The sequence below is a fragment of the Modestobacter marinus genome (assembly GCF_011758655.1).
In the GTDB taxonomy this organism is placed as follows: domain Bacteria; phylum Actinomycetota; class Actinomycetes; order Mycobacteriales; family Geodermatophilaceae; genus Modestobacter; species Modestobacter marinus.
This window is the reverse complement of sequence record NZ_JAAMPA010000001.1, coordinates 2,960,991-3,075,781: the sequence shown is the minus strand read 5'-3', so window position 1 is coordinate 3,075,781 and position 114,791 is coordinate 2,960,991. Positions and strand designations below refer to the sequence as shown.

The 114,791-nt window shown below is 75.1% G+C and carries 105 protein-coding genes, 1 pseudogene and 1 riboswitch (2 of these 107 cut by a window edge); of the genes and pseudogenes, 54 read left to right on the top strand and 52 right to left on the bottom strand.

Annotation, left to right across the window (positions count from 1 at the left end; all coding sequences use genetic code 11):
* On the top strand, positions 1–614 hold the 3' portion of the coding sequence (locus FB380_RS14475; protein ID WP_229681888.1) for a potassium channel family protein. 64 nt of this gene lie to the left of the window's left edge; only the last 614 of its 678 coding nucleotides appear in the window; the start codon falls outside the window, past its left edge; its stop codon occupies positions 612–614.
* Positions 614–1,282 carry a potassium channel family protein gene (locus FB380_RS14470; RefSeq protein ID WP_166755642.1) on the top strand — a complete coding sequence of 223 codons (669 nt, stop codon included), beginning with the start codon at positions 614–616 and terminating at the stop codon, positions 1,280–1,282. Before FB380_RS14475 ends, FB380_RS14470 begins: the two co-directional genes overlap by 1 nt.
* Positions 1,283–1,304: 22 nt before the next feature.
* Here FB380_RS14470 and FB380_RS14465 read toward each other — a convergent pair whose 3' ends face one another.
* From FB380_RS14465 to FB380_RS14435, 7 genes are all read right to left on the bottom strand, one after another.
* Entirely contained in the window at positions 1,305–2,111 is an 807-nt protein-coding gene (locus FB380_RS14465) for a DUF3159 domain-containing protein (RefSeq protein ID WP_229681887.1), read from the bottom strand.
* A 39-nt stretch (positions 2,112–2,150) separates the two neighbouring features.
* Entirely contained in the window at positions 2,151–2,552 is a 402-nt protein-coding gene (locus FB380_RS14460) for an OB-fold nucleic acid binding domain-containing protein (protein ID WP_166755641.1), read from the bottom strand.
* Complete coding sequence (locus tag FB380_RS14455; RefSeq protein ID WP_166755640.1) at positions 2,549–3,346, bottom strand: alpha/beta hydrolase family protein; 798 nt, start codon at positions 3,344–3,346, stop codon at positions 2,549–2,551. The genes FB380_RS14460 and FB380_RS14455 overlap by 4 nt, the downstream gene beginning before the upstream one ends.
* Complete coding sequence (locus FB380_RS14450) at positions 3,343–4,254, bottom strand: DUF3710 domain-containing protein (RefSeq protein WP_166755639.1); 912 nt, start codon at positions 4,252–4,254, stop codon at positions 3,343–3,345. The genes FB380_RS14455 and FB380_RS14450 overlap by 4 nt, the downstream gene beginning before the upstream one ends.
* A gap of 2 nt (positions 4,255–4,256) precedes the next feature.
* Entirely contained in the window at positions 4,257–4,784 is a 528-nt protein-coding gene (gene dut, locus FB380_RS14445) for a dUTP diphosphatase (RefSeq protein ID WP_188959522.1), read from the bottom strand.
* Positions 4,785–4,835: 51 nt separating this feature from the next.
* Positions 4,836–5,765 carry a hypothetical protein gene (locus tag FB380_RS14440; RefSeq protein ID WP_166755638.1) on the bottom strand — a complete coding sequence of 310 codons (930 nt, stop codon included), beginning with the start codon at positions 5,763–5,765 and terminating at the stop codon, positions 4,836–4,838.
* A 91-nt stretch (positions 5,766–5,856) separates the two neighbouring features.
* Positions 5,857–6,159 carry a DUF4193 domain-containing protein gene (locus tag FB380_RS14435; RefSeq protein WP_036336978.1) on the bottom strand — a complete coding sequence of 101 codons (303 nt, stop codon included), beginning with the start codon at positions 6,157–6,159 and terminating at the stop codon, positions 5,857–5,859.
* Positions 6,160–6,500: 341 nt separating this feature from the next.
* On the opposite strand from FB380_RS14435, the gene FB380_RS14430 reads away from it, so the two are divergent.
* On the top strand, positions 6,501–7,547 hold the full coding sequence (locus tag FB380_RS14430) for a phosphotransferase family protein (RefSeq protein ID WP_166755637.1): 1,047 nt from the start codon (positions 6,501–6,503) through the stop codon (positions 7,545–7,547).
* 58 nt (positions 7,548–7,605) lie between these two features.
* Positions 7,606–8,154, top strand: a complete 549-nt coding sequence (locus FB380_RS14425) for a LytR C-terminal domain-containing protein (protein WP_229681886.1) — start codon at positions 7,606–7,608, stop codon at positions 8,152–8,154.
* 22 nt (positions 8,155–8,176) lie between these two features.
* Here FB380_RS14425 and FB380_RS14420 read toward each other — a convergent pair whose 3' ends face one another.
* Entirely contained in the window at positions 8,177–9,004 is an 828-nt protein-coding gene (locus FB380_RS14420) for an inositol monophosphatase family protein (protein ID WP_166755636.1), read from the bottom strand.
* Positions 9,005–9,066: 62 nt separating this feature from the next.
* On the opposite strand from FB380_RS14420, the gene ppgK reads away from it, so the two are divergent.
* The 5 genes from ppgK (at position 9,067) to FB380_RS14395 (ending at position 15,954) form a co-directional block, all read left to right on the top strand.
* On the top strand, positions 9,067–9,810 hold the full coding sequence (gene ppgK / locus FB380_RS14415; RefSeq protein WP_166755635.1) for a polyphosphate--glucose phosphotransferase: 744 nt from the start codon (positions 9,067–9,069) through the stop codon (positions 9,808–9,810).
* A gap of 330 nt (positions 9,811–10,140) precedes the next feature.
* Entirely contained in the window at positions 10,141–11,487 is a 1,347-nt protein-coding gene (locus tag FB380_RS14410) for an RNA polymerase sigma factor (protein ID WP_166755634.1), read from the top strand.
* 480 nt (positions 11,488–11,967) lie between these two features.
* A complete protein-coding gene (locus FB380_RS14405) occupies positions 11,968–12,192 on the top strand; it encodes a DUF7455 domain-containing protein (protein ID WP_208382862.1) in 225 nt (74 codons plus the stop codon).
* Positions 12,193–12,338: 146 nt separating this feature from the next.
* Positions 12,339–14,801, top strand: coding sequence for a VanW family protein (locus FB380_RS14400; RefSeq protein WP_208382861.1), 2,463 nt, complete (start codon positions 12,339–12,341; stop codon positions 14,799–14,801).
* A 67-nt stretch (positions 14,802–14,868) separates the two neighbouring features.
* The gene (locus FB380_RS14395; RefSeq protein ID WP_166755633.1) at positions 14,869–15,954 is read left to right on the top strand and encodes a YihY/virulence factor BrkB family protein; all 1,086 of its coding nucleotides are present in this window, start codon (positions 14,869–14,871) and stop codon (positions 15,952–15,954) included.
* A 66-nt stretch (positions 15,955–16,020) separates the two neighbouring features.
* On the opposite strand, the gene FB380_RS14390 is transcribed toward FB380_RS14395, so the two are convergent.
* A complete protein-coding gene (locus FB380_RS14390) occupies positions 16,021–16,248 on the bottom strand; it encodes a DUF3039 domain-containing protein (RefSeq protein ID WP_166755632.1) in 228 nt (75 codons plus the stop codon).
* A 67-nt stretch (positions 16,249–16,315) separates the two neighbouring features.
* Here FB380_RS14390 and FB380_RS14385 point away from each other — a divergent pair, with 67 nt between their 5' ends.
* Together FB380_RS14385 and FB380_RS14380 are read left to right on the top strand one after the other, a co-directional pair.
* Positions 16,316–17,254 carry a pseudouridine-5'-phosphate glycosidase gene (locus FB380_RS14385; protein ID WP_166755631.1) on the top strand — a complete coding sequence of 313 codons (939 nt, stop codon included), beginning with the start codon at positions 16,316–16,318 and terminating at the stop codon, positions 17,252–17,254.
* Between the two features lie 8 nt (positions 17,255–17,262).
* On the top strand, positions 17,263–18,147 hold the full coding sequence (locus FB380_RS14380; protein WP_166755630.1) for a carbohydrate kinase family protein: 885 nt from the start codon (positions 17,263–17,265) through the stop codon (positions 18,145–18,147).
* A gap of 1 nt (position 18,148) precedes the next feature.
* Here FB380_RS14380 and FB380_RS14375 read toward each other — a convergent pair whose 3' ends face one another.
* The 4 genes from FB380_RS14375 to FB380_RS14360 form a co-directional block, all read right to left on the bottom strand.
* Complete coding sequence (locus FB380_RS14375; RefSeq protein WP_166755629.1) at positions 18,149–18,484, bottom strand: DUF3099 domain-containing protein; 336 nt, start codon at positions 18,482–18,484, stop codon at positions 18,149–18,151.
* A gap of 162 nt (positions 18,485–18,646) precedes the next feature.
* Complete coding sequence (locus tag FB380_RS14370) at positions 18,647–19,255, bottom strand: HhH-GPD-type base excision DNA repair protein (protein ID WP_166755628.1); 609 nt, start codon at positions 19,253–19,255, stop codon at positions 18,647–18,649.
* A gap of 230 nt (positions 19,256–19,485) precedes the next feature.
* Positions 19,486–19,677 (bottom strand): SRPBCC family protein, encoded by a 192-nt coding sequence (locus tag FB380_RS14365; RefSeq protein WP_188959521.1) that lies wholly within the window; start codon positions 19,675–19,677, stop codon positions 19,486–19,488.
* 46 nt (positions 19,678–19,723) lie between these two features.
* Entirely contained in the window at positions 19,724–20,455 is a 732-nt protein-coding gene (locus FB380_RS14360; protein WP_166755627.1) for a Crp/Fnr family transcriptional regulator, read from the bottom strand.
* A 190-nt stretch (positions 20,456–20,645) separates the two neighbouring features.
* On the opposite strand from FB380_RS14360, the gene FB380_RS14355 reads away from it, so the two are divergent.
* Positions 20,646–21,110, top strand: coding sequence for a hypothetical protein (locus tag FB380_RS14355; protein ID WP_229681885.1), 465 nt, complete (start codon positions 20,646–20,648; stop codon positions 21,108–21,110).
* Between the two features lie 364 nt (positions 21,111–21,474).
* Positions 21,475–23,508, top strand: coding sequence for a SpoIIE family protein phosphatase (locus tag FB380_RS14350; protein WP_166755626.1), 2,034 nt, complete (start codon positions 21,475–21,477; stop codon positions 23,506–23,508).
* Between the two features lie 39 nt (positions 23,509–23,547).
* On the opposite strand, the gene FB380_RS14345 is transcribed toward FB380_RS14350, so the two are convergent.
* Positions 23,548–24,126, bottom strand: coding sequence for a hypothetical protein (locus FB380_RS14345; RefSeq protein WP_166755625.1), 579 nt, complete (start codon positions 24,124–24,126; stop codon positions 23,548–23,550).
* Positions 24,127–24,300: 174 nt separating this feature from the next.
* Here FB380_RS14345 and FB380_RS14340 point away from each other — a divergent pair, with 174 nt between their 5' ends.
* The 4 genes from FB380_RS14340 to FB380_RS14325 all read left to right on the top strand — a co-directional run bounded on the left by FB380_RS14340 (position 24,301) and on the right by FB380_RS14325 (position 28,632).
* Positions 24,301–25,002, top strand: coding sequence for a TetR/AcrR family transcriptional regulator (locus FB380_RS14340; RefSeq protein ID WP_229681884.1), 702 nt, complete (start codon positions 24,301–24,303; stop codon positions 25,000–25,002).
* Positions 25,003–25,110: 108 nt separating this feature from the next.
* Complete coding sequence (locus FB380_RS14335) at positions 25,111–25,584, top strand: Fur family transcriptional regulator (RefSeq protein ID WP_166755623.1); 474 nt, start codon at positions 25,111–25,113, stop codon at positions 25,582–25,584.
* Complete coding sequence (gene katG / locus FB380_RS14330) at positions 25,581–27,800, top strand: catalase/peroxidase HPI (protein WP_166755622.1); 2,220 nt, start codon at positions 25,581–25,583, stop codon at positions 27,798–27,800. Before FB380_RS14335 ends, katG begins: the two co-directional genes overlap by 4 nt.
* Positions 27,801–28,002: 202 nt before the next feature.
* Positions 28,003–28,632 (top strand): DUF305 domain-containing protein, encoded by a 630-nt coding sequence (locus tag FB380_RS14325; RefSeq protein WP_166755621.1) that lies wholly within the window; start codon positions 28,003–28,005, stop codon positions 28,630–28,632.
* 15 nt (positions 28,633–28,647) lie between these two features.
* Here FB380_RS14325 and FB380_RS14320 read toward each other — a convergent pair whose 3' ends face one another.
* From FB380_RS14320 to FB380_RS14310, 3 genes are all read right to left on the bottom strand, one after another.
* Entirely contained in the window at positions 28,648–29,412 is a 765-nt protein-coding gene (locus tag FB380_RS14320) for a hypothetical protein (RefSeq protein WP_166755620.1), read from the bottom strand.
* A 187-nt stretch (positions 29,413–29,599) separates the two neighbouring features.
* Positions 29,600–30,760 (bottom strand): polysaccharide deacetylase family protein, encoded by a 1,161-nt coding sequence (locus tag FB380_RS14315; RefSeq protein WP_166755619.1) that lies wholly within the window; start codon positions 30,758–30,760, stop codon positions 29,600–29,602.
* A 154-nt stretch (positions 30,761–30,914) separates the two neighbouring features.
* The gene (locus tag FB380_RS14310) at positions 30,915–31,862 is read right to left on the bottom strand and encodes a DUF808 domain-containing protein (protein WP_166755618.1); all 948 of its coding nucleotides are present in this window, start codon (positions 31,860–31,862) and stop codon (positions 30,915–30,917) included.
* Positions 31,863–32,041: 179 nt separating this feature from the next.
* On the opposite strand from FB380_RS14310, the gene dtd reads away from it, so the two are divergent.
* Both dtd and sigB read left to right on the top strand, forming a co-directional pair.
* Complete coding sequence (gene dtd / locus FB380_RS14305) at positions 32,042–32,473, top strand: D-aminoacyl-tRNA deacylase (protein ID WP_166755617.1); 432 nt, start codon at positions 32,042–32,044, stop codon at positions 32,471–32,473.
* A gap of 259 nt (positions 32,474–32,732) precedes the next feature.
* On the top strand, positions 32,733–33,716 hold the full coding sequence (gene sigB, locus FB380_RS14300) for an RNA polymerase sigma factor SigB (RefSeq protein ID WP_166755616.1): 984 nt from the start codon (positions 32,733–32,735) through the stop codon (positions 33,714–33,716).
* 127 nt (positions 33,717–33,843) lie between these two features.
* On the opposite strand, the gene FB380_RS14295 is transcribed toward sigB, so the two are convergent.
* On the bottom strand, positions 33,844–36,540 hold the full coding sequence (locus tag FB380_RS14295) for a bifunctional acetate--CoA ligase family protein/GNAT family N-acetyltransferase (RefSeq protein ID WP_166755615.1): 2,697 nt from the start codon (positions 36,538–36,540) through the stop codon (positions 33,844–33,846).
* A gap of 66 nt (positions 36,541–36,606) precedes the next feature.
* On the bottom strand, positions 36,607–37,791 hold the full coding sequence (locus tag FB380_RS14290; protein ID WP_166755614.1) for an acetoin utilization protein AcuC: 1,185 nt from the start codon (positions 37,789–37,791) through the stop codon (positions 36,607–36,609).
* A 191-nt stretch (positions 37,792–37,982) separates the two neighbouring features.
* On the opposite strand from FB380_RS14290, the gene FB380_RS14285 reads away from it, so the two are divergent.
* A complete protein-coding gene (locus FB380_RS14285; RefSeq protein ID WP_166755613.1) occupies positions 37,983–38,702 on the top strand; it encodes an iron-dependent transcriptional repressor DtxR in 720 nt (239 codons plus the stop codon).
* 180 nt (positions 38,703–38,882) lie between these two features.
* Positions 38,883–41,000: a S9 family peptidase gene (locus FB380_RS26010; RefSeq protein ID WP_166755612.1), complete on the top strand. Its 2,118-nt coding sequence runs from the start codon at positions 38,883–38,885 to the stop codon at positions 40,998–41,000.
* A gap of 22 nt (positions 41,001–41,022) precedes the next feature.
* Here FB380_RS26010 and FB380_RS14275 read toward each other — a convergent pair whose 3' ends face one another.
* Both FB380_RS14275 and FB380_RS14270 read right to left on the bottom strand, forming a co-directional pair.
* Positions 41,023–42,120: a DUF4192 domain-containing protein gene (locus tag FB380_RS14275; RefSeq protein WP_166755611.1), complete on the bottom strand. Its 1,098-nt coding sequence runs from the start codon at positions 42,118–42,120 to the stop codon at positions 41,023–41,025.
* Between the two features lie 140 nt (positions 42,121–42,260).
* Positions 42,261–42,554: a Dabb family protein gene (locus FB380_RS14270; RefSeq protein WP_166755610.1), complete on the bottom strand. Its 294-nt coding sequence runs from the start codon at positions 42,552–42,554 to the stop codon at positions 42,261–42,263.
* Positions 42,555–42,618: 64 nt separating this feature from the next.
* Between FB380_RS14270 and FB380_RS14265 the strand changes: the two genes are divergently transcribed.
* Genes FB380_RS14265 through FB380_RS14245 form a run of 5 tightly spaced genes read left to right on the top strand, consistent with a single transcriptional unit; the run spans position 42,619 to position 47,515 of the window.
* Positions 42,619–43,893, top strand: a complete 1,275-nt coding sequence (locus FB380_RS14265; RefSeq protein ID WP_208382858.1) for a glycosyltransferase family 4 protein — start codon at positions 42,619–42,621, stop codon at positions 43,891–43,893.
* Positions 43,887–44,651, top strand: coding sequence for a class I SAM-dependent methyltransferase (locus FB380_RS14260; protein WP_166755609.1), 765 nt, complete (start codon positions 43,887–43,889; stop codon positions 44,649–44,651). The genes FB380_RS14265 and FB380_RS14260 overlap by 7 nt, the downstream gene beginning before the upstream one ends.
* Positions 44,644–45,705 (top strand): prenyltransferase/squalene oxidase repeat-containing protein, encoded by a 1,062-nt coding sequence (locus FB380_RS14255; RefSeq protein ID WP_166755608.1) that lies wholly within the window; start codon positions 44,644–44,646, stop codon positions 45,703–45,705. Before FB380_RS14260 ends, FB380_RS14255 begins: the two co-directional genes overlap by 8 nt.
* A 29-nt stretch (positions 45,706–45,734) precedes the next feature.
* Entirely contained in the window at positions 45,735–46,592 is an 858-nt protein-coding gene (locus FB380_RS25515) for a glycosyltransferase family 2 protein (protein WP_268237710.1), read from the top strand.
* Positions 46,589–47,515: a glycosyltransferase family 2 protein gene (locus FB380_RS14245; RefSeq protein ID WP_166755607.1), complete on the top strand. Its 927-nt coding sequence runs from the start codon at positions 46,589–46,591 to the stop codon at positions 47,513–47,515. The genes FB380_RS25515 and FB380_RS14245 overlap by 4 nt, the downstream gene beginning before the upstream one ends.
* A gap of 28 nt (positions 47,516–47,543) precedes the next feature.
* Here the strand turns inward: FB380_RS14245 and FB380_RS14240 are convergent, their stop codons facing one another.
* Positions 47,544–48,140, bottom strand: a complete 597-nt coding sequence (locus FB380_RS14240) for a TPM domain-containing protein (protein ID WP_166755606.1) — start codon at positions 48,138–48,140, stop codon at positions 47,544–47,546.
* Between the two features lie 242 nt (positions 48,141–48,382).
* Positions 48,383–49,111, bottom strand: a complete 729-nt coding sequence (locus FB380_RS14235) for a 4'-phosphopantetheinyl transferase family protein (RefSeq protein ID WP_166755605.1) — start codon at positions 49,109–49,111, stop codon at positions 48,383–48,385.
* 306 nt (positions 49,112–49,417) lie between these two features.
* Here FB380_RS14235 and FB380_RS14230 point away from each other — a divergent pair, with 306 nt between their 5' ends.
* The 3 genes from FB380_RS14230 to FB380_RS14220 are packed head-to-tail and all read left to right on the top strand — an operon-like array spanning position 49,418 to position 55,625.
* Positions 49,418–53,569, top strand: coding sequence for a Pls/PosA family non-ribosomal peptide synthetase (locus FB380_RS14230; RefSeq protein WP_208382856.1), 4,152 nt, complete (start codon positions 49,418–49,420; stop codon positions 53,567–53,569).
* Between the two features lie 2 nt (positions 53,570–53,571).
* A complete protein-coding gene (locus tag FB380_RS14225; protein ID WP_166755604.1) occupies positions 53,572–54,906 on the top strand; it encodes a heparan-alpha-glucosaminide N-acetyltransferase domain-containing protein in 1,335 nt (444 codons plus the stop codon).
* 2 nt (positions 54,907–54,908) lie between these two features.
* On the top strand, positions 54,909–55,625 hold the full coding sequence (locus FB380_RS14220; protein ID WP_208382855.1) for a BPL-N domain-containing protein: 717 nt from the start codon (positions 54,909–54,911) through the stop codon (positions 55,623–55,625).
* Positions 55,626–55,723: 98 nt separating this feature from the next.
* On the opposite strand, the gene FB380_RS14215 is transcribed toward FB380_RS14220, so the two are convergent.
* Positions 55,724–56,725: a hypothetical protein gene (locus FB380_RS14215; RefSeq protein WP_166753295.1), complete on the bottom strand. Its 1,002-nt coding sequence runs from the start codon at positions 56,723–56,725 to the stop codon at positions 55,724–55,726.
* 430 nt (positions 56,726–57,155) lie between these two features.
* Here FB380_RS14215 and FB380_RS14210 point away from each other — a divergent pair, with 430 nt between their 5' ends.
* The gene (locus FB380_RS14210) at positions 57,156–58,592 is read left to right on the top strand and encodes a M1 family metallopeptidase (protein WP_166755603.1); all 1,437 of its coding nucleotides are present in this window, start codon (positions 57,156–57,158) and stop codon (positions 58,590–58,592) included.
* Positions 58,593–58,605: 13 nt separating this feature from the next.
* Here FB380_RS14210 and FB380_RS14205 read toward each other — a convergent pair whose 3' ends face one another.
* The 4 genes from FB380_RS14205 to FB380_RS14190 form a co-directional block, all read right to left on the bottom strand.
* The gene (locus tag FB380_RS14205; protein WP_229681882.1) at positions 58,606–58,956 is read right to left on the bottom strand and encodes a TraR/DksA family transcriptional regulator; all 351 of its coding nucleotides are present in this window, start codon (positions 58,954–58,956) and stop codon (positions 58,606–58,608) included.
* 34 nt (positions 58,957–58,990) lie between these two features.
* Positions 58,991–59,614: a class I SAM-dependent methyltransferase gene (locus FB380_RS14200; protein WP_166755602.1), complete on the bottom strand. Its 624-nt coding sequence runs from the start codon at positions 59,612–59,614 to the stop codon at positions 58,991–58,993.
* Entirely contained in the window at positions 59,611–60,897 is a 1,287-nt protein-coding gene (locus tag FB380_RS14195) for a YibE/F family protein (RefSeq protein ID WP_166755601.1), read from the bottom strand. The genes FB380_RS14200 and FB380_RS14195 overlap by 4 nt, the downstream gene beginning before the upstream one ends.
* Positions 60,898–60,998: 101 nt before the next feature.
* A complete protein-coding gene (locus FB380_RS14190) occupies positions 60,999–62,123 on the bottom strand; it encodes an amidohydrolase family protein (protein WP_166755600.1) in 1,125 nt (374 codons plus the stop codon).
* Positions 62,124–62,208: 85 nt separating this feature from the next.
* On the opposite strand from FB380_RS14190, the gene FB380_RS14185 reads away from it, so the two are divergent.
* On the top strand, positions 62,209–63,096 hold the full coding sequence (locus FB380_RS14185) for an oxidoreductase (RefSeq protein WP_166755599.1): 888 nt from the start codon (positions 62,209–62,211) through the stop codon (positions 63,094–63,096).
* On the opposite strand, the gene FB380_RS14180 is transcribed toward FB380_RS14185, so the two are convergent.
* Positions 63,059–64,186: an MFS transporter gene (locus FB380_RS14180; RefSeq protein ID WP_229681881.1), complete on the bottom strand. Its 1,128-nt coding sequence runs from the start codon at positions 64,184–64,186 to the stop codon at positions 63,059–63,061. The genes FB380_RS14185 and FB380_RS14180 overlap by 38 nt on opposite strands.
* A 72-nt stretch (positions 64,187–64,258) precedes the next feature.
* Here FB380_RS14180 and FB380_RS14175 point away from each other — a divergent pair, with 72 nt between their 5' ends.
* The 5 genes from FB380_RS14175 to FB380_RS14155 all read left to right on the top strand — a co-directional run bounded on the left by FB380_RS14175 (position 64,259) and on the right by FB380_RS14155 (position 68,485).
* A complete protein-coding gene (locus FB380_RS14175) occupies positions 64,259–64,864 on the top strand; it encodes a TetR/AcrR family transcriptional regulator (protein WP_166755597.1) in 606 nt (201 codons plus the stop codon).
* A gap of 127 nt (positions 64,865–64,991) precedes the next feature.
* Positions 64,992–65,969 carry a YihY/virulence factor BrkB family protein gene (locus FB380_RS14170; protein WP_229681880.1) on the top strand — a complete coding sequence of 326 codons (978 nt, stop codon included), beginning with the start codon at positions 64,992–64,994 and terminating at the stop codon, positions 65,967–65,969.
* A 29-nt stretch (positions 65,970–65,998) separates the two neighbouring features.
* Positions 65,999–67,393, top strand: a complete 1,395-nt coding sequence (locus FB380_RS14165) for a type I glutamate--ammonia ligase (protein ID WP_166755595.1) — start codon at positions 65,999–66,001, stop codon at positions 67,391–67,393.
* Between the two features lie 188 nt (positions 67,394–67,581).
* On the top strand, positions 67,582–68,064 hold the full coding sequence (locus tag FB380_RS14160) for an Hsp20/alpha crystallin family protein (RefSeq protein WP_229681879.1): 483 nt from the start codon (positions 67,582–67,584) through the stop codon (positions 68,062–68,064).
* A 76-nt stretch (positions 68,065–68,140) separates the two neighbouring features.
* Positions 68,141–68,485, top strand: a complete 345-nt coding sequence (locus tag FB380_RS14155) for a helix-turn-helix domain-containing protein (protein ID WP_166755593.1) — start codon at positions 68,141–68,143, stop codon at positions 68,483–68,485.
* 10 nt (positions 68,486–68,495) lie between these two features.
* Here the strand turns inward: FB380_RS14155 and FB380_RS14150 are convergent, their stop codons facing one another.
* The 3 genes from FB380_RS14150 to FB380_RS14140 are packed head-to-tail and all read right to left on the bottom strand — an operon-like array spanning position 68,496 to position 70,828.
* The gene (locus tag FB380_RS14150; protein ID WP_166755592.1) at positions 68,496–69,434 is read right to left on the bottom strand and encodes a quinone oxidoreductase family protein; all 939 of its coding nucleotides are present in this window, start codon (positions 69,432–69,434) and stop codon (positions 68,496–68,498) included.
* Positions 69,435–69,476: 42 nt separating this feature from the next.
* Complete coding sequence (locus tag FB380_RS14145) at positions 69,477–70,412, bottom strand: M56 family metallopeptidase (protein ID WP_166755591.1); 936 nt, start codon at positions 70,410–70,412, stop codon at positions 69,477–69,479.
* A gap of 2 nt (positions 70,413–70,414) precedes the next feature.
* Positions 70,415–70,828, bottom strand: coding sequence for a BlaI/MecI/CopY family transcriptional regulator (locus tag FB380_RS14140; protein ID WP_166755590.1), 414 nt, complete (start codon positions 70,826–70,828; stop codon positions 70,415–70,417).
* Positions 70,829–70,964: 136 nt separating this feature from the next.
* Here FB380_RS14140 and FB380_RS14135 point away from each other — a divergent pair, with 136 nt between their 5' ends.
* Genes FB380_RS14135 through cydC form a run of 3 tightly spaced genes read left to right on the top strand, consistent with a single transcriptional unit; the run spans position 70,965 to position 77,039 of the window.
* Positions 70,965–72,530: a cytochrome ubiquinol oxidase subunit I gene (locus tag FB380_RS14135; protein WP_166755589.1), complete on the top strand. Its 1,566-nt coding sequence runs from the start codon at positions 70,965–70,967 to the stop codon at positions 72,528–72,530.
* 28 nt (positions 72,531–72,558) lie between these two features.
* On the top strand, positions 72,559–73,584 hold the full coding sequence (gene cydB / locus FB380_RS14130) for a cytochrome d ubiquinol oxidase subunit II (RefSeq protein ID WP_166755588.1): 1,026 nt from the start codon (positions 72,559–72,561) through the stop codon (positions 73,582–73,584).
* Entirely contained in the window at positions 73,581–77,039 is a 3,459-nt protein-coding gene (cydC, locus tag FB380_RS14125) for a thiol reductant ABC exporter subunit CydC (RefSeq protein ID WP_229681878.1), read from the top strand. The genes cydB and cydC overlap by 4 nt, the downstream gene beginning before the upstream one ends.
* Before the next feature lie 6 nt (positions 77,040–77,045).
* On the opposite strand, the gene FB380_RS14120 is transcribed toward cydC, so the two are convergent.
* A complete protein-coding gene (locus tag FB380_RS14120; protein WP_229681877.1) occupies positions 77,046–77,699 on the bottom strand; it encodes a hypothetical protein in 654 nt (217 codons plus the stop codon).
* Positions 77,700–77,736: 37 nt separating this feature from the next.
* Here FB380_RS14120 and FB380_RS14115 point away from each other — a divergent pair, with 37 nt between their 5' ends.
* Positions 77,737–78,021, top strand: a complete 285-nt coding sequence (locus tag FB380_RS14115) for a hypothetical protein (protein ID WP_166753294.1) — start codon at positions 77,737–77,739, stop codon at positions 78,019–78,021.
* Positions 78,022–78,427: 406 nt separating this feature from the next.
* On the opposite strand, the gene eutC is transcribed toward FB380_RS14115, so the two are convergent.
* The 4 genes from eutC to FB380_RS14095 form a co-directional block, all read right to left on the bottom strand.
* Positions 78,428–79,201, bottom strand: a complete 774-nt coding sequence (gene eutC, locus FB380_RS14110) for an ethanolamine ammonia-lyase subunit EutC (RefSeq protein WP_268237718.1) — start codon at positions 79,199–79,201, stop codon at positions 78,428–78,430.
* Between the two features lie 38 nt (positions 79,202–79,239).
* The gene (locus tag FB380_RS14105) at positions 79,240–80,652 is read right to left on the bottom strand and encodes an ethanolamine ammonia-lyase subunit EutB (RefSeq protein WP_166755586.1); all 1,413 of its coding nucleotides are present in this window, start codon (positions 80,650–80,652) and stop codon (positions 79,240–79,242) included.
* Positions 80,649–82,112 (bottom strand): ethanolamine permease, encoded by a 1,464-nt coding sequence (eat, locus tag FB380_RS14100; RefSeq protein WP_166755585.1) that lies wholly within the window; start codon positions 82,110–82,112, stop codon positions 80,649–80,651. The genes FB380_RS14105 and eat overlap by 4 nt, the downstream gene beginning before the upstream one ends.
* 100 nt (positions 82,113–82,212) lie before the next feature.
* On the bottom strand, positions 82,213–83,637 hold the full coding sequence (locus FB380_RS14095) for an MFS transporter (protein WP_166755584.1): 1,425 nt from the start codon (positions 83,635–83,637) through the stop codon (positions 82,213–82,215).
* A gap of 217 nt (positions 83,638–83,854) precedes the next feature.
* Between FB380_RS14095 and FB380_RS14090 the strand changes: the two genes are divergently transcribed.
* The gene (locus FB380_RS14090) at positions 83,855–84,814 is read left to right on the top strand and encodes a hypothetical protein (protein WP_166755583.1); all 960 of its coding nucleotides are present in this window, start codon (positions 83,855–83,857) and stop codon (positions 84,812–84,814) included.
* Between the two features lie 4 nt (positions 84,815–84,818).
* On the opposite strand, the gene FB380_RS14085 is transcribed toward FB380_RS14090, so the two are convergent.
* From FB380_RS14085 to FB380_RS14050, 8 genes and pseudogenes are all read right to left on the bottom strand, one after another.
* Complete coding sequence (locus FB380_RS14085; RefSeq protein WP_166755582.1) at positions 84,819–85,421, bottom strand: TIGR03086 family metal-binding protein; 603 nt, start codon at positions 85,419–85,421, stop codon at positions 84,819–84,821.
* Positions 85,422–85,453: 32 nt separating this feature from the next.
* Positions 85,454–85,873 carry a hypothetical protein gene (locus FB380_RS14080; protein WP_166755581.1) on the bottom strand — a complete coding sequence of 140 codons (420 nt, stop codon included), beginning with the start codon at positions 85,871–85,873 and terminating at the stop codon, positions 85,454–85,456.
* Positions 85,870–86,016, bottom strand: coding sequence for a hypothetical protein (locus FB380_RS14075; RefSeq protein WP_166755580.1), 147 nt, complete (start codon positions 86,014–86,016; stop codon positions 85,870–85,872). Before FB380_RS14075 ends, FB380_RS14080 begins: the two co-directional genes overlap by 4 nt.
* A gap of 20 nt (positions 86,017–86,036) precedes the next feature.
* Positions 86,037–87,038 carry a siderophore-interacting protein gene (locus FB380_RS14070; protein WP_166755579.1) on the bottom strand — a complete coding sequence of 334 codons (1,002 nt, stop codon included), beginning with the start codon at positions 87,036–87,038 and terminating at the stop codon, positions 86,037–86,039.
* A gap of 112 nt (positions 87,039–87,150) precedes the next feature.
* Positions 87,151–87,273 (bottom strand): annotated as a pseudogene (locus FB380_RS14065) (hypothetical protein); the annotation flags it as partial.
* Between the two features lie 103 nt (positions 87,274–87,376).
* Positions 87,377–90,838 (bottom strand): TM0106 family RecB-like putative nuclease, encoded by a 3,462-nt coding sequence (locus FB380_RS14060; protein ID WP_166755577.1) that lies wholly within the window; start codon positions 90,836–90,838, stop codon positions 87,377–87,379.
* Between the two features lie 291 nt (positions 90,839–91,129).
* The gene (phaZ, locus tag FB380_RS14055; RefSeq protein WP_166755576.1) at positions 91,130–91,951 is read right to left on the bottom strand and encodes a poly(3-hydroxyalkanoate) depolymerase; all 822 of its coding nucleotides are present in this window, start codon (positions 91,949–91,951) and stop codon (positions 91,130–91,132) included.
* Positions 91,948–93,714 carry a PHA/PHB synthase family protein gene (locus FB380_RS14050; protein ID WP_229681875.1) on the bottom strand — a complete coding sequence of 589 codons (1,767 nt, stop codon included), beginning with the start codon at positions 93,712–93,714 and terminating at the stop codon, positions 91,948–91,950. Before FB380_RS14050 ends, phaZ begins: the two co-directional genes overlap by 4 nt.
* Positions 93,715–94,091: 377 nt before the next feature.
* Here FB380_RS14050 and FB380_RS14045 point away from each other — a divergent pair, with 377 nt between their 5' ends.
* Entirely contained in the window at positions 94,092–95,102 is a 1,011-nt protein-coding gene (locus FB380_RS14045) for a LacI family DNA-binding transcriptional regulator (RefSeq protein WP_166755575.1), read from the top strand.
* A 43-nt stretch (positions 95,103–95,145) separates the two neighbouring features.
* On the opposite strand, the gene FB380_RS14040 is transcribed toward FB380_RS14045, so the two are convergent.
* The 3 genes from FB380_RS14040 to FB380_RS14030 form a co-directional block, all read right to left on the bottom strand.
* Positions 95,146–96,159 carry an iron-siderophore ABC transporter substrate-binding protein gene (locus FB380_RS14040; protein WP_166755574.1) on the bottom strand — a complete coding sequence of 338 codons (1,014 nt, stop codon included), beginning with the start codon at positions 96,157–96,159 and terminating at the stop codon, positions 95,146–95,148.
* Between the two features lie 79 nt (positions 96,160–96,238).
* Positions 96,239–97,456 carry an acetyl-CoA C-acetyltransferase gene (locus tag FB380_RS14035; protein WP_166755573.1) on the bottom strand — a complete coding sequence of 406 codons (1,218 nt, stop codon included), beginning with the start codon at positions 97,454–97,456 and terminating at the stop codon, positions 96,239–96,241.
* Positions 97,457–97,580: 124 nt separating this feature from the next.
* On the bottom strand, positions 97,581–98,366 hold the full coding sequence (locus FB380_RS14030) for an SDR family NAD(P)-dependent oxidoreductase (protein ID WP_166755572.1): 786 nt from the start codon (positions 98,364–98,366) through the stop codon (positions 97,581–97,583).
* Between the two features lie 164 nt (positions 98,367–98,530).
* Here FB380_RS14030 and FB380_RS14025 point away from each other — a divergent pair, with 164 nt between their 5' ends.
* The 3 genes from FB380_RS14025 (at position 98,531) to FB380_RS14015 (ending at position 101,168) form a co-directional block, all read left to right on the top strand.
* Positions 98,531–98,755, top strand: a complete 225-nt coding sequence (locus FB380_RS14025) for a hypothetical protein (RefSeq protein ID WP_166755571.1) — start codon at positions 98,531–98,533, stop codon at positions 98,753–98,755.
* Between the two features lie 4 nt (positions 98,756–98,759).
* Positions 98,760–98,869: riboswitch (TPP riboswitch) on the top strand.
* A complete protein-coding gene (locus tag FB380_RS14020) occupies positions 98,860–99,870 on the top strand; it encodes an alcohol dehydrogenase catalytic domain-containing protein (protein ID WP_166755570.1) in 1,011 nt (336 codons plus the stop codon). (Overlaps the previous riboswitch by 10 nt.)
* A gap of 44 nt (positions 99,871–99,914) precedes the next feature.
* Complete coding sequence (locus FB380_RS14015; RefSeq protein WP_166755569.1) at positions 99,915–101,168, top strand: MFS transporter; 1,254 nt, start codon at positions 99,915–99,917, stop codon at positions 101,166–101,168.
* Positions 101,169–101,177: 9 nt separating this feature from the next.
* Here the strand turns inward: FB380_RS14015 and FB380_RS14010 are convergent, their stop codons facing one another.
* Positions 101,178–101,870, bottom strand: coding sequence for a maleylpyruvate isomerase N-terminal domain-containing protein (locus FB380_RS14010; RefSeq protein ID WP_166755568.1), 693 nt, complete (start codon positions 101,868–101,870; stop codon positions 101,178–101,180).
* Positions 101,871–102,059: 189 nt separating this feature from the next.
* On the opposite strand from FB380_RS14010, the gene FB380_RS14005 reads away from it, so the two are divergent.
* From FB380_RS14005 to FB380_RS13995, 3 genes are read left to right on the top strand one after another with little or no spacing between them, the layout of a single operon-like run.
* Positions 102,060–103,721: an NAD(P)/FAD-dependent oxidoreductase gene (locus FB380_RS14005; protein ID WP_166755567.1), complete on the top strand. Its 1,662-nt coding sequence runs from the start codon at positions 102,060–102,062 to the stop codon at positions 103,719–103,721.
* Position 103,722: 1 nt separating this feature from the next.
* Complete coding sequence (locus FB380_RS14000) at positions 103,723–105,156, top strand: ATP-binding protein (RefSeq protein ID WP_166755566.1); 1,434 nt, start codon at positions 103,723–103,725, stop codon at positions 105,154–105,156.
* A 6-nt stretch (positions 105,157–105,162) separates the two neighbouring features.
* On the top strand, positions 105,163–105,477 hold the full coding sequence (locus tag FB380_RS13995; protein WP_229681874.1) for a UBP-type zinc finger domain-containing protein: 315 nt from the start codon (positions 105,163–105,165) through the stop codon (positions 105,475–105,477).
* A 76-nt stretch (positions 105,478–105,553) separates the two neighbouring features.
* Here the strand turns inward: FB380_RS13995 and larA are convergent, their stop codons facing one another.
* Complete coding sequence (larA, locus tag FB380_RS13990; protein ID WP_166755565.1) at positions 105,554–106,825, bottom strand: nickel-dependent lactate racemase; 1,272 nt, start codon at positions 106,823–106,825, stop codon at positions 105,554–105,556.
* Positions 106,826–106,921: 96 nt separating this feature from the next.
* On the opposite strand from larA, the gene FB380_RS13985 reads away from it, so the two are divergent.
* Positions 106,922–107,293: a PaaI family thioesterase gene (locus FB380_RS13985; RefSeq protein ID WP_166755563.1), complete on the top strand. Its 372-nt coding sequence runs from the start codon at positions 106,922–106,924 to the stop codon at positions 107,291–107,293.
* 110 nt (positions 107,294–107,403) lie between these two features.
* On the opposite strand, the gene FB380_RS13980 is transcribed toward FB380_RS13985, so the two are convergent.
* Positions 107,404–107,862 (bottom strand): hypothetical protein, encoded by a 459-nt coding sequence (locus FB380_RS13980; protein WP_166755562.1) that lies wholly within the window; start codon positions 107,860–107,862, stop codon positions 107,404–107,406.
* Positions 107,863–108,010: 148 nt separating this feature from the next.
* The gene (locus tag FB380_RS13975; protein WP_166755560.1) at positions 108,011–109,006 is read right to left on the bottom strand and encodes a DUF8129 domain-containing protein; all 996 of its coding nucleotides are present in this window, start codon (positions 109,004–109,006) and stop codon (positions 108,011–108,013) included.
* Positions 109,007–109,208: 202 nt separating this feature from the next.
* On the opposite strand from FB380_RS13975, the gene FB380_RS13970 reads away from it, so the two are divergent.
* From FB380_RS13970 to FB380_RS13950, 5 genes are all read left to right on the top strand, one after another.
* Entirely contained in the window at positions 109,209–110,027 is an 819-nt protein-coding gene (locus tag FB380_RS13970; RefSeq protein ID WP_166755559.1) for a TetR/AcrR family transcriptional regulator, read from the top strand.
* 149 nt (positions 110,028–110,176) lie between these two features.
* On the top strand, positions 110,177–110,971 hold the full coding sequence (locus FB380_RS13965; RefSeq protein WP_166755557.1) for a DUF2382 domain-containing protein: 795 nt from the start codon (positions 110,177–110,179) through the stop codon (positions 110,969–110,971).
* Between the two features lie 171 nt (positions 110,972–111,142).
* Entirely contained in the window at positions 111,143–111,814 is a 672-nt protein-coding gene (locus tag FB380_RS13960) for a hypothetical protein (protein ID WP_229681873.1), read from the top strand.
* A 214-nt stretch (positions 111,815–112,028) separates the two neighbouring features.
* Positions 112,029–112,268, top strand: coding sequence for a hypothetical protein (locus tag FB380_RS13955; RefSeq protein ID WP_166755556.1), 240 nt, complete (start codon positions 112,029–112,031; stop codon positions 112,266–112,268).
* A gap of 136 nt (positions 112,269–112,404) precedes the next feature.
* On the top strand, positions 112,405–114,791 hold the 5' portion of the coding sequence (locus tag FB380_RS13950; protein WP_166755555.1) for a DUF3320 domain-containing protein. It continues 3,703 nt past the right edge of the window; 2,387 of the gene's 6,090 nt are visible here — the first part of the coding sequence; its start codon is at positions 112,405–112,407; its stop codon lies beyond the right edge, outside the window.

Here is a 114,791-nt window from a genome sequence, read left to right as displayed (position 1 = left end):
TCGAGACGATCGGTCACAGCGTCGCGGTGATCGACCAGGACCCCGAGGCCTTCCGCCGGCTCGGCCCGGAGTTCGGCGGCCGCCAGGTCACCGGGCTGGGCTTCGACCGGCAGACCCTGCTGGACGCCGGCATCGACTCCGCCGGCGCCTTCGCCGCGGTCAGCAGCGGCGACAACTCCAACATCATCGCCGCCCGGGTCGCCCGGGAGACCTTCGGTGTCGAGCACGTCGTCGCCCGGATCTACGACTCCAAGCGGGCCGAGGTCTACGAGCGGATGGGCATCCCCAGCGTCGCCACCGTCCCGTGGACGGTCAGCCGGCTGATGCGTGAGCTGCTCTCGGTGAAGGTGACCGAGATCTGGCGGGAGCCCACCGGCACGGTGCTGCTGATGCGGATCACCGTCACCGACGGCTGGGTCGGCCGGCCGCTGGCCGAGCTGGAGACCGCCTCCGGGGCGCGGGCGGCCTGGCTGGTGCGCTTCGGCGAGGCCCAGCTGCCCACCCCGAGCACCGTGCTGCAGACCGGCGACCACCTCGTCGTCGCCGCCACCGACGAGCTGACCGACCGGGTGCACCAGACCGTCGAGCAGGGTCCCGCAGGAGGGCAGCACTGATGCGCGTCGCCATCGTGGGGGCCGGTGCGGTCGGCCGGTCCATCGCCACCGAGCTGCTGGGCAACGGCCACGCCGTGATGCTCATCGAGCGGAACGGCTCCCGGGTCAAGCCGCGGGCCGTGCCCGGCGCCGAGTGGGTCCAGGCCGACGCCTGCGAGGTCTCCTCCCTGGAGGAGGCCCAGCTGGCCACCTGCGACGTGGTCATCGCCGCCACCGGCGACGACAAGGCCAACCTGGTGGTCTCGCTGCTGGCCAAGACCGAGTTCGCCGTCGCCCGGGTGGTGGCCCGGGTCAAGGACCCGCGCAACGAGTGGCTCTACACCGAGGCCTGGGGCGTGGACGTCGCCGTCTCGACCCCGCGGGTGCTCGCCGCCCTGGTGGAGGAGGCGGTCACCGTGGGCGACGTCGTCCGGCTGATGAGCTTCCGCAAGGGCGCGGCGAACCTGGTCGAGATCACCCTGGCCGAGGACACCCCGTGGGTGGGCCGGCCGGTGCGCGAGGTCCCGCTGCCCCGGGAGACCGTGCTGACCACCATCCTGCGCGGCGACCGGGTGATCAGCCCCGACCCCGACGAGCCGCTCGAGGCCGGCGACGAGCTGCTGTTCGTCACCCACGGCGACATCGAGGAGCAGCTCCAGGCGGTCATGTGCCCCGACGGCAGCTGCTGAGCGCCGAGCCGGCGAGGATCCGTCAGGAGGCGGGGGGCTGCTCCGCCGAACGGTGCCGGTGCAGCCGGGCCACCACCCACAGGGTGACCACCAGCTCGGCCGCCGTGAGCGGCAGGCCCAGCACCAGCGAGGACGTCGCCAGCAGCTCGACCTCGTCGCGCAGGTAGAAGACTCCCTGGACGACGGCCCGGAGAGCGAACACCGCGGCCCACAGCACGGTCAGCCAGCCGTAGGCCCGCAGCATCCGCGGGTCCTCGCGCCAGTGCTGCTCCGGTTCCGGGTCCGGTGCCCGCTCGCCGGCGGCGACCGGCACCGTGGCGCCGCCCTCGACCGGTACCGCGGCGGCGCCCTCCATCGGCACCGTTGCGGCCGGGTCCCGCCGCACGCGGTCGCGCAGCGACGGCAGCCGGTGGGTGGACAGGGCCCCCAGGTGGCTGGGCGCCAGGAACTCGGCGATCACGCCGACCAGGGGACGGCGGAAGGGGATCGAGGCCAGCAGGATCAGGGCGATCCCGGCGTTGCGCACGATGCCCAGCACGAAGAAGTCCCGGGCCTGCCCGGAGTACGCGGCGATCGCCACGGCGACGCCGACGGCGAACAGCCCGCTGACGGCCTGCTGGAGGCTCTCGCGCCGGAGCAGCCGCAGCAGGAACACCAGGACGGCGGAGGCGAGGGCCGCCCAGATGCCGACGGTCAGCCCGCCCACCGAGTTGGCCACGATGAACGCGATCGTGGGCAGCGAGGCGTCGACCATGCCGCGCCAGCCACCCAGCTGGTCCAGCACCAGGTGGCGGTCGAACGTCGTCCCCCCGCTCCCGGGCTCGCTCACCGCCGGGTCCCTCCGGTCATGCGCGCATCGACGACCGGGTCACCCGGCGCTCAGCTCGTACCAGGGGTTGTAGATGACCTGCCGGCCCTCGAAGGCCGCGAACCGCCCGCGCGCGGTGAGCCGGCGGCCGGGTTCGATGCCGGGGATGCGGCGGCGGCCCAGCCAGACCAGCGTGACCGACCCGGATCCGTCGAAGAGCTCGGCCTCCAGGGTGGGCACGGTCTCGCGCGGGGTGTAGACGACGGACTTCAGCCGGCCGGTGACCGTCACGACCTCGCCCTTGCGGCAGGAGCTGACCGCCGAGCAGCCGGCGGACGCCACCCCCGAGCGGAGTTCCTGGGCGTCGACGGCCCGGTCGTCGGCGGTGAGCTTCTGGAGCTTGCGGGACAGCCAGCCCCGCGCGCCGGGCTCCGTGGAGGCCCCGGTCCTGGTCTCGGTCACGATCCCAGGGTAGTGCGGTCGGCGGCCGCTGTCCGACGGTCTGCCAGCCATTCCACGGTGCGTCGCCAGGCCTCGCCGGAGACGTCGATCACCACCATGTGGTCACCGGGGACGACCGCCACCTCGACGGTGTCCCCCGCCGCGGTCGCGGCGGCGGCGAACCGCCGGCTCTGGTCCAGCGGCACGGTCGTGTCCTCCTCCCCGTGCACGCAGAGGACCGGCACCCCGGTCGGCAGCAGCCGCACCGGGTCGGCCGCGGCGTACCGGTCGGGCAGCTCTGCCGGCGTGCCGCCGAGGAAGCCGACCGTCGCCCCGTCCCCGAGGTCGGCGGTGACCGCCGCAGCCAGGTCCAGCACGCCGGCCTGGGCGACGACCGCACCGACCGGCACCCGCGGGTCCGCCCCCGGCGCCCCGGCGGGCAGCCGGCCGCGACCGGCGGTCCACGCCGCGAGGTGCCCGCCCGCGGAGTGGCCCACGACGGTCACGTCCCCGAGGTCCAGGCGCGCCGCGCCCGGGACGTCGGGGAGGGCGTCGACCGCCGCGGCGACGTCCTGCAGCGTGGTGGGCCAGCCGCCACCGGCACCGACCCGGCGGTACTCGACGGCGACCGCGGCCCACCCGCGCGCGGCGAGGTCGGCGGCCAGCGGGCGGGCGAGCTCGATGCCGTAGCGGGCCCGCCAGAAGCCACCGTGCAGGACCACCACCACCGGCGCCGGGCCGTCGCCGGCCGGCAGTGACACCTCCAGGAACTGGTCGGGCCCGGAGCCGTAGTCGTGCCGGACGGGCTCGCTCACCGGTCGGTCGGCGGCTCGGTGGGCGCCTCGGGGGGTGAGGCGGCGGGAGGGCCGCTGGTCGGTCCCGCCGGCGGCGTGACCGGGGACGCGGGCGGCGGCGGGACCGGGGACGCAGGCGGGGGCGTGACGGACGGGGCCGGCGGCGTGACGGACGGGGCGCCCGGCGGCGCAGCAGCCGGCGGGGTGGCCTGCGGCGGCGCGGTACGGCGGGCAGCCGGTCGCGCGCCCTGCCCCGCGGCCTGCCGGCGGGCGACCTGCTGGGCTGCCTGCGGGGGCAGCGTCAGGGGCAGCTGCTCGCGGACCGGCATCGGCTGCGGCCCCCGGACGACGACGACCGAGCGGAACGCCTCCTCCAGCGGTGCTGCCGCCTCCGGCGTCGCGGCCGCGGAGCCGGAGATCATCCCGCGGAGGAACCACCGGGGACCGTCGACGCCCAGGAAGCGGGCGGCGCGGCGCATCGCCTTCGGTGCCCCCGTCTCCCCCGGCTGCCGGGGCGCCGCGACCAGCACGGACCCGGCCAGCTCGGGGCCGAACGGCCCGTCCACCTCGGTGAGCCGGCCGCCCTGCCCGCTCGCGCCGCGGGCCAGTTCGGCGCGCACCTCGTCCCAGAGGCCACCGGCCCGCGGGGCGGCGAACACCGACAGCTGCAGCAGGGAGTCACCGGTGCGGAGGCTGGCCCCGACGACCTGCTGCTGGGCGTTGACGTCCACGCGCAGCTCCATGCCCGGCACGGCCGGCACCCGCAGCGCCCCCAGGTCGACGCGCGGCCGGCCGTCCTGCGGGGCGTCGGCCTCGTCCCACGGCCCGCTGGTCGCGGTCTCCTCCCGCTCCCGCACCTGCGGTTCCGGGGGCACGCCCCGCTCCCGCAGGCTGCGGTCGATCCGGTTGCGTCGACGTCCGAACGGCATCGTCAGGCCCGTCCTTCCAGGGATGAGGGGGTCAGGTCGGCGGTCAGCGCAGCTGCACCGCCGGTGGAGCCGTGCCCGCCGCTGCCGCGCTCGCTGCCGGGCAGCTCGGGGACCGGCACGAAGCGGGCCCGCACCACCGGCTGCACCACCAGCTGGGCCACCCGGTCGCCGGCGGCGAGGCGCAGCGTGGTGGTGGGGTCGAGGTTGACCAGGTTGACCTTGATCTCGCCCCGGTAGCCCGCGTCGATCGTGCCCGGCGCGTTGACCAGGCTGAGCCCGAGCCGGTGCGCCAGGCCCGAGCGGGGGTGCACGAAGCCGGCGAACCCCTCGGGGATCGCGACGGCGACCCCGGTGCCCACCAGCGCCCGCTGGTGCGGCGCCAGCACCACGTCCTCGGCCAGGCACAGGTCGGCTCCGGCGTCACCGGGCAGGGCGTACGCCGGCAGGACGGCGGCGGCCCCCAGGACGACGGGCACGTCGACCGGGGTGACCACGTCGGCCGGGGGCTGCTCGGGCGGGGGAACGGGCACGGCGGCGAGGCTAGCCGCGCCGCCCGCTGCCCGTGCGGGCCGACCCGGCGCTCAGGCGCCCGGAGCGGACGGCGGCAGCCCCAGGTCGGCGCGCAGTCGATCGGCCAGCGCGGCCGTGGCCTTGCGGTTGGCGCGGGCGGCCAGGGTCGCGCCGACCAGCAGGGGCGCCACCGACGTCGTGCTCCGGGCCAGGCGGCGGGTGATCCGACGCCGCAGCGCCGCCGTCCCGGCCGTGCTCAGCGCGGCGAACATGCCGCCGGACGACGTGCTCCCGACGGCGCGCTGGGTGCTCCAGCTGGACAGGTAGGCCCCGGCCCGGGTCCGGGCGTCGCCCGGCGCCGGCCGGCCGGCCAGCTCGTGCAGCTCCCCGACCAGCACCACCTCGACGGCGGCCACCAGCACGGTCTGCGCACCGAGCTCCAGGGGGACGGCGACCAGGGACGGTGTCGCGAACCACTGCGCCGCCGCCAGACCTCCGGTCGCGGCACCGACCCCGCCGGTGAGCCGGGCCGCCCGGGCGACGAGGGCGTCGGCGATCTCCGCGTCGGAGGCCCCGGGATGAGCCCGCCGCAGCCGGGCGCCGTCCCGGATCGGGAGCCGGGGGGCGGCCGCGTCCAGGAGGTCGCTCAGCAGACCGGACGGGGCCGCGGCCCCGCGGGTCGCGCCACCGCGGGCGCCACTGCCCGCGGTGCTCTCGCGGCCCGAGCCGGCCCGGGCGTCCCGGGCCGCGGCGGTGACCGCGGAGACGACGTCGGCGAGCACGCCGGTCGCCGCCCGCGCCCCGGCAGCCGTCCGGCTCGATCCGCTGCCGCCCCGTCCGCTGCCGCCCGTGCCGGGCTCGTCCCGGCCGAGCAGCCCGGCCACGGCGTCGGCGAGAGCCCGCGCCGCCGCGCCGAGACCGCTGTCGGCGCCGACGACCTCACCCTCGACGGGCGTACCGCCCACGGGGCGCGGCGGTGGGACGTCACGCGGCTGGCTCATCGGTTCCCCTTCGACGCTGACGTGCTGGTACGGCCCCCGTGCAGGGGCCCGCCGCGAGCTGGCGAGCGGTGGGGGGCACGGGGGTCCTTCTTCAGGCCGCGCAGTCGCGGCAGACCGGCTGCCCGTTGCGGGTGGCGGCCAGCCGGCTGCGGTGGTGCACCAGGAAGCAGCGGGAGCAGGTGAACTCGTCCTCCTGCTTGGGCAGCACGCGGACGGTGAGCTCCTCGTTGGACAGGTCCGCCCCGGGGAGCTCGAGGGCCTCGTTGAAGTCGGTCTCGTCGACGTCCACCGAGGAGGACTGCGCCTCGGCCCGACGGGCCTTCAGCTCCTCCAGGGAGTCCTCGCCGAGCTCATCGGCCTCGTTGCGCCGGGGGGCGTCGTAGTCCTGGGCCATGGTGTGCCCCTCACTCTCTGTTCGTCGCGGGCCCTCGGCCCGCTCGTCTGCCGTCGGCGGCAGGCGCCGACGGCGGTGGTGCCGGCCGCCAGGAGCGGCCGGAGGTGTCGCGCCGGTCGAGGGGCCGCCTGGCCCCTGTCCCGGGTCGCTCGGTGGTGCACCGGAACGGGTCCGGGTCGGCCGGTGGGCGAGCACGCCTCCCCGTCCGTCCCGGCGTCCTGCACTCCAGCCAGCCGCCCAACGCCGTCCGGCCCCGGTTTGTGCCCGACTCCCGGAGACCGACACATCGGGCGCCCGGGAGGCCGACCGAGCCGCGGAGCGCCAGAGGCTACCCTGCCGCCGTGGGGACTCCAGTGGGTGCTGATCCGGGGGTCGTCGGGCCCTACCTGGCGACTGCTCTCGGGCACGAGAAGTGGCGTTCGGTCCGGGTCGAGCTGATCGCCGCGGGCATGTCGAACCTCACCTACGTGGTCACGCCGGAGGGCGGTCCCGAGGACGACGCGGTGATCCTGCGCCGGCCGCCGACGGGTGCGGTGCTGGCCACCGCCCACGACATGGTGCGCGAGCACCGGGTGATCTCCGCGCTGGCCGGCACCCCGGTCCCGGTGCCCCGCACGCTGCACCTGTGCACCGACACCGCGGTGCTCGGCGCTCCGTTCTACGTGATGGAACGGGTGGTCGGCGTGCACGTGGTCAGCGAGCTGCCGCCCGGGTACGCCGACGGGCCGGACCAGCGCCGTGCGGTCGCCGACGGCCTGATGGACACCCTCGCCGCGCTGCACGCCGTCGACCCCGACGCGGTCGGGCTGGGCGACTTCGGCCGGCCCGAGGGGTTCCTGGAACGGCAGGTGCGCCGCTGGACCAAGCAGTGGGACGCCACCCGCGACACCGACCGGCCGGCGCTGGACGCGCTGGCCGCCCGGCTGGCCGAGACGGTGCCCGCCACCCGGCGCACGGGCATCACGCACGGCGACTACCGGCTGGACAACTGCCTGCTCGACCCGCAGACGCCCGGCCGGGTGCGCGCCGTCCTGGACTGGGAGATGTCCACGCTGGGCGACCCGCTCACCGACCTGGGGATGCTCTTCGTCTACTGGCCGCAGGCCGGTGAGGACCGCGCCGTCTCGGTCTCCCAGGTCACCACGCTGCCCGGTTTCCCGACCCGGCTGGAGCTGGCCGAGCGGTACGCCGCGAGCAGCGGCGCCGACGTGTCGGACCTGAACTGGTACGTGGGCTTCGCCTACTTCAAGTTCGCCGCGATCGTCGCCGGCATCGTGGCCCGGTCGGCGGCCGGCGCGATGGCCGGCAAGGACACCACCGGCTACGCCGACAAGATCGACCCGTGTGTGGAGCTCGGACGCGCCGCACTCGAGGACGGTGCGCTGTAGCCGCTCCGGACGCCGCTAGGGTCGACCGGGTGTACGTGCCGGCCGCTGTGAGGACCCCGTGACCGAGCTCGCCGACGACACCGACGAGCGCCGCCCCGACGCCCGGCGCCGCAACCGCCGGCCGGTGCCCGCCCTGGTGTTCCTGCTGGTGCTCGCCCTCGCCGCCATGGGCGTGTGGTGGAACGTGCTCAGTGACGAGCGGGCCCGGGAGGAGGCGGCCGAGGCCGTCTGCAGCAGCGCCAGCGACGTGCCCACCGAGCTCGACCCGGCCACCGTGTCCATCCGGGTGTACAACGCCACCGACACCCCCGGCCTGGCCGGTGAGGTCACCACGACCCTGGAGAGCCGCGGGTTCGTCGTGACCGAGACCGCCAACGACCCCAGCACCGCCGAGGTGACCGGGGTCGGGGAGCTGCGGTTCGCAGGCCCGGGACGGGAGGCCGCCGACTTCCTGCGGCTGTACCTGCCCGGCGCCACCGACCGGGTGGACACCCGGTCCACCGGCGTCGTCGACCTCGTGATCGGGCCGGACTTCGCCGGCCTGGCCACCGAGGAGGAGGTCGCTGCCGCGCTCGTCGCCGCGGCGAGCGCCGAAGCCGACTGCTGACCCGCCGCCGGGCGGCCGCCGGTCAGCCGGCGGCGTGCAGCCGGTCCAGCAGGGCGATCAGCGGCTCGGCGACCGACGCGGCCGAGGCGACCGCCATCGGCTCGGCGAACGGGCGGCCGCCCGTCCCGGTGACGACCAGCCCCGCCTCCGCGGCGATCAGTGCACCGGCCGCGTGGTCCCAGGGCTTGAGGTCCAGCTCGTAGTAGGCGTCCACCCGGCCCGCCGCAGCGGCGCACAGGTCCAGCGAGGCGCATCCCCAGCGGCGGATGTCCCGGACCTCGGGGAGCAGCTGCGCCACGACCGCGCCCTGGGCGCGGCGCTGCTCCACCCGGTACCCGAAGCCGGTCGCCACCAGGGTCTGCTCCAGCGAGGCCGGCGCGCTGCCGTGCAGCTGCATCGCCGCCGCCCCCGGGGCGGTGAGCCAGGCACCCCGGCCGCGGACGGCGGTGAACAGCTCGCCGGTGCCGGCGTTGAGCACCACCCCGACCTCGGTGCGGCCGTCGACCTCGCCGGCGATGGAGACGGCGAAGGCGGGCAGGCCGTAGAGGAAGTTCACGGTGCCGTCGATCGGGTCGACCACCCACCGCACGCCGCTGGTGCCCGTGCGGGACGCCCCCTCCTCCCCCAGCACCCCGTCGTCCGGCCGGGCCTCCAGCAGCCGGCGGACGATCAGCTCCTCGCTGGCGGTGTCCACGGCGGTCACCACGTCGACAGGGCTGGACTTGGTGTCGACCTGCTCCGCGGCGCGGCTGCGCCCCGCCCCGACGAGGACCGCCGCCTCCTCGGCGGTGGCCCGGGCCAGCTCCAGCAGCTCGGTGGACAGGTCGGGCACGGGGGCGCCGGAGGTCATCACGGAGAGCGATCCTGCCCGACCTGTGACCCGTCCGCGGCAGGGGTCGCTAGCCTGCCCCCGTGCAGGGCTTCGGAGTGGACATCGGTGGCAGCGGCATCAAGGGCTGTGTGGTCGACCTGGACAAGGGCGAGCTGGTCGGGGAACGGGTGCGCATCCCGACCCCGCAGCCGGCCCTGCCCGACCCGGTCTACGGCGTCGTGGCCGACATCGTCGGGCAGTTCGGCTGGGAGGGACGCATCGGCGTCACCTACCCGGGGGTGATGAAGCACGGGGTGGCCTTCACCGCCGCCAACATGGACAAGACCTGGATCGGCACCGACATGGCCGCCGGGCTCGAGGCGGTCATCCCCGGCACCGTCCAGACGCTCAACGACGCCGACGCCGCCGGCATCGCCGAGATGGCCTACGGCGCCGGCCGTGGCGAGCGCGGTCTGGTGCTGATGCTCACCTTCGGCACCGGCATCGGCAGTGCTCTGTTCATCGACGGCACGCTCGTCCCCAACACCGAGTTCGGCCACATCGAGGTCGACGGCCAGGACGGCGAGAAGCGTGCGTCGGCGTCGGCCCGGGAGCGCGAGGACCTCAGCTACCCGCAGTGGGCCAAGCGCGTGGACCGGTACCTGGACACGCTGGAGGCCAGCCTGTGGCCCGACCTGATCATCGTCGGCGGCGGGGTGAGCAAGAAGGCGGACAAGTGGGTGCCGCTGCTGTCCACCCGGACCCGGGTGGTCGCCGCCGAGCTGCTCAACGACGCCGGGATCGTCGGCGCGGCGCTCGCGGCCGAGCAGCACATCGGCCAGTGACGCCGGGCTGACCTCGCACGGTCCCCTTCCCTGACCGGGACGGGGACCGTGCTGGTCACCGCGCCGTGCGCGATGCGGACCCGGGGAGTCACGCGCGGGGAGAACCAGTGGACCGCTGCGTGCCCGTCGTTACAATGACAAGGCCCCACCGCGACGCTCCCAGCCAACAGGTCATCCCCATTCCCGGCCCGGCGAAACCCCCGCACGGCAGTGCGTCTCGTCCGGTCCGTCGATGGGCCCCTGCCACGCCGAGGCGTCGTGCGGGCCGCTGCCCGCAGGCCACCGCGGCCCTCCAGGAACGCACTGCAGTAACACGGGAAGGAACCCCGAGTGCCCGCCGACCAGCCAGGACCGGACGCGACCACGCTGAGCAGCCAGAGTCGCAGCAGGACGGTCGCCGCCCGTGCCAGCGCCCCCGCGTCGACCACCGCACCGGTGACCACGGCGGCCAAGAAGGCCCCGGCCAAGCGGGCCCCCGCGAAGAAGGCCGCGTCGCGCAAGCCGACGATCACCCCCTCCCCCGGCACCGGTGAGGGCACCGTCCTCACCGCCGTCGCCTCCGACGCGGCGACCGTCGCCGTCGTCGACGCCGGCGCCGAGGGCCTCAAGCTCGACGAGACCGTGGTCACCGGCAAGGACGGCGTCGCCGTCGCCGAGACCGACGAGAAGGACGCCGAGGCCAGCGGCGACTTCGAGTGGGACGAGGAGGAGGAGTCCGAGGCGCTGCGGCAGGCCCGCAAGGACGCCGAGCTCACCGCCTCGGCCGACTCGGTCCGCGCCTACCTCAAGCAGATCGGCAAGGTCGCCCTCCTCACCGCCGAGGAGGAGGTCGACCTCGCCAAGCGGATCGAGGCCGGGCTCTACGGCTCCGAGCGGCTGCGCCAGGTCGAGGAGGAGGGCCAGAAGCTCTCCCCGCAGATGCGCCGGGACCTCAACTGGATCGTCCGGGACGGCGAGCGCGCCAAGAACCACCTGCTGGAGGCCAACCTCCGCCTGGTGGTCTCCCTGGCCAAGCGCTACACCGGCCGCGGCATGGCGTTCCTGGACCTGATCCAGGAGGGCAACCTCGGGCTGATCCGCGCGGTCGAGAAGTTCGACTACACCAAGGGCTACAAGTTCTCCACGTACGCCACCTGGTGGATCCGGCAGGCCATCACCCGCGCCATGGCCGACCAGGCCCGCACCATCCGCATCCCGGTGCACATGGTCGAGGTCATCAACAAGCTCGGCCGCATCCAGCGCGAGCTGCTCCAGGACCTGGGCCGCGAGCCCACCCCGGAGGAGCTGGCCAAGGAGATGGACATCACCCCGGAGAAGGTGCTGGAGATCCAGCAGTACGCGCGGGAGCCGATCAGCCTGGACCAGACCATCGGCGACGAGGGCGACAGCCAGCTCGGTGACTTCATCGAGGACTCCGAGGCCGTGGTGGCCGTGGACGCGGTGAGCTTCACGCTGATGCAGGACCAGCTGACCAGCGTGCTGCAGACGCTGTCGGAGCGGGAGGCCGGCGTCGTCCGGCTGCGGTTCGGGCTGACCGACGGCCAGCCGCGCACGCTGGACGAGATCGGCCAGGTCTACGGGGTCACCCGGGAGCGGATCCGGCAGATCGAGTCCAAGACGATGTCCAAGCTGCGCCACCCCAGCCGCTCCCAGGTCCTGCGCGACTACCTCGACTGAGGGGACACCCCCTCCTCCTCATCCCTCGCAGGCTCGGGACGAGCCTCTGGAGGGGGCCGGGCGGAGCCCTCACGCGGGCCCTGCAGGCGGACCGAGAGCCACTGCGGCCGGTGACCCGAGAGGTCACCGGCCGCTGGCGTGTCCGGCTCCGGAGCGGGTCGACCGCTCCCATCGGGTGACGCTGAGGTGTCCGACGGCACGCATCGGGTAGACGGCGTAGCGTGGGCGTCGTCAGAACAGCAGCGGACCCACACACCGCCAGCCGGTGACAGCACCACCCAGCACGTGCACCACCCGGACCCAGTTCCGAACCAGTGACGTCCCCTGCTGACCCGTTCCACCGCACCTCGAGTGTCACGACCGCATCTCATTCGGCGAGTTCGTGCACGACGGGCGCAGGATCGGGAACACGAGGGGCCATCCTGGCGCTGTGCAGGAGGCCGATCCGCAGTCGCGGGTCCGTGCGGTAGAGAGCGAGTGATGAGCCAGATGACCCAGACGCTGACGACGACCCCGCCCACCGAAGACCTCGTCGTTCCCTTCCACTGCGACCGTTGCGGTGCTCTGGCCAAGGTGCGCGTGGTCCTCCCGAACGGGAGCGACCTCGCCTTCTGCGGACACCACGCACGTGAGTACGAGGACAAGCTGCGCGACATCGCGGCGGACATCATCGAGACCGACGGCGAGGCGCGCCTCTCCCACTGAGTGGGGCAACTATCGTCGCGCCAGCGATGAAGCCCTCACCCGACGAAGCCGCCGACAGCCCGGACCCGCACCGCGGGACCGGGGGGTCGGCGGCTTCGTCGTCGCCGGGACCGGCCACCGGTCCCCCTCGATCCGGAGTTCGACCGATGCCGCAGGAAACCCGCGGGGTCTCCGACACCGTGCGCCTGCAACCCGACGGCACCGTCGGCAGCAGCCGCCCGGCGCCGCCCGCACCGCCGGCCCCGCCCACGGCGGGGCCCGCCCAGGCCGACCCGTCGGCCGCAGCCGAGCCACCGGCCCCCACCGCCACCACGGACGGCGCCGACCCCGAGCAGGCCGCGAGCGTCGACCAGCCCACGGACACCCCGCCGACCGGTGACGCCCAGGAGACCCAGCAGACCGGGGACGTCCAGCGACCGGCCGACGGCGGACAGCCGGTGGACACCCCGCAGGCCGGGGACACCCAGGTGATCGGCCCTCCGGTCGAGGGAGACCGGTCGCCCGCACCCGAGCAGTCGCCGGCCACCGGAGCACCCGCCCCCGTCGCCGAGACGGTCTCGGCCGACTCCCCGACGGCGTCGAGCACCCAGGTGATCGGGTCTCCCGTGGAGACCACCGCCGAGGACACCGCCGTGGTGACCCGCGTCGACACCCCGGGCCCGGCACCCGACCGCGCACCCGGCGGCGGGGCCCACCCGAGCTCCACCGACGGCGTCTCCTCCCCCACCGGCCCGAGCGGCCCGGGCGGTCCGCCGCCGGTGGACCCGGCCGACGGCGGCACGGGCAGCGGCGGCGAGGGCGACAGCGGGCCCCTGTGGCGCCGACGCAGCGTGCTGGTGCCTGCGGCGGTCCTGCTCGCCCTCGGCGTCCTCTACGGCGCCGACCTGGCCCTCGCCGGCGGTGACGTCCCCCGCGGGACCGTCGTCGGCGGCGTCGACGTGGGCGGCCTCTCCACCGCCGCCGCCGCCCAGCGGCTGGAGGGCGACCTGGCCCCGAAGGTCGCCGCCGACCACCCCGTGGTGGCCGACGACGTGACGGGCGTGCTGCACCCGGCGAGCGCCGGGATCACCCTCGACGTGCCGGCCACCGTCGACGCTGTCGACGACCAGCCCCTCAACCCGTGGACCCGGCTCACCACGCTGTTCAGCGACCGGGACGTCGACGCCGTGCTGACCGCCGACGAGACGGCGCTCGGCGCGCAGCTGGACCAGCTCGCCGCCACCGTGGACCGTGCGCCCGTCGACGCGACGATCACCCTCGACGGCACCGAACCGTCGCTCGTGGAGCCGGTCGACGGCCGGTCCCTGGACCGGGAGGGCGCGGCCGAGGCGATCACCGCGACGCTGGCCGCCGGCGGCGCGGTCGACCAGCCCATCGAGCTCCCGGTCGACGTGACCGAGGTGCAGGTGGAGGCCGAGGAGGCCGCGCGGGTGCTGGAGGAGACGGTGACCCCGGCCCTCTCGGCCCCGGTCACCGTGGTCGGCCCCGACGGTGCGGAGTCCGTGGAGATCCCGGTCACCGCGATCGCCGCGTCCCTGACGTTCACCCCCCAGGACGACGGCACCCTCGCCGTCGCCGTCGACCCGGCGGCACTGCAGACCCAGATGGACGAGGCCTTCGGGGTCTTCGGCTCCCCCGCCCAGGACGCCCGGTTCGAGGTCTCCGGCGACACGATCGCCGTCGTCCCGTCGGTGGACGGCCAGGGCATCAACCCGACCCAGCTCGCCGACCAGCTGCTCCCGGTGCTCACGGAACCGGCGCCGCGCACGGTCACCGGCGTCCTCGGCCCGGTGCCGGCGTCCCTCACGACCGAGCAGGCGCAGGCGCTGGGGATCACCGAGAAGGTCAGCTCCTTCACCACCCAGTTCACCAACCAGGCCAGTGGCACGAACATCCGCGTGGTGGCGGAGGAGGTCGACGGGGCCCTCGTCCGGCCGGGCGAGACCTTCAGCCTCAACGGGTACACCGGGCCACGCGGCACGGCGCAGGGCTACGTCCCGGCGGCGGTGATCAGCGGCGGTGAGCTGTCGCAGGCCGTGGGCGGCGGGATCAGCCAGTTCGCGACCACCATGTTCAACGCGGTGTTCTTCGCAGGGCTGGAGGACGTCTACCACAAGCCGCACAGCTTCTACATCAGCCGCTATCCGGCGGGACGCGAGGCCACGGTCTACGAGGGTCAGATCGACCTCGAGTGGCGCAACGACACCGACACCGGGATCTACGTGCAGACCGAGTGGACCCCCAGCTCCCTCACGGTCACCTTCTGGGGCACGAAGTACTACGACATCGAGTCGATCAGCAGCGAGCGCCGCAACATCCGGGAGCCCGCCGTCCAGGAGAAGGTGGACGAGGGGAACTGCACGCCCCAGTCGGGGGCGCGCGGCTTCGACATCACCGTGACCCGGGTGTTCCGGGACCTCGAGACCGACGCCGAGCTGCGGCGCGAGGACTTCGACACCCGCTACGCGGCCGAGGCGATCATCCAGTGCGTGGCGCCGCCCGAGCCGCCCGCCGACCCGGCTGCCGTCGACCCGGCGACCGGCGGGACGACGCCGACCAGCCCGCCGGCCACCCCGCCGGCCACCCCGACGCCCGCCCCGGCCGGCTGACACCGGGAGCGGGCGCCGAAACGGGCACCGGGGCACTCCGGGCACCCGGGCCGTGCACACTGGACCCGTGGCCTCCGTCGTCCCCCGCAGCTCAGCGGCGCACGCCGGTGACCTGGGCGGCGACACCGCCGAGACCGCACCGCCGACCGACCAGCCCACGCGACAGGGCTCCGGGCGGGCCGAGGAGCCACCCCGGCGGGGGCTGGTCGCCCGGCTGCCGACGGCCGTGCGGGTGCCGCCGCAGGTGCTCGGCCGCACGTTGGCCAAGGCCTGGAACGACCGCATCCTGGGGTTGTCGGCGGAGGCGGCCTTCTGGCAGATCCTCTCCGTGCCCCCGCTGCTCATCGGGCTGCTGGGCTCCCTGGGCTACCTCAGCTCGTGGATCGGCCAGGGCTCGGTGGCCCAGATCGAGGCCGAGCTGCTCGCCGCCTCCAACGAGGCGCTGACCCCCCGGGTCGTCGAGCAGCTGGTCGAACCGACGCTGAACGACATCCTCGGTTCCGGCCGGCTGGAGATCGTGAGCATCGGTTTCGTGATCTCGCTGTGGGCCGGGTCCTCGGCCACGGCGACGTTCCTCAACACCGTCGTCATCGCCTACGACCAGCGGGACGTGCGGGGCCCGATCAGGACCCGGCTCATGGCGCTGTGGCTGTTCATCGTCGGGCTGGTGCTGGCCGTGCTGACGTTGCCGCTGCTGGTGCTGGGGCGCGGGACGCTGGTCTCGCTGCTGCCCACCGACTGGCAGGGCACCGCGTCACTGCTGGTCAACGCCGTCTACTGGCCGCTGGTGGTCATCGCCCTGGTCCTGGGGCTGACGAGCTTCTACCACGTCATCCTGCCGCGACGGCTCCCGTGGCACCGGCACCTGCTCGGCGGGCTGTTCGCCGTCGTCTTCTTCATCGGCGCCGCGGTGGTGCTGCGCAGCTACGTGGCCGACATCCTCACCGTGGCGCTGCCCTACGGTGCGCTGGCCGCGCCGATCGCCGCGCTGCTGTTCTGCTTCCTGCTCGGGATGTCGCTGCTGCTGGGCGCGGAGCTCAACGCCACCATCGAGGCGCGGTGGCCGGCCCCGCGCCGCCGGCACGACGAGCGCCGGCAGCGCCGGCGGGCGGCGAAGATCGAGCTCGAGGCCCAGAAGCTGGGCCTGCGTTGAGGTCGTCGGCCGTCGGCCCCGTCCAGAGGCTCGTGCCGAGCTCGCGAGGCAAGAGGACGGGGTCCTTCACTTCTTGAGCTGGTTGTAGACCTCCTTGCAGGCCGGGCACACCGGGCTGCCGGGCTTGGGCGACTTGGTCACCGGGAACACCTCGCCGCACAGCGCCTCGACCATCGTCCCCATGACCGCGCTCTCGGCGATCTTGTTCTTCTTGACGTAGTGGAAGACCTCGTTGGCGTTGCCGGTGTCGGACTCGCGGACGTCCGGACGCTCGAGGATGTCGCTGCTGCTCACGGTCTGCTCCCTCGATCAGGGGTTCGGGCCGGGATCGGTCCGTACGGGGTGCCCCCATGATGGCAGGGTGACGCCGAGCCCCCACTCCCCCAGCCCGTCCACGGCCGTCCTCTCCCCCGAGGTCGCCGACGCGCTCGCCGGGGGGCGGCCGGTGGTCGCACTGGAGAGCACCTTGCTGGCGCACGGCCTCCCGCGGCCGGAGAACCGCACCGCAGCCGACCAGGTCGAGGACGCCGTCCGCGCCGGGGGCGCGGTGCCGGCCACCGTCGCCGTGCTGGACGGCGTGCCGCACGTGGGCCTGACCGCGGCGGAGGTCGACCGGGTGTGCGCCGACCCGGACCTCGCCAAGCTCGGGGTCCGCGACCTGCCGATCGCCGCGGCGCTGGGGCGCAGCGGGGCCACCACGGTCTCCAGCACGGCCCTGCTCGCCGCCCGGGCCGGGATCGGCGTCTTCGCCACCGGCGGCCTGGGCGGGGTGCACCGGCACGCCGGCGACACCTTCGACGAGTCCGCCGACCTGACCGCGCTGTCGCGCACCTCGCTGGTCGTGGTCTGCGCCGGCGTGAAGTCGATCCTCGACGTCCCGGCGACCCTGGAACGGCTGGAGTCCCTGTCGGTCACCGTCGTCGGCTACCGCACGCACCGGTTCCCCGGCTTCTACGTCGCCGACTCGGGCTCCCCCGTCGACTGGTCGGTGGCGTCCGCGGCCGAGGCGGCCCGGGTGTTCGCCGCGCGGCGCGAGCTCGCGCCCGGGGCGGTCGTCGTGGCCAACCCGCTCCCGGCGGACCAGCAGCTGGACCCCGGGCTGCACGACCGGGTCATCGCCGACGCCCTCGCCGCGGCCGACGCCGCCGGGGCACGCGGCAAGGACGTCACCCCGTTCGTCCTCGGGCACCTGCACGAGGCCAGCGGCGGCGCGACCCTCGCGGTCAACGTGCGGCTGGTGCTGCGCAACGCCGAGCTGGCCGGGCGGATCGCGGCCGAGCTCGCCGCGCTCCCCTGCTGAGCGCGGCCGTGCCGGCGCCCCGGGTCGTGGTCGTCGGCGACGCCTGCACCGACGTCGTCGTCCTGCTGGCGGGTGCGCCGGCACCGGGGTCGGACCGGCCGGCGTCGATCACCACCCGGGGCGGTGGCGCCGGGGCCAACGTGGCCGCGCACCTGGCGGCGCTGGGGACCCCGGTCCAGCTCGTCGGCTGCGTGGGCGCGGACGTCGCCGGTGAGGCGCTGCGCCGGGAGCTGGCGGCCGCGGGCGTGACCCTGGCGCTGCGCACGGTGGACACGGCGCCGACCGGGACGATCGTCAGCCTGGTCGAGCCCGGCGGGGAGCGCAGCATGCTGGCCGACCGCGGCGCCAACCTGGCGCTGCGGCCCGCCGACGTACCGGCGCCGCCGGCCGGCGGGCACCTCCACCTGTCCGGCTACACGCTGCTGGACCCCGGCTCGCGCGCCGCCGGGCTGGCCGCCCTGGCGGCGGCACACCGGGCCGGCTGCACCGTCTCGGTCGACCCGGCCTCGACCGGCCCGCTGGCCGCCCACGGGGTCGACCGGTGGTCAGCCGACACCGCGGCGTCGACGCTGCTGCTGCCGAACGCCGACGAGGCCCGCCTGCTCACCGGGTGCACCGACGTCGAGGCAGCCGCGCGGGAGCTGGCCGCCCGGTACCCGGTCGCCGTGGTCAGTCTCGGCGCCGACGGCGCGCTGTGGGCCGCCGGGGACCTCCTGGTGCACCGGCCGGCGCACCCGGCCACGGTGGTGGACACCACCGGCGCGGGCGACGCCTTCACCGCGGGGGTGCTGGCGGCCTGGACGGCGGCGGACGGACACCCCGACCCGGGGATCGCCCTGGAGTCCGGCCTGGCGCGGGCCGCCACCGTGGTGGGACGGCCCGGCGCCCGCTGACTCACATGTCGATGACGCGGGCCTTGCTGCTGCCGGACTCCAGGATCCGGTCCGGTGCCGGCGGGCGGTACCGGTTCATGTCGATCTTCTTCCGCGGCGGCCGGTCGTTGGCCATGACGACGGCGACCCACGGGAGCACGGTGCCGAGGACGGCGAAGACCGCCATCAACCAGATGGAGTAGGTGTAGGTCATCGCGGCCAGGACGAGGCTGACACCACGGATCGCCATGGTGATCGCGTAGCGCTTCTTGCGTGCGGCGTGCTGGTCGACCTGGCTGGGCTCGGCCTCGGTGATGAGGACCGGCTCGGTGCGGCTGCTGGACTGGCTGGAGGCCACGGACGCCCTTCCCTGGACCGGCCGGGGGAAGGGCGGCGGTGGTCGGCTGGATCGCGCGCTGCTGGGTCTTGCGACCGGCCCCCGGAGCCCCCGGCTCCTGGCCTCCATGGTGCCACTCGATCGTGCGCGATGCAGCGATCCGGCGGGCTTTCCTGCGGTGCGTCAGTCGGTGCCGGCCCGCGCGGCGCGGGCCTCCTTGGCGGCCTGCTTGGCGGCCTGCTTGGTGCTGCGCACCTCGGCCAGGGACGCCGGGTCGGTGATGTCGGCGACCGACCGGCGGGACCCCTCCTGGCCGTAGTCGCCGGCCGCCTCGCGCCAGCCGGGCGGGGTCACGCCGCACTGCTTGCCGAGCAGGGCCAGGAAGATCGCCGCCTTCTGGGCGCCGAACCCGGGCAGCTCCCGGAGCCGGCGGAGCAGGGTGGCGCCGTCGGGGACGTCGGCCCAGACGGCGTCGGCCCGGCCGTCGTAGCGCTCGACCAGCGCGCGGGCGAGCTCCTGGGTGCGGCCGGCCATCGACCCGGGGTAGCGGTGCACCGCCGGCGGGCCGGCGAAGTGCCGCTGCAGCACCTCGGGGTCGCACTCGGCCAGCTGCACCGCCGACAGCGTCTCCACGCCCAGCCGGTCGGCCAGCAGCCGTGGCCCGGCGAAGGCGCGCTCCATCGGGAACTGCTGGTCCAGCAGCATGCCGATCAGCAGGGCGAGCGGATCGCGGCTGAGCAGCTCGTCGGCAGCGTCGTCCTGGGCGATGCGGAGGGTCGGCACACGGGACATCGTGCCGCAGCACGAGCCGGGCGCGATCGCCCTCCGACCCGGAGGTGCCTCGCCGGGTGTCCCGCGAGTGGGTCGCCGTCCCCACCGTCGGGCGGGACCTGTGGCAGCAGGTCCCCGCGGCGGCGGTGGACGTCGCTCGGCTGCAGGCCGCCCCGTGGCTCAGCGCGCCCGGAGCTGCTCGGTGAGCCGAGCCAGGTCCTTGGTCATCGCGCCCTTCATCGCCCTCGCCATCACCGGCGCCGCCCGAGGAAGCGCGCCTCGAACTCCATGCGGGAACCCACGGCGACCGGAGGCGGGGTCTGCCAGTGCACCGACACGATGTCGGCGTACCACTGCGGCGCGTTCCCCGGACCACCGGCGTAGGACGCCACCACCTCCCGCGGGTACGGGATCAGCGCCTCCACCGCCACGTCGACGTCCACGGCACGAGCATGCCCCCTCGCTCCCGATGCAGGACCGGCTCCCGCCTCACCATCCGCCCTGGTCGGCAGCCATCCGCAACCGGTGGCGGTCGAGGACGACCACCGCGCCACGGCGCAGCCGCACCACACCGGCGTCCCGGAGATCGCCCAGCAGCTTCGTGGTCGTGACCCGGGTCGTGCCGACGAGGTCGGCGAGCTGCTCGTGGGTCAGCCGGATCTCCGCACCGCGGCTCGACAGCAGGCCGGTCTCCGGGGCGGACTCGACGAGGTGGCACAGGACGGCCGCGATCCGCTGCGGCACCGGCTTGAGCACGGCATCGGCCAGTCGCTGCTCGACCTCGGCCAGCCGCCGACCGAGACCGCAGATGACGCGCCCGGCGATGCGCCCGTCGGCCAGCAGCAACGAGCGCACGTCGTGCTCGCTCATCAGGCACAGCACGCTCGGCTCCAGCGCTTCGGCGAACCCGTCACCCATGCGCTGGCCCACGAGCTCCATCTCCCCGAACAGCGCGCCCTGTCCGAGGACGGCGAGGGTCAGCCGGCGCCCCTCCCGCGACAGCCGGTAGATGCACACGCTCCCCGCCTTGACGATGAAGAGCACCGGCTGCGACTCGTGCGGCGACCACAGCAGGGTCCCGGCGGGCACGGTGCGCATGGGTGCAGCGGCGGCCAGGTCTGCCATCTCCTGCTCGGACAGGTCCCGCAGGACCTCGGTCTCGGAGAGGCAGAACACCGGAGCCGACGGCACCCGGGCCCGGTCCGCCGCTCCTGCGGTCATGGCGCTCCCTCCGCGGGCCGGGCGAGCTCGACGGACGTCCGGCCGACGTCCTCGACCCCCTGCACCACCCACTCTGGCAGGAGAGAGCACCCCGCTGTGTGTCCTGGGACACAGAAGGCAACCCCCCGGCTCCCTACCGTCCCGGAGGGAGGAGCGGGCCGCAGGGGCCCGCGACGGAAGGAGGCCGACGATGACGAGCGGAACGGGAGTGGCAGCGACCCCGGCGTGGACCGGTCAGGTGCTCGTCCGCCGGGCTGCCGTCGGGGTGACCGGCGGGCTGGTCGGCGGGGTCGTGTTCGGTCTCATGATGCAGGCCTGGGGCATGATCCCGATGGTCGCCCAGCTGGTGGAGAGCAGCTCGACGACCGTGGGCTGGGTGGTGCACCTGCTGATCTCGGCCTTCTTCGGCGCGGTTCTGGCCGTTGCCCTGGGGCACGTGGTGCGAGGGCTGCTCCCCGGCACGCTGCTGGGCGTCGGCTACGGCGCCGTGCTCTGGGTCATCGGCCCCCTCGTGCTGATGCCCGCCCGGCTGGGCATGCCGCTGTTCACGATCGACGACATGACGCTGCAGAGCCTGGTCGGTCACCTGGTGTTCGGCCTCCTCCTCGGCGTGGTGTCGGCCGCGCTGCTCCGCTCCCGCGCCGCGCGGCCGTAGGCGACGCCCCGGCCGGCCGATGCGACCAGGGACCGGCCGGGGCGTCGGCGCCCCCCGCAAGGGGGCGCCGACGCCGCTGCGGGTCCACGTCGACGACGGATGCGGCAGCTGCCTCCGGGCCCGCCCGACCGCAGCGCGCCCACGAGCCGTGACCGGTCATGCCGGACACGGCACGAGGCGAACGGCGTCTCCAGGAGTCCGGACCAGGTCGAGTCCGTGATCCCCAGCGGCGAGCCTGCGCCTCCTGGGGCTCGCTGCCGCGATCGACGGACGTCCGGCCCTGTGCCATCCGGGCGGGATCTGACAGGGTCGTGCGGAGGGGTCCCGTTGATCAGGCGGGGTCCTCGTCATGGCGGAGGCCCCGATGAGACGCCTGCCGGTGCCCTGGCGGCTGGTCCTGGCCGTCGCGGCCGGCTACGCCGCCGGGTCGCTCGTCTCCTTCGCGCTCTTCGCGTCGCCTGCGCCGGGACCGGTGCTGTTCCTGCCGGCCGGGGTCACCTTCGCCGCGCTGGTCCTCAGCGAACCGCGGCGATGGCCGTGGGTGCTGGCCACGGCGGCGCTCGTGGAGGTGGTCATCGACCGGAGCCAGGGCATCGGTCCCGTGGCGGCGTGGGGGTTCGCCCTGGCCAACACAGCCGAGCCGCTCGTGGGAGCCGGCCTGCTGCGCCGGTTCGCCCCGCACCCCGACCTGAGCCGCCGCCGGGATCTCGGCGCCTTCCTGCTCTGCGGCGTGGTGGCCGGACCACTGGTGGGTGCCACGATCGGGTCGCTGACCATCCGGCTCGCACAGGGCCCCGCCGTGTCGGACGTCCTCCTCCCGTTCTGGGCGGGGGACGGGCTCGGTGTGCTGACCGTGGGCGGCGCCGTGCTGACCTGGCGGCTCGATCGGGGTCGGCCCGGCGCGCCTGGCCCCGCCGGGCGGGCAGCGCTCCTGCTGCTGACCGCCGGGGTGACGGCCACCGCCTTCTGGCCGGTCGGCATCGCGACGGCCTACCTGACGCTGCCCTTGCTGGTCTGGCTCGCCGTCCGGTACGGCGTCGCCGTCGTCACCGAGGCAGGGGTGGTCGTCGCGGTCGTCGCCAACGTGCTGACCGTTGCCGGGCGCGGTCCGTGGGCCCCGCTCGCCGACACGCCCCGGTTGGAGGCCGCCGTCCTGCAGCTGTTCCTCGCCGTGGCCGTGCTCACCGCCTGGCTGCTGGCCGTGGAGATCACCGAGCGGGAACGGGCCCGCTCGGTCTCCCTGCGGGAGACCGAGGCGCGGCGCCGGGTGGAGGCACTGCAGGACGTGACCGCCGGGCTGGCGACCGCCCCGACCAGCGACGCCATCGCCGAGGTGCTGGCCCGTTCGGGGATCTGCCTGCTCGCCGAGTCGGGCGCCGTCGGGGTGCTCACGCAGGACGGCGCGCGGCTGCGGGTCCGGGCGACGTCCGGGCAGGTGTACGACATGCCGATCGACGACCCGTCGGCCCTGGCCGGCGCGGCCCGGCGCCATGCCCCCGTCCACGCCTGGTCACCCAGCGCCCTGGCGGTGCCGGCCCGCACCGCCGGTCAGACCTTCGGTGCACTGGAGTTCCGCTTCGCCGACGCCCAGCCGGTCGACGAGGACATGACCGCAGTGGCCCGCACACTCGCCGAGCTCATGGCCTCCGCGCTGTACCGGGCCCGGCTGTACGAGGACGAGCGGGACGCGGCCCACCAGTTGCAGCAGGCCTTCCTGCCGGTCGTGCCCGACGACCTCCCCGGAGCCCGGTTCTCCGGGTGCTACCGGCCGGCCGACGAGGACCACGACATCGGCGGTGACTGGTACGACGCCTTCCCCCTGCGGGGCGAGCGGGTCGGCTTCGCCGTCGGGGACGTCGTCGGCCACGACCTGCGGGCCGCCGCCGCGATGGGCCGGCTGCACACCGCGCTCCGTGTCCTGGCCTTCGAGCTGGACGAGGGACCGGCCGCGGTGCTCGAGGCGCTCGACCGGGCGTCCCTGGACATCCCCGGCGCGGCGATGGCCACCATCGGCTACGGGGAGTTCGACCCGGCCACCGGCCGGCTGTGCTACGCCTGCGCCGGGCACCCGCCGCCGCTGCTGGTCACCGGTCACCACGCCGACTACCTCGCCGGCGGCCGGTCCCGCCCGGTCGCCACCGAGTCCCGGCCGCGCCCCGAGGCGAGCGTCGACATCCCGGCCGGCTCCATGCTGGTCTGGTACTCGGACGGACTGCTCGAGCGGCGCGACGAGGACCTCGACGCCGGTCTCGAGCGGCTGCTGTCGGTCACGTCCCGGCTGGACGGCGACGACCCCCAGGCCTGGCGCGACACCGTGATGCAGGAGATGACCGCCGGTCATCGGCTGCTCGACGACGTGGTGCTCATCTGCCTGCGGCTGCAGCCGTCCCCACCCTGACCGCCGCGCCGGCGCCGGAGACGACGTGCTGGGCTCGGGTCATCGCCGTGCCCCTCGGCGGGAGACCGCCGACGCGCCGACGGCGGACGTCCGTCCGGTGAGGCGCAGGAACAGCAGCCCGGAAAGGGCCGAGAACGCGAGCGCACCGGTCGCGCCGAAGACGGTGTACGCGGCGTCGACGTCCACGCCGGCGAGCGTGGTGACGGTCCACCCGAGTGCCCACAGCGGCGGCACCGTCACCGCCCAGGCCCAGCGGTGCGGCACGGTGCGCGGCAGGGTCAGCGCCTGCGCGGGGCCGAGGACCGCGCCGGTGAGGGCGCCCATCACCGCGAGATCGGCCAGGGTGGTGCCGTAACCGACGACGACGGCACCGAGCAGCAGGCCGCAGCCGGTGCCGATCGCCGTCGTGACGGGCCACCGGAGCGCCGGCAAACGGCCGCGGCCGGCGATCACCTGCCCCACACCGATGACCAGCCCGGTGACGGCGCCACCGAGGAGCGCCGCGCCGGGGTCGTCGACCGGGCCGGCGAGTGCGCGCCCGATCAGACCGGCGGGCGGGAAGGCCAGGAAGCCCAGGGTCCACCACGCCCAGGCGCGCACCGGGGAGCGGGAGGTCATCGCCCCCACCGCCCGGCTGCCGAGAGTTCCGGGGCCGTGACCAGCACCGCCCCGGTGGACCGTCGCTGCCGGTGCGACGTGGGGTCCGTCATGACCGACCACCTCCGCTCCGTTTCTGTACGCCGTACAGATGTTGTACGGTGTACAGCAATCAGTCAAGAGGGAGGAGTGCCCGTGTCGGTTGCCTCCGAGGGGAAGCGACGAGGGCGACGCCGCGCACTGACCGAGGACGAGATCGTCGATGCCGCACTGTCCCTGCTGGACGGGGGTGGCGTGGAGGCGATGTCGATCCGGGCCGTCGCGGCCCGCGTGGGAGTGGCACCCAACGCCGTCTACACGTACTTCCCGGACAAGGCGGCGATCGTGCGGGCCCTGGTCGAACGCCTGCTCGGCCAGGTCGACCACGGCATGTTCACCGATGGCGCGAGGCCCTGGGAAGACCGGGTCGAGGCCGTCGCCGTGGAGCTGCGGAACCGCCTGTCGGAGCACCCGGCCGCGGTCGGGCTGATGATCGGCGGGCCGATGGACGGCCCCCATGCGCTGTCCCTCAACGAGCACCTCCTCCGCCTGCTCGCCGGCGCGGGCCTGGACCCGGACGAGGCCGCACGCGCCTCGTACCTCCTGATCGTCTACATCTTCGGCTCGATCGCCCTGGAGGTCGCTGATCAGCACCGGCCCGGCCCCCTGCCGACCGAGGACGCGCGGACGGCCGAACGGCGTGAGCGCTTCGCCCGGACGCCGGACGACACCTTCCCGCTCACCGCCGCAGCAGCACCCACGATGGCCGGCTACGTCTCCACCGAGCAGTACCTCTGGGGACTGCACCGGGTGCTGGACGGCATCGCTGCCCGGGCGGCCGCCCCGGGGGGTTCCTGAGCACGGTCGCCGGCAACCCGACTGCCCCGTCGACCCAGGTCGACCCAGCGCCCATCACCCGGCGCGGCGTTTCTTGACTCACTCAAGAGAGCGCGCCAGGATCACCGCATGCCCGACGCCGCCTCGCTCGCGCGAGACCTGCGCGCCGCCGGCCTGCGGGTCACCCGCCCGCGGCTGGCGGTGCTGGACGCCGTGCACGCCCACCCGCACCAGGACACCGACACCCTCATCGACGCCGCACGCACGCGCCTGGACGCCGTGTCCCACCAGGCGGTCTACGACGTCCTGCGGGTGCTGACCGACTCGGGTCTCATCCGGCGGATCCAGCCACAGGGCTCGGTCGCCCGCTACGAGGCGCGCATCGGCGACAACCACCACCACCTGGTCTGCCGGGACTGCGGCGTGATCGTCGACGTCGACTGCGCCGTCGGCGCGGCCCCCTGCCTGACCCCCTCCGAGGACGCCGGCTTCACCGTCGACGAGGCCGAGGTCGTCTTCTGGGGCCGCTGCCCGGACTGCGCGGCAGCCCCACCACACACCCTCCCCACCGCCCCGCCCCCCTCCCAGGAAGGTCGACCATGACGAACGAGACCGACAAGATCTCCACCGAGAGCACCAGCGAGAGCGAGAACCCGGCGATCCCCTCGCCGACGGCGCACACCGACCAGCGGCCGCGGACCAACCGGGACTGGTGGCCGAACCAGGTCGACCTGTCGGTGCTGAACAAGCCTTCGCGGGACTCCGACCCGCTCGGGGCGGACTTCGACTACAAGGCCGCGTTCGCCACGCTCGACGTCGACGCGCTCAAGCGCGACCTGGCCGAGCTGATGCGCACCTCGAAGGACTGGTGGCCCGCGGACTGGGGCCACTACGGCCCGCTGTTCATCCGGATGTCCTGGCACGCCGCCGGCACCTACCGCAGCGCTGACGGCCGCGGCGGCGGTGGCAGCGGCGAGCAGCGCTTCGCCCCGCTGAACAGCTGGCCGGACAACGCCAACCTGGACAAGGCCCGCCGCCTGCTGATGCCGATCAAGCAGAAGTACGGCCGCAAGATCTCCTGGGCCGACCTGCTCGTCCTCGCCGGCAACGTCGCGCACGACGACATGGGCCTGAAGACCTTCGGGTTCGGTTTCGGCCGGGAGGACGTCTGGCAGCCCGAGGAGGTCTTCTGGGGCCCGGAGGACACCTGGCTCGGTGACGAGCGGTACGCCGACGACGCCGCGCTCGACCTCTCCGAGGGCGCCCTGGCCAACGTGACCATGGGGCTGATCTACGTCAACCCCGAGGGCCCGAAGGGCCAGCCCGACCCGCTCGCGTCCGCGCACGACATCCGCGTGACGTTCAGCCGGATGGGGATGAACGACGAGGAGACCGTCGCCCTCATCGCCGGCGGCCACACCTTCGGCAAGACCCACGGCGCCGGCAACCCGGAGCTGATCGGCCCGGAGCCCGAGGGCTGCCCGGTGCACGGCAACGGCCTGGGATGGCGGAACCAGCACGGCACCGGCAAGGGCGCCGACACCATCACCAGCGGCCTCGAGGGCGCCTGGACCCCGACGCCGACGACGTGGGACAACACCTACTTCCAGATGCTGTTCAGCTACGACTGGGAGCTCACCGAGAGCCCGGCCGGCGCCAAGCAGTGGCGGCCGAAGAACCCCGAGGCGCAGGAACTCGTCCCCGACGCGCACATCGAGGGCAAGAAGAACGCGCCGATGATGGCCACGACCGACCTGGCCCTGATGGCCGACCCCGGGTTCCGCGAGATCTCCGAGCGGTTCTACAACGACCCGGACCACTTCGCCGACGCCTACGCCCGCGCCTGGTTCAAGCTGCTGCACCGCGACATGGGGCCGCGCAGCCGCTACCTCGGCCCGGACGTGCCGGACGAGGTGCTCATCTGGCAGGACCCGGTCCCGGCCGTCGACCACGAGCTCGTGGGCGAGGCCGAGGTCGCCGACCTCAAGCAGCGGCTGCTCTCCTCCGGCCTCACCGTCGCGCAGCTGGTGCACACGGCCTGGTCCGCGGCCGCGTCCTACCGCGGCACGGACAAGCGCGGTGGGGCCAACGGCGGCCGGCTGCGGCTCGAGCCGCAGATCGGCTGGGCGGCCAACGAGGGCGTCCGGGACGTGCTGCCGGTGCTCGATCGGGTGCAGGGAGAGTTCCAGGCACAGTCGGGCAAGCAGGTCTCCCTCGCCGACCTCATCGTGCTCGGCGGCACCGCGGCGGTGGAGCAGGCCGCCGCCGACGCCGGCGTCACGGTGACCGTGCCCTTCTCCCCCGGTCGCACCGACGCCTCGCAGGAGCAGACCGACGTGGAGGGCTTCCGCTGGCTCGAGCCGCGGGCCGACGGCTTCCGGAACTGGATCGAGCCGGGCAGCAAGCTGGCCCCGGAGACGCTGCTGGTCGACCGGGCCTACATGCTGGAGCTCACGCCCAAGGAGATGACGGTGCTGGTCGCCGGGCTCCGCGTGCTGGGCGCCACCACCGGTGGCGTGCCGCACGGCGTGTTCACCGACCGGCCGGGCGTGCTGTCCCAGGACTTCTTCCGCAACCTGCTGGACCTGGGCATCTCGTGGCGGACCTCCACCGACGCGGAGGGCGTCTACGAGGGCCTGGACGCCGACGGGACCGTCGTGCGGACGGCGACCGCCGCCGACCTGGTGTTCAACTCGAACTCGATCCTGCGCGGCATCGTCGAGGTCTACGCGGCCGATGACGCCCAGGAGCTGTTCGTGCGGGACTTCGTCACCGCCTGGGTCAAGGTCATGGAGCTCGACCGCTTCGACCTGCGGTAAGGCCCTCACCCGGACGCCCCGGCCCGCCTCGTGCGGACCGGGGCGTCCGCGCGTCCGGGCACGACGGGGCACGCCGACGCGTCGTTTGCCCGTACGACCGTACGGGCATGCGGCCGGGGAGGCCGGCTCGCCTCAGGCCTGCCTGCCGCCGGCACCGGCGGTGCGCGGCGCCTCCCCACGACGACAGGACGGAGACCCGGACATGGCCACGGAGAAGGACGCCCAGGGCACCGAGAAGGGCACGGAGGAGAACGGCGGCGGGATGTCGCACCAGACGAAGATGTACCTGCGCTTCGCCGCCATGATCCTGACGGCCATGGTCGTCATGTACTGGACGATGTTCGCCTCCACGTGGGAGTGGAGCCACGTCCAGTTCAGCGAGAGCCGGGTGCTCATGGCGCTCACCATGGGCGGCACGATGGGGCTGGTCATGCTGGCCTGGATGCTCAACATGTACAAGGACCTGAAGGGCAACATCGCCATCGTGCTGGCGAGCCTCCTGCTGCTGGTCGGCGGCATCGTCCTGGACCGCACCCAGGCCACCGTGGACGACCGCAACTGGATGAGCGCGATGATCCCGCACCACTCGCTCGCCATCACCCGCTCCGAGCGCGCCGACATCGACGACGTCCGCGTGTGCCAGCTGGCCGTCGACATCATCGTGGCCCAGGAGAAGGAGATCGCCGAGATGGAGTGGCTGATCGAGGACATCGAGGAGAACGGCGAGGCCGAGACGGCGGCGGAGGCGCAGGCCCGGCCGGTCCCCGAGTTCGACGGCTCCGCGCTCCGGGACTGTGCCGATCTGACCGAGCAGTCCTCCGCGCAGCCCTGACCGGGCCCGGGCGGGTCAGAGGGCGAGCAGCAACGCCGTGAAGGCGATGCAGGCGCCCGCGAGCACGGGGAAGTGCGCCTGCCCGGACCCCGGCAGCTGCTGCTTGAGGCTGGTGAGGACGATCGAGCCGGCGAGCAGCGCGGAGAAGACCCGCACCGCCGCGTCGCCCAGGTCCACCGCGATGCCGAGCCCCCAGCCGACCAGGACCGCCGCGGCCAGGACCCACCGCCCCAGCCGGTCGTAGGCGCGCGGGTCCTGGTCGCGCAGCGCGATCTCCCCGACGAGGTACCGGGCGGAGAGCGCGATGGTGTAGAGGACCAGCTCGGTCGGACCGGGGCGGACCTGGTGCACGAGCAGGTACCCGACGAACAGGTTGAACACCAGGTACAGCGCGCCGCTCGCCCAGAACGGCCACGGGGTCGGCGTGCTCCCCTCGCGCTGCTGCTCCCGGCGGTCCGCGTCCTGGGCCGCGTCGAGCACCGCGTAGTACAGCAGCAGGCCGCCCAGCGCGACGAGGAACGGGCGTTCGGCCAGCAGCCCGAGCAGCCCCTGCCCCGGGCCGGCGGAGGCCGCGGCGGCGGGCTGCGCCAGGTCGGGCAGCAGGCGGGCGAAGACGTAGGCGATCGCCAGGCCGCCGGCGAGGGACTGGAACACGGCCGACCGGGGCGACACGCGCCGTCGGACCCGGGGCACGAGCAGCTGCACGACCACCAGCGCGCCGGCGGCCGCGAGGGCGGCGACCGGGACCCCGCTCCCGGTCGCCTGGGCGGCACTCAGCATCGGGCGCGGCCCGCTCCCCCGTCGGGACGGGCCCCGCCCGGTCCGGGCACGGCGGAGCCGGACACGGTCGGTCGGGGCTCGCTCGGGACGTCGCAGGGCCCTGGCACCCGGGGAGTCTCCCGCACGGGGACGCGCGCGGATCGACCAGTCCGGCGGCGACCGGCCGCCGGCACGTCCCCGGCCCGGCTCAGCTCCCGGGGATGGTCAGCCGCTGGCCGACCTGCAACACGTTCGGGTCCGGGCCGATGGTCGCGCGGTTGGCCTGGTAGATCTCCCGCCACGTCGCCCTGTACCCCGACGCGATCGCACTCAGCGTGTCCCCCGGCTGCACCACATGGGTCGTCGACCCACTGGCAGGCGGCGGCGAGGCGCCGCCGCCTCCGGAGCCGGCACCGGGGATGGTCAGCCGCTGGCCGACCTGCAACACGTTCGGGTCCGGGCCGATGGTCGCGCGGTTGGCCTGGTAGATCTCCCGCCACGTCGCGCTGTACCCCGACGCGATCGCACTCAGCGTGTCCCCCGGCTGCACCACGTGGGTGCCACCCCGGCCCGGCGACCCGGGGAACGCGCGGCCCAGCGGGTCGGTGAAGGTGTACCCGCGGGAGGCGTAGTAGGAGATGACGTCGTCCAGTGCGGCCACGGTGTTCTGCCGGTACCCACCACCGTCGTGCATGAGCACGATGGGGTGCGCGGTACGGGGCGACGTGGCGCGGTCGATGATCTCCTGCTGGAACGCCGGGCTCGGGTTCGGCGGGCTCGACCAGTCCCGGGTGTCCAGCGACCAGTCGACGACGGTCATCCCCCGGTCCCACGCCAGCCCGGCGATCGCGGGGTCGCGGTGGATGCCGAACGGCCCGCGGAAGAAGCACGGCTGCGAGCCGGTGGCGTCCACGACCGTCTGCGTGGCGCGTTCGATCGTCTGCGTGGCGCGTTCGATCTGGTCCACCCGGGCCGCCGGGGCGACCTGGCTCAGGTCGGGGTGCGACCAGGTGTGGTTCCCGACGGCGTGCCCCTCGGCGACGATCCGGCGCACCAGGTCCGGGTGGGCGGCCGCCTGGTCCCCGCGGACGAAGAACGTGGCGTTGACGCCGTGGGACCGCAACACGTCCAGCACGTCGGGGGTGTTCTGCGGCAGCGGACCGTCGTCGAACGTCAGCGCGACGGTGCGGTCGGCCGTTGCCGGCGTGGTGTCCAGGACGGTGCGGATCGGGGCCGGGCAGTCGGCCGCCTGCGCAGCGTGGCCACCGAGCAGCTGCCCCGAGCAGAGCAGCACCGCAGCGGCGCCCACCGTCGCCAGCCGGCCTCCCCGTCGTCGTCCGTGCGTCCTCCTCGCCCCGATGGCGTCCACGTCGTCGCCCTCCTCTGTGATCGACGTCCCGCCCCAGTCTTCGGAGGACGTCCCATGGGTCAAGGGCACCGCCTCGACACCGGGAGCATCGTCACGAGACCGTCATCGAGCCGGGCGTCAGGACGCCGGCGGCTCTCCCGCGCCGGCGGGCGCCTCAGTGCGCGCCGCTCGCGGGCTGCTTGCGGCGGTGCAGCGTGAGGGTCAGCACGGCCACGATGACGGCACCGACCACGAGCCCGAGGACCGCACTGCCGAGCGTGTTGACCAGCCAGCCGACGACGGACCCGAGGGCTCCGGTCGCCTCCGCGGCCGCCTCCTCCAGGTGGTGCACGACGTCGTAGAGGAACGTCAGACCCAGCTCGTCGGTGCCGACCAGCAGGATGTGCCCACCGACCCACAGCATCGCGGCGGTGCCGACCACGGTGAGCGCGCTCAGCAGCTTCGGCATCCCCTTGACCAGACCGCGACCGAACCGGGCGACGCCCTTGCTGGGGCGCTGGGAGAGGTGCAGGCCGACGTCGTCCATCTTCACGATGAGGCCGACGACGCCGTAGACCAGCACGGTGATGCCCAGCGCGACGACGGCGAGGATGACCGCGCGCGACCAGAAGCCCTGGTCGACCACCTCGTTCAGCGAGATGACCATGATCTCGGCCGAGAGGATGAAGTCGGTCCGCACGGCCCCGGACACGATGGTCTTCTCGTCCGGCAGCGCGTCCTCCACCGTGGCGTGGGTCTCCTCGTGCGGCCGCAGCCGGTGCCAGATCTTCTCCGCCCCCTCGTAGCAGAGGTAGGCGCCGCCGACCATGAGGATCGGGGTGAGGAGGAACGGCAGGAACTCGCTGAACAGCAGCACCGCGGGCAGGATGATCAGCAGCTTGTTGCGCAGCGACCCGAGCGCGATCTTCCGGATGATCGGCAGCTCGCGCTCGGCGTTCAGCCCGTGCACGTACTGCGGCGTCACCGCGGTGTCGTCGACGACGACACCGGCGGCCTTCATGCTCGCCCGCCCGGCCGCGGCCCCGATGTCGTCGATCGAGGCCGCGGCGGCGCGTGCCAGCACGGCCACGTCGTCGAGGAGAGCTACGAGTCCACCCGCCACGGGAGGTCCTTCCGGTCGGTCGGCACACGTGTGCCGTCTGGGTCGTCATGGTCGCTGGTCGGGCCGCACCTCGCACGGCGCACGGGCGTCCCCGACCCGGGAGAGTGTGGAACACCACCCCGGCCGGCGTCGGCCCGCCCGCGCGGCGGGCAGCCCGGGCCACCGGTCAGGATCATGCCGTGCGTGCGGTGGTGACCCGGGTGAGCCAGGCGTCGGTGACGGTGGACGACGAGGTGGTCGGGGCCATCGGGCCGGGGCTGCTCGCCCTGGTGGGGGTCGGCCGGGACGACGACGCCGACCGGGCGCGGGCGATGGCCCGGAAGCTGCACGAGCTGCGGGTGTTCCCCACCGATGACGGCGCCCGCTCGGTCGGCGACCTCGGCCTCCCGGTGCTGGTGGTCAGCCAGTTCACCCTCTACGCCGACACCCGCAAGGGCCGCCGCCCGTCCTGGGCGGACGCCGCCCCCGGCGAGCTGGCCGAGCCGCTGGTCGAGGAGGTGGTGGCCGACCTCCGCCGGCGGGGCACACGGGTCGCCACCGGGCGGTTCGGGGCGCGGATGGCGGTCGCCTCGGTGAACGAGGGCCCGATGACCTTGCAGTTGGACGTCTAGCCCGGGCCCTGCCGGGTACCACTCCGTCGGCCCCGCGTGGTCGTCCCGCTCGCAGCGCGCCCAGCTGGACGTTCCCTGTGAGTTGACCCGCCTCGGAACACCGACCCACCCGGGTCCGTTGCACACGATGTACCACACGGACAGAAGCGGCTGGAGAGCCACCCGGTGACGCCGGGCCGACACTCCGGCCCCCGCCGGGGTGCACCGCACGACGACGACGCGGTGCATCCGGACCCCGAAGCAAGGACGAAGACTCATCGTGACCGTGCTGCAGTCCTCCCCCACCGACACCCTCGAGGTGCGCTCCCCGCGCCGTGCCCCGGACACCAGCGGCCTGGTGTCGACGGACCTGGTGCGCGTCTACCTCAACACCATCGGCAAGACCGCGCTGCTGACCGCCGAGCAGGAGGTCGAGCTGGCCAAGCGGATCGAGGCCGGTCTGTACGCCGAGCGCCTGCTGGGCGAGCGGCAGCTGACCCCCGCCGTCAAGCGCGACTACAAGCTGCTCGCCGCGGACGGCAAGGCGGCCAAGGCCCACCTGCTGGAGGCCAACCTGCGCCTGGTCGTCTCGGTGGCCAAGCGCTACACCGGCCACGGCATGACGTTCCTGGACCTGATCCAGGAGGGCAACGTCGGCCTCATCCGGGCGGTCGAGAAGTTCGACTACACCAAGGGCTTCAAGTTCTCCACCTACGCGACGTGGTGGATCCGCCAGGCCATCACCCGCGCCATGGCCGACTCGGGCCGGACGATCCGGCTGCCCGTCCACCTGGCCGAGCAGGTCAACAAGGTGGTCCGCACCCGCCGCCGGATCCACCAGGAGCTGGAGCGGGAGCCCACCGCCGAGGAGCTCGGTCTCGAGCTTGACCTGACGCCCGAGCGGATCACCGAGCTGCTGGAGTACTCCCGCGACCTGGTCTCCCTCGACCAGACCGTCGGTGCCGACGAGGAGTCCCGGCTGGGTGACTTCATCGAGGACGCCGACGCCGCGGTCGCCGAGGACGCCGTCGCGTTCCAGATGATGAAGGGCGACGTGCGCAACGTCCTGAAGACCCTGGAGGACCGCGAGCGGGACGTCGTCATCATGCGGTTCGGCCTGGACGGCGAGCAGCCGCGGACCCTCGAGCAGATCGGCAAGCGGTTCGGGCTCTCCCGTGAGCGGGTGCGCCAGATCGAGCGCGAGACGATGACCAAGCTGCGTGCCCCGCAGCGCGCCGACGCCCTCCGGGACTACCTGGGCTGAGCAGCGCACCGTCCGCACGACGTGTGGACGCCGCGAAGAGCCGGGTCACCTCACGGTGGCCCGGCTCTTCGCATCTCGGCGGTCGGGTGGCTCCTGCGTCACCCGACGGTTCGCATCGCCCGGACGGTCAGGGGGTGGCGGGGCGGAACATCCGGCGGGGTCCGGAGTCCACCCGGGCCGCCGGCTGGCCGATCCGGACGGTGGCGCCGGCGACGACGAGCGACCGGCCACCGTGCCAGGCGTCCGCGGGGCCGACGATCACCGGCTCGAGGGTCAGCGAGAGGACCTCGGGCAGGTCGTCGCCGAGCCGGGCGACCCGCAACAGCAGCTCCTCCAGCGCGGCGGTGTCGACCGGGGCGCTCCCCCGGTAGCCGTTCAGCAGCGGCCAGGCCCGGGGCTCGCGGACCAGCTCGGCGGCGTCCAGGTCGGTCAGCGGCAGGGTCCGGTAGGCCCGGTCGCCGAGCAGGTCGGTGGCCACCCCACCCACGCCGAAGCTCACCAGCGCACCGAAGGACGGGTCGTCGACGATGTCGACCACGGTGGCCACCCCCGGGGCGGCCTGCTCCTGCACGATGACCGGGTCACCGGCCGGGATGGCGGCGAACGCGCTGCGCACGTCCTCGGCGTCGGCCAGGTCGAACCGCATGCCACCGAGGTCCCGGCGGTCCCGCAGCCACGGCGCCGTCGACTTCAGCACCACCGGGTAGCCGATCTCCTCGGCCGCGGCGACGGCGGCCTCGGCGTCCTCGACCCGGCGGGTGCCCAGCATCGGCACGCCGTAGGCGTCCAGCAGCGCCATCGTCTCCTCGTCGGAGAGGGCCCGGCCCTCCGGTGCGGCACGGAGTGCGGCCTCGACCACGGCCCGGGCGGCGGGCTCGTCGATGCCGTCGAGCTCGGGGACGACGCCGAGGGGCCGCCGGCGCCAGCGCGCGTACTCGCTGATCTTCGCCAGTGCCATGACAGCGCGCTCGGGGGTGGAGAACGACGGCACCGAACCGCGGCCCGGCATGCCGTGCTCGTCCCGGACGACCAGTTCGGCGGGGATCCCCTCGGTGGACAGGAAGTTCGCCACCAGCGGCTTCTCCGCGGTGCGGGAGACCTCCCGGAGCACCCGGCCGAAGGGCTGCTCGCCCTGCAGCAGCGGCGGCAGGAAGACCGCGACCACCGAGTCGACGCCGTCGTCGTCCAGCGCGGTCTGCAGCGCGGCCCGGAAGTCCTCCGGCGCGGCCTGGGTGCCGATGTCGACGGGCCGCTCGTGGGCCAGTTCCAGCCCCTGCTCCAGGACGGCGTCGGCGACGAGCACCCCCATGGCGGTGGAGTTGCCGACGATCGCCACCCGGTCGCCGGCCGGCAGCGGCTGGTGCGCCAGCAGGGTGCCGACGTCGAAGAGCTGGGCGAGCGTCTCGACCCGGATGACGCCGGCCGAGGCGAACAGCGCGGCCACCGACTGCTCGGGGACGGCGACGCTGGTGCCGGCCAGCCCGGCGGTCATGCCCACGTGCCGGCCGCTCTTCACCGCCACCACCGGCTTGGTGCGGCCGACCCCGCGCGCCAGCCGGGCGAACTTGCGGGGGTTGCCAAAGCTCTCCAGGTGCAGCAGCACGACCTCGGTGCCGGGGTCGCTGGCCCAGTACTGGAGCATGTCGTTGCCGCTGACGTCGGCCCGGTTGCCCGCGGAGACGAAGCTGGACAGCCCGATCCCCCGGGCCCGGGCGCGCTCCAGCAGCGCGACGCCCAGCGCGCCGGACTGGGCGAAGAAGCCCACCCGGCCCCGGCCGGGCACGTCGGGGGCCAGGCTGGCGTTCAGCCGCACGTCCGGGTCGGTGTTCACGATGCCCAGGCAGTTGGGGCCGACCACCCGCATCCCCGAGGCGCGGGCGGAAGCGACCAGCGCGCGTTCGGCGGCCCGGCCCTCCGGCCCGGTTTCCCCGAACCCGCCGGAGATGACGACCAGCCCGCGCACGTTCTTGCGCCGGCAGGCCTCGACCACCGCGGCCACCTCGTCGGCGGGCACGGCCAGGACGGCGAGGTCGACGTCGTCGGGGATGGCCTCGATGGAGGCGTGCGCCGGCACCCCGCGGACGTGCCGCACCGCCGGGTTCACCGGGTAGATCGGCCCGGCGAACCCGTACTCGAGCAGGTTGTGCAGCACCGCGTGACCGACCTTGGCCGGGTCGTTGCTGGCGCCCACGACGGCCACCGAGCCGGGGTTGAGCAGCCGGCCGATGGAGCGGGACTCGCTGCGCTGCTCCCGCTCGTGCGCCACCGCGAGGGACTGCTCGGTGGGCGCGATCGGGAAGGTCAGGTGCACCACGCCGTCCTCGTAGGACCGCTTGGCCGAGTACCCGGCGTCGAGGAAGACCCGCACCATCGCGCTGTTCTGGCTGAGCACCTCGGCGACGAACCGGCTGATGCCCCGCTCCCGGGCGGCGGCGGCCAGGTGCTCCAGCAGCACCGACCCCAGCCCCCGCCGCTGGTGGGCGTCCTCGATCAGGAAGGCGACCTCGGCGTCGTCGGTGCCCGGGTAGCGGTCGTACCGGCCGACGCCGATCAGCCGGTCGCCCAGCAGCACCACGAACGCCACCCGGGCGTCGTGGTCGACGTGGGTGAAGCGGTGCAGGTCCTTGTCCGACAGCCGCCGCATCGGCCCGAAGAACCGGTAGTAGCGGGTCTGGTCGGAGCTCCGGTCCATCAGCCCGACGATCCCGTCGGCGTCCTCGGGGGTGATCGGGCGCAGGTGCACGGTGCCGCCGTCGGCGGCCACCACGTCGGCCTCCCAGTGCGGCGGCGGCACGGGCGCAGTCGGTTCCTCGTTCTGGGTCACAAGCTCTCCCGGCCATCCAGCAGGGGCCCGCCGCGAGCTCGCGAGTGGCGGGGGGCTGGATGGTCCTCAATCACGGGGGTCGTCCGGGTCGAGTCCGAACAGGGGGAAGGAGGCGGTGCGGGTGCGCAGGACGGCGCGGTCGACCCGGTTCTCGGTGAAGGGGTCCCAGCGGTGGAAGCCGACGTACCCGCCCTCGGTCATGGAGCCCGGCGGCGGCGTGCGCAGGCCCCGCCGCCGGACGTCGTCCTGCCAGCTCTGCGGGATCTCGGTGTCCGGGGCGACGCGGTCACCGCCGGCCTCGGCGAGCAGGTGGGTCCAGGCCCGGGGCACGCAGCGGACCAGGCCGTAGCCCCCGCCGCCCAGGGCGATCCACCGGCCCTCGCACACCTCGTGCGCCAGGTCGTGCACGGCGCGGTAGGAGGCCCGCTGCCCGTCGACGGTGAGCCCGAGGTCGGCCAGCGGGTCCTCGTGGTGGGCGTCGCAGCCGCACTGGGTGATGAGGATCTGCGGCTGGAACGCCCGGATCACGCTGGGCACCACGGCGGTGAACGCCCGCAGCCAGCCGGAGTCGTCGGTGCCGTTGGGCAGCGCCAGGTTCACCGCACTGCCCAGCGCCTTCTCCGGGTCGCCGGTCTCCTCGGGGAAGCCGGTACCGGGGAAGATCGTGAGCGGGGTCTGGTGGATGCTGACGGTGAGCACTCGGGGGTCGTCGTAGAAGGCGGCCTGGACGCCGTCGCCGTGGTGCACGTCCAGGTCGACGTAGGCGATGCGCTCCCAGCCCTGGCCCAGCAGCCAGGCGATGGCCACCGCGGCGTCGTTGAAGACGCAGAAGCCCGAGGCCTGGTCCCGCATCGCGTGGTGGAGCCCCCCGGCGATGTTGACCGCGTGCTGGGCGCGACCGCTGGACACCTGCTCGGCGGCGAGCACGCTGCCCCCGGTGATCAGCGCCGCCGCCTCGTACATGCCCGGGAACACCGGGTTGTCCGGGGTGCCCAGGCCGTGGCCGGCGCCGTACGGGTCGTCCGGGGCGCGCCGGACGGCCTCCAGGTAGGCCGGGTCGTGGACCAGCGTGAGCAGGTCCGGGCCGGCCGGCTCGGGCTGCACCACCTGGATCCGCGCGGGCTCCAGGACGCCGAGGGACTCGGCCAGCCGCATGGTCAGGTCCAGCCGGACCGGGTGCATGGGGTGGTCACCGCCCATGGTGTAGCCCAGCAGGGCGTCGTCCCAGACCACGGTCACGGCGTCGCTCATCGGCGTGCCCCCCGCCGGGTCGGGCCGGGGCGCTGCGCTGCGGTGCTCCTCGTCGAGCGGGCGAGCTCCATCACCGGCCCGACGCTACCGCTGCCGCGCGGGCAGCGCGCCGCCGTACCCGTCCGCGTGGAGTCCACCCGTGGAGTGGCCCCGGCCTCGTAAGATCGGTCGAACCTGACGGAGGAGTGGACGTGAACGACCTCATCGACACCACGGAGATGTACCTCCGGACCATCTTCGAGCTCGAGGAAGAGGGGATCGTCCCGCTGCGCGCCCGGATCGCCGAGCGCCTGCACCAGAGCGGCCCGACCGTGAGCCAGACGGTGGCCCGGATGGAGCGGGACGGCCTGCTCTCGGTGCAGGGCGACCGGCACCTGCAGCTGTCCGACGAGGGCCGCGAGCTCGCCACCGCCGTGATGCGCAAGCACCGGCTGGCCGAGTGCCTGCTGGTGGACGTCATCGGGCTGGACTACGCCGACGTGCACGAAGAGGCCTGCCGCTGGGAGCACGTGATGAGCGAGGCGGTGGAGCGCAAGCTGCTCAGCCTGCTCGGCAACCCCACCGTCTCCCCGTTCGGCAACCCGATCCCCGGCCTGGACGCCCTGGGCGGCGACACGTCGGCGGTGCTCGACGCGCTGACCCTGCTGTCGGCGACCGCAACCCCGGAGGGCCGGCAGGTCGTCGTCCGGCGGATCAGCGAGCAGCTGCAGGAGGATGCGCCGCTGCTGCGCTCGCTGGCCGACCGGGGCGTGCGGCCGGGCTCGACGGTGACCGCCACGCTGAGCGACGGCGCCGTGCTGGTCGACGGCGTCGCCCTGCAGCCCGGGGTGGCCCAGCACGTCTTCGTGAGCGCGGTCGACGAGGAGCTGTCCCCGGTCGAGGCCGCCGAGGCGACCGCCGGCGTCCGCTGACGGCGGGCCCGGCTGCTGCCACCGCGCACGCTCGCGGCGGGACACACCAGCCGGGCCGCGGACCAGGTCGCGGCCGGCTCCCGAGCTCGGGCCGAGTCGTTCGCCGTGCTCACGACCTCCGGTGAACGGGCTCACTAGGCTCCGGTGCGACCTGTCCGGACGCGCAGAGAGAAGGCCCCGGTGAGCGACACCGAAGCTCTCGTCGAGCAGAGCGAAGCCTCCGTCGAGCAGAGCGACGACACCCCGCCCAGCCCGTTCCACCGGATCGCGGACTTCATCGCCCTCCCCCGCCTCGGCGGCCTGGCCCTCTCCCCCGACGGCAGCCGGCTGGTCACCTCGGTGGCCACGCTGGACGCCGAGGGCAAGAAGTGGCAGTCCGCGCTCTGGGAGGTCGACCCGGCCGGGCAGCGGGACGCCCGGCGGCTGACCCGGGGCGCGAGCGGTGAGTCCGCGCCGGTGTTCACCCCCGGCGGCGACCTGCTGTTCACCTCGACCCGCCCCGACCCGGGCGCGGCCAAGGACGGCGGCGACCCGAAGCCGGCCCTGTGGGCGCTGCCGGCCGACGGCGGTGAGGCCCGGCTGGTGGTGCAGCGGAGCGCCGGCGTGGCCGGGGTCGCGGTCGCCGCCGACTCCGGGGACGTGGTCGTCGTCGCCAGCACGATGCCCGGGGCCCCGGACGCCGAGGCCGACGAGGAGCTCCGGACCCGGCGCAAGGACGCCGGCGTCAGCGCTCTGCTGCACGAGAGCTACCCGGTGCGCTACTGGGATCACGACCTGGGCCCGGCGGTGCCGCACGTGTACTGGATCGGCCAGCTGCCCGCGGAGGCCGGCCCGGGCACGTCGTCGTCCACCCCGCAGTGGCGGGACCTCACCCCGGACGCGGGCCCGCCGCTGGGCTCGGGCAGCGACGTGGCGGTCTCGCCCGACGGGCGGTGGGTGGCCCGCAGCGAGGACGTGCCCGACGGCCCGGCCGGACGGCGGTCCCGGCTCCTGCTCGTCGAGGTGGCGACCGGGGAGACCCGGGTCCTCGTCGACGACCCGCAGGCCGACGTCTCCAGCGCCCGGTTCTCCCCCGACTCCGGGCGGGTGGTCTGCACCCGCGAGTCGGCCACCACCTACGCGGAGCCGCCGGACCACACGCTGCTGCTGGTCGACGTCGCCACCGCCGAGACCCGTGAGCTGACCCCCGGGTTCGACCGCTGGCCCAGCGCACCGCAGTTCTCCGCCGACGGCACGGCCGTCTACTTCCTGGCCGACGACGACGGCCGGCACGCGGTCTTCCGGGTCGCACTGGACGGCACCACCCAGGACGGCGGGGCCCCGGTGCGGTTGACCGACCAGGGCGCCTACAGCGACCTGCAGGTCGCCCGGGACGGCAGCGCGCTGTACGCCCTGCGCTCCGGGTACGACACCCCACCGGTGCCGGTCCGGCTCGACCCGCACGCTCCCGGGCAGGACCCGGCCGCGCTGCCGAACCCCGGCACGATCAGCCACCTCCCCGGGACCCTGCGCGAGCTGGACGCCACCGCGGCCGACGGCACCCGGGTCCAGTCGTGGCTGGTGCTCCCCGAGGGCGCCGACGCGGCGAACCCGGCGCCGCTGGTGCTGTGGGTGCACGGCGGCCCGCTGATGAGCTGGAACTCCTGGTCCTGGCGCTGGGTCCCGTGGGTGCTCGCCGCCCGCGGGTACGCCGTGCTGCTGCCCAACCCCGCGCTGTCCCAGGGGTTCGGACAGGACTTCGTCCGTCGCGGCTGGGGCGAGTGGGGCGACACGCCCTACACCGACCTGATGGCCGCGGTGGACGCCGCGGAGGCGCTCCCGGAGATCGACCAGACCCGGACGGCGGCCATGGGCGGCTCCTTCGGCGGGTACATGGCCAACTGGATCGCCACACAGACCGACCGCTTCCGGGCGATCGTCACCCACGCCAGCCTGTGGCACCTCGACGGGTTCATCGGCGCGACCGACGCCGCGTACTACTGGGAGAAGGAGTTCGGCGACCCGCTCACCGAGCCGAAGCGGTACGAGCAGAACTCCCCGCACCGCTACGCCGACGCGATCCGGACGCCGATGCTGGTCATCCACGGCGACAAGGACTACCGCGTGCCGATCGGTGAGGGCCTGCGGCTCTGGTACGACCTGCAGAAGCGCGGGATCCCGTCGAAGTTCCTCTACTTCCCCGACGAGAACCACTGGGTGCTCACGCCGGGGAACGCGGCGGTCTGGTACGAGACCGTGCTGGCGTTCCTGGCCGAGCACGTGCTCGGCGAGGAGTGGCGGCGCCCCGAGCTGCTCTGAGGGCCACGGGGCGGTCACCGGCTCACCACCGGGCGTCCAGCGGCCCGCTGGCCTGCCGGATGAGCCGGCGCATCTCCTCCGGGGGGAGGCAGGCGTCCAGTGCCGAACGCAGCAGGCCGGCGAAGGTGTAGCTGGGCTCGCTGCGCAGGGCCCGGTCCAGCGCGACGTTGGCCAGCGCCCCGTCGCCGCGCACCCAGGCACTGACCGCCAGCAGGGTCGCCGGCGCCGCGTCCAGCGGCGCCGGCGACCGACGGGTCAGCTCGGTCCACAGCCCCTCGGCGGCGGCCGCGGAGCCCCCCAGCGCGAGGGTGAGCGCCCGGTCCCGCAGGTCGTGGTCGCGCAGACCCCAGGCCAGCCGGGCCACCTCGTGGTCCGACAGCCGCCCGCCGCCACCTCCCTCGCCGGGGCCGGTGGCCCGGACGACCGCCAGCAGGGCCGTCCAGCCCTCCTCCACGAGGACGTCCCAGCCCAGCTCGGCCGTCCGGCGCGCCAGCGCGTCCCCCACCTCGTCGCAGGCCCGGGCCATCGCCTCCGCCGCCGGGGAGCCGACGGGTGCGATCCGCCGGGCCAGCGCGGCACGCTCGGCCTCCACCACCTGCCCGGCCACCACGCTCGCGGCGGCCAGTTCGCTGGTGCCGGTGGGCAGGGGGGTGCCCGCCTCGGGCGCGCAGCACGGCTCGGCGCAGTCGTAGGACCACCAGCGCCCCCGGCGCACCAGCAGGGCCTGACCGACGCGCACGTCGACGGCGTGCAGCGCCAGGACGACGTCGTGGACCAGGTCGCGGTGGGCGAGGTCCCGGCTGCCGTCCGGCGTGGGGCCCCGGTGCCGGATGACGGCTGGTGCGAGCTCGTCGTCGGCCTCGGAGACGACCACCAGGACGGCGGCCGTCGCCCCGTCGGTGAGCAGTGCGCGCACCAGTCCGGCGACGACGGGGCCACGGTGTGCGGGCGCCGGCAGGTCGACCCGGGCGGTGAGCCCGACACCCCGGCCCGCCGACCCACGCAGGCCGACGAGCACCAGCGACTCGTGCGGCGGGAAGCCGAGCAGGTACGGCAGCGCCGCGACCAGCTCCCCCGGCTCGGAGAGGCGGACGGGCGGGGGTCCCTGCGGATCGGCCATGCCGCCGACCCTGGCGCGGCCGGTGCCGCTCCGGGCCAGCCCGAGCGAGGTTGTGGACGCTGCCGCCGGATGTGGACGGCGGCCGGCAGGACGGGCGCCGCCCGGGTGCCGGCCCGGGCACGGCGCCCGGGCCGCGGGCCTCAGACCTCGTACTGGACCGCCGACCGGCTCGCCAGGTGCGGCTTCACGTGCTCCGCGATCACCGCCAGGTGCCGGGGGTCGGCGGCGTAGGCGCGGAACGCCTCGACATCGGGGAAGTCGGCCACCAGCGCGGTGTGCGCGTTCCCGTCCACCAGCCCGGCGTCCGGGCCGACCGCGAAGGAGGTCATCCCGCCGACCTCCTCGGGCAACCGGGCGAGCGCGGCGACCGTGGCCGCACGGGTCTGCGGGGAGGTGCCCTCGGTCCAGGTGAACAGCACGACGTGGCGCAGCATGACCGCACCCTGCCAGGCCGGTCCGGGCACCGGCCAACCGGAGCGCCCTGGTTACAGTCCGGTCATGGGACGGTCGTTGCGGGTCGCACTGCTGTCCTACCGCAGCAAGCCGCACAGCGGCGGGCAGGGCGTCTACGTCCGGGCACTGTCCCGGGAGCTGCGCGAGCTCGGGCACCGGGTCGAGGTGCTCAGCGGCCAGCCCTACCCGGAGCTGACCGACGGCGTGCCGCTCACCCGGGTGCCCAGCCTGGACCTCTACCGCGAACCCGACCCGTTCCGGACGCCCCGGCCCAGTGAGTTCCGGAGCCCGATCGACGTGGCCGAGTGGCTGGCCATGTGCACCGCGGGCTTCCCCGAGCCGCTGACCTTCAGCCTGCGCGCCGCCCGGCTCCTGGGCCGGCGCACCGCGGACTTCGACCTGGTGCACGACAACCAGTCGCTGGGCTACGGGTTGCTGCAGCTGCGTCGCCGCGGGCTGCCGACCGTGGCCACGGTGCACCACCCGGTCGCCATCGACCGCGACCTGGACCTGGCCGCGGCGCCCGGCCTGCGCCGGCGGCTGACGCTGCACCGCTGGTACGGCTTCACCACCATGCAGGGCCGGGTGGCCCAGCGGCTGGACGGCCTCACCACCGTCTCGGAGAGCTCCCGCCGGGACATCACCCGGCACATGGGCGTCCCGGCCGCCGATGTCGAGGTCATCCCGGTCGGCATCGACCCGGCCGTGTTCCGGCCGCCGGCCGAGCCCGCTCTGCGGGAGGCCGCCCGGATCGTGGTGACGACGAGCGCCGACGTCCCGCTCAAGGGCCTGGTCCACCTGCTGGAGGCACTGGCCAAGCTGCGCACCGAGCAGGACGTGCGGCTCACCGTGGTCGGCACGGCCCGGCCCGGCGGGCCCGCGGCCGCCGCGCTGGACCGGCTGTGCCTGACCGACGCGGTGCACTTCACCGGGTCGATCCCGACCGAGGAGCTGGTCCGGCTGCTGCAGACCGCCACCGTGGTCGCCATCCCGTCGCTGTACGAGGGGTTCTCCCTCCCCGCGGTCGAGGCGATGGCCTGCGGCACGCCGCTGGTCACGACCGACGCGGGCGCGCTGCCGGAGGTCGTCGGGTCGCACGCGGGGGTGCAGGTGCCGGCGGGCGACGTCGACCGCCTGGCCGAGGCGTTGCGGCTGGTGCTGGACCACCCGTCGCTGCGCGACCAGCTGGGCCGCGCGGGGCGGGCCCGGGTGCTGGCGTCCTACACCTGGCGGCGCACCGCCGAGCGCACCGCCGAGTGGTACGGCGAGGTGCTCGACCGCCGGTCGGCCGAGACCACCCCGGGAGGCCGGCCGTGCTGACCGTCGACTACGACCTGCTCGACGTCCGGCCGGGGATGCGGGTGCTGGACCTGGGCTGCGGTGAGGGCCGGCACGCCTTCGAGGCCTACCGGCGTGGGGCGACGGTGCTCGCGGTCGACTGGGGGCAGCAGGAGGTGGCCACCACCGCCGAGTGGCTGGGGGCGATCGCCGCCGCCGGCGAGGCCCCGGCGGGCGCGTCGGCCGGGGTGGCCCGCGGTGACCTCCGCTGCCTGCCGGTCCCCGACGCGAGCGTCGACCGGGTGATCGCCTCCGAGGTGCTCGAGCACATCGTCGACGACCGCACGGCCCTGGCCGAGATCGCCCGGGTGCTCAAGCCCGGTGGCCGGGTGGCGGTGAGCGTGCCCCGGTACGGCCCCGAGCGGATCTGCTGGGCGCTGTCGGACAGCTACCACGCCAACGAGGGCGGGCACATCCGCATCTACCGGGGCGACCAGCTGTGGGAACGGCTCGCCGGCGCCGGGCTGCGGCCGACCGACACCCACCACGCCCATGCCCTGCACGCCCCCTACTGGTGGCTCAAGTGCGCGGTCGGCGTCGAGCGGGACACCGCGCTCGTCCGCGCCTACCACCGGCTGCTGGTCTGGGACCTGGTGCGCCGACCCTGGCTGACCCGGACCGCCGAACGGCTGCTGGACCCGCTGCTGGGCAAGAGCCTCGTGCTCTACGCCGACAAGCCGGCGACCACCGCGCCGGGCGCGGCAGAGGCCGTCGCCGGCGGGGCACTGGCGAGTGCCTGAGCGCCCACCGCCGCTGCCCGAGGTCCCCGGCGTGCTCACCGGGGACCAGCTGCGCCGGACGGTGGCGGCGATCGCCGCCGAGCAGTCCGCCGACGGCGCCCTGCCGTGGTCCCGCGGCGGGCAGCTGGACGCCTGGGACTCCGTCGAGGCGGCGATGGCGCTCGACGTCGGCGGGGAGCACGGCCGGGCCCTGGCCGCCTACGACTGGCTGGCCGGGCAGCAGCGCGCCGACGGCTCCTGGGCCGCCGAGTACCGGGACGGCGCCGTCGTCTCCCCGGCGGTGGAGAGCAACCACGCGGGCTACCTCGCCGTGGGCGTGTGGCACTCCTGGCTGTGCACCGGGGACGCCGGGATGGTCGACCGGCTGTGGCCCACGGTGCGCCGGGCCCTGGACCTGGTGACGAGGATGCAGCTGGCCACCGGGGCGATCAGCTGGGCGCTGCGACCGGACGGGACGCCGGACGACACGGCCCTGCTGACCGGGAACGCCAGCCTGTTCCAGGCGCTCCGCACGGGCATCGCCCTGGCCGACCTCGTCGGTGCCGCCGTCCCGGACTGGGAGCTGGCCGCCACCGGGCTCGGCCGGGCACTGCGCACCCGGCCCGGTGCGTTCGCCGACCGGTCGCGGTACTCGATGGACTGGTACTACCCGGTGCTGGCCGGGGCGCTCACCGGCGCGGCGGCCGAGGAGCAGCTGTCCGCCGGCTGGGACACCTTCGTCGTCCCGGGCCTGGGGGTGCGGTGCGTCGCCGACCGGCCGTGGGTGACCGGCGCGGAGACCTGCGAGCTCGCGCTGGCGCTCGCCGCCGCCGGCCGGCCGGACGACGCGACGGAGCAGCTGGCCGCCATGCAGCACCTGCGGGCCGAGGACGGCTCCTACTGGACCGGCCTGGTCTACGCCGACGACGCCCGCTGGCCGGTCGAGCGCACCACCTGGACGGCGGCCGCCGTGGTGCTGGCCGCCGACGCCGTCGCCGGCACCGGGCCGGCCGCCGCACTGTTCGCCGACCCGGCTGCCCTGGACCGCTCGGCGGTGACGGAGCTCCTGGGTTGACGCCTCGGGCCGTCGGGCACGATCACCCGGTGCACACCGATCTCAGCCCCGGGACCTCGGCGGTGACCTGCGTGGTGGCCAGCCGCAACCGCCGCGACGACCTGCTGGCCAGCCTGCCCCGCCACGAGGCCCCGGTGGTGCTGGTCGACAACGCCTCCACCGACGACACGGTGGCCGCCGTCCGGGCCGCGCACCCCGAGGTCACCGTCGTCCCGCTGGACCGCAACGCCGGCGCCGTCGCCCGCACCCTCGGCGTCGCGCGCGCCGGGACGCCGTTCGTGGCCTTCACCGACGACGACTCCTGGTGGGCACCGGGCGACCTGGCGCGCGGGGTGGAGATCATGCGCGCGCACCCGCGGCTGGGGCTGCTGGCGGCCCGGATCCTGGTCGGCGCCGCCGAGGAGCTCGACCCGGTCTGCACCGAGATGGCCGGCAGTCCGCTGGGCACCGAGCCCGACCTCCCCGGCCCCTCGCTGCTCGGCTTCGTCGCCTGCGCCGCGCTGGTGCGGACGGAGGCGTTCACCGCCGTCGGCGGGTTCGACCCGGTGGTGCGCTTCCCCGGCGAGGAGGAGCGGCTGGCCCTGGACCTCGCGGCGGCCGGCTGGGGGCTGGCCTACGTCGACGAGGTCACCGTGCACCACCACCCCTCACCGCACCGCGAACCCAGCACCGCCCGGCAGGCCGGCATCTGGCGCAGCCGGGTGCTGACCGCGCTCATGCGCTACCCGCTGCGCGACGTCGCCGGGCAGCTGGTCCGGGTCGTGCGTGCCGGCCGCCCGGGCTGGCGGGGGCTCGCCGGGGCGCTCCCCCGGGTCCCCGCCGCCCTGCGCAGCCGGCGGGTGCTGCCGGAGCACGTGATGGCCGGGGTCCGGGAGCTGGCGGCGTGACCGGCGCACCCACCACCGGGGCCGGTGGCCCCGACCTCCGCGTCGCCGTCGTCGTCATCACCCACGACCGCCGGGACGAGCTGCTGCTGGCGCTGTCCCGGCTGCGGGAGCTGCCCGAGCAGCCGCACGTCGTGGTCGTGGACAACGGCTCGACCGACGGCACCGCCGACGCCGTGCGCACCCAGCACCCCTGGGTCGAGCTGATCGCCAGCCCGGAGAACCTGGGCGCGGTCGGCCGCAACCTCGGCGTGGCCCGACTGGACACGCCCTACGTCGCCTTCTGCGACGACGACACCTGGTGGGACCCGGGCTCGCTGCGCACCGCGGCCGACGCGCTGGACGCCCATCCGCGGCTGGCGGTCGTGACCGCCCGGATCCTGGTCGAGCCCGGCGGGGTCGAGGACCCGATCGTCGCCGAGCTGCGCGACTCCCCCGTGGTCGGCGCCGACTGGCTCCCCGGGCCGGCGCTGGGCAGCTTCCTGGCCGGGGCGAGCGTGCTCCGCCGGGAGGCGTTCACCGAGGTCGGTGGCTTCTCCGAGCGCCTGTGGCTGGGCGGGGAGGAGGAGCTGATGGCCGGGGACCTGGCCGCGGCCGGCTGGGAGCTCTGCTACCTGTCCACGATCGCGATCCACCACCAGGCGAGCACCGCCCGCGATCCGCACAAGCGGCGGCAGGACGGCATCCGCAACACCCTGTGGACGACGTGGCTGCGCCGCCCGTTCCGGCCGGCGCTGCGCCGCACCGTGCACCTGCTACGCACCGTCCCGCGCGACCGGGTCACCGCCCGGGGGCTGCTCGCCGCGGCCCGTGGGCTGCCGTGGGTGGTGCGGGAACGGCGGGTGCTGCCCCCGCACGCGGAGGCCCGGTTCGCCGCGCTGGAGAACGCCCAGCGGAGTTCCACCGCACGCCGCTACGTGAGCTGAGCCCCGGCGGGGCTCGGCTCGGCCGGGTTCAGCTCGATCGCGCTCCGGCCCGGTGGGCCGGGGGGCTGCGGCGGGTCACGAGGTAGAGGGCGGTCAGCACACCGCCCAGGACGAGCACCACCACCGCCGTCCGCGCCGCCGACCACGACGGCATGGCCGGGTCGACGACGTCGGTGGACTGCAGCCCGTCGGCCATCGCCACCACCGCGCCGGACCAGTCCCCGTCGACGACGGCGGGCTCGACCTGCTCGTCGGCCAGGGCCCGGACGGCGTCGGGCTGCAGGGTCGACTCGTCCCCGATCCACCACTCGTACGCGGCCTCGTCGGTCGCGACGGCCAGCAGCACCTCCTCGGCGCCGAGCCCGGACTCCATCGCGGTCAGCTCGGCCCAGTCGGCGTCGTCGGTCTCGCCGTCGAAGGAGGGCACGAGGACCGCGGACAGCGCGATGCCGGTCTCCGCGCGGAGCTCGGCCACGGCGTCCTCGACCTCGTCGGCGTCCGCGCCGAGCACGCCGGCCCGGTCCGTGACCGGTGCCTCGAGCGCGACCGGCTGCTCGGCCATCGCGATCCCCGCGGGCATCGCCCCGGTGATCAGGACGACGAGCAACGCGATTCGCCTGCGCACACACACTCCTCTGGATCGATGACCGGGCTGTCGGGGCGGACGCGGGCTCCCGGCCGGTCGGGAGCGTCGCCTGGCCGTACGGCCGGCGGACTCGCTTCCCTGTCGGCGAGCATGATCCGCTGCCGGGTCCACTGCAGCCAATTGTGGACCATTCAGCGAACACGCGGAGCAGGCGCGCAATTGCGTCAGCACCCGATGACGAACAGTGAGCGGAATGGCTCGATGAATGTGCGCTGGCTCACTCAGTGTCGGGCCGCGGACATCGGGCGCAATGCGGGCAGGTCGGCGGGTGGACGGACCGTCGGCGCCCCCCTGCCCGCGACGGCCACCAGCGCCCGCCGCGCCGGGTCGCGCCAGTCGACCAGGTGCAGGCCGCGGTACCGGGCCACCGCCCGCCCGGACGGGTCCTGACGCTCGACCACCCGGGACAGGTCGACCCGGTCCACCCTGGCCAGGGTCGCCAACCCGGCCTTCACCAGACACTCCTTGCGGACCCAGTGGCGGAGGGCGAGCAGGGCCGGGTCCGGCGCCGCCCGCAGCTGCCGCTGCTCGGCCAGGGCGAGGCCGGGGAACCGGCCGGCACCGGACCCGGCCGGCGGCAGCGTCTCGACGTCCACCCCGACCGGGTGCCAGGCTGCCGCCGCGACGACGACCCCACGACCGTGCGCCCAGCTGACGTGGACGCCGGGGAGGCCGGCGATCGAGGGGCGCCCGTGCCCCGCGGTCCCGCAGTCGGCGCACCACTGGTGCACCGCCAGGTCGGTCACGGGGCGTCCGGTGAGGGCGGCGGCGCACCGGCGGACGAGCAGGTGCGCGGCGACGTAGGCGGCCCGGTCGGCCGGGTCCTGCAGGGAGTCGCTGCGCGCCCGTTCCGCGACACCGAGCACGCGGTCGTCGACGCCGTCGAGCACCTCGGCGGGGCCGGCCACGGCGACCAGCGGACCGCGTTCCCGACGCAGACGGTCCAGCACCGCGACACCTCCCCTCACTCCGTGGTCGGACCGGCGCACCCCACCGGCCGCCGCGGTCCGGGCCCTCGGCATCGAACGGACGGATCCGTTCCGAGACCGGCGGGTGAACTGTGCGGAGGCGACTGGTGACAGTGCGGATTTCCAAGCCGTCTGTGTTTGCAGAACGTTCAACTGTCCGGAATCGAGCAATTACGAGAAGTCACAGTCTGCGGATTTTCTGGCCGTTCACCGAGATCACCTGGCATGGCCGCGTATTACTCCCTAGCGTCGGACACAATTCCCCATTGTCAACATGAGAGCGAGTCGATGGCGACGGAGAGCGACAGCCGGGACTTCATCCCCGGCTTCACCACCCCCAGAGAGCCGGCGGTCGACCACGCGACCCGACGGGTCTCCTTCTCCGACAACGTCGCCGGAGCCCCCTCCCGACCACGCCACGACACGACCCGGCTGTCCCAGTTCTTCGAGCGGACCTGCGACGAGCGGCCCTCCGCGACCGCGCTGGAGTGCGACGGCGAGCGACTCAGCTACGCCGACCTGGACCAGCGGGCCAACCGGCTGGCCAACCACCTGCTCGGGCTCGGCATCAGGTCCGGCGTCCGGGTCGGCATCATGCTGGACCGCTCGGTCAACACCTACGTCGCCCTGCTCGCGGTGACGAAGACGGAGGCGACCTTCGTCCCGATCGACCCCGCGGCGCCGGCCGACCGCGTGCAGTACCAGGCCGAGGACTCCGACCTCGCGCTGGTGGTCACGACCACCTCGTTCGCCGCGACCTGCAGCGGCCTCCCCTGCCCGGCCCTGTTCCTGGACGAGCTGGGCGGCGACCTCGCGGCCGCCCCGAGCTGGCGCCCGGACCTGGAGACCGGCGGCGACCCGGTCGCCTACATCATCTACACCTCCGGCTCCAGCGGCCGGCCCAAGGGCGTCGAGATCGCCCAGTCGAGCATCTGCAACTTCATCGGCATCGTCCCGACCCTGTACGGCGTCGAGCCGACCGACCGGGTGTACCAGGGCATGACGATCGCCTTCGACTTCTCCATCGAGGAGATCTGGCCGACCTGGGCCGTGGGCGCGACCCTCGTCGCCGGCCCCACCGACGGGCGCCGGGTGGGCTCGGGGCTGGCCGACTTCCTGGCCGAGCAGGAGATCACGATGATCTACTGCGTCCCCACCGTGCTGGCCACCCTCGACCGCACCCTCCCGCTGATCCGCACGGTGAACGTCGGCGGCGAGGCCTGCCCGCGGGAGCTCGTCGACCGGTGGGGCCCGGGGCGCCGGATCCTGAACACCTACGGCCCGACGGAGGCCACGGTCACCTGCACGATGGCCGAGCTGTACCCGGGCAAGCCGGTGACGATCGGCCGGCCGCTGCCGACCTACCGGGTCACCCTGCTGGACGACGAACGCCGTCCGGTGGGCAACGGTGAGGTCGGCGAGATCTGCGTCGGCGGCCCCGGGGTGGCCCTCGGGTACGTCAACCGCCCCGACCTGACCGCCGACCGCTTCCTCCCCGACCCCCACGGCTTCCCCGGCGAGCGGCTGTACCGCACCGGTGACCTGGGGCGCTTCCTCCCCGACGGCGAGCTGGAGTACCTCGGCCGCGCCGATGCCGAGGTGAAGGTCCGCGGTCACCGCGTCGACCTGGGCGAGATCGAGAGCATGCTCCTGCAGCACGACCGGGTCACCGCCGCGGTCGTCACGCTGCTCCCGGAGGAGTACGGCGGTGAGCTGGCCGGCTACGTGATCCCCCGGTCGGCTGCCGACACCGAGGGCCTGGTCAGCGAGCTGCACGACCTGGTCCTCCAGCAGCTGCCGCCCTACATGGTCCCGGCCTTCCTCGACGTCGTCGCGACCATCCCGATGCTGCCCAGCGGCAAGGCCGACCGGAAGGCGCTGCCGGAGCCGCAGGGCCCCCGCCTGATGCGCGACACCGGGGCGCACGTGCCCCCGGACTCCCCCATCGAGGCCTGGGTGGCCGGCATCTGGGAAGAGGCCTTCGGTCTGCCCGGTGGGTCGGTGTCGGTCGAGGCCGACTTCTTCGACGCGCTCGGCGGCCACTCCCTGCTGGCCGCCCGGATCATCTCCACGATGCGCTCCAGCGACCTGGGCGCCGGGCTGTCCATCCTCGAGCTCTACCGGCACCCGACGGTCCGTGCGCTGGCCGCACACCTGGAGGACGACGCCCGGGCCGGCGAGGCGGCCGCCGAGCCGCACCTGCGCCGTCCCGTGCAGTCCTCCCGCCGCCGGGTCGCCGCCTTCGGCGCGGCGCAGCTCGCCACCTTCTTCGGCATCGTGCTGTTCTTCCTGCTCCCGGCCTCGGTGGTCTACGCGCTGAACGACGGGGAGCCGTCGGGCACCCTGGTCCTCCAGCTGGCCGTCGCCCTGCCGGCGTTCTTCCTCGTCGTCCGCTGGCTGCTCCCGGTCGTCGGCTCGCGGCTGCTGTCCCGTGGGCTGCAGCCCGGTGACCACCCGCTGTGGGGCTGGACCCACCTGCGGGTCTGGACGATCCAGAAGCTGATGGTGATCTCCCCCATGACGGTCCTGAGCGGATCGCCCTGGGCGGCCACCTACCTGCGCCTGGCCGGGGCACGGATCGACGACGACTGCCACATCGGCACCTCCGAGATCAGCCTGCCGGCGTTCCTGGACGTCGGCCCCGGCGCGACCCTCGGCTACGGCACCCAGCTGCACGGCCACCGGATCGCCGACGGCGTCCTCTCCCTCGGGGTCGTCTCCGTGGGTGCGGGTGCGACCCTCGGCTCGCAGTCGCTGCTGGAGGCCGGCTCGGCCGTCGAGGACGGCGGCGTGCTGCGCGAGCAGTCGCTGCTGCCCGCCGGTCAGGTCGTCCCCGCCGGGGCGGCCTGGGCCGGGTCGCCGGCGCAGGCCACGGACGAGCCGGTCGACCCGGTGCTCGCGCTGATGACCAGCTGCACCGCGGCACCGACCGCCTGGTCGCGTCAGCTGCGGACCGGTTTCGCCGCGGGCATCGCGCTCCTGGAGCTGCTGCCCTTCTTCGTGCTGCTCCCGGTGGTCGCGCTGGTCTGGTGGGTGCTGCTGACCTTCGGGCTGGGCGCCGCCCTCCTCGCCACCGCGCTCTCGGGCCCGGTGTTCGTGGCCGCCTCCTGCGCGCTCATCCTGGGCTGCCGCCGGCTGGCCCTCACCGAGACGCCGCCGGGGGTGCACCACCTGCGCTCCAAGCTGGGCCTGGAGAAGTGGCTGGGTGACAAGCTGCTCGAGATGAGCCTGATGCTCAACAACAGCATGTACGCCACGCTGTACACCTCGATCTGGCTGCGGGCCCTGGGCACCAAGGTCGGCCGTGGTGCCGAGGTGTCCACCATCGCCAACATCGACCCCGACCTGCTCACCCTCGGCGAGGGCAGCTTCGTCGCCGACATGGCCAGCGTCGGCAGCGCCACCTACGCCAACGGGCACGTGGCCTTCCAGGTCACCGAGGTCGGCGCCCGGGCCTTCGTCGGCAACGCCGCGTTCATCCCGTCCGGGTCGCACCTGGGTGACGGCTCGCTGATCGGCGTGCGCAGCGTGCCGCCGACCGGCGGGGTGCCGGCGGACAGCTCCTGGCTGGGCTCCCCGCCGATCAACCTGCCCCGCCGGGAGATGTACGAGGAGTACACCGAGGCGGAGACCTTCACGCCCAGCCGCCGCCGGGTGCGCGCCCGGTACGCCATCGAGTTCCTGCGGATCGTGCTGCCCAGCTCGCTCCTCGCGCTGGCGATGTTCGGCACGCTGTACGGGGTCTCGCTGCTCGCGGCGAACTCCACCGTGCTCGTCACCGTGCTGGTGGGGCCGCTGATCGCGCTGCTGTCCAGCCTCGCCGTCGTGGTGGGCGTCGCACTGCTCAAGTGGGTCCTCGTCGGCCGGTACCGGCCGCGGGTGGAGCCGCTGTGGAGCGGCTTCGTGCGCCGGACCGAGTTCGTCACCGGCATCTACGAGGCGGCCGCCGTCCCGGCGCTGCTGACCTGGCTGACCGGCACCCCGCTGCTCGGCCCGCTGCTGCGGCTGTACGGGGCGAAGATCGGCCGGCGGACGCTGATCGACACCACCTACCTGACCGAGTTCGACCTCGTGACCCTGGGCGACGACGTCTCCATCGGCACCAACGCCTCGCTGCAGACCCACCTGTTCGAGGACCGGGTCATGAAGATGGACCACGTCATCGTCCGGGACCGGGCCAGCGTCGGGGACAAGTCGGTGGTCCTCTACGGCTCCACCGTCGAGGAGGACGCCACGATCGCCGACCTCTCCCTCGTGATGAAGGGCGAGGTGCTGCCCGCCGGCACCGCGTGGAGCGGCATCCCGGCCCAGAAGGTCGGCCGCGCCCCGGCCAGCACCCTGCCGGTCCGGGAGGACCCGGCACTGGACACCCCGGCGGTCGACAACCCGGCCACCGAGAGCCGGCAGCTCAGCACCGCGTCGCACGGCCGGGAGGGGTGACCGTGTCCCAGACCAGCCAGCACCAGAACATCGTGGCCCCGCTGCCCCCGGAGCCCGGTGCTCCCGTGGCCTCGCTGCCGCACAGCTGTGCCCCGGCACCGGCCGGCGACGTCGCCGGCACCCCGGCCGAGGGCACTGCTCCAGCGCCCCCGCGCCCGCGGGCACGCCTGATCGGGATCGACGCCGCCCGCGGCGTCGCCCTGATCGGCATGATGTCGGTCCACCTGATCCCCGCGGCCACCGACGACGGGGACGTGTCGTGGGCCTGGCTGCTGTCCAACGGCAAGGCCTCGGCGCTGTTCGCCCTGCTCGCGGGCGTCGGCATCGCCTTCTCCACCGGCCGGCACCGTCCGCCCCGCGGCCTGGCCTGGCGGGCCGGCGCGCTGTCCCTGCTCACCCGCGCCGTGATCATCGCGGCGATCGGCCTCGCGCTCGGGTACGTCGTCGGCACGGACGACGCGGCGGTGATCCTCGCCTACTACGGCGTGCTGTTCGCCCTGGCCATCCCGTTCCTGCGGCTGTCGACCCGCGGCCTGGTGGTGGCGGCCGCCCTCGCGGCGCTCGTCATGCCGCTGGTCAGCTACGGGCTGCGCGAGGGCATGACACCGGTCGCCGAGGTCAACCCGACGCTGACCGACCTGGTCACCGACCCGGTGGGGCTGCTGCTCCGGCTGACCCTCACGGGGGTGTTCCCCGCCCTCGTGTGGATCACCTACCTGCTGGCCGGCATGGCCGTGGGCCGGGCCGTGCTCGCCTCGCGGCGGGTCGTCGGCCAGATCACGCTGATCGGTCTCGCGCTCGCGCTGGCCTCCAGCCTGCTGTCGATGCTGCTGCTGACCGTCGGTGGCCGCGGGGAGCTGCTGCGCGTGGACGCACTGCGGACCATGGACTTCGAGCTCTACCAGGACACCCTGACCTGGGGGCCCTCCGGGACGACGCCGACCAACAGCCCGTGGTGGCTGGTGGCGACGGCGCCGCACAGCGGCAGCCCCCTGGACCTCGCCTTCACCGTCGGCGTGGCCCTGTCCGTGCTGGGTGCCTGCCTGCTGCTCGGCCGGGGTCTGCAGCCGCTGCTCCGCCCGCTGGCCGCCGCCGGGAGCATGACGTTGACGCTCTACAGCGTCCACCTCCTGCTGGTCGCCGCACCGATCCCCCGCGGCGAGCTGAACCTGGTCGTGCAGGTCGTCGTGCTGGTGGCCTTCGCGATGGTCTGGAACCGCAGCCACCTGCGCGGACCGCTGGAGGAGCTGGTCTGGCGGGCGACCGACGCCGTGCGACGGAAGGTCCTGGGCTCACCGGGAGCCCACCGGGCACCGGCCACCGGCGCCGGCAGCTGACCGTGTTCGGGCGCGCGTCCGGACGGGGCGGGGACCGGCGGCTGGCGCTGGTCTACCGGGGCCCGGCCTCCACCGCCGGGTGCCCGGAGGCGGTGGCCGGTGCCCTGGCGCGGAGCCGGTGGGACCTCGACGTCCACTTCGTCGGCCCGAAGGAGCGCCTGGCCCTCGAGCCGGCGGTGCTCGCCTCCGCGGTCGTCTACGCCCAGCCCGGCGGCGGCGAGCTGGAGAAGGCCTGGCGCAAGGTCCGCAAGCAGGCGCCGGCGATCCGGGAGTACGTCGCGGGTGGCGGCCGCTACCTGGGCTTCTGCCTGGGCGGGTACCTCGCCGGGGAGACCCCCGGCTTCGGGCTCCTGCCCGGGGACACCGACCAGTTCGTCTCCTCCCCCGGGGCGTGGCCGACGCACACCGACGACGCGGTGGCCACGGTCGTCTGGGACGGCCGCCGTCGCGAGGTGTTCTTCCAGGACGGCGCCTGGTTCGACCTCGACCCCAGCCGGGGGCCGGCCGAGGTGCTGGCCACCTACGAGAACGGACTGCCCGCGGCCGTGGTGGCCCCGTACGGAGCCGGCGCGGTCGGCGTCGTCGGCCCGCACCCGGAGGCGACCCCGGACTGGTTCACCGACGTCGGGCTGCCCGTGCCGGCGGACCTGCGGGCCGACCTCACCCAGGACCTCGTCGACCGGGTGATGCGGATCGGTCAGGTCACCCCGACGCGCTGACCACGGCACACGGCACACGGGCCACCGCAGGAGCGCGACTCCGGCGGTGGCCCGTGTGCTGTGGCGGGTGGTGGTGCGGGCGTGGCGCCCGCGGTGGCTCAGCCCTCGTCGAGGAAGCCGGCCACGATGGTGCCGAACTGCCCGGACCGGTTGTGCCCGACCCCGGCCGGGGCGACCAGCCGGGTGTCCAGGCCCTGAGCCGAGTACCACCGCTCCCCGGCCTGCGCGCCGTAGGGCCCCGACAGTGCGTTGAACCCGCCGTTCGCGCCGGTGTCCAGGGCGCCGGTGTCCCAGCGCAGGGCGACCTGTCCCTTCACGTCGGCGGGGATGCTCGCCCGGCCCGCCGGTGCGCCACCGCCGCCGATGGCGATGACGCCGCCGCCGCCGGACCAGAGCGCCGGGTGGGCCGGGAAGACGAAGCGCGTCGCGGCCTGAGCACCCGAGGAGTAGCCGGCGAACCACAGCTCACCGGCGCCGTACTGGGCCTTCGTCTCGGCGATCAGGGCCGCCAGGTACGAGGCGTAGCCGGCGGCGTCCCCGCGCTCCCAGCACTCGCAGTCGCGGTTCGGGCTGAACGGCGCCACGAGCACCATGTTGCGCTCCCGGGCCACCGCGGCCAGCCCCTTCGACCCGCCGATGGCGTAGGACTGGGTCGGGTTCTCGACGCCGTACTCACCGGTGCCGTCGGCGTACACGAGCAGGCCGATCGGCTTCGCCGGGTCGATGCCCTCGGCGAAGACCCGGTAGTCCGCGGTGTAGCCCGCGGCGCTGAAGGACGTCGTCCGGTTGGTCAGCGGGGCCGTGGGCTTCGACGGCGTCGGGCTGGTGGCGACCGGAGCCGGAGCCGGGACCGGAGCCGGCGCGGGGGCAGCCACCGGGGCAGGGGCCGGCGCCGGTGCGGGTGCGGGTGCCGGGGAAGGAGCCGGGGCCGGGACCGGTGCGGGCGCCGGGGCCGTCGTCGTGGGGGCCGGCTGCCGGGTGCCCCGACGGGCCCGCTCGGCCTGCCGTGCGGCCTTCTCGGCCCGGGTGGCCTCGACCTGGACCGCCGTCCCGGCCTGCGGCTGGACCGCCGTCTCGGCCTGCGGCTGGACGTTGCTCACCGGCGACGTGACGGGCGGGGAGTCCGCGACGCTCGTGGCGCCGAACGTGGCGGTCAGGCACAGGAACGCGGCGGCCGCGCCCGTCCGCGCACGCCGGCCGCTCCGGGTGGAGAGGGCGGACAGGAAGCGGCGGCCACGGCCGCTCCGGGTGTGACGTCTGGACAAGAAGAGACCCCTCCGAGCGTCCGTCACCAGCGGTGCGGACGGTGTGCGGTGATTACGGAACTGATCGTTACACGCACTTTCTGCATCCGTAAGGTCACGCACGGTCCACAGTTGGCTCATTCGTCCCACGCGCAACGCCCGCCCCGGGAGCCGGTGCGCGAGGTCACGCCGGCCGCCGATCACCGCGGGTTGGCACCCGTTGCGCACAACCGGGACGATGGAGGGGCAACGGGACTCCCCGTCGTCCACCTTGGAGAGGGCAGTGATGCGCGCGGGTCGTCGACGGGCCGCGGCCGCCGCGCTCACCGGGGCCGTGCTGCTCGCCGGTTGCACCACCGCCGAGCCCGCCGAGTCGCCGTCCCCGCCGACGGCGGCCGAGGCCGTGGGCTGGCCCGAGCCGTGGGCGGACCGGCCGGTGGTCGACCTGCGCTTCGACGTCGCCGAGGACCTGGAGACGGTCGCCGGCGAGGAGCGGGTCGTCTTCACCCCCGACCTCAACACCTGTGTGCTCGTGTTCCGCTCCTGGCCCAACAAGCCGGTCACCGCGCGCGCGGGCAGTGGGCTGACCGTGTCCGAGGTGCGGGTCGACGGCGAGCCGGCCGAGGTCCGCGACGTGCCGGCCGGGGCGACCGACAGCGCGCCCGCCGGCACGCTGCTGGAGGTGCCGCTGGCCGAGTGCGCGGAACCCGGCGACGAGATCACCGTCGACCTCGAGTTCACCGTCGAGCTCGGCCCGGACGTCAACGAGCGGGTCGGCACCTCCACCGACGTCGACGCCGCCTGGTTCGCCACCGCCTTCCCCCTGCTGTCCTGGGAGCGCGGGCGGGGATGGGACCGCAACCCCGCCGTGGCCGTCGCCGGCGAGATGGCGGTGAGCGAGGACTTCGAGCTGGCCTCGCTGGAGGTGGTCGCGGACTCCCGGTACGAGGTGCTGGGCACCGGCCGGGCGGTCGGCACCTCCCCCGGTCCCGGCGACACCACGGTCCACGAGTTCACCGCCCCCTCGGTCCGGGACGTCGCCGTGACGGTCGGGGAGCTCGACGTCCAGTCGGCCGAGATCGGCGGGGTCCGGGTCCACGTCGGCCTGGACGAGGGCGTGGAGGAGGCGACCACCGGCGAGTGGCTGGCCCAGCTCGAGGCGTCGATGACGGCCCTGGTCGACCTGCTGGGCCCCCACCCCTACGAGGACCTCTGGGTGTCGGTGCTGTCGGCCCAGACCAGCGGCATCGAGTTCCCCGGCGCCGTCCAGTTCGGCGACGTCGACCCGGACTTCCGCCGGGCGCTGGTGACCCACGAGCTGGCGCACATGTGGTTCTACGGCCTGGTCGGCAACAACCAGGGGGTACACCCCTGGCTGGACGAGTCGTTCGCGACGTTCGCGCAGATGGTCGTGCACGGCGAGGGCTCGGCCAGCATGGCCGAGCTGCCCGGGTCCCGCCGGCACGGCGTGGGCGAGCCGATCCAGTACTGGGAGCAGTTCCGGCGGCCCAGCTCGGCCTACTACGACACCGTCTACATCGTCGGCGGGACGACCCTGGTCGATGCCCGGGCCCAGGTGGGCCCCGAGGCGTTCGACGCCGCGCTGCAGGAGTACCTGCGCGCGAACGCCTGGCAGGTCGCCACGCCGGACGACGTCCAGGCGGCCTTCGCCGGGCTGCCCGAGGTGCTCGACGAGCTCGAGGAGGTCGGCGCGCTGCCCTGACCGGCGCCCCGGGTCAGCGGGCGCAGGAGATGCAGGTCCGCGCGTGCGGTCGGGCGGCCAGTCGCTCCGGGGCGATCTGCTGCCCGCAGTCGGCGCACCGGCCGTGCTCCCCGGCCGCGGCGCGGGCGAGCGCTGCGTCGACGTCGGCCAGCCGGCGGCGGGCCTGGTCCAGCAGCGCCGCCACCTGCTGCCGCTCGAAGGCGATCGTCGCGCCCTCGGGGTCGTGCTCGTCGTCGGCGTTGGACGACCGGGACGCCGCCACGACCTCCTCGAACTCCCGGGTGAGAGCGTCTATCTGCGCCAGCGTCTCGGCCCGGGTGCGGGTCAGGTCGTCGATCACCGTCATCCCGTCATCGTCCAGCACCGCAGCTCCCCCGGGGCGCCGTACGCCCGCCCGGTCAGGACGACGTGCGCCGCAGCAGCCGCAGCGAGCCGGTGCCGGGCAGCTCGGCGAACTCCCCCGACCGCAGCACCCGCTGGTAGACCCCGAACGGGGCCTGCCCGCCGTCGGCCGGGTCCGGGAAGACGTCGTGGATGGCCAGCGTCCCTCCGACGGCCAGCTTCGCCACCCAGGCGTCCTGGTCCCGCCGCGCGGACTCCTCGGTGTGGCTGCCGTCGAGGAACAGCAGCGCCAGCGGCGTGGACCACAGCGGCGCGAGCACCTCCGACCGGGCGACGACGGCGACCACGACGTCCTCCGCGCCGGCGGCGGCGACGGTGCGCCGGAAGCCGGGGAGCGTGTCGATCCGCCCGACCAGCGGGTCGACCAGCGACGGGTCGTGGTACTCCCAGCCGGGCTGGTGCTCCTCCGAGCCGCGGTGGTGGTCGACGGTGACCACCTGCCGGCCGGTCTCCCGGGCGGCGGCCGCCAGGTACAGCGCCGACTTGCCCAGCCAGCTGCCGATCTCCAGCAGCGGCCCGGGCACCTGCACCGCGCGCGCCGCGGCGTACAGCGCCCGGCCCTCGTCCGGCGGCATGAACCCGGGTGCGGCGGCCGCGGCGGCCAGCAGGTCGATGGTCATCGGGTGGCTCCTCCGGTGCGGTCGGCGGGCAGCTCGGCGGGTGCCGGGGTCGCCGACGTCGCCGCCGCCGCGACCAGGGCGCCGATCAGCGTGGTCACCGGGACCGCGAGCACCAGCGCGATCCCGCCGACCAGGGTGCGGACCACCTCCTCGCCCACGACCGAGCCGGTCAGCGTCGTCCAGAACGGACGTTCGTAGATGTCGAAGAGCAGCAGCAGCGGCAGCGCTGCGCCGGCGTAGGCGAAGACGATCGTGTAGATCGTCGAGGCGATGTGGTCGCGCCCGATCGCCATGCCGCGCTGGAACAGCTGCACCCAGCCCATCTCCGGCGAGACCTCGTGCAGCTGCCAGACCGCGGACGCCTGGGTGATGGTGACGTCGTTGAGGATGCCCAGCCCGGCCACGACGAGGGCGGCCAGCACGAGGCCGGAGAAGTCCAGGGTCGGGTCGAACTGGAGCAGCTGCACGGCCTCCTCGTTCGCCAGGCCGGTGAGGTGCGCGGCGGCGACGGCGATCGTGCCCAGGACCGCGCTGAGCGCGAGGCCGAACAGGGTGCCCAGCAGCGCCGTCGTCGTCCGGGCGTTGAAGCCGTGGGCCAGGTACAGGACGACGTACATGATCGCCGAGGAACCGACCAGGCTGACCCAGATCGGCGAGGAACCGGCCAGCAGCCCGGGCAACATGAACTGCAGCAGGATGAAGAACGCGAACCCCAGGCCGAGCAGCGCGAGCAGCCCCCGCAGCCGGGCGACCGCACCCACCACCAGGGTGAAGGCCAGCGCGAGCGTGATGATCGGGGTGCTGCGGGGGAAGTCCTGGAAGGAGTAGGTGACCTGGCCGGTGTCGATGCCGGGGTCGCGGTTGAGCACCAGCTCGTCGCCCACCTCGACGCCCTCGGCCACCACCTCCGAGGAGAGCTCGACCTGCACGTAGTCGCCGGAGCTGTCGCCCTCGGCGACGACCAGGACCGCCCGGGCGCAGATCTGGGCGGGCGCGTTGCCGGTCGCCGCGGCGCACTCGTAGGGCTCCAGCGACACGATGGTCGCCTCGGGGTAGGTCGTGCCCGGCGGCTGGAACGACTCCGCCGCCTGCTGCGCGGCGGTCTGCGCGCTGCTGGGCCACAGCACCAGCAGGCCGACCAGCGTGGCGACGCCGACCGGCACCAGCACGAGGAGCATCAGCCGGACGGCGGTGCGCCGGCGGGCGACCACGGCCGGGTCCGGGGGGCGCAGCTCGCCGTCGGGTCCGGTGTCGGGTCCGTGGCTGTGGGTGTGGTCCGGCACCCGGACAGGCTAGGTGGCCGGTCGGCCGATCCCCGGCCGGGCGAGGCGGCGACGTCGCACCTGCCCCTCGCCCCCCGCGGGTCCCGCTGCCCGGGCTGCGGTCAGCTCAGCCGGTAGGCGCGCTCGGCGTTGCCGGCGCCGATCATCGCCGCGACCCGGACGGCGTCGGCCGTCGTCCAGGCGTCCTCGGCGACCCCCTCGGCGAGGTACCGGCCCAGTCCCCGGCGGAACAGCAGCGTGCCGAGCAGGTAGAGCTCGCCCAGCCCGAAGGCGTCGGAGGAAAACAGCACCTTGCCGAACGGGGCCAGCTCCAGCAGCTCGCGCAGCACCGCCCCGGACCGGTGCCCGACGTTGTGGGTGGCCAGCCCGACGTCGACGAAGACGTGCCCGAACACCTGCGCGAGGAAGCCGGCGTTGCGGTGGAACGGGTAGTTGTGCAGCAGCATCACCGGCACCCCGGCCGGCTCGGTCGCCCGCAGCAGGTCGGTCAGCAGCAGCGGGTCGCAGCGGTGCAGGTCGACGTCGGCGTCGCCGTAGCCGACGTGGAACTGCACCGGCAGCCCCAGGTCGATGCCGCACCAGACCAGGAACCGGTGCAGCACCGGGTCGGCGACCCGCAGCCGGCCACCGCCGGCCAGCAGCCGGTCCGCGGCGCGGGCCACCTCGGCGTCGGCCGGGCGGGCGCCCTCCAGGCCGAGGCCGACCCGGTACGCGGCGATCGACTTCACCCCGGCGGCGCCGGCGGTGCGGGCGGCCAGCCGGGTGCGGAACCGCTCGGCGAACCCGGCGGCGCCGACCTCCTCGGCGAGCACCTCCTCGGCGAGGGCCTCCAGGCGCACGACCTCCCGCGCCCGCCCACCGGCGAGGGCGGCGAGCTGCGCCGGGGAGGTGATCGGCTCGGGCAGGTAGCCGGTGTCGAGCAGGAACGTGCCGGTGCCGGTCGCGGTGAGCATCCGGCGGTTCACCTCGTCGGCGCCCAGCTCAGCCCGGCGGTCCAGGTACTCCGCGGCCGGGGCGTGCGCCGGCAGGTCCAGCACCGGCGGGCACCAGCGGCGGACGGCGAGCCCGACCTGCGAGTCGAACAGCGAGCCCCCGAGCGCGCTCGGCCCGGCCGCCTCGGTCAGCATCGACTCGAACTCGGCGCGGGTCAGGTCCCGGCGCACCAGGCCGTGGCAGTGGTGGTCGACCAGCGGCAGGCCGGCGAGATCGGGGTCCAGGTCGCTCACCGGGCCAGTCTGGACCGGGGCCGGCCCGCACGCCGCCCGCCCGCGGCCGGGACTGCCACGACCGGCAGCTGCCTACAGTCGGGGCATGGCGTCCTGGAGCACCACCGACATCCCCGCGCAGACCGGTCGCACCGCCGTCGTGACCGGGGCGAACAGCGGCCTGGGGCTGGAGACCGCGCGCGCCCTGGCCGTGGCCGGCGCCCGCGTGGTGCTGGCCGTGCGGGACCCCACCCGCGGGACGCAGGCCGCCGCGAACCTGCCCGGTGAGGTGGAGGTGCGCCGGCTGGACCTGGCCGACCTGTCCTCGGTGCGCGAGTTCGCCGCGGGGTGGTCCGGTGACCTCGACGTCCTGGTGAACAACGCCGGGATCATGCACGTGCCGGCCGGGCGCACCGCCGACGGCTTCGAACTGCAGTTCGGCACCAACCACCTCGGTCACTTCGCGCTGACCAACCTGCTGCTGCCGCACGTGACCGACCGGGTGGTCACCGTCTCCTCGATGCTGCACCGGTCCGGGGAGATCGTGCTCGACGACCTCAACTGGGAGCGCCGGCCGTACTCGGCCACCGGGGCCTACGGGCAGTCCAAGCTGGCCAACCTGCTGTTCACCCTGGAGCTCCAGCGCCGGCTGACCGCGGCCGGCTCGACGGTGCGCGCCCTCGCCGCCCACCCGGGCTGGGCGGCCACCAACCTGCAGGGCCGCACGGGCAACCGGGTGAAGGACGCCGCGATGGCGGTGGCCAACCGGGCGCTGGCCACCAGCGCCCAGCAGGGGGCCCTGCCCACGCTGTTCGCCGCGGTCGCCGACCTGCCCGGCGGCGGGTTCACCGGTCCGGACGGCACCACCATGCGCGGCGCACCCACGCTGGCCGGCCGCAGCCCGGCGGCCTCGGACCCGGCGATGGCCGAACGGCTGTGGGCCGCCTCCGCCGGGCTCACCGGGACCGATCTCCCGGCGCAGCTGCCGGGCTGAGCGCCCGCCGTTCCGCCGCCGGCGCCGCGGCGAGGAGCAGGGCGGCGGCCACTCCGAACGCCGTCCGGGTGCTCGCCGCGTCGGCGACCGCGCCGAGCAGCAGCGCACCGACCGCCTGACCCGCGGTGAGGCCGATGAACAGCACCGCCGCGGCCTGCGGCGCCGCGGCGGGCAGCCGGTGGCCACCCCAGGCGATGAGCACGCCGCTGAGCGCGACGAACGCGGCGCCGAACCCGGCCAGCGCCAGCGCCGCCGCGGCCGGCGAGCCGGGCAGGGCGGCGAGCAGCAGGGTGGCGGCGGCCGCGATCCCGGCCGAGCTCAGCCAGGCCCAGCGCAGCCCGACCCGCAGCACCAGGTCGCCGCTGAGGCCCCCGATCAGGCCGGCACCCCCCAGCACGCACCAGAGCAGCCCCGTCGTGCGGTCGGGCAGCGCGCCGGCGACGGTCATCAGCTCCCGGCCGAAGGTCCACACCGCGGCACAGCCGGCCCCCGCCAGCACCGCGGCGACCAGCGGCCGGGCCAGCTCGCGCAGCGGCGCCTCGGGGCGGGCCTCCGCGGCGGCCGGCCAGCGGCTTCTCCGGTCGGCCCAGGCGGTGACCAGCACGGCCACCACGGCGAAGCCCGCCCACGCCGGACGCCACGCGTCGGGCACGGTGAGCACCAGCAGCCCGCCGACGACGACGCCGGCACCGGTACCGCTGTTGACCAGGGCCTGGGCCCGGGACTGTGCATCCGGCCGCACGGTCGAGGCCACGGCAGCGACCAGCGCCGGGGTGGCTGCGCCCGCTCCGCTGCCCGCCACGAACGCCCCCACCGCCAGGACCGGGACCGACCACGCGGCGGCCACGAGCAGCGAGCCCAGCGCCGCCGTCCCACCGGCCAGCCACAGCGCCCGGCGCCCCCGGGCCCGCCCGGCCAGCCGCTGGCCCGCGTGGGCGGCGAGGCAGTAGGCCAGGTAGCTGGCCGCCGCGATGGCCCCCGCGGTACCCGGCGAGAGCCCGAACGCGGTGCGGAACTGCGGCAGGTACAGGCCGAAGCCGTAGCGGGCCAGCCCGTAGGTGACCGCGATGACCGCCAGCCCGGGCACCACCAGGGCAGCCGGCCGGTCCTGCGTCGTCGAGTGTAACGATCGTTTCGCCATAACGAGCGTTACAGTAGACGCATGAGCCCCCGTCCGGCGACTCCAGCCGCCCGCGACCGGCTGCTCGCCGCCGCCGGTGAGCTGTTCTACGAGTCCGGCATCGCCGCGACGGGCGTCGACGCGGTGCTCGCCCGGGCACAGGTCGCCCCGGCGACGATGTACGCGCACTTCCCCGGCAAGGACGGGCTGGTGGCGGCCTACCTCGAGCAGCGGTACGACCGCTGGCTGCGGACCTGGGACGAGGTGCTCGCCGAGCACACCGACCCGGTCGACCGGCTGCTGTCGCTCTTCGACGCCGTCGACCGGTACCGCGCCCGCGAGGGCAACAGGCGGGGGTGCGGGTTCCTCGCCGCGGCCACCGAGCTGCCGGCCGACCACCCCGGCCAGCCGTGGTTGCAGGCGGACTCCCGGCTGCTGACCGACCGGCTGCGGGAACTGGCCGTCGCCGCCGGCCTGGCCGACCCGGACGAGGCGGCCGCCACCCTGCTGCTCTGCTACGACGGCGCACTGGCCCGCTCGGCACGGGAGTGGACCACCCCGGGCCTCCACACCGACGACCCGGTCCGGCGGGCCCGCGGGCTCGCCGCCGCCTGGCTCGCCCAGCAGGGCCACCGCCCCGTTCGCTGAGCCCTGCCCCGCTCGCCGAGCCACCGCCCCGTTCGCCGAGCCACCGCCCGCTCGCCGAGCCGCCGGACCACGAGCTGCCGCGCCACCTCGCGTGGTGCGCTCGGGGATGGCGTGGTGCACTGCCGCGGTGTCCGTCGTCGAGAAGCTCGACCGGCTGCAGCGCCGGCGCCGCGCGGCCGGCTTCCCCATCGCCGTGGTCTACAAGTACGTGGACGACTCCGGCCCGTACCTGGCCGCCCTGATCACCTACTACGCCTTCGTCTCGCTGTTCCCCCTGCTCCTGCTGTTCTCCACCATCCTGAGCAACGTCCTGGTGAACGACCCGGAGCTGCAGCAGCAACTGCTCGAGTCGGCGGTCAGCCAGTTCCCGGTGGTCGGCCAGCAGCTCGGCGAGCCGCGGGGCCTCAGCGGCGGCGTCCTCGGGGTGGTCGTCGGCATCCTGGGCTCGCTGTACGGGGCGCTCGGCGTCGCCCAGGCGATCCAGTACGCGATGAACACCGCCTGGGCGGTCCCGCGCAACAGCCGGCCCAACCCGTTCCTGGCCCGGGGGCTCAGCCTGCTGCTGGTCGCGACCGCCGGGCTGGCCGTGATCGGGACGACGGCCCTGGCCACCTTCACCGCCGGCCACGCCGGCTCGATGGGCGGGTCGTCCCGGGTGCTGACCGTGCTCGGGTCGGTGCTGATCAACGCGGTCGTCTTCGTGTTCGTCTTCCGGCTGGCCACCGCCCGGCACCTGACGATCCGTCAGGTGCTCCCGGGGGCCGTCATCGCCGCGGTGCTGTGGCAGCTGCTGCAGACCTTCGGCGTCACCTACGTCAGCCGGGTCATGACCAGTGCCAGCGCCACCAACGGCGTCTTCGCGCTGGTCCTCGGCCTGCTGGCGTTCCTGTACCTGGCCGCGGTGGTCGGCGTCCTGTGCGTGGAGATCAACGTGGTGCGGGTCAACCGGCTCTGGCCGCGGGCGCTGCTCACCCCGTTCACCGACGACGTCGACCTCACCCCCGGCGACCGGCGGAGCTACACCGGCATGGCGAAGGCCCAGCGGACCAAGGGCTTCGAGACGGTGCACGTCACGTTCGACCCACCCGACCGCAGCACGGACTGAGCGCGACCCCGACCGACACCGGAGGGCACATGGACCTGCACGAGCGGGACGGACGACGGGCCGCGGCCGAGGCGGTGCTGGACGACCTCGCGGGCGCCGGCGTGGTCGGCGTGGTGCTGCCCTGGGTCGACACCAGCGGCATCACCCGGATGAAGTCGGTGCCGCTGGCCAGGCTGCCCAGCGCCGCCCAGTGGGGCGTGGGCATGAGCCCGGTCTTCGACGGCTTCCTCGTCGACGACTCGATCCTGGCCGGCACCCACGCGGGCAGCGCGATCGGCGACCTGCGGCTGCAGCCGGACCTGTCCGGTCTCCGGGTGCTGGCCGCCCAGGACGGCTGGGCCTGGGCACCGGTCGACCGGTACACCCAGGACGGCGTGCCGCACGTGCAGTGCTCGCGCTCGCTGCTGCGCCGGCTGGTCGGCGAGCTGGCCGACCAGGGGTTGAGCGTCCGGGCCGCCATCGAGGTCGAGTGGGCGCTGGGCGAGGGCGCGGGGCCGCCGGGCTCCGATCCCCGCACCTTCCGGCCTGCGCTCGCCGGGCCCGCCTACGGCACGACCCGGCACATCGAGGTCTCCGACTACGCGCGGGACCTGCTGGAGGCGCTGGCGGCCCAGGGGGTCGCGGTCGACCAGTTCCACCCCGAGTACGCCGACGGCCAGCTGGAGGTGTCGGTGGGGGCACAGGACCCGGTCGCGGCCGCCGACACCGCGCTCCTGGTGCGCAGCACGATCCAGGCGGTCAGCGTCGCGCACGGGCTGCGCGCCACGTTCTCCCCCAAGGTGACCGCCGACGGGGTGGGCAACGGCGGCCACGTGCACCTGTCGCTGTGGCGCGGGGCGGAGAACCTGATGACCGGTGGGCCCGGGACCTTCGGGCTGACCACGGACGGGGAGGCGTTCACCGGCGGGGTGCTCGACCACCTGCCCGCCCTGCTCGCCGTCGGCTGCCCGGGCGTCGCCTCCTACCTGCGCCTGGTGCCCTCGCACTGGGCCGGCGCCTACGCCGTCTGGGGTCTGGAGAACCGGGAGGCCGCCGTCCGCTTCGTCACCGGGCCCAGCGGCAACCGGCAGGCGGCGGCCAACGTCGAGGTCAAGTGCGTGGACGGCGCGGCCAACCCGTACCTGCTGCTGGCCGGCCTGCTCGCCGCCGGCCAGGCCGGGCTGCGCGCCGGGTCCGCCCTCCCCGACCCGGTCGCCGTCGACCCCGGCACGCTGACCGAGGAGGCGCGCCGGGAGGCCGGGATGAGGTCGCTGCCGACCTCGCTCGCGGAGGCGGTGACCGCCTTCGAGCGGGACGACGTGCTGCGCGCCGCGTTCGGGCCGGAGCTGGCGACCACCATCGCCGAGGTCCGCCGGGGCGAGATCGCGCTGTTCGACGGCGCCTCGCCGGAGGAGGTCACCGCGGCGGTCCGCTGGCGGTACTGACGGGCCCCACCGCCGGTCGGTCGTCGACACGCGACGCGCGGAGTCTCCAGTGACGACTGGAAGATTTCTGCAGCGGAGGTGTTTACTCCAGTGCGCGGCCGAGGTAATCTCCAGTTGCCGCTGGAGGTTCACCAGAGGCGGCGACACGAGACCCGAACCAGCACGACATCCGGAGGTACGCAGCCATGATGCTGACTTCCTACGACCCCTTCGCCGCGACGTCCGCCGCCTTCCGCGCGCTGGACCAGCTGACCGGCCGATCCGGCACGACCACCGCCCGCCCGCTGGCCGGCATGCCGATGGACGCCTACCGGGTGGGCGACAACTTCGTGGCCCACTTCGACCTGCCCGGCGTCGACCCCGGCTCGATCGACCTGTCGGTCGAGGGCACCACGCTGACGATCAGCGCCGAGCGGTCCGTGCCGCAGATCGAGGGCGCGCAGTGGCAGGTCGCCGAGCGCCCGTTCGGCAGCTACACCCGACAGCTGGTCCTGGGCCGCAGCCTGGACACCGACCGGCTGGAGGCCAGCTACCACGACGGGGTGCTCACCGTGAGCATCCCGGTGGCGGAGAAGGCGAAGGCCCGCAAGATCTCCGTGACCCGGGCCGACACCCCGGCCGCGGTGCAGGGGCACACGATCGAGGGCGAGCAGCCCGCCGTCGAGAGCTGATCGACAGCCGTCGACAGCAACCCGGGAGGGGCGGGACCCGACGGTCCCGCCCCTCCCGTCGTCTCCCGGAGGACGCATGAGCACCGACCCGCTCCAGCCCCTGGACGACCCCGACCACCCGGTGCTCACCATGAGCCAGGCGGCCGACCTGCTCGGCGTCCAGGCGGCCTTCCTGCGCAGCCTGGACTCCTCCGGCGTGCTGCACCCGCACCGCTCCCCCGGCGGTCACCGCCGCTACTCCCGGCACCAGCTCCAGCTGGCCGCCCGGGTCCGGGTGCTGCTGGACGACGGCCACCTGCTCGGCTCGGCGCAGGTCATCGTGCAGCTGCAGGACGACCTGGCCGAGGCCGTCGCCGACGCCGAGCACGCTCGCGACGAACGGGACGCCGTCCGCCAGGAGCTCCGCGACCGGCGTCGCTGAGCCGCCCGGCTCAGGGCTCGAGCACCAGCTTGCGGTGGGCGAAGGAGGTCTGCCGCTGCCAGACCGCGGCCACGTCGGCCAGCGGTGCCCGCTCGACCTCCACGGTGATCCGCCCGTCCGCGGCGTGCCCGGTCAGCTCGGCCCAGCCCCGCGCGACGACGTCCGGCGGCACGTGCCGGGTCGTGTAGCCGAGCAGGTCGACCATCGCCTCCCGGAAGCCGCCCGCGACCACCTCTGCCGCCGGCGCCGCCGAGTGGCCGATCTGCACGTGCCGCATCCCCCGGCGGGCAGCGGCCATCGCCGCCAGCGCCGGCCGGCCCCACACCGGGTCGATGGTCACGTCGACCCCGCCGCCGGCCGCGTCCCGGATCCGCTCGCCGAGGTCGGCGACGGACTCCCCGTCGGAGAGCTCGACGGTGGCGTCGGCGCCCAGGTCGGTCAGCCGCTGCAGCGACCCGGCGTCCCGGGCGGCCGCGACCACCCGGCCGGCGCCGAGCACCTTCGCCGCCTGGACGGCGATCGTGCCGAGCACCCCGCTGGCCCCGAGCACGAGCACGGTCTCCCCCGGCTGCACCCGGGCCCGCCACTGCAGCGGCAGCCAGGCCGCCAGGCCGGCGATGCCGAGGGCCACCGCGAGGCCGTCGTCGAGACCCTCGGGCACGTCGAACAGCGAGTCGGCCGGCACCAGCGTGCGCTGCGCCATCGAGCCGAACGGCGCCACGCAGCCGTTGAAGTAGACCCGCCGCCCCTCGACCGTGCCGACCCCCTCGCGCCCGGCGACCGAGGGGAACGGCGGCTTGGTCACGAAGACGCCGGCGGCGGTGGCGACGTCCACCGGGTTGACCCCGGCGACCCGGACGTCCACCACCACCTGCCCCGCCCCGGCGACCGGCTCGTCGAAGGAGGCGAAGGTGGGGGTACCGGGCTCGGTGAGCACTGCTGCGTCCATCGGCCAGACGCTAGGCCAGCGCGGTCCCTCGCGCGCTTCGGCTCAGACCAGCGCAGGCAGCAGCAGGAGCAGCGTCGGCACCAGGAGCAGGGCGACCGCACCGGCCAGCGCCGCCCACCGGGCCGGGGTGGGCAGCGGATCGGGTGGGGCGAGCAGCCGGCGCACCCGGACCGCGACCGGTCCCCCGGTGACGGCGAGCGCCCCGTCGGGCACCTGACCCCCGGCCCCACCGGCGGCGGCCACGATCGCGACGGCGAGCGTCCGCCGCGGGTCCGGCCCGGAGAGCGAGCGCAGGGCGACGTCGTCGGCGCGCATCTCGACCAGGTCGCGCACCCCGTCGTGCGCCCGCTCGGCCGCCGGCAGCACCGGCAGCGCGGCCCGCCAGGCGACGAACGGCAGCAGCAGCAGGTGGTGGTGCTCGCGCAGGTGCGCCCGCTCGTGGGCGACGACGGCGTCCAGCTGGGCGCCGTCCAGCTCGGCCACCATGCCCGAGGAGAGCACCAGCAACGGCCGCGCCCCGGGGATGCAGAACGCCACCGGCGCGGGGTGGTCCAGCAGCAGCGCCTCGTCGCCGGCGGCCGCACCCGGCCGGACCAGCAGCTCCAGCATCTCCCGGTGCCGCCGCCGGGTGCGGGCGGTGCGGACGCCGGAGAGCGCGAGCACCCCCAGCAGCTCCAGTGCCAGCACCGCGGCGAGGGTCTGGGCGACCCAGTGGTCACCGCGGACCGGTTCGGCGCTGGGCTGCCGGGTCACCCAGTGCCACCACGCCTCGGGCAGCGAGTGCCCCCAGGGCGCGAGCCCGTGCACCAGCAGCGCACCGATGATCGCCAGGCCGCCGGCCAGGCCGATGGCCTGCCAGCAGACGAGTGCCGCCAGCGGGTCGCGCCGGGGCCAGCGCGCCCGGGCCAGGGCGGCCGGCACCGGCCAGGCCAGGAGCGCCGCCAGGACGCCGAGCGCCAGGGCGGTGGCCGGGAGCACGCTCAGCGGGCGGCGGTGCCGTCCGCGCCGGCCCCCGCAGCGTCACCGTCGGCCACACCGCCACCGGCCGCACCGCCGCCGGCGAGGAGCGCGCGGAGCATCGCGGCGTCCTCGGCGTCGACACTGCCCACGAAGCGGGCGAGCACCGCCTGCCGGTCGGCGGACTGGCCGAGCACCTCGTGCATGAGCTCCGCGGCGTGCGCCTCACGCGTGGCGCGGGGGGCGAAGCGCCGGGGGCGCTGGTCGTCGTGGACGACGAACCCCTTCTGCTCCAGCCGGCTCAGCACGGTGTGCACCGTGGTCAGCGCGAGCCCGCGATCGGCGAGCTGCTGCTGCAGCTCCGTGGCGCTCACCGGACCGGCGGCGGCCCACAGCCGGTCCATGAGCGTGCGCTCCAACTCACCGAGTGAGGCCATTGGTCCCTCCCCTGTCCGGCGTCTCACACCCGAGGGTCACTGCGGGTCGTGGACGAGAAGTTCTACGAGGCGTAGAAATAGGTTCTACGACGTGTAGAAGACTACGCCGGTCGTACGAGACAGGGAGGCGACAGCCGTGGACGTCCTGGACGTAGCGCGCTGGCAGTTCGGGATCACCACCGTCTACCACTTCATGATGGTCCCGCTGACCATCGGGCTGGGCATCCTGCTCGTGGTCATGCACACGATGTGGGTGCGCACGGACAACCCCGAGTGGCTGCGGATGACCCGGTTCTGGGGCCGCATCTACCTGATCAACTTCGTCCTCGGGGTGGCCACCGGGCTGGTCCAGGAGTTCCAGTTCGGACTCGCCTGGAGCGAGTACAGCCGGTTCGTGGGCGACGTCTTCGGGTCCCTGCTCGCCCTGGAGGCGCTGCTGGCCTTCTTCCTCGAGTCGACCTTCCTCGGCCTGTGGATCTTCGGCTGGGGCCGGATCCCGAAGAAGGTGCACCTCGCCGCGCTCTGGGCGGCGGTGATCGGCTCCATCGTCAGCGCGTACTTCATCATCGCGGCGAACTCCTGGATGCAGCACCCGGTCGGGGTCGTGACCGACGACGCCACCGGCCGGCCGCAGCAGGTCGACTTCCTCGCCGTCCTGTCCAACAACACCGCGCTCGCCGCCTTCAGCCACACCATCGTCGGCTCGCTGATGGTCGCCGCCGCCCTGCTCGTCGGCATCGGCCTGTGGCACCTGCGCAAGCGCCGGCTGGCCGGGCTCTCCCCCGACGACGTGGACCACGCCGTGTGGCGCCGCTCGGTGCGGATCGGCGGCTACGCCTCCCTCATCGCCTTCGTGCTGGTCGCCATCACCGGCGACTACCAGGCCAAGCTCATGTACCAGCAGCAGCCGCTGAAGATGTCCTCGGCCGAGGCGCTCTGCGAGACCGAGGCGCCGGCACCGTTCTCCGTCTTCGCCTTCGGCAAGGTGGGCAGCAACGAGTGCGACGACGTCCACTCCTGGACCGTGCCGGCCCTGCTCTCCTACCTGGCGCACGGCGACTTCGAGACCGCGGTGCCCGGGGTCAACCAGCTCCAGGAGGAGTACTCGGCGGCCTACGGGGCGACCTACCCCGACGACCCGTCCTTCGGGGACAAGGCCGGCGAGCCGATCGACTACACCCCGCTGCTGGCGGTCACCTACTGGAACTTCCGGCTGATGATCGGCATGGGCATGCTGTCGGCGGGGGTGGCGGCCTACGCCCTCTGGTCGACCCGCCGGGGGCGGGTGCCGACGTCGCGGATCGGCGTCTACGGCTCGCTGCTCGCGGTGGGCGCGCCCTTCGTCGCCAACGCGGCCGGCTGGATCTTCACCGAGATGGGCCGCCAGCCCTTCGTCGTGTACCCGAACCCGGACGTGCCGCGCGAGGACCAGGTGTACTTCTTCACCGCGCAGGCCGTCTCCCCCGGCGTCAGCGCGGCCGAGGTCTGGACCTCGCTGATCACCCTGACGGTGGTGTACGGCGCCCTGGCCGTGGTCGAGCTCTGGCTGATCGTGAACTTCGTCCGCCGCGGGGTGACCACCAGCGACGGCGCCCCGACGCCGGGCCACACCCCCGACGGCGACCCCGACGCCGACGTCACCCCGGGCAGCGCGAGCACCCGGCGGGCCGACGACGACGACGTCCTCTCCTTCGCCTACTGACCGGTCCTGAGACCGAGAAGGAACTGACATGGACCTGCAGACCGTCTGGTTCGTCGCCGTCGCCGTGCTCTGGACCGGCTTCCTGCTGCTGGAGGGCTTCGACTTCGGCGTCGCCGCCCTGCTCCCGGTGATCGGCCGCAAGCCCGCCGACCGGCACCTGATGCTCCGGTCGATCGGCCCGCTGTGGGACGGCAACGAGGTGTGGCTGATCACCGCGGCCGGCGCCGTCTTCGCCGCCTTCCCCGGCTGGTACGCCACCTGGCTGCCGGCGCTCTACCTGCCGTTCGTGCTGGTGCTCTTCGGCCTGATCATCCGGGCCGTCGCCTTCGAGTGGCGGCACTCGCACCACACCGCGCAGTGGGACAGCACCTGGACCAACGTCATCGTCACCGGCTCGCTCATCGCCGCCCTCGGGGTCGGCGCGGCGCTGGGCGGCACCACCCTCGGCCTGCCCATCGACGGCGACGGCATCCGGGTCGGCGGCGCCTTCGCCGGCGTCACCTGGGCGGCGCTGCTGGGCGGGGTGGCCGTGCTGGCCTACTCGATGGTGCACGGCGCAGTCTTCCTGGCGCTGAAGACCGAGGGCCCGGTGCGGGTGGCCGCGCGCGCCTTCGCCCGCCGCTGGTCGCTGGTCGCGGCGGTGCCGCTGCTGGCCTGGGCGGGGCTGGTGCAACTGCGCTCGGGCACCACCGTCACCGCGGTGCTGTGGCTGGTCGCCGCGCTGGCGGTGCTGGCCACCTGGGCGAGCATCCGGCTGGACCGCGAGGGGCCGGCCTTCACCGCCTGGGCCGTCGTCATGCTCGCCTCGGCCGCGACCGTCTTCGGCGCCGTGTACCCGGTGGTCGTCGTCTCCTCGATCGACCCGGCCTTCGACGTGACGATCGCCGAGGCGTCGGTCAGCGACTACACGCTGACCGTGATGACCTGGGCCGCCGGCGTCGGCCTGCCGGTGGTGCTGGGCTACCAGGCCTGGACCTACTGGGTGTTCCGCAAGCGGCTGACCGCCGAGCCGGAGACCCCGGCCACGGCCGCCGGGGACACGGTGACCGCGTGACCGGAGCACCCCCGAGGGCAGAAATGGCCATTTCTGCCCCGGCGGAGGAGCGCGGGCGGGGGCCGCTGGGGGCCCTCGCCGGGGTGCCGGGGCTGACCGGTGCGCTGGTGCGGGCCGGGGTCGCCGCGCTCGCGCAGACGGTCGGCGTCGTCCTGCTGGCGGCCGGGCTCGCCCGCGCGGTGGCGGACGTCGCCGACGGCACCACCCCCGGGACGTCGCTGCTCGTCGCCCTGCTGGGGGTCGGCATCCGGGCCGCCGCCGGGGGGCTGGGCAGCGTGCTGGCCACCCGGGACGCCCGGCGGGCCGAGGACACCCTGCGCCGCCGGCTGCTCGACCGGCTGCTGGCCGGGGAGGGCGAGGCGGTTCCCGCCGCCGGCGGCACCGGGCCGGCCGCCGTGCTGGCCGCCACCCGGCTGCACGACCTGGGCCCCGCGCTGGCCACCTACCTGCCGGCGCTCGCCTCGACGATCGTCGTCCCCCCGGTGCTGCTGGTCGTGCTCGGGGTGACCGACTGGCTCTCCGCCCTGCTGGTCGCGCTGACCCTGCCGCTGGTGCCGCTGTTCATGGCGCTGGTGGGGCTGCACACCCGGGACCGCACCGTCGCGGCGGCCCGGTCGCTGGACCGGATCGCCGGGCACGTCGCCGAGCTGGTCCGCGGCCTGCCGGTGCTGGTCGGGCTGGGCCGCGCCGCCGACCAGCTGACCGCCCTGGCCGAGCTCGGCGAGACCCACCGCCGCCGCACCCTGGCCACCCTGCGGATCGCCTTCCTCTCCTCGCTGGTGCTCGAGGTGCTCGCCACCCTGTCGGTCGCGCTGGTCGCGGTGACCGTCGGCGTGCGGCTGGTGCACGGGGACGTCGGCCTCGACGTCGGCCTGCTCGCGCTGCTGCTCGCCCCCGAGGCGTTCGCGCCGCTGCGGGCGCTGGGCGCGGCCCACCACGCCTCCGAGGACGCCGCCGAGGCCGCCACCGCCGCCCGCGCGGTGCTCGCCACCCCCGCTCCCCGGCCGGTGCTGACCGCGCCCCCGGCCGGGCAGCTGCGCGGGGTCGCCGTCAGCGGCCTCACCGTCGCCTTCCCCGGCCGCGCGCTGCCCGCCGTCGACGGCGCCTCCTTCGAGGTGGCACCGGGCGAGCTGGTGGCCCTGCGCGGGCCGAGCGGGTCGGGCAAGTCCACCGTCCTCGCCGTCCTGGCCGGCCAGCTCCTCGACGGGGCGACCGCGCAGGTCGACGGCGTGGTGCTGCGGCCGGAGGACGTGGCCGTCGTCCCGCAGTTCCCGCACACCGTCGCCGACACCGTGCTCGACGAGCTGCGCCGGCACGCCGGCGACGTGCCGGCGGACTGGGCCACCGAGCTGGCCGACACCGCGCTGGACTGGCTGGACGCCGGGCACCTGCGCGGGCGCGCCTGCCGCACCCTCTCCCCCGGCGAGCTGCAGCGGGTCGCGCTGGCCCGGGCGCTGGTCCGGGTGCAGCGCGGAGCCCGGGTGCTGCTGCTCGACGAGCCGACGGCGTCGCTGGACGCGGCGAGCACCGCCAGGGTCGCCGAGCTCCTGGTCCGGCTGCGCGGCTCGCTGTGCACCGTGCTGGTCACCCACTCCCCGGCGCTGACCGCGCTGGCCGACCGCACCGTCGACCTCCCCGGCCCCGGCGCCCTGCCGCCGTTCACCAGCCTCCCGGCAGCCGAGCCCACCGTCGAGGCCGCTGCGCCGCTCCCGGCCGCCGAGCCCGCAGTCGCTCCCGAGCCCGGGGCCGCTCCCGAGGCCGCCGCGCCCGTGGTCGACCAGGGCACGACGGGGCTCCGCTGGCCGCGGCGCGCGGTGGTGCACGCGGTCGCCGCCGGAGCGGCCTCCGGTGCGTCGGCCGTGGCACTGACCGCGGTCTCGGGCTGGCTGATCGTCCGGGCCGCCGAGCAGCCGCCGATCCTCACCCTGCTGGTGGCCACGGCCGGGGTGCGCGCCTTCGGGCTGGCCCGCGCCGCGCTCCGCTGGCTGGAGCGGCTGGCCGGCCACGACGCCGCCTTCCGGCTCGCGTCGGACACCCGGCTGCGGGTGTGGCGGGCGCTGGTCGCGCAGGGCCCGGCCGCCGACCGCACGCCCGGCCGCGCCCTGGCCCGGGTGGTCGGGGACGTCGGCCTGCTGCAGGACCTCTCCGTCCGGGTGGTCACCCCGCCGCTGGTCTCCGGCGTGGTGCTGGCCGGGACGACGGCGGTGCTGGCGCTGCTCGACCCGCGGGCCGGCGCGCTGGTGGGCGCCCTCGTCGCGGTCGCGGTGCTGGGCGTGCTCGGCGTGCACCGGCTGGCCGACCGGGGCGGTGCCCGGCACGCCGCCGAGCTGCGCACGGTGACCCTGCGGGAGACCAGCGCGGTCCTGGAGGCCGCCGGCGACCTGCGGGCACACGGCCTGGCCGGCGCGGCCGTCGACCGGCTCGACGCGCTGGGCCGCCGGCAGGGCCGCGCGGCCCGGGCCGGGGCGACCGCCACGGCGCTGGGCGACGCGCTCGCCGTCCTGGCCACCGGTGCCGCCGCCGTCGGGGCGCTGGCGGTCGCCGCGGCCGGCGTCCGCGCCGGGGAGCTCTCCGCACCCGTCGCCGCGATCCTGGCGCTGGCGCCGCTGGCGCTGCTCGAGCCGCTCACCGCCCTCGGCGCCGCGCAGCGGCACCGGCTGGCCTGGCAGGACGCCCGGGCCCGGGTCGAGGCCGTGCTCGCCGAGCCGGTGGCCGCCGACCCCGCACCGGCCGAGCGACTGGCCCCGCCCCAGCCGGTGCGCGAGCTCGCGCTGGAGCACCTCACCGCCGGCTGGCCCGGGCGCCCGGGGGTGCTGCGCGACGTGGACGCCGTCGCCACCGCCGGGTCCGACTGGCTGGTGGTCACCGGCCCGTCCGGATCGGGCAAGTCGACGCTGCTGTCGGTGCTGATGGCCTCGCTGCGCCCCGCGGCCGGCGGCTACGTCCTCGGCGACGGGCGCCGCCCGGTGCCGGCCGACCGGCTGACCCGGGCCGACGTGCAGGGCGCGATCGCCTGGTGCCCGCAGGAGGCGCACGTCTTCGACGCCTCGCTGCGGGCCAACCTGGCGCTGGCCCGCCCGCGGGGCGAGCTGGCCGGTGCCGACGGCGAGCGGGCGATGCGCCGGGCCCTGACCGACGCCGGGCTCGGTGCGCTGCTGGCCGCCCTGCCGGCGGGGCTGGACACCCCGGTCGGGGCGGGCGGCACCTCGCTGTCCGGCGGCGAGCGGCGGCGACTGGCGGTGGCCCGGGCGCTGCTGGCCGACCGGGACGTCGTGCTGCTGGACGAGCCGACCGCCCACCTGGACCCGCCGACGGCCGCCGCCCTCGTGGCCGACCTGCGCCGGGCGCTGGCGGGCCGGCTGGTGGTCTGCGTGACCCACGACCCGGCGCTCGCCGAGGAGCACGATGACGTCCTGCAGCTGGCCGGGAGCGGGAAGCCCGTCGTCCGGGTCTGAGCCGGCTCAGTCGCAGGGCGGCCCCGCCGGGACGTCGACCTGGACCTCCGGGCCCAGCTCCGCGTCGACCAGCGGCAGGTCGTCACCGGACCAGAAGCTGCCCGGGTCGTAGGCGTTCAGCGGCCGGTTCTTCGGCAGCAGGCCCATCGCCGTGTACGTGGTCGCGACCAGCTCCGCGCAGAAGATCGTGTCGTTCGTCTGGTGCCGGCGCAGCTTGCCGTTGACCCAGCCGTGCGCCAGGTGCCGGGTGGTGGGGAACGGCTTGCCGTCGAGCCGGGCGATGGTGCGCAGAACGGCGTCCTCCATCTCCCGGGGCACCCCGCCGTCGTCGGCCGGGCCGACCAGCTGGCGCAGCCAGGCCTGCTGGCCGTAGCGCTTCTTCCAGACGCAGACCGCGTCGGACAGGTCGTGCAGCTGGACCCCGCGCTGGTGGCGGCCGGACCACACGTCGGCCAGGGAGTGCCCCAGCTCGGCGTGCCAGAGCAGCGGCGGCAGGTCCTCGAGGACGACAGCCATCCCGACGTGGTTGACCGGGGCGTTGGTGACCGTCCGGATGGCCCGGTCGGCCAGCGAACTGCCCCGGAAGACCCAGACGTCGCCGGTCCGGGTGAGCTCGACGGCGTTCTGCAGCGACAACACACGGCCGGAGGTGCGGGACACCGCACGAGAGTGAGCCACACCACTACCGTAACGGCTCATGCGCCTCTCGAAGCTGCTCGGAGTCGCCGGGATCGTCGGCGTTGCCGCGACCGGCACGGTCCTGCTCCGCCACGAACGGCACCGCCGGGCCTACTCCCCGGAGGAGGTGCGCGCCCGGTTGCAGGGCCGCGTGGCGGAGGTGGCGACCGCCGACGCCGACCCCGATCTCGTCCCGGACTGGCCGGCCGAGGTCGAGCGGCCGCAGCGGCACCCGATGGAGGCGCTGCTGTCCACGGTGATGAAGATCAGGCCGCTGCGCCGCCTCGAGTCCACGACCGACTGAGCAGGCGGCACACCCCGCCGACCGCCCGCACCGCCGACGCGGTCGGCGCCCAGCCGGCTACGCCCTCACCCGGCGTCAGGGACGCCCGGTTCCACACCCTCGACACCAGCACGCTCGTGCACTGGCTGCACGAGTGCAGGCACGGCAGGAGCGTCCGCCGGGTCTCGGGTGCCAGTTCCTCAACCAGCGGGAGCGCAGCTCCCTCGCCTTCGAGCACCACCCGGGCCTTGACTACGGGACGCTAGTGCTCTGGTGCACCAGTGCAGCCAGAGCACTAGCGTCCGCGAGGGCCGCCGGTGCCCCGCGGGAGCGCAGCTCCCTCGTCGTCGAGCACCACCCGAGCCTTGACTCCGGCTCGCTCGTGCTCTGGTGCACGAGTGCAGCCAGAGCTCCAGCGTCCGGGAGGTCAGCCGGCGCCCGGCGGGAGCGTCGTCCCCTCGTCCTTGAGCACGACGCCGGAGGCGCCCAGCTGGCGGGAGGCCTGGAGCAGCGCGGCCAGGGTGTCGGCGGCCTGGGCGTAGCCGAGGCCGTGCGGCGGCCGCACGTTGGAGATGCAGTTGCGCTCGGAGTCGGCGCGCCCGGGGCGCGGGCCGTGGGTCAGGTAGAGACCGAGGCTGTCGGCCGAGCTCAGCCCCGGCCGCTCCCCCACCAGGACGACGACGATCCCCGCCCCCAGCGCCTCGCCCACCGGGTCGCCGAGCGCCACCCGTGCCTGGTGGGCCAGCACCAGCGGGGCGACCGACCAGCCGGGCAGCCGGGCCAGCACGGCGGCCACGGTGCCGGCCGCGTGCTCGTGCACCGCCCGCGGGGACAGCCCGTCGGCGAGCACCAGCGCCAGGTCGTACGAGCCGCCGGGCAGCCGGGTGCCCGGGTCCAGCCGCCGGCCCAGGTCCGGGCGCTGCAGGTAGGTGGCCCGGTCGGGGGCCTGGCTGTGCACCTCCAGCACGTCGAGCCCGACCCCGGCCTCGGTGAGCGCGGTCCGCACCCGGTCGGCGTCCAGCGCGGTGTGCACCGCGTCGCGGGCGGCCGCGTGCGCGGCGCGGAACTCCAGCTCCCGCGACGTCGGCAGCCCGTCCCCGGCCCGGCCCAGCGCCACCCGGGCCCGGGTGGCGTCCCGCAGCACCGCCCAGGGGTCCGCCGAGGGGCCGGAGTCGTGAGGCCGGCCCGGGGGGCCGGTCAGGTCCTCACCAGGACGGCCAGGTCGGTGGTCGGCGGTGGTCATGGGCGGGCGGCGGCGAGGAGGGCCCGGGCAGTGGGGGCCTCGGGGGTCAGCTCGCGCACGTGGCCGGCGTCGTCGAGCAGGTCCATCATCGCCAGCCACGCCTCGAACTCCGGCGCCGGCCGCAGGTCCAGCACTGACCGGGCGGTGAGCACGTCGGTGAACGACAGCGACTGGTAGTGCAGCATCACGTCGTCCGAGCCCGGGACGGCGATGACGAACGCACAGCCCGCGGCGCCCAGCAGCAGGGTGAGGGTGTCGGTGTCGTCGCCGTCGACGTCGGTGTGGTTCGTGTAGCAGACGTCCACGCCCATCGGCAGGCCGAGGAGCTTGCCGCAGAAGTGGTCCTCCAGCCCGGCCCGGATCACCTGCTTGCCGTCGTAGAGGTACTCCGGGCCGATGAAGCCGACCACGGTGTTCACCAGCAGCGGCTCGAAGTGCCGGGCCACCCCGTAGGCGCGGCACTCCAGGGTCTGCTGGTCGACCGGGCCGTCGACGCCGTGGTGCGCGTCGGCCGACAGCGCCGACCCCTGCCCGGTCTCGAAGTAGGTGACGTTGCTCCCGACGGTGCCCCGCCCCAGCTCCAGCGCCCCGGCCCGGGCCTCGGCGAGCAGGTCGAGGGTGACGCCGAAGCCACGGTTGCCCGCCTGCGTGCCCGCGACGGACTGGAAGACCAGGTCGACCGGCGCCCCCGCCTCCAGCGCCCGCAGCGTGGTGGTCACGTGGGCGAGCACGCAGGACTGGGTGGGGATCTCGTACCGGCTGATCACCGCGTCGACCAGCTCCAGCAGCGCGATCGTCTGCGCCGGGGAGTCGGTGGCCGGGTTGATCCCTATGACGGCGTCCCCGCAGCCGTGCAGCAGCCCGTCCAGGATCGAGGCGGTCACCCCGACGGCGTCGTCGGTGGGGTGGTTGGGCTGCAGCCGGGACGCCAGCCGGCCGGGCAGCCCGAGCGTGCTGCGCAGGCCGGTGACCACCCGGGTCCGGCGGGCGACGGCGACCAGGTCGGCGTTGCGCATCACCTTGGACACCGCCGCCACCATCTCCGGCGTGAGCCCGCGGGCCAGCCCGGAGATCGCCGCCTCGTCCCGCTCGGCGGCGCGCGCCAGCAGCCAGTCGCGGAACTCCCCCACGGTCAGCCCGGCGACCGGGGCGAAGGCGGCCGGGTCGTGGGTGTCCAGGATCAGCCGGGTCACGTCGTCCTCGTCGTAGCCGACCACCGGCTCGGTGAGGAAGGTGGCCAGCGGGACGTCGGCGAGCACGTGCTGCGCCGCCACCCGCTGGGCCTGCGACTCCGCGGCGACCCCGGCGAGCACGTCACCGGAGCGGGCCGGCGTCGCCTTGGCCAGCACGTCGGTCAGCGAGCGGAACTCGTGGGTGCGGCCGCCCAGCGTCGTCCGGCGGACGGTCACTCGAGGTCCCTCTCAGCAGCGGCCAGCAGCGCGAACTCCTCCTCGGGTGCGGAGGCGACCAGGTGGTGCCGGCTGTAGAGGGCGAAGTAGCCGAGGAAGACGGCGTAGGCGGCGAGCGTCCAGGCGGCGGCGACCGGGTCGACGAGGAACGTGGCCAGCACCGCGGCGGCCGCCAGCACCAGGGCCACGCCGGTGGTCGCCGTGCCGCCGGGGGTGCGGTAGGGCCGCGGCAGGTCCGGCTCCCGCCGGCGCAGCACGATGTGGCTGACCATCATCAGCACGTAGGAGACCGTGGCGCCGAAGACCGCCATGTTCAGCAGCATCGCGCCCTGCCCGGTCAGCGAGAGCACGAAGCCGATGGCGCCGGGCACCAGCAGGGCCAGCGTCGGGGCCTTGCGGGAGTTGGTCACCGACAGGACCCGCGGCAGGTAGCCGGCGCGGGAGAGCGCGAAGGTCTGCCGGGAGTAGGCGTAGATGATCGAGAAGAAGCTGGCGACCAGGCCGACCAGCCCGGCGTAGTTGATCACCGTGGTGAGCGCGCTGGAGGCCCCGGCGACCTCGAGCGCCTCCACCGGTGGGTTGCCGCTGACCGACATCGTCTGCGCGCCCCCGGCGCCGGCGGTGAACACCAGCATCAGCACGGCCAGGACCAGCAGCAGGCCCATCGCCGCGACGATCCCGCGGGGCAGCGAGCGGGCCGGGTCCTTGGCCTCCTCCGAGGCCAGCGGCACGCACTCGACGGCCAGGAAGAACCAGATGGCGAACGGGAAGGCCGCCCAGATGCCCATCAACCCGAACGGCAGGAACTCCGAGGCGCCGGCGGCGTCGGTGGGCGCGATGTCGGTCAGGTTGGCCGCGTCGAAGGCAGGGATCGCGCCGACCAGGTAGAGCACCAGGCCGGCGACGGCGACGGCGGCGATCCCCAGCATCACCTTCAGCGCCTCACCGACGCCCAGCAGGTGGATGCCGATGAACAGGCCGTAGGCGACGAGGTACACCCACCAGCCGTCGGTGATGCCGAACAGCCCCAGCGACTCCACGTAGGCACCGATGAAGGTGGCGATCGCCGCCGGGGCGATCGCGTACTCGATGAGCACCGCGACGCCGGTCGCGTAGCCGCCCCACGGCCCCAGCGCCCGACGGGCGAAGGTGTAGCCGCCGCCAGCGGTGGGGAGCGCCGAGCCCAGCTCGGCCAGGCCGAAGACCATGGCCGAGTACATGACCGCCATCAGGACGACGGCGATGAGCAGCCCGCCGAACCCGCCCTGCTCCAGCCCGAAGTTCCAGCCGGCGTAGTCCCCGGAGATGACCGCGGCCACGCCGAGCCCGGCGAGGAGCACCCAGCCGGCGGTGCCGCCACGGAGCTGCCGCTTCTCCAGGTAGCCGGCGTCGACCGCCTCCGCCTCGACCCCCCGCCCCGGGCCGTGTGGTGCTCGGGCGGGTGCGGGTTCGACGGTCATCTGCGGTCCTCCGGTCCGGGGCCCCTGCGGTCAGGCGGGGGCCAGCGTGGTCCCCCGCCACCCACCGGTCAACGGGGTGCGACGTCCCGGAACACGTTGTTCACACGCGCTGGTCCACCTGCGTCCAGCTGCCCTCGAGCAGCTGCAGGTCGCGCACGTAGCTGCAGGCGCCGACGTGCGCGCGGACCGCCGCGGGGCGCAGCGCCACCCCGACCGGGCGCAGCACGACCGCCACCGGGCGCCGGCCGAAGACCACCGGCTGGGTCCAGCCGCGCCGGGGCAGCGGAGGCCGCCGCACCTGCTCGCCCTCGATGCCGAGCACGAGCACCGCGGCCAGCACCGCCATCAGCGCCACGGTGCCCAGCGCGGCGGGCAGCCCGGCGTGCTCGGCGAGGAACCCGATCACCGGCGGGCCCCCGAGCAGGCCGGTGTAGCCGACGGTGGTGGACAGCGCGACGCCCGAGGGGCCGCCGAGCGCCCCGGCCCGGGCGATCGCCAGCGGGAAGACGTTGGCCAGCCCGAGCCCGACCAGCACGAACCCGGCCAGGGCGATCGGCAGCGACGTCGTCGTCACCGCGGCGACCGCGCCGGCCGCGGCCAGCAGCGAGCCACCGACCAGCAGCCGCCGCTCCCCGACGGCGAGCACCAGCCGCCCACCGGCCAGCCGGCCGGCGGCCATCGCCGAGGAGAAGCCGGCGTACCCGGCCGCCGCCAGGGCGGGGGCGGCGGACAGCTGCTCGCGCAGGTGCAGCGCACCCCAGTCGCTGAGCGCGCCCTCGCCGTAGGCGGTCGCCCCGGCCACGGCGCCCAGCAGCACCAGGACGCCGGTGGGACGGGGTCCGCGGGGGGCCTCGGCGGCCGGCTCCGGCAGGTCGGCCACCGGCTGCGGGCGGTCGCCGCGGACGAGCACCGGCCCGGCCCAGGCCATCGCGAGCAGCCCGACGATCGCCACGCCGGCCAGGTGCGGGGCGACCCCCGTCACCGCCGAGGCCAGCCCACCGACGAGAGCGCCGACGAGGCCGCCCGCGCTGAAGGCGGCGTGCAGCCCGGAGAGCAACGGCCGCCCGGCGCGCGCCTCGACCTGCACCCCGACGCTGTTGGCCGCGACGTTCACCGCGCCGGTGACGGCGCCGAAGAGGAACAGCCCGGCGCACAGCGCCGGGAGGGTGCCGACCACCCCGGGCAGGACGGCGCTCACGCTGGCGGCGACGCCGGCCAGCGCCGCCACCCGCCCGGTGCCGAACCGCGTGCACAGCGCGGCGGTGGCCTGCATGCAGGCGAGCGCACCGAGCGACAGGCACAGCAGCGCGACGCCGAGTGCGGTGTGGCCGGCGCCGGTGGCGGCGCTGACGTCGGGCACCCGGGCCGCCCAGCTGCCGAAGACGAAGCCGTCGAGGCCGAAGAGGACGGCGACGGCGACCCGCAGCCGGCGCAGGGAGGGCGGGGTGGACGACGGCACGGTGCGGGCCCGCGCGGAGGCGAGCAGGGCCCGGGCGCGGGGACCGGAGGGCGCAGAGATGACCATGGGAGACCTTCGGGGAGTGGACGCGCAGCACCGCGGAACGGCTGGCGGGGGTCGGGGAGCACACGACCTCGGGCGCTGTCTCCACGGTGCCACTCGGATGTGCACAATGCGTGTCGATCCGGTGTGCGGACGGCGTGAGAGCGCGCACGGTGTCGCAACGCACGTCCCGCCCGCCCCTGCGGTTGCCGGACCGGCGCCGGGGGCCGAGGGTCGGGACATGACCGGGACCTTCGCTCGGGGGCTGCTCGCCGGCGCCGCCGGCACCACCGCCCTCAACGCCCTCACCTACGCCGACATGCTGCGCCGCGGTCGGCCGGCCAGCACCGTGCCGGCGCAGACCGCCGCCGCACTCGCAGACGCCGCCGGGCTGGAGGTGCCGGGGAAGGGCGCGGAGCGGCAGGCCCGCACCACCGGCCTCGGTGCGCTGCTGGGCATCGGCAACGGCCTGGGCGTCGGCCTGCTGGCCAGCCTGGCCCGGGCCGGTGGGATCCGGATGCCCGGGCCGGTCGGCGCGGTCGTCGTCGGCGCGGCCTCGATGGCGGCCACCGACGGGCCGACGGCGGCGCTGGGCGTGACCGACCCGCGCACCTGGACGACCCAGGACTGGGCGGCCGACGCGGTGCCGCACCTGGCCTACGGTGCCGCCGTGCAGGCGGTCGTCTCCGCGCTGCCGACGCGGGAGGAGCGGGTCCTCGTCCGGCAGCGCGCATCGGCCGGGCTGATCGCCAGGTCGCTGCTGCTCGGCACCGCGGCCGGCGGCCGCAGTTCGCTCGGGCTCGCGGCGCCGACGCTCACCGCGGCCGACACCGGCGCCGTGAAGAAGCTGGCCTCGCTGGTCTCCGTGGGGGGCGAGGTCTACGCGGACAAGCAGCCCGGCATCCCGGCGCGGACCAGCCCCGGTGTCCTCCCCTCGCGGCTGGCCAGCGGGGCCGGCGGCGCCGGGCTGCTCGCCCGGCGCCAGGGGCAGAACGCCGCCCTGCCGGTGCTCGCCGGTGCGGTCGGTGCCGCGGCCGGGTCCTTCGGCGGCCTCGGCTGGCGGCGGTGGGCGGCGGACCGGATGCCGGACTGGCAGGCCGCGGTGATCGAGGACGGCGTGGCCGTCGCCCTCGCCCTCGCCGCCTCCCTGCCGGGGCGCCGGCGCTCCACCCGGCTGCGCGTGGTGAAGATCCTCGACTGAGCGGTCAGGCTCGCCAGCCGGGGTCCCGGCCGGCGAGCCCGAGCGCCCGGTCGAAGGCCGCGGCCTCGGTCGGCACCGCCACCGCGGGCCCGTACCAGCCGCTGTCCCGGCCCAGCTCGGCCAGCGGCTCGATCGCCGCCAGCACCGCCTTCCCGAGCCCGGCCGGCACGTCATAGGGCGCGCCGACCGCGCGGGCCAGGTCCCAGCCGTGCAGGACGAACTCCGCGAGCATCAGCGGGCCGACGACGCCGGCGGGCATCGGTGCGGTGCCGAAGACGGTCTCGCCCTCCCAGGCGGCCGGGTCGGCCCAGGCGTCGGCCGCGGTGTCCAGCTCGACGGGGAGGGCGCCGGCCCACTCCTCGGCCGGCAGCCCGTCCAGGAACGGCGCCGGCCGCAGGCTGCTCCGGTCGCGCTCCAACGGCAGTCCGGTCGCCGAACGCTGGGACAGCAACGCGGCCCAGCCCAGGTGGTCCAGGAGAGCCCGGACGTCGAAGTCGCCGCACGGTGTCGGTGCGGTGAGCTGCTCGGGCCGGACGGCGACCAGCGCGGTGGTGGCCAGGGAGGCGGCGACACGTACCGCCGCGGGCGGGCTGAGGGGCGGGGTCATGGGTCCACCCTGCACCGTCCCGCCGGCGGGGCTCAGGTCGCCGGCCCGGTCTCCTCGGCGGCGCGGTCGGCCGCCGCCAGCAGCCAGCCCGGCCCGGCGACCCGGGTGAGAGCCGGCAGCCGGTCGCGCAACCCCCGGTCGGCGGTGACCACCAGCAGGTCGTCGTCCCCGTCGGCGAGGTCGGTGGCGGTCTCGGCCAGCGCATCGTCGCCGCTGCCGGGCGCCCGGACCAGCCGCAGGCCGGCGGGGGCCGCGACGTCCCGGGCCTGTCCCTCGACCACCGCGACCAGGGCGGTCACCGGTACCGGCTCACCGTCGGGCCCGGCCAGCTGCCGGCCGGGCAGCGCGGCGAGCTGCTGCAGCAGTCTGGAGGTGGCACCGGCCCGGTCGCGCCACCAGCCGTCGGGCCGGGACCCCACGGCGTTGGCGACGTCGACCAGCAGCGTCGTCACCGGCGCCGCGAGGCGCCGAGCACGGCTGTGGCCACGAAGAAGACCAGGCCGACGACGGCCAGCCAGAACAGGCCCTCCACGATCACGCCGACCACGGTCACCGCGACCCAGACGAGGAGCAGCAGGAGCAGGAGACGGAGCACGGTGTCGACCGTAGCGAGGGTCAGCTGCCCTCGGCTGCCCCGAGCCGCCAGTAGCCCATGAAGGCCACCGACGTGCGGGGGACGCCGAGGTCGCGGACCAGGCGGCGGCGCAGCTTCTTGACCATGCCGGCCTCCCCGGCCAGCCAGGCGTAACAGCCGTCGGCGCCGCCCTCGTCGGGCACCTCCCAGAGGACGCCGCCCTCCAGGTCGACGTCCTCGAGCTCCTGCCCGGCGGTGCGGGCGGCCACGCCGAGTTCGCAGAGCGCGGCGTGCACCGCCGCGCCGAGCGCCTCGCCGGGTGCCCGGTCGCCGCGCACGAGCCAGCGGACCTCGACCCCCGGCGGCACGGTCAGCGACAGCACGTCCTGGGCCTGGGGCACCTCGAGGACGGCGATGGCGCGCCGGCCGGCGGGCAGGGCCTCCACGATCGCGCTGATCGCCGGGACGGCGGTCTCGTCCCCGGCGAGGAACAGGGGGCCCTCGGCCGGCGGGGCCCACTCGACCCCCCACGGCCGGCCGGACGCCGACCGGCCCGGGCGGGGGCGGTCGGGGCCCAGCACGACGATCGGATCGCCCGGGACGGCGGCGGCGGCCCAGCTGGCGGCCGGCCCGGGGTGGCCGTCCTCGACCCCATGCAGCACCACGTCGACGTCCAGCTCGCCCAGCTGCGGGCGGGCGGCGCGCACGGTGTAGGTGCGCAGGTAGGGGCGGCGCGCATCGGGCAGCGCGCAGTAGTCCTGGTACCAGGTCGGGCCGTCGGTGAGCAGGTCGGTCACCGGGGCGCCGTCCCGGGAGAGCACCAGCTTGATCCGCTGGTCGTCACCGGCCGCGCCGAAGCCGGTGAGCTCCGGGCCGGTGAGGGTGAGCCGCAGGAAGCTGGGGCTCAGCCGCTGGACCCGCCCCACGGTGGCGCAGAAGAAGCGGTAGCTCGGTGCCGGTACCGGCTGCGGGACCGCCGGTTGCGGCTCGGTGCGGTTCTCGAGAACCGCCGTTCCGGCACGTCCGGTCACCGCCGTGGTCATCGCTGCTCCCGCGCTCGTCGTGACCGGCTCGTGCGCAGCCGGACGATGGTGAGGCTAGCCTAACCGGGCCGCTCGGGGAACGCCTCGACCCGGATCAGCTGCGCCCAGCGGCTCACGGGGCGGGCGAGGCCCGCCCCAGCGCGGTACAGATGGCGTCGACGACGGAGTCCGGGTCCTCGTGCTCCCAGAAGCGCAACACCCGCCATCCCAGCTCGGTCAGCACCGCGTCGGTGCGCCGGTCCCGGGTCCCCGCCTCCCCTGGCGGCGGAACCGGGCGCGGACCGGAGCCGAGGAGGCGTCCGGGGCCTGCCGGAGGTCGACCACGGCACCCGCCCGGCTCATGCCGACGCGGTCACCATGGCCGGCGGGGCGGCCCGGCCCGCCGCGGTGGCGATCTCGACCAGGCGGCACAGCCCGTTGACCAGCCGCAGCTGCTCCGGGGTCTGCACCGGCGAGGTGAGCAGCGCCGGGCTGCCGACGAGGTAGGCGACGGTCTTGGCCCGGGACAGCGCCACGTTGAGCCGGTGCCGGTCGAGCAGGAAGTCCAGCCGCCGCGGCACGTGGGCACCGCTGGAGGCGGCCAGCGAGAAGACCGCGACCGCCGCCTCCCGGCCCTGGAACTTGTCGACCGTGCCGACCTCCACCCCGCCCAACCCGACCGCGGCCAGTGCGCTGCGCACCTGGTTGACCTGCGCGTTGTACGGGGTGACGACCAGGACGTCGGCCGGCCCCATCACCCGTTCCACCCCGCCGGTCCGCCAGCTCCGGCCCATCAGCCCCGCGACGAGCTCGGCCACGACCGCCGCCTCCTCCGGGGACGCCGAGCCGTTGCCCTCGTGCACCACCGGCAGCCAGCCGATCCCGGCCGGCGCCGCCCACCGGGCCGGGGTGTCGAGCTCGTTGCCGGCCGTGACCTCCGCCGGCTGCAGCTCCCCGCCGTAGGACAGCGCGGAGACCACCCGGCACAGCGCCGGCGCCATCCGCCAGCTGCGGTCCAGGAACACCCCGCGGTCGGCGGGGAGCACCTCCTGCTCGCCCAGCACGTGCTGCAGCGCGGAGACGTCCGCGCCGTCGGGGTGGATGCCCCGCCCCGGCTGGCGCAGCTGCTGGGGGTCACCGAGCAGCACCAGGTTGGCCGCGGCCCGGCTGACCGCCAGGGTGTTGGCCAGGGACAGCTGCCCGGCCTCGTCGACCACCAGCACGTCCAGCCGGCCGGCCAGCTCGGGGCGGGCGAACAGCCACGAGGTGCCGGCCACCAGGTCGACGTCGCCGCCGTCGAGGGCGTCGACGACCTGCCCGTTGGAGCCGACGCACTGCACGTCGACGTCGCCGCACCGCTGCAGCTCGTCGGCCTTCTGCAGCGCCCGCACCGGCACCCCGGCCTCCCGGGCGGCCGCCATCACCGCGTCGAGCAGGTTGCCGATCACCTTGTGGCTGGAGGCGGTCACCCCCACCCGCTTGCCCGCGCGGACCAGATCGACGACCGCCCGGGCCCCGGTGTACGTCTTCCCCGCCCCCGGCGGCCCCTGCACCGCGAGCACCCCGCCGTCGAGCAGCCCGGCCAGCCGGCGCGCGGCGGCCGCCGAACCCTCCCCCGGCTCGCGCTGCGGCGCACCGGCGAGCAGCCGCGGCGGCCGGCGCAGCAGCAGGTCCCGGGCCGACCGGGCCGGGCCGGGGGCGTCGATGCCGCTGACCGCCACCTGCTCACCGAGGTCGGTGAGCGCGGCCCGGAAGACCTTGTCGCTCGGTGGCGAGGTGGGCAGCAGCCCGGTCGGGTGCTCGAGCGCGGCGGTCGCGCTGCGCGCCAGCACCACCCAGCCGGCGGTCGGGTCGATGTCGACGACGGTGCTGGTGAGCCGCCTGCCCTCCGCGGTGGGCAGCAGGTGCTCGTACCGGCTCCCGGCCGACACCTTGGTCTCCTGCGGCGGGAAGCGGTACCGCCAGTGCTGCGACCGCTGGACCGCGCCGATCAGCTCGGGAGCCTCCAGCGGACCCAGCGCGGGGGTCTCCCGCTCGAGGTCGTCGGCCGGCAGGTCGCGCAGCCGGAAGTACTCCCACCAGGCGGAGCGCGCCTCCCGGGCGTGCCACCCCAGCTGCTGGGCCAGCAGCCAGGTGGCCTCCTGCTCCGGCGTCCGGTCGGTGTCGGGGAGCCCCGCGGTCAGCCGGACCTCCAGCTCCTCGCGCAGCTGCTGCGCCGCGGCGTTCTCTCCCGAGCCGTCGGGGTCGCCGTCCTCCGGCCGGCCCAGCCGCGCACCCGAGGCGAGCAGCTCGGTGCGCCGGGCCTCCAGCCAGTCGCGCAGCTCCCGGGTGGAGACGCAGTCGTCGCGGTTGTAGGCCTCGATCTGGTCGAGCAGCGCCTGGTCGCGGGTGGCGAGCCAGCGCTCGAAGGCGACGATGCTCTCCCCCGCGTCCGACACGTCGGCACCGTGCGCGCGGGTGTGCCCGCGGTAGTAGTCCTCCACCTGCTTGATCGAGTACGACTCCTTGCTCAGCCGCAGGCCCTGGCGCACCACGGCGTAGAGGTCGACGAGCACGTCGGCGCGCAGCAGCCGGTCGACCTCGGCCTCCCGGGTCTGCAGCCGGGCGGAGAGCGTCTTGAGCCGGGTCGGCTCGTAGGGCGCGTAGTGGAAGACGTGCATCGCCGGGTCGGCGGCGTGGGCCGCGGTCAGGTGGTCGACCAGCGCCTCGAACGCCTGCCGTTCCGCGGCGGACTGGTCGTCGGCGGCCGGGTCGCAGCCCCAGAAGGCGGTGAACTCCCCCGCGGTGTCCAGGACACCCCAGAGGTACTCCAGCCCGGCGTCGCCGGCGAAGGGGTCGCCCTCGATGTCGAAGAACAGGTCGCCGGCGCTGGGGGGCGGCAGGAGCTCGAAGCCCCGCCCCGGCTCGCGCGGCAGGAACTCGTAGCCCGGCAGCCCGGACTCCCGCTCGGCCACCTGGAGCCGGGCCTGCTGGGTGAGCCGCTCCCGGGAGCTGCGGCCGATGGCGTCGGGCAGCGCGTCGGGCGACCGGGTGGCCAGTGCGGTGACGGTCGGGACCCCGGCCTCGACCAGCGCGGTCGCGTGGTCGCGGCGCATGAACGCCACGAGGGACAGCGAGTCCTCCTCGCGCCAGCGCGCCGTGCAGGTCTCCCGCCAGGGACAGACCCCGCAGTGCGCGTTCGGGTAGGGCGGCGCCAGCTCGCCGTCGGCCAGCCGGGCGAGGAACCGGGTGCGGGCCGCCCGGGTGTAGGCCTCCGCGTCGGAGTACCGGAAGACCAGTTCCTGCTGGTCGCCGGTGACCACGGTGAGCAGCTCGGGCGGCACCCCCTGCAGGGCGGCCAGCAGGTCGCCGTACAGCGCCATCTGCAGCAGGGCCGGCACCTTGATCCGGCGGGCCAGCTTGGTGTCGGCGACGTCGTAGGCCCAGGGCCCCAGGTCGCTGACCCGGTCGGTGCGCTTGAGCAGGAAGTCGGCGTGCCCGCGCCAGGTGCCGTCGAAGAAGGTGGCCTGGTAGACGACGTCGGCCCCGGCGCGCATCGCGGCGAGCGTCTCGGCCTGGGCGCGGTGCAACCCGGCGGCGTCCTTGCCCGACGGTGCGGTGACCTCGACGACCGACAGGCCCCGGTCGCGCAGTCGCTGTACGTGCCGCTCCTCGTGGGCCATGCCGTGGGCGGCGACCAGCTCGGTCATCGGGTCGACCGCCGGCGGGCGGCTACGGGCACCGCGGGCGACCTCGACCGAGAGCCGGGTGAGGTGCTCGCACTCGATGAAGCCGGTCAGGTCACTGGCGCTGACCACCAGCGCGCCGTCGGACTCGTACACCCCTGCCCCCGTTCCCTCCCCCGGCGGAGGAGCTGCCGAGACCGTACGGCGGGGGTACGACAGATCGGCGTGGACCGCGCCCGTCCGGGGCGCGCGGGCCGCGGACGGGCACTGTGCGCTGAAGGCCCACTCCCGCCTTGGACCGGGCACGGACCGCACAGTGCCCGCCCGAGCCCGCCGCCCGCGCCCGTCGCCTGCGGACCGTCGAGCGGGCACTGTGCGGCAGCGGCCCGGAGTCGCCCTGGACTGGGCATGGACCGCACAGTGCTCGCCGGATCGGGGAGGGTCGGGTCAGCTGAGGAAGCGGTCCACGACCGGCGCGAGCTCCGGCGCCTCGGTGACCAGGGCCAGGTGTCCGCCGCGGTAGAGGTGCAGCTGGCCGTCGGGGATCATCCGCGCCATCAGGCGGGGGTTCACCTCGGGGATGATCGGGTCGTCGTCCCCGGCCAGCACGAGCGTCGGCTGCTGGATCAGCCGGAGCAGCGGCAGGCTCGTCCAGCCGGCGCCGGCCGCCAGCTGGTAGTAGTAGCCGCGCCGCGGGCCGAGCCGCGACTGCGCGTGCAGCGCCCGGGCAGCGCGCTCGGGGTGCGCCCGCATCGTGCCGCCGTAGATCTCCCCGGCGATCGTCCGGGCGTAGTCGGGGTCGCGGTGCCGCCGCGGGGTGAGCATCTTGGACAGCACCCGCGGATGAGCCGGCACCATGAACGACCCCGTCCCGGTGGCGGCGAGCACCAGCCGCCGGCAGCGCCGCCGGTGCTGCACGGCGAACTGCTGCGCCAGACCACCACCCCAGGAGAAGCCGAGGACGTCGACGGCCTCCCGGTGGCCCAGCCTGCTGAGCAGCCCGGCGACCACCGGCGCGAAGGTCATCATCGTGTAGGGCAGCACCGGCTTCGGGGAGCCACCCACCCCGGGGACGTCGAAGCGGATCACCTCACGCCGCGGGTCGACCGCGTCGACGAAGGGCTGCAGGACCTCCAGGCTCGCGCCGATGCCGTTCATCAGCAGCAGCGGGGTCAGGGTGCCGTCGCCGGGCCGGACCGAGACGCGCAGCGTCCGGCCCCCGACGGTGATCGTGCGCAGCTGCGGGCCGTCGCCGCTCGCCGGCCTCACTTGTCGAACACGTAGGTGCCGGGCGCGGCGCCCAGGACGGGCCCGCCGCCGCCGAGCTCCGTGGGGGCCGGGACCTCCGCACCGGACCGCTCCGCCACCCAGCGGCTGTAGTCGGTCCACCACGAGCCCTTCTCGGTGTGCGCGGAGGCGAGCCACTCGTCGGCGTCCGGGACGTCGGACGGCGCCGTCCGCCAGGTCGACTTCGGGTTGGTCGGCGGGTTCACCAGCGAGGCGATGTGCCCACTGGTGGAGAGCACGAAGCGACTGTCCCCGCCCAGCAGCTGGGTGGTCGCGTAGCAGGACTGCCAGGGGCACAGGTGGTCGGCGATCCCGGCGACCACGTAGTTGTCGACGGTGACCGCCGACAGGTCCACCGGCGTCCCGAGCATGGTCGCCGCCCCCGGCTCGGTCAGCGAGTTCCGCACCGCCAGCTCCAGGAACCCCCGGTGCAGGGCGGCGGTCATCCGGGTGGTGTCGGCGTTCCAGTAGAGGATGTCGAAGGCTGCCGGCGGCTTGCCCTGCAGGTAGTTGTTCACCCAGTAGTTCCAGATCAGGTCGTTGGGCCGCAGCCAGGCGAAGACCTCCGCCAGCGTCGCGCCGTCCAGGTAGCCCTTCTTCGCCGACGCCCGGGTGGCCGCCTGGGCCGACCGCTCGTCCAGGAAGGCCCCGACCGTCCCGCCCCGGGCCTGGTCCAGCACGGTCACCGCGAAGGTGGCCGACGCGACCCGGTCCTGCTGACCGATCGCCGCCAGGTGCCCGAGCACCATGGCGGTGATGATGCCGCCGGAGCAGAAGGACATCAGGCCGGTCTGCTCGGCGCCGGCGATCCGCTCGGCCGCGGCCATGGCGTCCAGCACCGCCTGTCCGTAGGTGTCCAGGCCCCACTCGGCGTGCCGGGCGTCGGGGTTGCGCCAGGACATCATGAAGACCTGCTGCCCACCGCCGACGACGTGCTCGACGATGCTGCGGCCCTCGGCGAGATCGGCGATGTAGAACTTGTTGATCGTCGGCGGCACCATGACCAGCGGGACGGCGTGCACCGTCGGCGTGGTGGGCTGGTACTGGATCAGCTCGAACACCGGCGTCCGCAGCACGACGACGCCGGGGGTGCGGGCGAGGTCCTTGCCCACCTCGAACGCGTCCGGCTCGACCATCGAGGGCACCCGGGGCGCCGAGGACAGGTCGCGGACCAGCCGCCTGGTGCCGGACACCGCGCTCCGCCCGCCCGTGTCGATCGCCGCCTTCCACGCCGAGGGGTTGAGCGCCGGGCTGTTGCTGGGTGCCAGGGCCTCGACGATGTTGGTCACGGAGAACCGGATCCGTTCGTCGTGGGCATAGGGCAGGGCGGCGGCGTCCACCAGCTGGGTCGCCGTCTGCGCCGTCACCAGGTGCGCCTGCATGGCCCGCTTCAGCATCGGGTTGCCCGACCACGCCGGGTCGCTGTAGCGCTTGTCCTTGGCCCCCGGCGTCACCTCGGAGCGGCCGAGCCCGATCCGTCCCCACTCCCCGACGAGCCGGCCGGTGTGGCCGAGCACGGTCCGCGGCCGGCGCGCCAGCGCCGCGGTGAAGCGCAGGCTGCTGCTGACCGGCGGCACCAGCCGGCGCAACGGGCCGAGCGCGGCGTCGGTCAGGATCATGTCCAGCCCGGTGGCCGACTCGGCGATCCGCTCCGGTCCGGCGTCGGGGTCGCCGCCGGTGGTCGACGCCGCCGCCGGGACGGACCGTGCGGCGCGCTGCCCGTCCGGGCGCGGGGCGGCGCTCACGCCGCGCGCCCGAGGTGGCTCGGGAGTGGTGCACTGGGGGTACGGAGCTGGCACACGGGGGCTCCTCGTCTCGACGCGCTGGCGGTCGAACGACGCCCGCTGCGGGCGCCCCTCGGCGTGACGCCCATCACACCGCGTTCACGCCGGGTGGGCAATCCGGAACGGGACGACCGGGAACCGCAGGCCGCCGGCCGGCCGTGGTCGACCGCCGGATACGGCCCCCGGGGGCGGCCCCGGACCGACTGGCGGTCGCGGGCGGGGACTACATCGAAGGACACATCGCCGGATGTGTCCTCGCGTAGCAGCACACCTACACCCGGCGGCTCCGCCCGGGGGCACCGGTTGTGCGCTTGCTCCACTTCGGTAGAAAGCGCGCCATGCCTGCGACGTTGAGCTCCGTGGCTGCGGCCGCCGGGGTCAGCACCAGCACGGCGAGCCGCGCCCTGTCCGGCCACCCCGCCGTGCTGCCCAGCACCCGCGCCCGGGTGGAGGCCGCCGCGGCGAACCTGCAGTACGAGCCCAACCGCACGGCCAGCGCGCTGCGGACCCGGCGCACCGGCCTGATCGGCCTGGTCGTCAACACCCTGCGCACGGCGACCTTCCACACGATCGCCGAGACCCTGCAGTGCTGGGCCGCCCAGCACGACTACCAGCTGCTGGTGTGCACGACCGGCGGCGACCCGGCGCGCGAGGCCTCGTTCCTGCAGACCGTCCGCCAGCACCACTTCGACGGGGTGGTGATCGCCGGCTCGGGCGCGAACACCGACCTGGTCAACGCCCTCGTCCAGGCGGGGCACGCGGTCGTGACGATGAACCGCGAGGTGCCCGGGTCCTCGGCACCGTCGGTGATGTCGGCCTACGAGACCGCGGCCCGGATGGCCACCGAGCACCTGCTCGACCTGGGGCACACCCGGATCGCGGCGATCGAGGGCCCGCCGGAGGTGACCTCCGGCCGACTGCACCACGCCGGCTTCCTGGCCGCGATGACGGCGGCCGGCCTCCCGGTCCTGGACGAGCTGGTGTGGCGCGGACCCTTCACGCCGGACTTCGGCAGGTCGGCCGCCGGCGAACTGGTGGGTCTGCCCGAGCCGCCGACGGCGCTGCTGGTGACCAACCACGAGGCGTCGTTCGGCGCGCTGCCGGTGATCGGCGACGGCGAGCTGCGGGTGCCCGACCAGCTGTCGGTGATCTGCACCGAGGACGAGCCGTTCTACGCGTGGTGGTCACCGCCGGTCACCACCGTGGACAACCGCGCCGCGCTGCTCGCCACCGGCGCGGCCGAGCTCCTGCTCGCCCAGCTGACCGGGGGGCCCGATCAACCGCTGCAGCGGGCCGAGGTCGTTGCGCCGGTGCTCGTCGAGCGCGGGACGACGGCGCCGCCACCCTGACCGCCGCGGGGTGACCGCGGCGGCCCCGGGGGCGGCGTGGCGCTCAGTCGACCACCGCGGCCAGCTCGGGCGCGAAGCCGTCGAGCAGGTAGGGCAGGCTCAGCGCGCTGGCGAACTGCAGCGCCGCGTAGTCCTCGTCCTCGATGAAGACCGACCGGCCCTCGGTCACGGTGGGGAGCCCGGACAGCACCGGGTCGGCCTCGATCCCGGCCCGCTCCGCCGCGGAGCCGGACTGGAACACCAGCACGTCGGCGTCCAGCATCCGGGCCTCCTCGCGGCTGACGGTGCCGTAGAACTCGCTCTGCGCCGCGGCGTCCAGGGCCGGGTCGACGACCATGCCGAGGTCCAGGAAGAACCGGGTGCGGGTGTCGTCGGAGGTGTGGAAGGGGTACTCGCCGTCGTAGGCCGGGCCGGAGAGGGTGACCGTCTTCCCCTCCAGCTCCGGGTGCTCGGCCCGGGCCGCCGCGATCTGCTCCTCGACGTCGGCGACCAGCTCGTCCGCGCGGTCGGGCTGACCGAGCGCCTCGCCGGTGATCCGGGTCTGCTCCTGCCAGGGCGTGCCGAAGGCGATGTGCTCCTCGGGCTGCACGACCGTCGGCGCGATGGCGCTGAGGGTCTGGTACTCGTCCTCGGTCAGGCCGGCGGTGACCGCCATGATCAGATCGGGGTCGAGCGCCGCGATCTGTTCCGGGTCGACCTCCGCGCGCGGCAGGATCTCCGGGTCGGCGTCCCCGGCCGCCTCGTCGGCCCAGGGGAAGAAGACGTCGTCCTCGGGCCCGAAGGCGTAGCGGACGGCGACCGGGACGACGTCGAAGGCGAGGATCGCGTCCTGCTCGGTGTAGCCGAGGGAGACCACCCGCTCGGGCTCCTCGGGGATGGTCGTCGTCCCGTAGGCGTGCTCGATGGTGACCGGGAAGGCGGATCCCGCGGTCGAGCCGGTGGCGGCCCCGGCCGGCTGCCCGTCGGGTTCCGACGAGCAGCCGGCCAGGACGGCGACCGCCAGGACGGGGAGGGAGCTGAGGGACGTACGTCGCGCGAGCGATCGGGAGAACACCATGGTGGAGTTCTACCTGAGGCAAGCCTCACCTAACTAATCGCCCGGCGTCTCGTGGCCGGATCGAGACCCGACGGTGTGGTCAGACCACCCGCTCGAACACCGCGGCGAGCCCCTGACCACCGCCGATGCACATCGTCTCCAGCCCGTAGCGGGCCTCCCGGCGGCGCATCTCGTGGGCGAGCGTGGCCAGGATGCGGGCGCCGGTCGCGCCCACCGGGTGCCCCAGTGAGATGCCGGAGCCGTTGACGTTGACCCGCTCGCGGTCTCCCGAACCCAGGTTCCACTCCCCCAGGCAGGCCAGCACCTGGCTGGCGAACGCCTCGTTGAGCTCGATGAGGTCCATGTCGGCCAGCGTCAGCCCGGTCCGCTCCAGCACCGCGGCGGTGGCCGGCACCGGCCCGATGCCCATGGTCTCCGGCGGCACGCCCGCCACGGCCCAGCCGGTCAGCCGGACGAAGGGCTGCCAGCCGCGGCGATCGGCCTCGGCCCGGGTGGTGACCACGCAGACGGCGGCGCCGTCGTTCTGGCCGGAGGCGTTGCCGGCCGTGACCGTCGCCTCCGGGTCGACCCGGCCCATGACCGGGCGCAGCCCGGCCAGGTCCTCCATCGTCGTGTCGGGACGGGGGTGCTCGTCCTCGGTGACCGTGCGGGCCGGCGTCTTGCGCGTCCCGGGCACCTCCACGCCGATGATCTCGTCGGCGAACCGGCCCTCGCGGATGGCGGCGCCGGCGGCCTGCTGGGAGCGCAGCGCCCAGGCGTCCTGCTCCAGCCGGTCGACCCCGTACTCCCGGCGCACGTTCTCGGCGGTCTCGAGCATGCCGCCGGGCACCGGGTGGTGCAGCCCGCCGGCGGTCTCCCGGGCCCGGGCCAGCCGGTCGTGCAGCATGACGCCGTCGCCCTTGGCGCCGGTGCGCAGCCCCAGGGCGTAGTGCTCGACGTTGCTCATCGACTCCACGCCGCCGGCCACGACGACGTTGCCGGCGCCGGCCGCCACCTGCATCGCGGCGTAGATGACCGCCTGCAGCCCAGAGCCGCAGCGCCGGTCGATCTGCAGGCCGGGCACCTGCACGCCCAGCCCGGCGTCCAGTGCCGCGATCCGGCCGATCGCCGGGTTCTCCCCGCTGGGGCTGCAGTTGCCGAGGATGACGTCGTCGACCTCGCCCTCCCCCAGGCCGGTCCGTTCCACCAGGCCGCGCAGCGCGGTGGCGGCGAGCTCGTTGGCGGACAGACCGGCGAAGACCCCGCCGAATCGACCGACGGGGGTGCGGACCGGGGAGCAGATGACGACGTCGTCCATGCCCCGACTCTGCCAGCTCACCACCACCGGGGCGCAGGCGAACCGGCCGCTGGGCGGAAGCCGGCGACCCCCGACGCCGACGACGCCCCTCCCGGGGGACCGGGAGGGGCGTCGTCGAGGGGAGTCAGTCGCGCGGCTTGGCCATCGACTCGTGGGCGGAGGACTTCACCGAGTCGGGCAGGACCTTGCTCGCCATCTCCTGCGCCTTCGTCATCAGCGAGCCGGCGTGGACCTCCTTCTTCCCGTCCATCAGCCCGGCGAAGCCCTGCTCGGCGACCTTTGCGGCGTCGTCCTTGGGGCCCTTGCCCATGGCGGTGTCCTGCAGGTCGGCCCGGGCGAAGAAGTCGGTGTCCGTGGGCCCCGGCATCAGCGAGGTGATCGTGACGGCGGAGTCCTTGAGCTCCTGCTGCACGGCCTCGGTCAGCGACTGGACGAAGGACTTGGAGGCGTTGTAGACCGGCTGGTAGGCCCCGGGCATGGTCGCCGCGACCGAGGAGGTGACCAGCACCCGCCCCTGGTTGCGCCCGGTCATCTGGACCAGCACCAGCTTCAGCAGCGCCGCGGTGGAGACCACGTTGAGCTGCATGACCTCCAGGTCGTCGGCCCAGTCGGTGTCGACGAACGCACCACCCCGCCCGACGCCGGCGTTGAGCGCGGCCGCGTCCAGCGGGCGACCGAGGGCCTGCACCCGGGTCCACAGCTGCTCGATGCCGTCGGGGGTGCGCAGGTCGGCCTGGACGGCGGTCACCTCGGCGCCCTCGCCGCGCAGCTTTGCGGCCGCGGTGGTGATGGTCGGGTCCTCGGCGTCGATCACCAGGTCGAAGCCGTTGCGGGCGAACTGCCGGGCGAGCTCGAAGCCGATCCCGCTGGAGGCGCCGGTGACCAGGGCGAGGGGCTTGGTGTCAGTCATGCCCTCGCCCTACCCGGCCCCGGCCCCGGCTGCACCCGTCACGGCCCGCGTTCCTGTCCCGGACGGCCGTCCTGGTGGCCGCGCCCGGGGACAGGGGGCGCGGCCAGCACCGACCCTGGCACCCCCTGCTGACAGTTCCCTGTGCCGCAGCTCAGACTCGCCCCATGAGCGAGGACGCCGGGCCGGCCGGGGACGACGCCGTGATCTGCTCGGCGAAGGGCTGCCGCGCGCCGGCGACCGTCGTCCTGGTGTGGAACAACCCCAAGGTGCACACGCCCGACCGGGAGAAGACCTGGACGGCGTGCGAGGCGCACCGCGAGCAGCTCGCGCACCACCTGGCGATCCGGTCGTTCCTGCGCCGCGTCGAGCCGGTCAGCCCGCTGCGGTAGCTTCGGCGGCGCACACGGGAGCCCGGGCGCGGGCTGAGAAGGCGGACGACCACCGCCGACCGTCCACACCTGATCCGGTTCATGCCGGCGGAGGGAGCTGCTCGATGCTCGCTGCCCGTTTCCACGCACCTGGCCGACCCCTGGCCCTGGACGACGTCCCGGTGCCCGAGCCCGGCCCCGACGAGGTCCGGGTGCGGGTGCACGCGGCCGGGGTCTGCGGCACCGAGCTGCACTTCACCGACGGCCTCTACGCCCCGTCCCGGACGCCGATGACGCTGGGCCACGAGGCCGCCGGCACGGTCGACGCGGTCGGGTCGGAGGTCACCGGCTGGGCCGAGGGCGACCGGGTCGCCGTCTACTACTACCTCTTCTGCGGCAGCTGCCGCTGGTGCCTGCGCGGCCGGCAGAACCTGTGCCTGGCCCCGCGCGGCGTGCTCGCCTTCGCCGCGGACGGCGCCTTCGCCGAGCAGCTGGTCGTCCCGGCGCACTGCCTGGTCCGGCTGCCCGCCGAGCTGCCGTTCGAGGCGGCCGCGCCGCTGTGCTGCGCCGGCACCACCGCGGTGCACGCGCTCACCGAGGCCGGGGTCGAGCCCGGCGACGTGGTGGTCGTGCTCGGCGCCGGCGGGGTGGGGCTGGCAGCGGTGCAGGAGGCCCGCCGCCGCGGCGGCGTCGTCGTGGCCGTCAGCCGGGACGGCGCCCGCCGGTCGGCCGCCCGGTCCGCCGGCGCGGTGGCCGCGGTCTCCCCGGCCGAGCTCGCCGGGACCGTGACCCGGCTGACCGGCGGGCAGGGCGCCGACGTCGTCGTGGAGCTCGCCGGGGTCACCGCGACGCTGGAGCTGGCGACCGCGGTGCTCGGCCGCCGCGGCCGGCTGGTCCTGGTCGGCTACAGCGCCGATGCGCTGACGGTGAGCCCGCTGGGGCTGGTGGTCGCCGAGCAGCGGGTCGTCGCCAGCGTGGGCAACACCCTCGCCGAGCTGGAGCAGGCGGTCTCCCTGGCCGCGGCCGGGCAGCTGGCCCCGCCGGTGGCCGGCGCGCTGCCGCTGGCCGAGGTGAACGAGGCGCTGGACCGGCTGCGCGCCGGGAACGTGGCGGGCCGGCTGGTGCTCACCCCCTGACGCCCCGGGAGGGCCCGGCGGGCCACGTGTGAGGATCAGCGCTCGTGCGACGACACGGCAAGGACAGCCCCCTCCCCCGCGAGGTCGGTGTCCTGGCGATCGTCGCCTTCGTCGTCGCCCTCGGCTTCGGCATCGTCGCCCCGGCGATCCCGCTGTTCGTCCGGGACTACGGGGTCGGCACCACCGCCGTCGGGTTCGCCATCAGCGCCTTCGCCTTCTTCCGGTTCGTCTCCGCCTTCGCCGGGGGCTCGCTGGTCGAGCGGATCGGCGAGCGCGCCGTGCTCGCCGCCGGGCTGGCGATCGTCGCGGTCGCCACCGCCGCCGCCGCCCTGGCCGGCAACTTCCCGCTCTTCGTCGCGTTGCGCGCCGCCGGCGGGATCGGCAGCGCCATGTTCACCGTGGCCGCCCTCTCGCTGCTGCTGCGCACCGCACCGGCGGCGCAACGGGGCCGGGCCGCGGCCACCTACCAGGGCGGTTTCATCCTCGGCGGCATCGCCGGCCCGGCAGCCGGCGGGTTCCTGGCCGAGATCTCCCCGCGGCTGCCGTTCTTCGTCTACGGCGGCTTCCTGCTGGTGGCCGGGGTGGTCGCGCTGGTGCTGCTGCGCCCGGCCGCACTCCCCCCGGTCGGCGGCGCCGCGGACGACCCGCACCCCGCCGTCGACCAGGTGCGCGGCGCCGGGCCCGCGCCCGCGGCCGTGCCCGCCCTGGGCGAGGACGGCGGCGGGCTGCGTGCCGCGCTGCGGTCGCGGGCCTACGTCGCGGCGCTGGTGGCCAACCTGGGCGTGGGGTGGGTGCTGTTCGGCGTCCGCAACTCCCTGGTGCCGCTGTACGTGACCGAGGAGCTGGGCAAGACGGTGGCCTGGGCCGGCGCCGGGCTGCTGGCCGGGTCGGTGGCGCAGGCGATCGGGCTGCTGCGGGCCGGGCGGCTGGCGGACACCTGGGGCCGCCGTCCCTCCCTGCTGCTGGGTTCGGGGCTGGCCACCGCGGCGATCGCCGTCCTGGTGCTGCCGCCGAGCACCGCGGCCTTCCTGCTCTCCATGGCCACCTTCGGGCTGGGCGCCTCGCTGCTGGCCAGCGTGCCGGCCGCGGTGGTCGGCGACGTCAGCCCGGGCCGGGGCGGCCGGGTGGTGGCGGTCTTCCAGATGGTCGCCGACCTGGGCGCGGTGGCCGGGCCGCTGGTCGCCGGCTGGCTCACCGACGCCTTCTCCTACCAGGTCGCCTTCGCGGTCAGCGCCGCCGTGCTGGGTGCGGCCCTGGTCGCCGCGCTGGCGATGCCCCGGGACCGCCCCGCGGCCTGAGCACGCCGGTCAGAGCCAGGCGGCCGGGGTCGGCAGCGGCCCGTCGGCCTGCAGCTCCTCCCCCGTGCTGCGCCCGGTGACCCACGCCGCGACGGCCGGCAGCGGACCGGCGACCGCGAGCGCGCCGGTGCCCCACTCCCGGTCGCCGGCGAACAGCGCCACGTCGGGCACCGAGTCGCGGCGGTCCCACATCCGGAAGACGTCGTCGACCAGCGCGGCCAGCACCTCGTCCGGGAAGTCGGCGAACGCCACCCCCTCGTCCAGGTCGACCGCGTGCACCCACACCTCCCGGCAGCGCATCCACGGCACCTCGGCGGCCGGCACCTGCCGCCCCTGGGCGGTGCGCACCTGCGCGGCCCACGCCTGCTCGGGCAGCTCCCGGATCGCGGCGGCCAGCCGGCCGGTCGCGGCGACGACGGCCGCGCGCAGCTCCGCGGCCGGCAGCCCCGCGGCCTCCTCGATCTGGGCGTCCCGGGCCTCGGTGGAGGCGTACATCGGCGTCTCGACCCCGGTGCGCGCCCAGGTCAGCAGGTTGACCAGGGCGTCGGCGTTGGCGGCCAGGTGCGCCAGCAGGTGCCGCCGCGTCCAGCCGGTCAGCAGGGACGGCGCGTCGAGCTCCTCGTCGGTCAGCCGGCCCAGCGCCGTCCCGAGGAGGCGTTCGCCGTCCTCCCACCAACCGAGCGTCTCCACCGGCGCGGTCATCGGGCGGATCCGGGGTCGTGCGCGGGTGCGTCCATGACGACACCCTGCCGCGCCGGGGGCCGCCGTGCCAGCGCTGCGGCGCCGGTGCGCGCAGGGGCTACCGCCGTCTCCCGGCGACGGGTTGGATGGAGCTGCCACCGGGGGCCCGCCCACCGGGCGGTCCACCCCGGGGCACCGACCGGAGGTGCCGTGCCCGCGCGACCCGTCCTGCTCACCGTCGACGACGACCGCGCGGTCAGCCGCGCCGTCGCCCGCGACCTCCGCCGCCACTACGGCGACCACTACCGGATCGTCCGCGCCGAGAGCGGCCGCGACGCGCTCGCGGTGCTGCGCGAGCTGACCGCCCGCGGCGAGGTCACCGCCCTGCTCCTGGCCGACCACCGGATGCCCGGGATGACCGGGGTGGAGTTCCTGGAACAGGCGATGGACCTCGCGCCGACGGCCAAGCGGGTGCTGCTGACCGCCTACGCCGACACCGACGCCGCGATCCGGGCGATCAACGACGTCGACCTGGACCACTACCTGCTCAAGCCCTGGGACCCGCCGGAGGAGCTGCTCTACCCGGTGCTCGACGAGCTGCTGGCGGCCTGGTCGCGCACCGCCCGGGCGCCGTTCGAGGGCATCACCCTGCTGGGCCACCAGTGGTCGGCGGAGACCCAGCAGCTCAAGGAGTTCCTCGCCCGCAACCAGGTGCCCTACCGGCACCTGCAGGGCGAGGACGCCGCCGGCATCCGCACGGCCGCCGACGTCACCGACGACGCCACGCTGCCGGCACTGCTCTTCCCCGACGGCGCCGTCCTGCGGCGGCCCACGCCGGCCCAGGTGGCGCAGCAGGTCGGGCTCGCCACGACCGCCGGGAGCCCGTTCTACGACGTGGTGGTGGTCGGCGGCGGGCCGGCCGGGCTGGGGGCGGCGGTGTACGCGGCCAGCGAGGGGCTGCGCACCCTGCTGGTCGAGCGGACCGCCACCGGCGGGCAGGCCGGCCAGAGCAGCCGGATCGAGAACTACCTCGGCTTCCCCCTCGGGGTGTCGGGCAGCGAGCTCGCCCAGCGGGCCCGCGACCAGGCCGTGCGCTTCGGCGTCGAGCTGCTCACCGCCGCGGAGGTCGTGCAGGTCGCGCCCAACGGCGACGGCCGAGCGGTGCTCTTCGCCGACGGCAGCCAGGTCGCGGCGCACGCCGTCGTGCTGGCCACCGGCGTCTCCTGGCGGCTGCTGCCGGCCGAGGGGGCCGCCGACCTCACCGGCCGCGGCGTCTACTACGGCGCGGCCGCGCACGAGGCCGCCGACTGCGCCGGCCAGGAGGTGCACGTCGTCGGTGCGGCCAACTCCGCCGGCCAGGCCGCGCTGCACTTCGCCCGCTTCGCCGCCAAGGTCGTGGTCCTCTGCCGGGGCACCGATCTCCGGCACAGCATGTCCGAGTACCTGGTCGCCCGGATCGAGGCCGACCCGGCGATCGAGGTGCGCACCTGCACCCAGGTCCGGGCCGTCGAGGGCGCCGACCACCTGGAGCGGCTGGTGCTCACCGACACCCGCACCGGCGCCGAGGAGACCGTCCCGGCGTCCCGGCTGTTCGTCTTCATCGGCGCCTCCCCGCCCACCGAGTGGCTGGGCGAGGCGTTCGTGCGCGACGAGCACGGGTTCCTGCGCACCGGGCCGGCGCTGCTGGACACCGAGGGCCGCCCGCCCGCGGACTGGCCGCTGTCCCGGGTCCCGTACCACCTGGAGTGCTCCGTCCCCGGCGTCTTCGTGGCCGGCGACGTCCGCGCCGAGTCGGTGAAGCGCGTCGCCTCCGCCGTCGGCGAGGGCGCGATGGCCGTCACCCTCGTGCACCGCTACCTGGAGGCGAACTGAGATGACCGCGACCCACCGCCCCTCCGGGGTCGACCCGGCCGAGGTGCGCAGCCTGTTCCTGTTCGCCGAGCTGGCCGAGGCCGACCAGCACTGGGTCGCCGAGCACAGCGACGTGCGGGTGTACGACGCCGACGTCGTCGTCTTCGCCGAGGGGCAGCCCTCCGACGCCCTCTACGTGCTGCTCGAGGGTGGGCTGCTGCTGTCCAAGCACACCGACGGCGAGGACGTCGTGCTCAACGACACGACGCACCGCGGGGCCTACGCCGGCGCCGTCCGGGCGTTCACCCAGAGCCGTGACCCGAACTACCAGACCACGCTGCGCACCACCCGGCCCAGCCGGTTCCTCCGGCTGCCGGCCGAGGACTTCGCGGCGCTGGTGCACCGGCAGTGCCCGATGGCGGTGCACCTGCTCGACGGCCTGTACGAGGGCATCCGGATGACCGAGTCGACGATGCGCCAGCGCGAGCACCTGGTGCAGCTGGGCACCCTGTCGGCCAACCTCGCCCACGAGCTGAACAACCCGGCCGCGGCCGCGGTTCGGGCCACCGAGCAGCTGCGTTCCCGGGTGGCCGGCATGCGCCGGAAGCTGGGGCTGCTGTCGGAGGCCGGGCTCTCCCCCGAGCTGGTCACCCGGCTGATCCGGACGCAGGAGACGGCCGTCGAGCGGGCGCTCAAGCCGCGCGCGGACCTGACCGCGCTGGAGGAGAGCGACCTCGAGGACGCGATCGCCGACCGGCTGGAGGACATCGGCGTCGAGCAGGCGCTGGAGCTCGCGCCGGTGTTCGCCGGCTCCGGCATGGACGCCCAGTGGGTGGACGACGTCGTGGAGCAGGTCGACTCCGGGCTGGAGTGGGACGCCGCGTTCGGCTGGCTCCGCTACACCCTGGAGACCGAGGCGCTGATGGACGAGATCGAGGAGGCGACCACCCGGATCTCCTCCCTCGTCGGAGCGGTGAAGCAGTACTCGCACCTGGACCAGGCCCGGCACTCCGACGTCGACGTCAAGCCCGGGCTGGAGAGCACGCTGGTGATGCTGGCCCGCAAGCTCACCGGCATCGTGGTGCGCCGCGACTACGCCGCCGACCTGCCCCAGGTGCCCGGCTACCCGGCCGAGCTGAACCAGGTCTGGACCAACCTGATCGACAACGCCGCCGACGCGATGGAGGGCTCGGGCGTGCTGACCCTGCGCACCCGGGCCGACGGGCACGCGGTCTTCGTAGAGGTCACCGACGACGGGCCGGGGGTGCCGGAGGCGGTGCGCCAGGACCTGTTCGAGCCGTTCGTGACCACCAAGCGGGCCGGGGAGGGCAGCGGGCTCGGCCTGGACAACACCCGGCGGATCGTCGAGCGCCGGCACGGCGGGTCGCTGACGTACACCACCGGCCCGGAGGGGACGACGTTCTGCGTCCGGCTGCCGCTGAGCCGGGCGCACTGACCTCCGGTGGCCGGCTGGCAGGTGCAGGACGGCGTCGCGTGCGGGCACGCCGACGGGCTGCCCGCGGCACCCGGCCCGGCCCAGGCGTGCGAGGACTGCCTGCGGGTCGGCGGGCAGTGGGTGCACCTGCGGCGCTGCCTGGGCTGCGACCACGTCGGGTGCTGCGACTCCTCACCGCACCGGCACGCCACGGCGCACGCGGGCGCGACCGGGCACCCGGTGGTCGCCTCCGCCGAGCCGCGCGAGCACTGGGCCTGGTGCTACCCCGACCAGGCCCTCCTCCTCCCCCAGCGCCCGTCCAGCAGTGATCAGGTCACCTGATCAGCAACTGGCCTCCCGCACCAGCGTTGGTGCAGGAGGACAGCGTTGGCTCAGGTCACCTGATCACTGCTGCGGGTCAGCTGCGGACGTAGGGGATGGTCTGCGGGCCCTCGGGCAGCACGCAGACCCGGGCGCCGGGGCCGGCCTCCCCGACCGCCTCGGCGACGGTGGCCGCGATGTCGGTGGTCTGCGCCAGGTGCGCGTCGGCCAGCTGCGCGTCGCTGAGGTGGTCGGTGTGCATGACCACCCGGTGCGCCGACTGGATCCGGGCCTGGATCTGCACCTGCCACTGGTCGGGCACGGTCTGCTCGCGGGCACCGATCAGCTCCAGCAGCGCCTCCGGTGACGCGGCCGAGGTGAGCACCTCCCGGTAGGAGCCGTGGTCGGGGAACCCGTCCTCGCAGGCGGCGGCGCAGACGATCAGCCCGTCGGGCCGGGTGACCTGCGCGGCCGCCGACATGCCCTTCACCGACTGGTACAGGTTCTGGTCCAGCGGGAACCCCGAGCCGGTGGTGACGACGACGTCGAACGGCGCCTCCACCGGCGCCATCGCCACCTCGCGGGCCCGCTCGATCGCGACCGCGTGCATCTCCAGGGTGTCCCCGCCGAACGCGGCGATGACCTCCTGCCGGGTGTTGAGCACGACGTCGAAGGAGTAGGTGACGTCGGTGCCGGCGGTGATCGCCCGGACGTCGTCGTGCACCGGGTTGCCCTGGGTGACGCCCCAGGTCGCCCGCGGGTCACCGATCCGCTCGGCGTCGTGCAGCACCAGCACGGTGTCCAGCGCGGCCAGCCCGGGCGCGACCATCTTCGGGCCACCGGAGAACCCGGCGAAGAAGTGCGGCTCGACGAAGCCGGTGGTGATCCGCACGTCGGCGTCCACCCACTGCTCGTTGAGCCAGACCGGCACGCCGTCGCCGAAGGTGCCCATCCAGCGGTGCGTGTCGCTGGCCCGGGAGTCGTGGTTGACGATCCGGACGGTGTCCACGACCTCGTCGCCGAACATCGCCCGCAGCTCGGCGTCGGTGTTGGCCCGGTGGGTGCCGGTGGCGACCAGGACGACGACGTCCTCCAGGCGCACGATGCCGTCGAGCTCGTCGAGCACCGCGGGGATCATCAGGTGCCGGGGCTGGGCGCGGGTGCCGTCACAGGCCGAGATCGCCACCGTCTGCCCCGGCCGCACCCGCTCCCGCAGCGGCGGGCCGCCCACCGGCTCGCGCAGCGCCCGGCGCAGCTCGGCGGGGACGTCGGGGGCGGCGGCGTGCTGCACCGGGGTGATCACCGCCGCGTCGTCCGGGAGCTCGACGGCGAGCCCTCCGCGCCCGTAGGCGAGCGTCACCTGCTGCACGTCGTCCTCCTGGAGCCGGGTGCCCCATCAGACCACCCGCCGCCGCATCCCACCGGGCGACCGTGTGCCGCCGAGCGCCCCGGGTAGCTGCCGGGGATGAGCGACGCGAGCTTCGTGGATACCCTGGGCGTGTACGACCGCACGGCGGACGACGGGACGGCGCACCTGCGGCTGGACGTCACCGACCGGCACCTCAACGAGGCGGGCACGCTGCACGGCGGGGTGCTCGCCACCCTCGTCGACACCGCGATGGGCCACGCCGTGCGCAGCCGCACCGGGGAGGACGGCGTACCGGCCACCAGCCAGCTGACGCTGACCTACCTCCGGCCGGGCGCCCCCGGGTCGCTGCTCGTGACCGGGCGGGTCAGCAAGCAGGGCGAGCACCTCACGGTGTGCGAGGCCGACGTCGAGCAGGACGGCCGCAGCCTGGTGCACGCCGTCGCCACGTTCGCGGTGCTGCACCGGTGACCTGACCCCGCGCCGGGCGGGCTCACGGCCCGTGCTGTGCGGCCCCCGGGGACGAGCGAAGGGCACCTGGACCAGGTGCTGGTCCAGGTGCCCCTTCGTCGAGCAGCGGGTCAGGCGGGCCGGCGACCGGCCAGCCGACGGGCCGCGGCGAGTGCGTCGGTGTCGAGGGCGTCGGTGTCCCCGCCCTGGCGCGCCGCCGCCTGGCCGTCCAGCCAGCTGACGTGCGCCTCCCAGGCGGCCCGCGGCGGGACGCCGAGCGCCCGGCCGATCTGCTGCCAGTCGGCGCCGCCGCGGAGTGCGGCGCGGATGCCGAGCTGGCGGTGGGCGTGCGCCTTGCGGGCCACGACCTCGCCCAGGGCGAGCAGCTCGAGGGCCTCGTCGACGTCCAGCGAGGTGCCCAGGGCCTTGAAGCTCGCCCAGTCGTCGTCGTCGTCCGCGCGGTCGTTCGCGCCGTCGACGGCGACGTTGTCGCGCCGGCTCAGGAAGTCCAGCCGGGTCACGGCGGTCACGAGCGAGAACTCGCTCTCCAGCACCTCAGGGGTGGTGGCGACCTCAGGCACAGTGGTCATGAGGGCCAGCATTTCCCGGACTCCGGCTGCTGTAACGCGATCGTGACGTTTGTCTCGCGCGCGACCGGGTGGCCTCGCACACGGTGGCCGACCGGACGCGGGACGTGCCCTGCCCGGTCCCGCACCACGACGGGCCGGGCAGGTGACCTCACTCCGGCACGCCCACCGCTTCCTTCGCGAGGGCCGCGAGCCGGGTCTGGACCGCGCTGACCACGCTGGAGCGCGCCTTGTGCGCCTCCTCGTACCGGATGATCGTGTTGATCTGCTGCGGGTCGTCGAGCTGCTTGACCGCGCTGGCGATCTGTGCGGTGGACATCGAGTCGTAGCCCTTGATGGGCAGCTCGTCGGCGGTGAGGTCACCGAGCTCCCGGCGGGTGGCGGCGACCGCCTCGGCCGCCGCGGTGTCGCCCTCCCGCTCGGCGATGCGCTCGGCACGGCGCAGCGAGGCGAGCCGGCCGACGGCGAGGGTCTCCCGCACGGCACCGGCGAGGGCACCGGCCTTCTGCACCGCTCCCCCGACGACGCCGTTGACCGTGCCCCCGGCCTGGTCGCCGGCGTGCTGCACGGTGTCCACGGCCCGGTTGACCGTGTCCGCGGCGAACCGGACCGGCAGGTTCGCCAGCTTGCTGGCACCACCGGCCACCCGCTGGAACGGCGTGGCCACCAGCGCCGCGGGGCCGCCCAGGGCCTGCTCGGCGAGGACCACGGTGAGCCACTCGACGGTGGCCGAGTGCGCCGTGACCAGCCGCTCGGCGAGGGCCTTGACCTCCGGCTGCCCGGCGGTGTCGGCCAGCACCTTCAGGTAGGTGGCGCGGTCCAGCAGCTGGTGCTCCAGCTGGAGGTCCTGCAGCAGCGCCTCGTCGATCGGCTCCGCCTGCTCCAGCGCGCCCTTGACCAGGGCGCCGAGCCGGCCCAGCGCCGGCGTGACGACGTCGGCCACTCCGCTGAGCTCGCAGAGCTGGCCGGCGATGGCGGTGCTGCGCTCGGCGGCGTGCTCGGCGTTCTGCGCCAGTTCCCGCCGGACGGCGTCGGTGCGCGCCTGGGCGACCCGGATCCGGGCGATCTGCTCCTCGGTCCGGGTCAGCGCCAGCAGGGCACGCAGCTGGGTGATGAGGGGGGCGGTGTGGGTCATGGTGTCGGTCATGGGGACTCCAGGGGGTCGGGTGTGACCTGACTGCTGGTCCATGCCCACCCGAGCCGGCCGCTAACAGGAGCAAGCAGCCGGCCGACCATGACCGTCATCACATCGGTGCACGCGTGACCCCCTCGCACTGGGTAGCCGCCGGGGGACCTGCGCCCCCTTCGAGCGACAGCGTGGACAGTGGGGGCACACGAGGAGGTGAGCAGTGGCCACGACGAGCGACCAGACGAGCGACCGAACGAGTGACGACGTGCGCGACCCGGACCTGGTGGCCGTGCAGGAGGGGCCCGAGGCGGCCGGCGAGCTGACCCGTTCCGCCGGCCTGGACCGGGAGAAGATCCTGCAGGCCGCCATCGACTTCATCGACGAGCACGGCCTGGCCGCCCTGACCATGCGCCGGCTGGGCTCCACGCTCGGCGTCGAGGCGATGGCGCTCTACCGCTACGTGCCCGGCCGGGAGGACCTGCTCGACGGGGTCGTGGAACGGGTCGTGGAGACGCTCTGGGACGACCAGGACGGCGACGACGTCCAGATCGTCGACCACTCCGGGTGGCAGGACTACCTGGTTCGGCTCGCCCACGGGATGCGCCGCATCGCCCTCGCCCACCCGGCGGTGTTCCCCCTGGTGGCCAGCCGCCCACCGGCCGCTCCCTGGGTGCGCCCGCCGCTGCGCAGCCTGCGGCTGGTCGAGTCCTTCCTCGGCACCCTGTGCGAGGGCGGCTTCTCCGACCAGGCCGCCGTCGCGGCGTACCGCGCCTACTCCAGCTTCCTGCTCGGCCACCTGCTGCTGGAGGTCACCCAGATCGGCGCCCAGGTGAGCCTGCTCGACCAGCCCGAGGGCGACCCGCAGGCCCAGCGCGAGACCGACCTGGCCCGGTACCCGAACCTGTCCCGGACCGAGCCCCTGCTCGGCCAGGACAGGTCGGCGGCGGAGTTCGAGGAGGCGCTGGAGAACCTGCTGGACCGGCTGGAGCGGGTGCTGCACGAGGCGAAGAACTCCGGCGGTGACATCGGCGATCTCTGACCGGGTCCGGGTCCTCCGGCTCGCGGCCGAGATTCCGGCCCCGAGATCGTTTACGCCGTAAACGGACGGGCACAGAGGCGTTCGCCGACCGGGCGTGCCGACACGGTGCGCACCGGTCCACCTCAGCCCTCCCCCTGGAAGGAACGCCCGTGATCACGCAGCAGGACATCTCCAGCATCATCGGCAGCAACGCCGTGGACGCCGACGGCGACAAGCTCGGCAAGGTCGGCCAGGTCTACCTGGACGACCAGACCGGCACCCCCGAGTGGGCCACCGTCAGCACCGGCATGTTCGGCACCTCGGAGTCCTTCGTCCCGCTCAGCGACGCCACCGTCGCCGAGGGCACCCTCCGCGTCCCCTACCAGAAGGCCAAGGTCAAGGACGCCCCCCGGGTGGACGCCGACCAGGGTCACCTCAGCCCCGAGGAGGAGACCGAGCTCTACCGCTACTACGGCGTCGGCGTCGGGACCGCCCGGACCGAGACCGTCGGCACCGAGACCGTCGGGACCGACGCCAACCGCCACGGCACCGTGGGCCACGACACCTCCGGCCCGACGACCGACGACGCGATGACCCGCTCCGAGGAGCAGCTCCGGGTCGGCACCCAGCAGGTCGAGGCCGGCCGGGCCCGGCTGCGCAAGTACGTCGTCACCGAGAACGTCACGACGACCGTCCCGGTCTCCCACGAGGAGGTCCGGCTCGAGCGTGAGCCGATCACCGACGCCAACCGCGGCGAGGCGCTGGCCGGCCCGGAGATCTCCGAGGAGGAGCACGAGGTCGTGCTGCACGCGGAGCGCCCGGTGGTCGCCAAGGAGGCCGTCCCCGTCGAGCGCGTGCGCCTGGACACCGAGACGGTGACCGAGCAGGAGACCGTGACCGACACGGTCCGCAAGGAGCAGATCGAGAGCGACGTCGACGGCGTCCGGGACACCGACCGCCGCTGATCCACCGGGGCGGTCCGCCCGACCGGCGGACCGCCCCGCACCACCCGCACAACCCGCACGACCCCCGCGACCGCGCCGGCCAGCCCCGCCCGCCCGTCGCCCCTGTACTCGTCACGGTCGGCGCGCGGCTGCTCGCCCGCCGACCGTGACGACCCCTCCCCTGGAGCCACCATGACCGGCAGCACCGCCCCCTCCGACCCGTCCGACCGCGGCACCTCGGTCGGCGACCGGACGACCAGCTTCCGCAACAACGAGGTGGACCCCGGCACCGGCGCCCGTGCCAGCCGGGGCGCCGCCCGCGACGCCGTCGACCGCCAGCACGACCGCTTCGGCGGCATCAAGTGGGGTGCGGCGTTCTTCGGCTGGCTGTCCGCCAACGGCCTGGCCGTCCTGCTCATCGCGGCCGTCTCCGCCGCCGGGGTCGCCATCGGGCTGACCGAGGGCGTCCCCTCCGTCGACGAGGCCGCCGCCAACGCCGACGGCATCGGGATCGGCGGCGGCATCGCGCTGCTCGTCGTCCTCTTCCTGGCCTACCTCGCGGGTGGCTACGTCGCCGGCCGGATGGCCCGCTTCGACGGCGTCCGTCAGGGCATCGCGGTGTGGGTCGTCGGCCTGCTGGTGGTCCTCGTCCTGGCCGTCGCCGGGGCGGTCCTCGGCTCGCAGTACAACGTGCTCTCCGACCTGGACCTGCCGCGCATCCCGATCGACGAGGGCACCCTCACGACCGCCGGCATCATCGCGCTGCTCGCCGTCCTGCTGGTCACGCTGCTCGGCGCCGTGCTCGGCGGCAAGCTCGGCGAGCGCTTCCACCGCAAGGTGGACCGGGCGGGCTTCGCCGCCTGACCCACCCGGACCGGTCCGCCGGTCCGCACAGCGATCCCGGTACCGCCACCGTTGGCCTGGGGGAAGGCCAACGGCGGTGGTACCGCTGTGTCGGGGGTCGGTCGGGCCGGCCCCGGGACGCCTGCCGGGGTGGCTGGGGCTGATGGGGTGACACCCCGGACCCGGCCTGCGTGTTGCGCGGGCCGGAGCCGCGGACGTCTCACATCGTGACGCCATGGCCTACCCCTACCGCACGGCGCGGGCCGTGATGATGGTCGGCTCGCTGGACGACCCGGCCGGCCAGACGGCGCGGCTGATCGGCCCCGCGCACGCCACCCTGGGGCTGAGCGGGGCACGCGGCCGCACTGCCCTCTGCGGCGCCTACGTGGCCCGGGACGAGGCGGTGCCGTGGCCACCGCCGGCCGACCGCGGCGACGCGCTCTGCGCCGACTGCGACACCCTCGCCCGGCTCTGAGCAGCCGGTCCGCGCGGCACCACGCCCGGTGCGGGCGAGCTGCGCACCGACCCCAGCGGACGCCGGTCGTCACACCCGCCCCACCCGTCCGGCTCGCCTGAGCGGAACGGTCCGTCCGACCGGGTACACAGACTCCATGCGCAACGCGGCCGACCTCCAGGTGAGCTCCGAGGGCCCCGCGGCGGCGTCCTCGCCGACGGTCTCGGTCGAGCTCACGGTCAGCCCGGTGGTCAGCTCTGCGCTGGCCGCCCACGGCGTCCCGGTCGTCTCCCGGCTCAGCCTCACCGGCAGCACCTCGACGGTCCGCGGGGCGGTGCTCCGGCTGTCCGTGCAGGACGCCGAGGGCGAGCTCGGAGCCGCCGTCGAGCGGCTGGTCGACCTCGACGCCGGCCGCACCACCGTGGTCGACGACACCGGCCTCACCCTCGACCCGGCCGCCCTGCGGCAGCGCGGGGAGCCCCGGCCGAGCTGGCTGCAGGTGGAGCTGACCGCCGCAGGCCGGGTGCTGGCCGAGCACCGGGAGCCGGTGACGGTCCTGGCCGCCGGCCAGTGGCTGGCCGCGCCCCTGCCGCTGGCCCTGGAGGTGCTCGCCGCCCACGTCCAGCCGCAGCACCCGGCGATCGGCGCGCTGGTCGCCGACGCGACCACCCTGCTCGAGGAGGGCACCGGCAGCGGCAGCCTGACCGGCTACGCCGACGGGCCCGACCGGGTCGACGACGTGGTCGAGGCGATCACCTGGGCGGTGCGCCGCCGCGAGGTCCGGCACAGCGAGCCGCCGGCCGGCTGGACCGAGGACGGGCAGCACGTCCGCGACCCCGGGGAGGTCCTCGACGACCGGGCCGGCACCTGCCTGGACACCGTCGTCACCCTCGCCGCCGCCCTCGAGCACGCCGGCCTGCGCCCGTTGCTGTGGGTGGTCGAGGGGCACGCCTTCCTCGGCTACTGGCGCGAGGAGCGCAGCGCCGCGACGGCGGCGACCACCGACGTCGCGGCCCTGGTGGCGCTGGTCGACCAGCGCGTGATCGGCCTGGTCGAGACGACGCTGCTGACCGACCGCGGCAACACCACGCCCGACCTCCACGGCCCGGCCTACGCCGCCTGGCTGTCCGGCGACCTGTCCCGGGTCCTGGGCGTGACCGACGTCCACCGAGCCCGGCTCGACGGGGTCCGCCCGCTGCCCGACCACACCGGCGCCGAGGACGACGCGGCGCCGGAGCCCGAGCTGCACGCGGCCGCGGCACCGGCGCTCCCCGACACCCCGGCGGCCCCCGGGACCGACCACCGCCCGCCCGCCCCGGCCCGGGTCCGGCAGTGGCAGGACGACCTGCTCAGCCCCAGCGTGCGCACCCGGCTGATCGACCACGCCGAGGGGTCGGGGCTGCCGCTCACGGTGCCGCCGGACGCCCTGGCGGCGCTGGCGGAGCTGGTCGAGGGCGGAGCCACGCTGACCCTCCTGCCCGGTGACCGGGTGGCCGGTGTGCAGGCCGACACCGGGCTGCGCACCGCCCGCGACCTGCCCGCCCAGCACCTGCTCCAGCAGCTCACCGAGCGCCGGTCGCTGCACGTCGACGTCCCCGCCGCCGGCTACCCGTCCCGGCTGCGCGCCCTCGCCCACCGGGCCCGCACGGTGGTCGAGCAGACCAGCGCGAACGGCCTGTACCTCGCCCTGGGCAGCCTGCTCTGGGAGCTCGACGGCCGCCCGCTGCGGTCACCGGTGGTGCTCGTCCCCGTCCTGCTCACCCCGGCCCGCGACGGCGGGTACCGGCTGACGGTGGACGAGGCCGGGAGCACCGTGCCGAACGGCTGCCTGCTGGCCGAGCTCCGCCGGGTGCACGGCCTGACCGTGCCCGGGCTGACCGGAGCGGCCGACGACAGCGCCGAGATCGGCGCGACCGCGGCGCTGGACGCGCTCCGCGCGGCGCTGGCCACCGCCGCGCTCCCCCACCGGGTCGAGGCGACCGCCGAGCTGGCCGTCCTGCCGGTCGCGGCGTACCGGCTGTGGCGTGACCTCGACGAGCACTGGGCCGAGCTCACGGCCAACCCGCTGGTCGCCCACCTGGTGCACGCCCCGGCCGAGCGCTTCGTCGACCCGGTGCCCGCGCCCGCCGACCCGGTCGACCTCGACGAGCTCGCCGCCCGGTGCCCGCTGCCCGCGGACGCCGCCCAGCTGGCTGCGGTCGCCGCGGCCACCGCCGGGCGGACGATCGTCGTCCAGGGCGCACCCGGCACCGGCAAGTCGCAGACGATCGGCAACCTGCTCACCCGGGCCGTCGCCGAGGGTCAGCGGGTCCTGTTCGTCGCCGAGAAGCGCGCCGCCCTGGACGCCGTCGCCCGGCGGCTGGACGCGGTCGGCATGGGCCCGCTCGCGCTCCACCTGCACGACAAGGGCAGCCGGCCGGCCGTCGTCCGGGCCCAGGTCCGGGCCGCACTGGCGCACGCGGTCGACGTCGACGCCCAGGGCCTGGCCGCCGACGCCGAGGAGCTGCGCTCGGCCCGCCGCACCCTGCAGCACCACGCCGAGCG

Bases quoted from the DNA above. Each gene is read 5' to 3' on its own strand.
- FB380_RS14010 (WP_166755568.1), bottom strand. From the start codon at position 101,870: ATGACCGCGCCGGTGGAGACGCTCGGTTGGTGGGAGGACGGCGAACGC.
- FB380_RS14275 (WP_166755611.1), bottom strand. From the start codon at position 42,120: ATGGCCGATCCGCAGGGACCCCCGCCCGTCCGCCTCTCCGAGCCGGGG.
- FB380_RS14000 (WP_166755566.1), top strand. From the start codon at position 103,723: ATGACCGCGACCCACCGCCCCTCCGGGGTCGACCCGGCCGAGGTGCGC.
- FB380_RS14200 (WP_166755602.1), bottom strand. From the start codon at position 59,614: ATGACCATCGACCTGCTGGCCGCCGCGGCCGCCGCACCCGGGTTCATG.
- FB380_RS14115 (WP_166753294.1), top strand. From the start codon at position 77,737: ATGCGCCTCTCGAAGCTGCTCGGAGTCGCCGGGATCGTCGGCGTTGCC.
- FB380_RS14290 (WP_166755614.1), bottom strand. From the start codon at position 37,791: ATGAGCGACGCCGTGACCGTGGTCTGGGACGACGCCCTGCTGGGCTAC.
- FB380_RS14045 (WP_166755575.1), top strand. From the start codon at position 94,092: ATGCCTGCGACGTTGAGCTCCGTGGCTGCGGCCGCCGGGGTCAGCACC.
- katG (WP_166755622.1), top strand. From the start codon at position 25,581: ATGACGAACGAGACCGACAAGATCTCCACCGAGAGCACCAGCGAGAGC.
- cydB (WP_166755588.1), top strand. From the start codon at position 72,559: ATGGACCTGCAGACCGTCTGGTTCGTCGCCGTCGCCGTGCTCTGGACC.
- FB380_RS14155 (WP_166755593.1), top strand. From the start codon at position 68,141: ATGAGCACCGACCCGCTCCAGCCCCTGGACGACCCCGACCACCCGGTG.
- FB380_RS14185 (WP_166755599.1), top strand. From the start codon at position 62,209: ATGGCGTCCTGGAGCACCACCGACATCCCCGCGCAGACCGGTCGCACC.
- FB380_RS14440 (WP_166755638.1), bottom strand. From the start codon at position 5,765: ATGAGCCAGCCGCGTGACGTCCCACCGCCGCGCCCCGTGGGCGGTACG.
- FB380_RS14265 (WP_208382858.1), top strand. From the start codon at position 42,619: ATGGGACGGTCGTTGCGGGTCGCACTGCTGTCCTACCGCAGCAAGCCG.
- FB380_RS14160 (WP_229681879.1), top strand. From the start codon at position 67,582: ATGCTGACTTCCTACGACCCCTTCGCCGCGACGTCCGCCGCCTTCCGC.
- FB380_RS14370 (WP_166755628.1), bottom strand. From the start codon at position 19,255: ATGTCCCGTGTGCCGACCCTCCGCATCGCCCAGGACGACGCTGCCGAC.
- FB380_RS14095 (WP_166755584.1), bottom strand. From the start codon at position 83,637: ATGGTCATCTCTGCGCCCTCCGGTCCCCGCGCCCGGGCCCTGCTCGCC.
- FB380_RS13955 (WP_166755556.1), top strand. From the start codon at position 112,029: ATGGCCTACCCCTACCGCACGGCGCGGGCCGTGATGATGGTCGGCTCG.
- FB380_RS13960 (WP_229681873.1), top strand. From the start codon at position 111,143: ATGACCGGCAGCACCGCCCCCTCCGACCCGTCCGACCGCGGCACCTCG.
- FB380_RS14210 (WP_166755603.1), top strand. From the start codon at position 57,156: ATGCGCGCGGGTCGTCGACGGGCCGCGGCCGCCGCGCTCACCGGGGCC.
- FB380_RS14165 (WP_166755595.1), top strand. From the start codon at position 65,999: ATGGACCTGCACGAGCGGGACGGACGACGGGCCGCGGCCGAGGCGGTG.
- FB380_RS14420 (WP_166755636.1), bottom strand. From the start codon at position 9,004: ATGACCTCCGGCGCCCCCGTGCCCGACCTGTCCACCGAGCTGCTGGAG.
- FB380_RS14070 (WP_166755579.1), bottom strand. From the start codon at position 87,038: ATGACCACGGCGGTGACCGGACGTGCCGGAACGGCGGTTCTCGAGAAC.
- FB380_RS14320 (WP_166755620.1), bottom strand. From the start codon at position 29,412: ATGCTGAGTGCCGCCCAGGCGACCGGGAGCGGGGTCCCGGTCGCCGCC.
- FB380_RS14350 (WP_166755626.1), top strand. From the start codon at position 21,475: ATGAGACGCCTGCCGGTGCCCTGGCGGCTGGTCCTGGCCGTCGCGGCC.
- FB380_RS14470 (WP_166755642.1), top strand. From the start codon at position 614: ATGCGCGTCGCCATCGTGGGGGCCGGTGCGGTCGGCCGGTCCATCGCC.
- FB380_RS13985 (WP_166755563.1), top strand. From the start codon at position 106,922: ATGAGCGACGCGAGCTTCGTGGATACCCTGGGCGTGTACGACCGCACG.
- FB380_RS14325 (WP_166755621.1), top strand. From the start codon at position 28,003: ATGGCCACGGAGAAGGACGCCCAGGGCACCGAGAAGGGCACGGAGGAG.
- FB380_RS14040 (WP_166755574.1), bottom strand. From the start codon at position 96,159: ATGGTGTTCTCCCGATCGCTCGCGCGACGTACGTCCCTCAGCTCCCTC.
- FB380_RS14360 (WP_166755627.1), bottom strand. From the start codon at position 20,455: ATGACCGCAGGAGCGGCGGACCGGGCCCGGGTGCCGTCGGCTCCGGTG.
- FB380_RS13975 (WP_166755560.1), bottom strand. From the start codon at position 109,006: ATGACCGACACCATGACCCACACCGCCCCCCTCATCACCCAGCTGCGT.
- FB380_RS14030 (WP_166755572.1), bottom strand. From the start codon at position 98,366: ATGACTGACACCAAGCCCCTCGCCCTGGTCACCGGCGCCTCCAGCGGG.
- FB380_RS14175 (WP_166755597.1), top strand. From the start codon at position 64,259: ATGAGCCCCCGTCCGGCGACTCCAGCCGCCCGCGACCGGCTGCTCGCC.
- FB380_RS14025 (WP_166755571.1), top strand. From the start codon at position 98,531: ATGAGCGAGGACGCCGGGCCGGCCGGGGACGACGCCGTGATCTGCTCG.
- FB380_RS14405 (WP_208382862.1), top strand. From the start codon at position 11,968: ATGAGCCAGATGACCCAGACGCTGACGACGACCCCGCCCACCGAAGAC.
- FB380_RS14450 (WP_166755639.1), bottom strand. From the start codon at position 4,254: ATGCCGTTCGGACGTCGACGCAACCGGATCGACCGCAGCCTGCGGGAG.
- FB380_RS14020 (WP_166755570.1), top strand. From the start codon at position 98,860: ATGCTCGCTGCCCGTTTCCACGCACCTGGCCGACCCCTGGCCCTGGAC.
- FB380_RS14035 (WP_166755573.1), bottom strand. From the start codon at position 97,456: ATGGACGACGTCGTCATCTGCTCCCCGGTCCGCACCCCCGTCGGTCGA.
- FB380_RS14090 (WP_166755583.1), top strand. From the start codon at position 83,855: ATGACCGGGACCTTCGCTCGGGGGCTGCTCGCCGGCGCCGCCGGCACC.
- eat (WP_166755585.1), bottom strand. From the start codon at position 82,112: ATGACCGTCGAACCCGCACCCGCCCGAGCACCACACGGCCCGGGGCGG.
- FB380_RS14435 (WP_036336978.1), bottom strand. From the start codon at position 6,159: ATGGCCCAGGACTACGACGCCCCCCGGCGCAACGAGGCCGATGAGCTC.
- FB380_RS14335 (WP_166755623.1), top strand. From the start codon at position 25,111: ATGCCCGACGCCGCCTCGCTCGCGCGAGACCTGCGCGCCGCCGGCCTG.
- FB380_RS14230 (WP_208382856.1), top strand. From the start codon at position 49,418: ATGGCGACGGAGAGCGACAGCCGGGACTTCATCCCCGGCTTCACCACC.
- FB380_RS14140 (WP_166755590.1), bottom strand. From the start codon at position 70,828: ATGGCCTCACTCGGTGAGTTGGAGCGCACGCTCATGGACCGGCTGTGG.
- FB380_RS14150 (WP_166755592.1), bottom strand. From the start codon at position 69,434: ATGGACGCAGCAGTGCTCACCGAGCCCGGTACCCCCACCTTCGCCTCC.
- FB380_RS13980 (WP_166755562.1), bottom strand. From the start codon at position 107,862: ATGACCACTGTGCCTGAGGTCGCCACCACCCCTGAGGTGCTGGAGAGC.
- FB380_RS14345 (WP_166755625.1), bottom strand. From the start codon at position 24,126: ATGACCTCCCGCTCCCCGGTGCGCGCCTGGGCGTGGTGGACCCTGGGC.
- FB380_RS14400 (WP_208382861.1), top strand. From the start codon at position 12,339: ATGCCGCAGGAAACCCGCGGGGTCTCCGACACCGTGCGCCTGCAACCC.
- FB380_RS14355 (WP_229681885.1), top strand. From the start codon at position 20,646: ATGACGAGCGGAACGGGAGTGGCAGCGACCCCGGCGTGGACCGGTCAG.
- FB380_RS14270 (WP_166755610.1), bottom strand. From the start codon at position 42,554: ATGCTGCGCCACGTCGTGCTGTTCACCTGGACCGAGGGCACCTCCCCG.
- FB380_RS14085 (WP_166755582.1), bottom strand. From the start codon at position 85,421: ATGACCCCGCCCCTCAGCCCGCCCGCGGCGGTACGTGTCGCCGCCTCC.